The sequence below is a fragment of the Rhodococcoides trifolii genome (assembly GCF_014635345.1).
Classification (GTDB): domain Bacteria; phylum Actinomycetota; class Actinomycetes; order Mycobacteriales; family Mycobacteriaceae; genus Rhodococcoides; species Rhodococcoides trifolii.
Map to the genome: position 1 here is coordinate 1 of NZ_BMCU01000004.1, position 114,705 is coordinate 114,705.

The window sequence follows — 114,705 nt, forward strand, 5'->3', positions numbered from 1 at the left end:
GCGGCGGCCGTGCGCGACGGGGTGATCACCGACGAGCATGTGTCGATCGTGAGCAAGTTCTTCAAGGAGCTGTCCGAGGAGGTGGACCTCGAGACCCGCGCGAATGCGGAGGCGCAGTTGGGGACGTTGTCCCGCTCGTTGCGGCCGCGGGAGTTCGAGGCGGCAGCGGATCGGTTGGCGCGGTCGATCGACGAGGACGGCCCGGAGCCGAAGGACAAGAAGGGCAAAGAACGCACGCCGTTCGTGTCGTTCGGAAAGCAGGGCAAGGACGGGTTGACACCGGCACGGGGTCTGCTCGATTCGGAGATGTTGGCGGCGGCGCAGGCGTTGGATGCGAAGTACGGCAAACCCGGAGCGAAAACCACCGACACCGACGACGACAAGGCCGGCAGGAACAAGAGCAACCAGGACAAGAAGCCGGGCGCAGACCTCGAGCTGGACCTCGACGACATGGACGACGACGTCACCGGTGTCGACGGCACGGACGCCGACACCGCGTCCCCCACCCCCGCCGATCCGCCCCGCTGGGATCTGCGTTCCGCCGGTGAGCGTCGCCACGACGCGTTGAAGGTGATCCTGCGCAGCTACCTCGCGTCGGGGCGAGCGGGGAAGCACCGCGGGGTCGCGTGTGCGCCGATCGTGACGATGACGTTGGCGCAGTTGGAGGCGGCGTCGGGGATGGCGCTCACCGCGACGGGGTCGAGCATCGCGGTGCGTGATGCGCTGCGGATGGCGTCGGGTCAGCACGCGTTCCTGCTGCTGCTCGACGAGCACGAACGGCCGTTGTATCTCGGGCGGACCAGGAGGTTGGGCAGCGAGGCCCAGCGGTTGGTGCTCTACGCGACCGAACGAGGCTGCAGTTTCCCTGGCTGCAGCAAACCTGGGGTGTGGTGCCAGGTGCACCACACCGATGAATGGGTGGTCGACGACGGGATGACCGACATCGACACCCTCACCTTGGTGTGCGAGGAGCATCACCGCATCGTCGGGCCGGGGGACAACGACTGGGCGACAACGATTGCCGGCGACGATCACCCCTATCCGGGCCGGACGCTGTGGCACCCACCGAAAGCATGGGACAGTTCTCGGACCGGGCGGGTGAACCATTTCCACCACCCACAAGAGCTGCTGTATCCACCGAAAGAGCAACACTGACAACAACTCCCGCGGGAGAAGTCTGTCTACCCGCCGTCCACCACCATCATCATCGCCGTCGCCCGCGCCCGGTTCTCGATCGAGTCGACGGCAAATCCGAGCTTGGTCGACAGCTTCGTCAGCCGGTGCGCGACGCTGCTGTGATGCAGGTGCAGACGGTCGGCGGCGGCGCGGTAGGTGCCCGACTGCAGGTATGTGCGAAGTGTCGCAACCAGTTCGGAATCCACGTCGGCCACCCGCACGAGGTCCGGGATGCTGTCGCGGCCGATGCCGGGCATCAGCAGGTTCAGTGCGCCGAGATCGACCGCGTCGACGACGGGTCGGATGTCGGACGTTTGGCTCCGGGCGAAGCGGGCGCTGACGATCATGCGGTGAATGTCGCGCGCCGGTGCCGGGAGCGAAATGCCCACGGATGAACCGTCGACAACACCTGGATCGGTGACGATGTGCAGCACCTCCGAGTCCACCGTCACTGCAACCGATGTGCCTGCCGTAGCCACGGTGAGCGGACGATCAGCCACGACGACACGCACCGCCGCGGCCGGATCGATTCCGAGTGCTGCGCAGGACGCGAGTGCTGTCATCGCGTCGGAGGGGAACAACAGGTCGGTGGTGAAGTCCTCCTTCGTCCGAGTTCGGCTCGGTTGCAGAATGATGGCTGTTGTCAACGCCATTCGGTCGACGAGCATGTCATCGAGGGGCAGCGCCGGTCCCTGACGTTCGATCCACACGGCGCCCACGACCACATCGTCGACAACCACGTCCTTGGAGGACGACGGCGGACGGACGGGTTGAGGGGACCACCGCCCGCGCGGATCACATCGCCTGGCCTCGGGCCGCCCCGGAACATCCATGCCGACGACACAATCGGCGAGGGCAGCACTGGCTCGCATCATTGCCGCGGTGTCGGCGCCGTGCCGGATCAGCGCGTCGAAGTAATCGATCACCCGTACCAGGCCCGCGGAGTTCGCATCGAGCTCCGCGAGCCGGTACATCAGTCCTTGCATCTACCGAAGCTACGAGGTGGCAGCGAGCGTGCGCAAGCCTCTCCGGAGCGCATCGAGGGCCTCTGCGTGTCCGCGCACGGAGACCTCCGCCGTAGCGAGCAGCGCGGAGCCGTGGAATGTACCGGGGAATGAGTGCAATTCGACGCTGACGCCCGCCTGCAGCAACCGCACCGCGTAGTCGATGCCCTCGTCGCGCAGTGGGTCCAGCTCCATGGTGCACAGGTACGTGGGCGGCAGACCACTCAGATCGGTGGCGCGAGACGGCGCGCCGTAGCTGGAGACGTTCTGGTCGTCGGGTCCGGAGTAGGAGTCACCGAGGTAGAACTTCCAGGAGTTGATGGCGTTGGGTCGATTCCACATGGGGGTGTCGACGAAGGCAGTCATCGAGGGAGTGGTCAGTCTGTCGTCCAGCTCGGGGATCTCGAGGAGCTGGAACGCTACGGGCACGCCTTCGTCGCGAGCTTTCAGGACCGTGCCGGCCGCGAGCCCGCCGCCGGCACTCTGTCCGCCGACGGCGATGCGGGCGGGGTCGATGCCCAGTTCGTCCGCGTGCGAGTGCACGTACTGTAGGGCCGCGAAGCAGTCGTTCAGCGGGCCGGGGAACGGCGTCTCCGGCGCTAAGCGGTACTCGACGTTGGCAACCGCGAATCCAAGTTCTCTCGCGACGTCGACGCAATAAGGATCGCTGGATTGTGCTGTGCCGATGGCGAATCCACCACCGTGGATCCACACCAGGACCGGGAGCGGTCCGGACGCGTTCTGCGGCGTGATGAAGCGAATCGTGACCTCCGGGTCCCCGTTCAGTCCGGGAACGGCGATCTCACGGAGGTCGACGCCGTCATAGGAAAGGTCGGTCATCATGGCCGCGAGAAGGCCGTCGAAGGTGGTGCGGGCAGCGGGCACGTCCGCGAAATCGAGGCTGGGCAGCATGGTGACCGCGGCAGCGAGTTCGGGATCGAGAGTAGGAAAAGTTGTCATGCGCTCCATCATGCGCGTGAGTGTGTGCTGCGTCACTCGTCGCGTGGAGGGTATTGGGCGCCGACCGTCCGACGGGCGTCGGAATGCGAACGCCCCGCGGCTCGTGCGTGAGCAGCGGGGCATCCGGGGTGTATTCAAGCGACCAGATCAGGTGGCACGGTCCGCGCCTGATCGAGCAGGTCGGCTTCGGACGCTTCCAACGAACTCGAGTTCACGACTGCGGTCCACCATTCTGCGGTCTCGGGTGATTCGTGCCAGACGACGGCCTCCATCAAACCTCCCTTCCTGGAGCGACTCCTTCGGTCCCTCAGCTCGACGAACCCACGTCCAGCTTCTTCGCCTCGGACGACCGCTCGACCTGAATGCGCCGCGGCTTCGCGCGTTCTGCGAGCGGGATGGTCACGGAGAGAACGCCGTTGTCGTAAGCCGCGCTGATGCGTTCGGGATCGACACCCTCGCCGAGGGACAGCTGACGACGGTAGGTGCCGGCGAAACGTTCGGACGTCACCCACGACACTCCTTCGTCTCCGGGAGCAGTGCGATGCGCCGTCAGGGTCAGGGTGCCGTGATCGACGTCGACGTCGATGGAGCCGGGATCCACGCCTGGAAGGTCGGCCGAGAGCACGTAATGGTCGTCGACCTTGTACAGATCCATGGGCATGAACTGGGGAGCGCGAGCGGATCCGGGGGTCGTTCCGAGCAGTCCGGTGGTCAGGGCATCGAGGTCACGGAACGGGTCGAAGCGAAGCACAGCAACACACCTCCTATGTACCTAGTGTGCCCACCCCTTCGGTGGGCAGCCATCTCACTGTGCGGGTCCGAGATTAGCACTCTCCATGCGAGAGTGCCAAGAACTATTTACGACTTATTTTGTTCGATGATGATGCAGGACAGCTGGACTGGGCATTCACCACCGGGCGGCGCCGAACCACAGACCCAGGTGTTCGCGCACACTCTCCGCGGAATCTCCCACCCACGCGACGTGCCCGTCGGGACGCAGCAGCAGCGCCGGCACATCGATGTCCGCACCGGTGTCGACGACAAGATCGACGCGGTCACCCCACCCGTCGACGGTCAGCCGCCCGGTCCGGTCGAGCAGCAGCCCCCGGCCACGATGCATCAGTGAGTAGAGGCGCCCCCGTGTCATCGTGATGTCGCGCAGTCGGCGCCCGACCATCGGATGGTCACCCGGAAAGTCGTACCGGATGTCGATCGCCGTGAGCTTCTCGACGAGGTAGCGATTGACGCCGTCGAGATCCATCAGCTCGGACAGCAGCGAACGAACGGCGCGGGGCCCCGGCTCGAACGACATGATCGCCCGCTGTGCGCGGGTGCCGCTCAGTACGGCAGCCGCGACGGGGTGGCGCTCGACGTGGTAGCTGTCGAGCAGCCCGTCCGGGGCCCACCCGTGGACAGCGGCGGCCAGCTTCCACCCCAGGTTGACGGCGTCCTGCAGACCCAGGTTGAGTCCTTGGCCTCCGACCGGTGGGTGGACGTGTGCGGCGTCGCCCGCGAGGAACACGCGCCCGACGCGGTACTGCTCCGCCAGCCGGGTCGCGTCTCCGAATCTCGAGATCCACCTCGGGGAGTGGACGCCGAAGTCGGTACCCGCGTGCACCCGAAGCTGTCGCGCGAACTCGTCCAGAGTTGTCGGCGTCGAACGGTCTTCGACGACCGTTGCCGCAGGAACGACGATGCGCCAGCGTCCTTCACCGAGAGGTCCTGCACCGAACCACAGGTTGGTCTTGCGGACTTCGGCGGAGATGGCGACGACAGTGTCAGGATCCGCCGTCAGTTCCACTTCGCCCAGCAACGTGTCGTTCGAACTCGGCTCACCGGGGAAGTCGACTCCGAGCAGCTTGCGTACCGTGCCTCGGCCGCCGTCGCACCCGACCACGTACCGAGCGCGCAGCGATGAGCCGTCGGCCATGGCGACCTCGACCCCGTCGTCCTGCTGGTTTAGCCCGTCGACCGCACACCCGCGGCGAAGGTCCACTCCGAGGTCCAGTGCATGTTCGGTCAGCAGTTTCTCGGTCTCCGGCTGTGGAATGCCGAGGACGTACGAATGCGCGGTGTCCAGGTCGGATGGCCACTCCTTCGAGATGCCGGCGAAGAAGCCACCGACGCGGTATTGCTTACCGTGCTCGAGGAACCTGTCCAAAAGCCCTCTCTGGTCTACTATTTCGATGCTGCGCACGTGCAGCCCCAACGACCGAACTTGCCCTGTCGGCTCCCTCAACTTCTCCAGCACGATCACGTCCACGTCGTGCAACCGCAGTTCTGCGGCCAACATCAGTCCGGTCGGCCCGCCGCCGACGATGATCACGTCCGTCATGTGCTCTCCAATTCGATTCCCACCGTGCGGGTTCCGCAGGTCGATTCGAGAGAGTGTGCGCCAGGAAGTGGGTCTTGCCGCAAGACCCCGGGTGCGCTATAAGTTGGAAGGGGAAAGGGATGGTGGCGACGAGGGCCGCAGCCGTTAGGCTCGACGAATGATCTCGAAGTCGTCACCGAGTGCCGTGGGTATCGTTCTCGCCGCAGGGAGTGGTACGCGAGTCGGTGCGAAAGGCAACAAGGCGTACCTTCCGCTGGCGGGCAAGAAAATGGTGTCGTGGACACTTCGGATGCTGTCTGGCGCAAGTGAATTGGACCGTCTGCTGCTCGTGGTGCGTCACGACGAGGTCGATCTCGCTCGCGAGACTGTGACCGCCGACGTTCCCGATATCGAGGTGGAGATCGTCGTGGGCGGACGCTCGCGTCACGAATCGGAGTTCAACGCTCTTACGTTCCTGGCCGATGACATTCGCAGCGGATCGATCGACGTCGTGTTGATTCACGACGCCGCACGCCCCCTCGCCGGGCCGGACATGATGAGCACCGCCGTGTCGGTCGCCCGCGAATTCGGTGGATCCCTGCCGGCTGTTCCAGCGGACGATCTCGTCGAGATCGACGACGGCGCGGTGCGCACCGACGTGCTGGACCGAACGCTGGTGAGAGTGCAGTCACCGCAAGCATTTCGGGCCCCCGAACTGCTGGACGCCTACATCCGGTCGGAGGCGGACGCATTCGAGGGGACGGACACCTCGTCCTGCGTCGAGCACTACACCGATCTGGACGTTCGCACTTTTCCCGGCAGTAGTCGCAACCTCAAAGTCACCTATGCGCATGATGTGGTGCTGGCCGAAAGATTGTTGTCGAGTTAGAGATTGGCAAGGATGGCTTCCGCGAGCGCTGTGTCGCGTGGAGCGCGGATCTCCAGACCGTGGGGGTCACCGTCGACCATGGTGATCGCAATGCCGGTGGTCAGAGCGTGAACGACCTCGTCGGTACCGGCGTCGACCGCCCGGCGCAGAACCGACGTGGTCATTCCTCGCGGAAACTGGATGGAGCGCAGGGTCGACCGGTCCACTGTCGCAACCACACTGCCGTTGTCGTCTACAGATTTGACGCTGTCGACGACGACCAGCGTCGGAACGACCAGCTCGTTGTCGGCCGCCAACGCAGTCAGCACGCGATCGAGTACGGCGCGCGGTGTCAGTGGTCGCAAAAGCTCGTGTACGACAACGTGATCGGCGTCGGCAATGGACTTCAGGCCGGCGCGGAGACAGTCGACCCGCGTCGCGGGTCCATCGACCTCGACCACCTCGACCCCGTCCGGGGCGCAGGCCCTGGCCTCGGCTGCTTGTGTCCGGGCGACCGGCACCACCACGGTGGCGAATCCGCGAGCCATTGCCTCGAGGCAGTGTGCGAGTGGCGGGCGGCCGGAGACGAGGCCGAAGGGGGACCCGGAAGGGACCGGGATCAGCAGCGATCCTTCGTGGCCTGGCATGGACAGATGCTATCCACACGTCGAACAAAGCCGATGCCCGACGGGCAAAAAGCGGCTTCTAGTTGAAAAAACGATCACAGTCAAGGGATCGAGTCGAGCATCTCGATATCAAACGGGGATGAAGTTTGTTACGTTGGCGGGGCATTCTCGGGGTGAGTTTGGCATGACGGAGGCGGGAAAGCCGTCCGGGGGGAACTGTGACCGACTCGATTCAGATCTCTGGTGTCTCGTCGGTGGACGACGATTACCAGGAACCGTTCGATTTGACGACCGCGCAATACGGGATGTGGCTGGCCCAGCAGCTGCACCCGCACTCCACCCACAGCGTGTCGCACTACATGGACATCCGCGGCGACCTGGACTTCGACCTCCTGGTCGAGTCGATGCGCATCGCAGCCGTCGAAACAGGTTCGCTCCTGACGCGCCTCATCGCCCCCGGCGATTCGGAGGACGGGCCGCACACGGTCCGCCAGGTGCTCGAGTTCGCGACCATGCCGGACGAGTTGGAACACGTCGATCTGTCGAACGAGCCGGATCCGATCGCCAGCGCCCGTGCGTGGATGAACGCGGAGTTCACCGCCGAGATCGACATGTACAAGGGACCGCTCTGCCGAACCGCGATTCTGACGGTCGGCCCGCAGCACTACTACTGGTACGCACGGGCCCACCACGTCGTGATCGACGGATTCGGGTCGGCGGTGGTCGCACTGCGGACCGCCGAGGTCTACACCGCTCTGCAGCGCGGAGAGACACCGCCGACGGCGAAGTCGCGTCATCCGCGGGCATTCCTGGAGGCCGAGGCAAAGTACCGCGCGTCGAATCGCATCGACAAGGATCGCGCGTACTGGGCGGACATCTCGTCGGGGCTGCCCGAGCCGGTGTCGTTCTCGGGGCGGTCGGCCGAGCCGTCGTCGTTCAACCATCGGTGCGACAAGACGCTGGATCTGCGGACCGACCGCGCTCTGAACATTGCCGCGGACACGCACGGGACGACGGTCGCAGCTTTGGTCGTCGCGGCGTTCTCGGCCTACCTCGCGCGGGCGACGGACACCGAGGACGTCGTTCTCTCGCTGCCCATGGCAGCACGGGTCACTGCGTGGGCGAGGTCGTCGGCAACCATGACCGCGAACGCCGTTCCCATCGGAGCTCACGTCGGATCGTCCACGACCATCGCCGAACTGGTTGCCGCCGTGGGCAACCGGATCGGCAATGCGCTGCGGCACCAGCTGCTCCCCGCGTCGGAGATCGCCGGTGACCTCCGCGCGTCGGGCGCAACCACGGGTCCGACGATCAACCTCATGCTTTTCGGTGACGAAATCCGTCTGGGCGAACTCGACGCGAGGCTGGACCTGCTGACGTCCGGACCGACGGCCGACATGGCCGTCACCGTGCACACCAACTCGGTCACCGGTCAGATGCGCGTCGACATCGAAGGCAACCCGGCCACCTACGAACTCGCGGACATCGAGTTGCACAGCGGACGGTTCGCACGCTTTCTGCACCATTTCGTGACCCGCCATCCCGACAGTGCGGTCGCGTCGATCGACCTGTTGACCGAGTCCGACCGCCGACTTCTGCTGCAGGAGTGGAACGGTGGCAAATCCGCCGACTTGGCGACGCTCCCGGAGATCTTCGGACGCGGTGTACTGCGGGCTCCCGATCGCCCCGCGATCGTCGACGGTGAAACCGTGGTGGATTACCGCGAGCTCGACCGGCGTTCCAATGCTCTGGCGCGGGCGTTGATCGAACTGGGTGTCGGGCCGGATGTGCCGGTGGCGGTGGTCCTTCCGCGATCACACGCCTCGGTCACCATGGTCTGGGCCATCACCAAAGCGGGCGGGGTGTACGTTCCGATCGACCCGGCTCATCCGGTGGACCGGATCGAGCAGACCCTTCTCGATTGTGGTGCACGCGTGGGTGTCACGACGGGCGATCGGGCGGAATTGCTCTCGGTCGACATCGAATGGATCGACGTCGCCGACGATGCAGTGGCCGCCGATTTCTCGGCGCGTCCTATCACCGATTCCGACCGTCTGCGACCCCTGACTCTGGACAACCTCGCGTACCTGATCTACACCTCGGGAAGCACGGGAGTCCCGAAGGGTGTCGCCGTGACGCACCGCGGTATCGGACCGATCGCCGACGCTGCCATCGAGGCGCACGGCATCACCGTCGGGTCACGTGTGATGCATTTCGTGTCACCGGGTTTCGACGCGTCGGTCCTCGAGATGTTCCTGGCGTTCGGCGCCGGCGGCACGTTGGTCGTCCTCCCCACCGGTGTCTACGGCGGAGACGAACTGGGGGCATTGCTGACCGAACACTGCATCGACGCGGGCTTCATCACCCCGTCCGCGCTCGCCACCGTCTCGCCAAAGGACGGATCCACGCTGGTCGCCATCGGCGTCGGCGGGGACGCGGTTCCTGCTGCCCTGGTCGATGATTGGGCTCCGGGCCGCCGCATGATCGACGTATACGGGCCCACCGAGACGACGGTCGCGGTCACCCTCGGCACCCTCGAAGCGGGGAGAAAGGTCGCGCTCGGCAGACCCATCGACGGTATCCGCGCCTACGTTCTGGACAGCGCCTTGTCGCCGACACCACCCGGGTGCGTGGGTGAGCTCTACATCGGCGGCACCGGGGTCGCCCGGGGTTACCACGACCGCCCGGGTCTGACCGCGGGCCGGTTCGTTGCCGACCCGTTCGGGAACGGCCGCCTGTACCGGACCGGTGATCTCGTCAGATGGACTGCAGCAGGCGAGCTTTCGTACGTCGGTCGCCGCGACCACCAGGTCAAGGTGCGTGGATTCCGCATCGAACTGGGCGAAATCGAAGAAGCGCTGCGGTCCCACGCGTCGGTGTCCGACGCGGTCGTCGTCGTGCAGGGTGAAGGCCTCGCACGCACACTCGTGGGATACGTGGTTCCCGACGCTGACACGACCTTGGATCCGGACGAGGTCACGGCGTCGCTGGTCGGCATTCTTCCGGCGTACATGGTGCCCCACCGGGTGATGGTGCTGGATTCGTTCGAGCTGAATGCCAACGGCAAGGTCGACCGCCGCCGGCTGCCCGTACCGGGTGAGCGAGCAGTCGTCAGCAGCCGCGAACCGCAGACGCCACAAGAGATCGCCGTGGCCTCCGTCTTCGCCTCGGTGCTGGATGTTCCGTCGATTGCGGCGGACGACGACTTCTTCGCGCTCGGCGGAAACTCGTTGCTGGCCACGGTGGTTGCGGCCAGGCTGGCGTCCGACGGTGACTACCGGGTCGGTGTCCGTGACGTGTTCCTGCACTCGAGTGTGGAGCGTCTGGCTGCGGTCCTGAAGGAGGGTGGCGGCGACGAGTCGGGCCCGGTCCCGATCGAGCGCACCGGCCCGCTGCCCACGTCGCCGTCGCAGCGCAGCATGTGGTGGATCGAGCGGTACCAACCGTCCGCGGCCTACCACATCCCGTTGGCCTTGCGGGTCGTCGGCGAATTCTCCGTCGACGCAGTGCATGCCGCGCTGGAGGACGTCGTTCGCCGTCACGAGAGTCTGCGCACGGTTTTCGTCACCGACCCCACGGACGACTCCCCGATGCAGGTCGTACTCGATGCGCCGACGCCGGCGCACCCCTTGCCGTTCGACACCGTCGAGATCGCGGAGACGGACGACAGCGCGATTCGTTCGGCCCTGGCAGAGACGGCGTCTCGACCGTTCGATCTGGAACGCGACCTTCCTCTGCGCGCACGGGTTGTCTCGATTCCCTCGAAGAACGAACACATCGTTGCCCTCGTGCTGCACCACATCTGCGTCGACGGGTGGTCGCTGGGTGTGTTGGCCGCCGACATCGCCGACGCGTATCGAGCACGTCTCGGGGGCACCGCACCGACGGCCGAACCGTCGGTCATCCAGTACGCCGACGCCGTCGTGTGGCAGCAGGGCACCCTCGGAAAGGCAACGGACACCGGTTCGGCCGCGAGTTCGCTCACCTCGTGGTGGTCCGACACTCTCGCGGACCTGCCGGATACCCGCCCACCCGGAACCAATCGCGCACGGCCCAGCGTTCCCTCGGGCCGAGGGGGCACCGTCACGGCAGTGCTGGGCGCCGAATTAAGCACTGCTCTGGACGGTTTGGCGACCGGCACCGGCGCCACGGAATTCATGGTCGTGCACGCGGCGTTGGCTCTCGTGTTGCGGCGCTTGGGTTCCGGGGACGACATCGTCATCGGCACTGCCGTCGCGGGGCGCGGTCATCGTGACCTCGACCGCGTCGTCGGCATGTTCGTCAACTCGGTCGTTCTTCGGACCGCCGTGGACCCGACGCACTCGGTACGAGAGCACCTGCTCAGTGTGCGGAGCGCCGACATCGAGGCACTCTCGCACGCGTCGATGCCGTTCGACACTCTCGTCGAGCAACTCGACCCGGTTCGTCTGCCCGGGCGGCATCCGCTGTTCCAGGTCATGCTGACCAATCGCTCCACGCCCGACGTGTCGGTGGAGATCGGCGGAGGCACGGTCAGCGCGTACGGCATCGAACTACCCGTCACCAAGTACGACCTCGAACTGATCCTCGATCATCCGTCGGGACGGCCGGAGGAAACGGGCATCGTGCTCACCTACTCGGAGGATCTGTACGACGAGGCAACGGCCCGCACGATTTTGCGCCGACTCACCGCGGTTCTGGAGCAGATGGTTGCGGACCCGGAACGGCAGATCGACCACGTCGACGTGCTCGTACCCGACGAGCGTTCGTTGCTGACACCGATGACGAGCGGCAGGCCGGAGCCACGCGCAGTGGACATCGATCGCGCGCTGTCGGAAGCGGTGCGGCATGCCCCGGACGTGCCGGCGATCGTCGAGGGCGAGCGGTCGGCAACTTACGAGGATCTCGACGATCTGGTGGGCCGCGGCGCCGTGCATCTCCTCGGCCGCGGCGTCGGCCCCGAGGTCCGTGTCGTCGGTGCCCTGCCGAGATCGCTGGAGTCGGTTCTCTGCGTGCTCGCGGTGTCCCGCGCGGGAGGGGTGTACGTCCCGGTCGATCCCGCCTACCCACAGGACCGACGCGACTTCATGGTCCGTGACAGCGGCGCCGTCGTCGGTCTTACTCACCTGCCGGTGGACGAGTCGGACACCTTCTGGTGGTCGTTGGAGGATCTGTTCGCGGGCGACGAGGACACCGCTGGGTTCGTGTTCCCGGAGGTTCCGTCGGCGTGCGCGCAATACGTGATCTACACGTCGGGCACGACCGGGACACCGAAGGGCGTCGAGGTCTCGCGCCAGGCATTTGCCGACGCCGGTGACGAACTGGTCCGCGCGTTCGACGCGACTCCCGACGCACGCGTATTGGGTTTTGCATCACCGAGTTTCGACGCCTCGATGCTGGAGATCGCGTTGGCGATCCGATCGGGCGGCACCCTGGTCGTCACCCCGGCGGGCATCGTCGGCGGTGCCGAGCTGGAGGCGGTCGTCGACGTCGACGAAGTGACGCACTGCTTCCTGACACCGTCGGTGCTGGCGACTCTCGACCTGTCCGGCGCAGCCCTGGCGTCGATGTCCACCATCGGTATCGGCGGGGAGAACTTCGGGGCGGATTTGCTCTCTGCTGCAGCGGGGCAGCCGGGTCGGCGCATCGTCAATGTGTACGGTCCGACTGAGTCGACCATCAGCACCCACCTTCCCGTTCTCGACCCGGCCCGCGACGTGTCGATCGGACTACCGGTTGCGGGTGTTCGGGCCACCGTGCTCGACGCCAGACTCCTGCCGGCGCCTACAGGCGTGGTCGGCGAATTACACCTTGCCGGTGGGCAACTCGCCCGTGGATACGTCGACCGGCCGGGCCTCACGGCCTCGCGCTTCGTGGCGGATCCTTTTGGACCGGCTGGGTCTCGGATGTACCGCACGGGCGACCTCGCATACGTCGACTTCGGCTACCTCGACGGCGTCCCGTCCCCGACGGTCAAGATTGTGGGCCGCAGCGATTTCCAGGTCAAGATCCGCGGCCTCCGGATCGAGCTGGGAGAGATCGACGCGGTACTGGCCTCGGCGCCGAACGTAGATCTGACTGTGACAGTGACGGTGTCGACTCCGTCGGGCGAGACGGTGCTGGTGTCCTACGTGCACGCAGACGGGCCGGTCGATCCGGACGAACTGACAGCGATGACCCGCGAACGGTTGCCCCGCCATATGGTGCCGGCGCGCATCGTCGTTCTCGACACGATCCCGCTGACGCCGGTGGGCAAACTGGATCGGCGTGCCCTGCCGGCACCGCAGTTCGACGCGATGAGCGAGGGCGACGCACCTCGAACCGAGCTTGAATCGGTTCTGGCGCTCATTCTTTCCGATGTCGTCGACGTCGAGAACCCGGGAGTTTCGTCCGACTTCTTCGCGCTCGGTGGCACCTCCCTGTCCGCCACCAGGTACGCGTCGCGCATCGGGGAACGGGTGGGCACGCACGTGCCGGTCCGCGCGATCTTCGACAACGCCACGATCGCGGAACTGGCCGCCTACATCGGTGAACTGCCTGCCCGGACCGACGACGTGGTCACCGAATCGCATTGGCTCACCGACGAACTGCTGCAGCGAACACGGGCCTCCCGCGTGGATCCGGTGGGACTGTCCCCGCAGCAGCAGGGTATGTGGATATCGAGCCGAATTGCTGCGACAGCAACGGCGTACACGATCGTCGCGGGGTTGCGGATCTCCGGCACGTTCGACGCACAACTTCTCGCCGCCGCGCTGCAGGACGTGGTCGACCGGCACGAATCGTTGCGAACCACTTATCCGTCGACAGCGACCGGTCCTGTGCAGCGGGTGTGGACGGACCGCACGGTCCCGGTCGAGGTCGTCGATGCGCGTGGGGGCGAGACCGTCACAACCGCAGATCTTTTCGACATCGTGGCGTCAACACCCTTCGATCTCCAGGTCGATCTACCGGTGCGCGCCCGAGTGGTGCGCACGGCGGACGACGAGCACCTCCTCGCTCTGGCCGTCCACCACATCGCTGCGGACGGCGAGTCCGTCGGCCCGCTGTCGCGTGATCTTCTGTTCGCCTACGCATCTCGTGAGAGTGGGCAGGCGCCGCTCTGGCCGAATGAGCCACTGCAGTACGCGGACTACCACCTCGCGCTGGACGCGGCGATGGCCGACGGTCCGGGCGTCGCGGGTCTCGAATACTGGACGCGCGTACTGGCAGATTCCCCCATCGAACACGCTGTGACACTGGATATGCCGCGGCCCGCTGTGGCCACCGGGCGGGCCGACACCGTGCGGGTGCCCATGTCGGCCGACCTGCGTGCGAGGATCGCAACCCTTGCTCGCGAGCACCGTTCCTCGGACTTCATGGTGGTACACGCGGCGCTGGCGACGCTTCTCGGCGGATCCGAGGACACCGCCGACGTCGTGATCGGTACTCCCCACTCCGGACGCGGCGGCACTGCGGTGGATTCGATGGTGGGCATGGCGGTGAACACGCTTGCGTTGCGCACCACGGTGTCCGGGGCGGCCACGTTCGCCGACACGCTGGAGAGCGTGCGTGAGACCGATCTGGATGCGTTCGACCACGCCTTGGTGCCGTTCGATGCAGTCGTCTCCGCACTGGGGCAACCGCGCCAGGCGGCCCGCCACCCCATCGTGCAAATCGTTCTGACGGTGCAGGATTCGCCTCCGCTGTCGATCGACGCCGGTGACCGCTCGATCGTGGCCATCGACGCGCCGATCACCAAGTCGGCGTTCGACCTGGTGGTGTCGATCCTCCCCGATGACGACGGCAGCGCCGCCGTTCGAATCACCTTCGCCCGAGACCTGTTCCTGCCCAGCACGGCTCGCGACATCGCGGAGCGGCTGGTCCAGGTACTGGACCGGGTGACCACGGCGCCCACCCTGACGCTTGCGGAACTGGCAGAACCGGTGCGGCCGGTGCCGGTCCTGCTGCCGGATCTGTTCGACCGTGCTGTGGCCGCGAATTCCGATGCGGTCGCCGTGTCCGCTGCCGACGGGGTGGCGACGTATCGCGACCTGGACCGGTCGACGGCCCGTCTCGCACGCCGACTACGACTCGCCGGCGCCGGTCCCGGAACCACGGTGGCGCTGGCTGCGCAGCGTTCACTCGCGTCCGTGACCGCGTTCTGGGCGATCGCGCGGACCGGAGCAAGCGTGCTCCCGTTGGACCCCGGATACCCTGTCGAGCGGCTGGCCTACATTCTGGACGACGCCGCACCGGTTCTGGGTCTGACGGACGGCTCCGGGTCCGCCGCGCCACGAAAGTCGTTGACGTGGTTGACGATCGACGACGACATCGATGTTGCCGGTCCCGAACAGGACATCGTGTGTGCCCATGCGGACGACCTCGCATATGTCGTCTACACCTCCGGAACCACCGGACGTCCCAAGCCCGTCGGGGTGCCCCACCGCGGCCTCGAAAGCTTCGCTGTATCGCTGGGTCTGGAGTTCGACACGGACGGCCGCTCGCGCGTACTCCACGTCGCATCACCGGGATTCGACGCCGCGATCCTGGAAATGCTTCTCGTCGTCGTGCGCGGCTCCACGTGCGTGGTCGCACCGTCCTCCGTCTACGCCGGTGACCGACTCGGCGAACTGATCGGTCGTGAACGCGTCACCACGATGTTCATCACCCCGGCCGCACTGACCACGCTGTCGCCGGACGCGCTGGCGGCGGTCACCGCGATCGGTACCGGCGGAGATGCATTGACCGCGCCGGTCCTCGAGAAGTGGGCATTCGGCCGTCGTTTCGTGAATGCCTACGGGCCCAGCGAATCGACCGTTGCCGCCACGATGGGCGTGCAGCAGGTATCGACGCCACCGCACATCGGTCGCGCGCTGCCCGGCACCAGGACGGACGTTCTCGATTCGGCGCTCGGCGCAGCGGACGCCGGCGAGCTCTACCTGGCCGGCGTCGGTCTGGCTCGCGGCTACCTCGGACGGCCGTCGCTCACGGCCGCTCGGTTCGTCGCAGATCCGCGCGGAAAAGCTGGATCACGGATGTACCGCACAGGCGATCTCGTCCAGGCGGTGGACGGCGCTCTGCGGATCGTCGGACGTTCCGACTCGCAAACCAAGATCCGCGGGATCAGGGTCGAACCGGCCGAGGTCGAAGCCGTCCTGGCCGCGCAGCCGAACGTGGAAGCCGCCGCAGTGATCGTGGAGAGTACCGGCGACGGCCCCTCGCTGTCCGCGCACGTCACCACCGACGGGTCCGTCGACGCGGACGGAATTCGGCGGGCGGTGTCCGCGGTCCTACCGCGCCACCTCGTCCCGTCTCGGATCGTCGTCCACGACCGTCTGCCTCTCACGGCGCACGGCAAGGTCGACCGTGTCGCTTTGAACAGCATCGACACGCCTGAGCCGGTGGCCGCCCTAGCGCTCGATGGCACCACGGTCGACGCCGTCCGTACCGCGTTTGCCGCGGTGCTCGACATACCCGTCGAGACGGTGACACCCACCTCCGATTTCTTCGCGATCGGCGGCAACTCGCTTGCGGCAGTGCGGGTCATGGACATGGTGCGCGATCGTGTGTCCGACGACGTACGCGAACAGGTCGACGTCACCTGGTTCTTCGACGCGGCCACTCCTGCCGCCATCGCGGGACGACTCGACGGGGTCGAGGGCGGGGAGACACCGACGGTTCTCGCTCGGCCGCGATCCCCCTTCGACATCGTCGTGCCGTTGCGGGTGGGGTCGCCCGATCGCCCGCCGTTGATCTGTATCCACCCCGCGATCGGCCTGGTGTGGAGCTACACCGGGTTGCTGCCGTTCCTGGACCCCAGCACGCCGGTGGTCGGTCTGCAGGCGCGCGGCATCGCGACGACAGCACCCGCGCCGGAATCGGTGCGCGAAATGGCACGCGACTACGTCAACGCCGTCCGGACCGAGTATCCGAGCGGTCCCTACCGCCTGATGGGCTGGTCGCTCGGCGGACTGATCGCGCAGGCCATGGCGGTCGAATTCGAAAGAGTGGGCGAGAGTGTGGAATTGATCGTGTTGGACGCCTACCCGCTGTTCGACCACGGGCAGGCCGGAGGCCGGTCGGACCTCGAGGCGGCACCGCGGCAGGAGATGTCGGTGGCGGACCTCGTCCGGGAGTTCGTTCTGGATATGGACGTCGACGACGATCTGACCGTCGACCAGGCCATCGCGCTGGTGCGTGAGCAGGGTGGTCCCGCCACCCTGCTCGACGACGACCAGATCCGCCGATTGTACGACCGGTATCGACTGTTCGTCCGGCTCGGGTACGAACACGAGCCCGAGTTCTTCGGCGGTGACCTCACCTTCTTCTCGGCGTCGCACTTCACGGGTGAGCAACGTTCGCCGTGGGAATGGCGCACGTTCGTCGGCGGAAGCATCACCGATCATCCGGTACCCCACACGCACAACGAAATGGGTACGCCGCAGGCCCTCGCCGAGGTTGCGCGTCGAATCGAATCACGGACTCTCGCAGCGATATCGGACCGGGTCAGATGAGCGAAACCGTCGTCGAGATTCGCGATCTCGTCAAGGAGTACGTGGGACGCAAGGGCAACCACCTCGCGTTGAGCGGGGTCGACCTGACCGTGTCCGCCGGCACGGTGACCGCGGTTCTCGGCCCGAACGGCGCCGGCAAGACCACCGCGGTCCGCATCATCGCCACCCTCGCCGCTCCCACCAGCGGGTCGGTCACGGTGGCCGGTATCGACGTCACCGCAGACCCGCGGGCGGTGCGCGGTCTGATCGGTCTGTCCGGTCAGTACGCGGCCGTCGACGGGCGGCTCACCGGGTACGAGAACCTGCGCATGCTGGGCCGGCTGTACGGGCTCGGCGGGTCCGGTGCACGAGCGCGGGCGAAGGAACTGCTGCAGATGTTCCAGCTCGAGGATGCTGCGGGACGGGCGTCGTCGACGTACTCGGGCGGTATGCGTCGCCGTCTGGACCTCGCGGGCGCTCTCGTGGCCCGCCCGCCCCTGGTCATCCTCGACGAACCGACCACCGGACTCGATCCACGCAGCCGAGGCGAATTGTGGGGCGTCGTCGAGGAGCTGACGAAGGACGGCACTGCGGTGCTGCTCACGACGCAGTACCTCGACGAGGCGGAGCGCCTCGCCGACGACGTGGTGGTGTTCGACAAGGGTCGTGTCGTCGCCACCGGAACCCCCGCCGAGTTGAAGTCGCGCCTACGGGTGCCCACTGCGCACGTGCAGGTTCTCGATCCGGGTAATCTGCGAGTTGCGTACGAGCTGTTGGCGCGCATGAACTTTCGTACCCATCCAGATACCGTTCGGCAGGGATGGTTCGCTGCGGATGCGCCGTACGGTTCGCGTTCGCTGATGCTCATTCTTTCGCGCTTGCACGGCACCGGAATCGAGGTCAACGATGCGCACGTCAGTTCTCCGAACCTGGATGACGTGTTCTTCGATCTGACCGGTGAAGTGAAGCCGGAAACGGCTCCGAACAAACCGGCGAGCGCGACGCCCCTCGACGTCGCCGTGGTCAAAGGTGCTGCACGCGAACGCTTTGGAAAGAGGTTGCAATGACCGCCGTCATGTCCTCACCCCGCCCGGTTCGTCGCGAGGGAGTCGGCAGCTTCCTCGTGGACTGCGCAACCATGACGCAGCGAAACCTGCTGATCATCGTGCGGGTTCCGCAGTTGCTCCTCGGCGCGACGGTGCAACCGCTGATGTTCGTCCTGCTGTTCTCTTACGTGTTCGGTGGGGCTCTCGGCGGCAGTGCGTACCGCCAGTTCCTGATGGGCGGAATCTTCACCCAGACAGTGGTGTTCAGTGCGGGCTTCACGGCCATCGGACTCGCAACCGACAGCCGTGAGGGGATCGTCGAGCGCTTTCACTCGCTGCCAATGTCGCGTCTGGCAATAGTGTTGGGACGCACCATCACCGATGCGCTGGTGTCCGTGGTGAGCATCGGCGTCATGGTCGGTGCGGGATATGTTGTCGGGTGGCGCATCAACGGGTCGTTCGGTGCCGCGATCGGCGCTGTCGCTCTGCTGGTGTTCTTCGGCTTCGCCATGTCGTGGATGGGAGCGGTGGTCGGATTGATCTCCGCCACTGCAGAGAGCGCGCAGAGCGTGCTGATGATCATCGTGTTCCCGCTGACGTTCATCTCGTCGGCGTTCATTCCGTCGGCAACGCTCCCCGGCCCGCTTCGTTTCATCGCGCAGTGGAATCCGGTGACCTCGGTGGCCCGCGCCACGCGTGAGGCGTTCGGAAATCCCACGGCCCCCTCGGCGTTGGTCGCAGAACCGGTGACGTGGGCGTCGCAGAATCCTTTTGTGTACTCGATAGTCATCTCGATCCTGTTGCTTGCGGTATTCGTGCCCTTGACGCTGAAGGTGTCGGACGCGCGGAGCTGACGGGAGGGGCATCGGATGTACCGATACTGCGCGTACCTTGCCACGACCGCGCACGGTCCGCCCACACTCAGGAGTGCTCGTGAATAGGACTTCTTTCATCGACCTGTGGCGAGCGTCAGTAGTACCAGTGGGGGCATGGGTGGCCTGCGGAGGCTACGTCCTGCTGCTGGTTGCGGAAATCGTTGCGGAGGTCAAGGAAGGAAGCGTTTCCGCCAAAGAGTTCTTGACGGGTGCGCTCAACATCGCGTTCTGGTGGGCATTCGCGCTCATGTTGGTAGGTTGGCTCGTTGTTGTGATTGTCGCTTTCGCTTTGGCCGCGGTTCGTTACCTCATTGTCAGATACCTCTGAATCGCCCAACCTCGAGATCCCCCGGTCCGAAGTGCTGCACTAGCGGGAACGGATCGTAGAAGTGGTGAAGGAGCGCATGTTCGACGATCATTCGCGCAGTATGGCGTACCCTCCGCCGTGTGACGTCTGAGCGAAGGTCGGCCGCTTTGTTCGACTACGACGCGGAGTTGCGGCTCCACAACGAATTGCTGCGCGCCGCCGCCGCAGTGCGACCGGGTGACCGAGTGCTCGACATAGGTTGTGGCACAGGACAGACAACCCGCGAAGCTGCGAAGCTAGCCACGACGGTTCTCGGTGTCGATGTTTCGGCGCAGATGCTCGAACGTGCAATCCATCTCAGTGAGGCTGACCTGAACAATGTCACTTACCTGTTGGCGGACGCTCAGACCCACACGTTTCCGGAATCGTACTTCGACCTCGCAATAAGCCGGTTCGGGGTGATGTTCTTCGCCGACCCGACAGCTGCCTTCACCAACATCGCGCGCGCTTTACGACCGGGTGCGCGAATCTGCTTCATGGTGTGGCAAGGCTACGAACGCAACGAGTGGGCCTCTTCCATCCACGACGCTATCGGTGCGCCTCGCAGCGGCGGCCCCGACCCGTTCTCTCTCGCCGATCCGATTGCTACGGAACAGATTCTCACGGCCAGCGGTTTTGTCGACGTCACCTTCACCGAGGTCGACCGACCTGTCTACTACGGCTCGGACAGCTCTGCTGCGCTCGAAGCCATCTCAGGTCTGTGGGGCGTCGACGACGAGCACGGGCGGTTGCGCTCAACCCTTGCCGCTCACGAAACCGACGCGGGCGTGCACTTCGGATCACGTGCGTGGATCATCGGCGGATCGTTGCCTGATCCGCTCCGACACTGACACATTGGCCACCAAGGAGGTCTCTCATGCGCACCATCGCGTCAGGAATGTTCATGTCGCTGGACGGCGTCGTCCAGGCCGACGACGACTGGCAGTTCGCCTACTTCGACGACGAGTTGTTCGCCTCGATCACCGCCGCATGGGACGGCGCCGACACGGCGGTGATGGGACGGCGGTCCTACGAGGGCTATCGCTCACTCCGAGAACATCATCTGGATTCACCGATGCTGGGCTTCCTCGACGGTGTCGACCGCTACGTCCTGTCGACCACCATGAGCGACCCGCAGTGGCCGGGGACCACGGTGCTGTCCACCGACCCGTTCGCCCGACTGGAGGAGCTGCGGAACCATTCGGGCGCAGACATTCTGGTGGCCGGTAGCCCATCCGTGGTGCGAGAACTGTTGGTCCGAAAGATGTTGGATCAGCTGAACGTCACCGTGCTTCCCATCGTGGTCGGTCACGGTGATCGGCTGTTCCCCGAATCGTCGGATGGTCTTTTCGACCGGCTCAGGCTGGAACTGCACTCGAGTCGAGTCCTGGGCAGTGGTGCCATCGAATCGAGCTACCGGCCTGTCCGCTGACACACTGGTGTCTACCGGAGCCGCCCGACCTCAAGGTGCTCAACTTCCAACCCGCGTGCACTCACATCCGCCGGAATGGGTTGCTGCCGAACAAGTGCCGCACCTACCCGCGCCAGTGCCGCACACGTCTGGATCCCGTAGCCGCCCTGTCCTGCGCACCAGAAGAAGCCGTCGGCCTCGGGGTCGAAACCGACGACGGGGGTGCGGTCGGCGACGAAGCTGCGGAGGCCGGCCCACGAGGTGCGCACGTGGCGGGCATTCAGCGTGGTCGCATCGTTGATCTCGTCGAGGGCACGCGCGATCTCGAGTTCGTCCGGTCTGGCGTCGCTCGGTGGCGTGGGTGTCTCGTCAGCGGGGGAGCAGAGGAATTGCGCACCTTCGGGTTTGATGTAGAACGCCTCGTCGATGTCCGAGACCGTCGGCCACCGGCTCGTGTCGACATCGTCCGGTGCGCCGACCATGAAGATGGTGCGGCGCATCGGCTGTAGGCCGATGGTTGGCACGCCCGCCGACTCGGCGATCGAATCGGCCCATGCACCTGCCGCATTCACGACAATGGGAGCGGCGACGGTCGACCCGTCGGCCAGCGTGACGGTCCACTCGTTCTCGGTACGCGTCAACCCGACGATCCCGCTCGTCGTGCGGATCTCTGCGCTCCGGCTACGCAGGCCGCGGACGTAGCCCTGATGCAGGGCGTGAACGTCGACCTCCATGGACCCCGGCTCGTAGATCGCCGACTCGGCGTAACCCTCTCGGAGCAGCGGAAACAGTTCTCTCGCTTCGGGTTCGGTGAGAAACTCGGCACTCGGCGTGAGCGCAGATATCTCGTCGTAGAACGCGCGAAGGTCGTCGCTGCGTCCCGGACGGGCAAATTCCAGAAGTGAGCGGGGTGAGAGTAGTTCGGCGTCGAAAGGTGGGTTCTCCAGAAACGATCGGCTCGCCGTCGTCAGCGCTCGAATCGGCAGGTTGCCGTACGTCTCGAGGAACAGCGCCGCCGATCGTCCGGTGGTGTGGAACGCCAGCGTCGACTCGCGCTCGAGTAGGAGGACCGAATGGTCGTCGGCAAGTTCGTAGCCGAGGGAGACCCCGGCGATTCCGCCGCCGATGACGATGATGTCCGGTGAAGTCATGGATGGCCTTTCCAAGTCACAGCGGGCGTTCGGTAGGACGCCACGCCCAACATCACCATCCACACCGACATCCCCGCAATCTGTATCCGCTGGGCCAGGCCGAGCGAATAGTCACCGGGCAGGTTGTCGGCAATCAACATCCAGGCAGTGGTGACGGTGACGACCACGAACACTGCGAGGCCCCAGGTCCGCAGCAGTGGCCACGATCCGTATCGCCGGGCGGCGAGAGTGAACGTGACCATGGTGACGAAGATGGCGAACACGGCGACGCTGCTGGTGAGCGCGTGGATGTGGTGCAGCTGGGGGAAGAGGCCGCTCGGGCCACTGGGGCAGCCGGGGTCGATGCCCGGAATGCACTCGATGGGGGCCAACGCGTCGGCAATCGTGGAGGCGCCGAACACGCCGAACGCACTCCATCCGACGACGGTGAGCCGTCTGCGCGGGAGTATCGACAACCCGATCGCCGCGCCGATCAAAGCGAGTGTGCCGGTGATGCGGTCACCCCACGAGAAGACCTCGCGGAACGGTCGGTTGGCGGCGTCGAGCTCGCTGAGGAACGACCGCATCGGGTCGAGACCGGTGTCGAGCACGAACTCGAGGACCCACGCCGAGTACAGGATTCCGGCCAGCCCCACGATCACGGCCAGGAGCGTACGCATCTTCATCGAGGTGAAGACTAGGCGAGCGCCGCGACCACCTTCTCCGCCGCATCCGCCGGATCCTCGTGCTCCCACACCCGCACGACGGTCCACCCCTCGGCGATCAGGCGCGCGTCGGTGTCCCGATCACGAGTGACGTTGGCGGCCAGCTTGTCGGCCCACCACTGTGCGTTGTTGCGGGGGTGGGTGGCGTGGATGGGGCAGCTGTGCCAGAAGCAGCCGTCGACGTACACCGCGACTTTGCGACGCGGAAACACCAGGTCGGCACGGCGGCGAAGACCTTTCAGTGGTGCGCGGTCGACGAAGTACCGCAGGCCTCGGCTGTGCAGTTCTCGACGCAGGGCCACCTCGGGTTTGGTGTCGCGCCGCCGCTGCTTGCTCAGTCGCGCGCTGGTCGCGGAGTCGGTCTGCGGGGAGGCCGGAGGCCGGCCGGGATCAGGCTGCGGCATACCCCAAGTTAGCGCGCGTACTCCGCCACCGGTGGTTCGGCTGCGACTGCCTGCTGAACGGTGTTGATCACGGCGGACGTTGCCGTTGCGGGGCCGGAGAGCGCCGATCCGATCGGGTCGAGACCGGGCGCGGCCACAGTGAGGCAGGACTTCTTCGGAATACGGGCTGGGTCGGCCGGTCCGTCGTGAGTCAATGCATCCATCACCAGCAGATAGGTCACGTTGTCGCTGAGGATGCCGAAGTGCTCCACCGGTCGGTACGCACAGACGTCCTGCACCGCGATCGAGGCCCCGACGCCGCCGATGGTGCTGGCGGTCGGTTGCGGGTAGATCAGTTCGTCGAACATGGTGTAGATCGAGGTGTAGGACGGGCCTGCGGGAAGCGGCCGCGAGTTCAGCGCGGCGAGGAACGCCGACCCGGTCGCGATCTGCCAGTTCGCCGGCCCGCACTTCTTCGAACTGTCGCATCCGGTTCGTGCGGACTGCGTGCCGTTGTACGGGGTGGCGAGCGACACGAAGTCCGAGACGAGAGCCGGAAGGTCGGGCCAGAACTTCAGCGCCCACATCTCGTCGAGAGGTCCGTGCTGGTGACCCATGAGGACGACCTTGCGGCCACTGGCCTCGTGCATGGTTCGCACGGCGGAGACGACGTACTGCGCGGCGATCTGCAGGTCGTCGAATCCACCGCCTGGAATGGACAGGCTGCATACCGGAAACCCCTGCGCCGGTAGTGATCTGGAATAGTTCCACCCGAACGACTGGGTGTCGGTGGCGAACGCCGGGGTCAGCAGCACGGGGTCCTTCTTCGCGTGCGCCAGATCAGGCGTGCAGGTGAGGGCGTGGCGAAGCTGAATTCGGTCGACGGTGAGTGCGGGCCCAGGACTCTGAACCGGGGCGCCGCCGGTCATGCCCCCGGCCGACGCGACACCGGCCGACGCGAACATCAGCAGCACGACCATCAGAAGAACTCTCATGCTAACAACCCCCGGGGTGCGTCGATCGCTACCGCAGAACGACTACGGCGGACGCATCCTCAGTCTGCGGGCGCGGACCGCACGGCACCTGCGCTTTTCCGCTGTGACTGGTTCCCGCTTTGCAGCACCGATGTAGTTACTCGTCCTCATCTTCGGGGTCCGACCAGGTGGGAGCGAACCGATTGCGCCTCTCCACCTCACCGTGAACCACGTCGACGAATTCCTCGAACGCCAGCGTGGTGCGGTCCGACGGCCGGCCGTTGCGCGGGGGCGCCTCGTCGACGTCGAAGAACCTGACTTCACCGCGGTACGGACCCTCGGGTTCGTAGAGACCGATGAACACCTTCTCGAACAGGTCGTAGCGAGTGTCCTCGGCGCCGAGGTCGATCCACGCTTTGCCTTCACCGCCGACCACCGCGCGCTTTCCGCGACCCGACCGTTTGGACAGCGTGGTGACGTGGTGTGCGAACGAACTCTTGCCGGTGTCGCTGCTCTTGGACGGATCGCCGTCCTCGCAGGTGGACCACGGCTCGAACATCACCGCAACCAGCACGCTGTACGGCTGACGTTGATGCAGAACCATTGCCTCGCCGCGTAATTCGTGATCGTTGCGGACGATGTTCTTGGTCCAGCGCCCGAGCCGACCGCTGCTGGGGCTGTAGTCCTGGAAGCTGTAGGTCTTGATGGAGATGCACAGAATCAACCCGAGTGTGGGGTCGAGTGCCTTGACGTCCAACCTCTTTCGGCCCTTGGCGACGTCGACCTGTGCCTCCTGGCCGGCGCCGTACGCGTCGGGTGTGATCGACGGATACCGGGGCCGCAGGGCGTCAGCGAGACACTGCGCGAGCTGGTTCGACAGCCGCTGCGCGTAGTTCTTCTTCTCGCCGCGGTCGGCGGTGGGGAGGGGTTTGTCCCCGGCGAAATCGAGGGCGAACGTGAGCGGAAACATCAGGCGACCGCCGCAGGCTCGCTGGTCATTCGGTCGAGATGACTGTCGACGGTGTCGAGGAATCCTGCTGGAAAGCGCAGGTTTCCCGACCGAGCACGCTTGAGGAATCCGGCGGTAGCGCGGGCGGACAGCAACTTGGACTCGTCGAGAAATCCGTCGAGATTCTCGTACTCGGCATGGATCGGCCAGGTGCTCGCAGGCACCTTCCACGCGGTGCGGTCCCGGCCCCACGCCGCCGTCGGCCACCGCTGACCGGGCATGATCGCCGTGTCGTCGGACGGGTCGTAGACGGTCGGTGCGGTGAGCGACTCCCCGACCCACGACGCCATCCGGACGCTGACCGCGTTGCCGACGAGTTTCCACCGGTGGCCGGCGCGAACACCGGGGAGCGACGTCGCAGGAGCCGTCCAGTCGGGGTCGAAGCCCTGCAACCGCTCGACGTCGGTGATACCCGGCGTGACCAGCTCACCCGAGGGCAGGCGGACGGCCGGGGGACTGGCGATACCGATCGTCGACCCACCTTTGAGCGTCGGCACTGCGTTGACCGCCCAGCCGAGGCCACGAACGCCTTCGGTCCAGTAGAAGCCGCACGGGTGCTCGTCCGGTTCGGCGTCGAGAGCGGGACCGGCGTCCTGTCCGAACAGCACCTCACGCGGGTCTTCGGTGCGTGAGGCCAGCATGATCACGCGCTGACGGCGCTGCGGAAGGCCGAAGGCCCGAGCGTCGACCACGCGGTAAGCCCACATGTACCCGAGGTCTTCGAGGGCGTGGGTGATGTGGCGCATCGCCGCGCCGCGACCGAGTTGCAGCATGAACGGAACGTTCTCGATCAGGAGCCACTTGGGTCCGCGCCGACGCGCGACGAGACGGAAGACGTGGTCGACGAGTCCGGAGCGGTCGCCGGTGATACCGGCGGTGCGGCCGGCCTGCGAGAGGTCCTGGCACGGAAAGCCCGCTGCCACGAGATCGGTTCGCTGCGGCAGGGCGCGCAAGCTCGTGACATCGGGATGGAGGGGAACGTCCGGGAACCGTGTGCGTAGAACGGCACCGGCGCCCTCGTCGATTTCGCAGAGAAGTTCCGTCGACCAGCCGTGCCCGGAGAGCCCGAGTTCGAGGCCGCCGATTCCGGCGAACAGCCCGACCATGCTCCCTGCGCTCATTGAAGGAAGGCTACTCGAGCCGTCCGACAATCCCGACCGCAGAAGTCCGTGAAGGAATGCGTGGCGCCGTAATTCGGTTGGACCACGGGGTCCTTACGTGGACTATGGACTGGTCAGTCGAGAAGGGTGGACCGTGGTGAGTGCGGGCGTGCTGGATCCGGTGCGGAGCACCGAGCGTTCGGTGACCCCGGACGAATCTCGGTCCTCGCTGCTCCGATTCCTCCCGTTCATTGCGCCGTATCGCGTTCCCATCGTGTTGTCGATCGTGATCTCGATTCTCGGCACCGGCACTGCTCTCGTCATTCCGCTGCTGACCCAGCACATCGTCGACGGACCGATCGTCGCACGCGACTTCGCCGGCGTCTGGCTGCCCGCATTGGGCGTTCTCGTACTCGGTCTTGTCGACGCGGGGTCCATCTGGTTGCGCCGCTACCTGATGGCCGAGCCGTCGAGTCGGTTCGAGATCGAGGCCCGCGGCGCGTTGTTCCGCAAGCTGCAGTCGTTGTCCATCGGTCGGCACGACGGGTGGGATTCGGGGCAGCTGCTCTCGCGTGCCATAACGGACATGTCGACGCTGCGGCGGTTCGTCGCTTTCGCGGCCCCGTTCCTGCTGATCAACACCGTGACCATCGTGGCCGGTGCGCTGATTCTGACGTGGCTGTCGTGGATTCTCGGCGTGATCTTTCTCGTCCTGGCGGTTCCGCTCATTCTCATCTGCGCCCGCTTCGAATCTCTGTACCGCGTGGTGTCCAGGCGTGCCCAGGAGCAGTCCGGTGACGTCGCGACGACCGTGGAGGAATCGATCCACGGAATACGCGTCCTGAAGGCATTCGGCCGCAGTGATCATCAAGCGAAGCGCTTCGTTCGCGAAGCGCGCACCTTGCGCGGAACCGAGCTCGACAAGGTGCGGTACATGGCCATCCTGTGGTCCGTGATCGTCGGTCTACCGCCGATCGCGATCGGCGCGATGCTCGGCGTGGGAGCCTGGTCTATCACGCAGGGGACGATGACGACGGGTGCGTTGGTCGCGTCTCTGGCCATCGTCGCCTCGCTCCTGTGGCCCATCGAGGCCTTCGGATTTCTCATCTCGGAACTGGGCAACTCCCGCACTGCGGCCGACCGCTACTGGGAGATCATGGATCTTCCCGCCGACATCGACGACCCGCTGCATCCGGTCGATCTCCCGAAGCAGGTCCGCGGAGCGGTGCGTTTCGACGGCGTGAGTTTCTCGTTTCCCGACGCCGATCGCATCCTTCTGCACGACGTGTCGTTCACCATCGAGCCGGGGGAAACCGTTGCGCTGGTGGGTGTCACGGGCAGCGGCAAGACCGCACTCACCTCGCTGATTCCGCGGCTGTACGACGTCACCGCCGGCTCGGTCACGGTGGATGGACTCGACGTGTCCGAGATGCGACTGAGCGACCTGCGGTCGCTGGTGGCGGTCGCCTTCGAGGAACCGGCCCTGTTCTCCGCCAGTGTGCGCGAGAACATCACGATGGGTCGTCCCGCTGTCACCGACGAGAACGTCTGGGCTGCACTGACTGTCGCGCATGCCGAGAAGTTCGTCGCGGACCTACCCTGGGGTCTCGATACCCGTATCGGTGAGCAAGGACTGTCCCTGTCGGGCGGTCAGCGTCAGCGACTCGCGTTGGCACGGGCCGTGATCGGGACACCGCGCATTCTCGTTCTCGACGATCCGCTGTCCGCGCTCGACGTCAACACCGAGCAGCTGGTTCACGAGGCGCTGGCGGATGTGCTGAGCACCGCGACGACGCTGCTCGTGGCGCACCGCCCGTCCACTGCCGCCTTGGCAGACCGAGTGCTGCTGCTCGACAACGGAACCATTGCCGCCCAGGGCACCCACGAGAGTTTGCTTGCCACCTCTGCCCGCTACCGCCACGTGATGGGGTCGACCCATGGCTGATTCCGACACGACCGGCCTCCTGCCTGCTCGCGACTGGAGGGGCGACGCCGACGAGTCGACGGAGGACTCCGTCTCGGTGAACATGGCGCTGGCCAAGAACTCTCGCACGCTGCTGGCGTCGTTGCTCCGTCCGTACAAGAAGCGTGCTCTGCTGGCGATGCTGATCATCCTCGTCGACAACGCCGCAAACGTGGCCGGGCCCTTGTTCGTCGCCTACGCACTCGATCGCGGTGTGGGGTCGGCGCAGCTGGGAAACTGGGGACCGTTGGTCATCGCGGCCGGCGGGTACATCGGCGCCGGTGCGCTCGGCGCGGTCACCACCTACTTCTTCCTCACCGTGTCGGGCAAACTGAGTCAAGACGTTCTGTTCGACTTGCGCCGCAGGGTGTTTCGTCACGCACAGGGACTGAGCATCTCCTTCCACGAGCGATACACCTCGGGCCGGGTGATCTCGCGGCTCACCAGCGACATCGAATCCATTCAGGCACTTCTCGAAACAGCCCTGAACGACGCGTTGACCGCAGTCCTGTCCGTGGCGACCATCGCGGTCATTCTCGTCTACCTCGACGTCCCGCTCGCCCTGGTCGTGCTGGCCGGTTTCGTCCCGCTCGTCTACCTCACGAGGTGGGCGGGCAGGCAGCAGCGACGCGGATACCGCAAGACACGCACGGCAATTGCGCGCGTGGTGGTGCACTTCGTCGAGTCCATGGGCAGCATTCGTGCCGTCCAGGCGTTCCGACGCGAGGGTCGCAACAATTCGATCCTGGCCGAGGAGGACGGTGCCTACTCCGACGCAAACGCTTCTGCCTTCCGCGGAATGGCAGGCTTCTCCGGTGCCATCAGGCTCGTCGGAAACATCACCACGGTCATCGTTCTGGTGTTCGGAAGTTGGCGGATCGTGAACGGACACATCGAGATCGGTGTACTGGCCGCATACCTGCTCTATCTGCGCCGGTTCTACGGCCCGCTCGACGAACTCGCCCAGGTGTTCAACGCGTACCAGTCGGCGGCAGCGGCACTCGAGAAGTTGTCGGGCGTGCTGAACGAGGAGCCGGCGGTGCGTGAGCCGCAGCATCCGGTCGTTCCGTCGACCCGCGCAGGTCACGTGATGTTCGACGACGTCACCTTCGGATACGGACAGGTGCCAGTTCTGCCGCGGTTTACCCTGGACGTCCCTCCCGGCCAGGTGGTCGCACTGGTCGGAGCCACCGGCGCGGGCAAATCGACGTTGGCCAAGCTGCTCGCGCGGTTCTACGACCCGAAGTCGGGCGCCGTGTCACTGGACGGGGTCGACCTCACGTCCATTGCCGACACGGACCTGCGCGAACGGGTGGTCATGGTCACCCAGGAGGCGTACCTGTTCGGCGGATCGCTGGCCGACAACATTCGGCTGGGGAGGCCGGACGCATCCGACGAGGAGGTGCGAGCCGCCGCCTCGGCCGTCGGACTGGACGAGTTCACCGCAACCCTGCCCGACGGTCTGGACACCGACGTGCGCAAGCGCGGCGGCCGCTTGTCCGCGGGGCAACGTCAGCTCGTGGCGTTCGCGCGGGTGTTCTTGGCGTCGCCCTCGGTCGTCATTCTCGACGAGGCGACGTCCAGCCTGGATGTGCCCAGCGAGCGGGCCGTGCAACGCGCACTGGAAACGGTGCTGCGTGGGCGTACGGCATTGATCATCGCGCACCGGCTGTCCACGGTCTCCATCGCCGATCGTGTTCTGGTGATGGACCAGGGACGAATCGTCGAGGACGGGACTCCGGACGAACTCGTCGAACAGGGTGGTCGGTTTGCCGACCTGCACGAAGGTTGGCGCGAAAGTCTCGTGTGAGCTGTTCCCCCAGTGCACTTCCTAGGTGCCGCGCACCACACCCGCCGCGGAGTTTGCCCAGCTCGAATGTTTGACATCGATGCGTTTCGGCAATCAAGGTCAGTGCGGGGTAACAGATATCCGACCAATTCGGTCGGCTCCGGCACTTGGGGTGCCTCGGTGGCTTACCGTAACGGTGTGAGTACTCCCTCGACCGACACGCAGACGACGGCAGATGCGAGCCCGGCAACGTGGCCGAACATCCTGACGTTCCGCGCGCACAACGCACCGCGTATGGAATCGGTGCGAGTGCAGCTGAACGGAAACCGCATCAAGGCAGCCGGACGCATCATCGGTGGCGCGTGCGACGAGCATCCCGCGTTCTCCGCGTCCTACGACCTCGTGACGGACGAGGCCGGCAAGACTCGTCGGCTGTCGGTGCGCGCCGCTCTGGCCACGGGCGAGAAGCAGATTTCGATCAGCCGCGACTCCGAGGGGTACTGGCTCGTCGACAACGGCGCGGCCCCCACGCGCTCGATGTACGGCGGCGCTCTGGACGTCGACCTGGTGTGGAGCCCGTTCTTCAACACTCTCGCCGTTCGCCGCCTGAAGCTGCAGGAGAGTGAAGGCGAGCAGCAGGTTCCGGTCGTCTACGTCGGACTGCCCACACTCACCGCGCGCGGTGAAGTCCTCACTTACTCTGGCACTCCCGGATCGGTCAACGTGGTGTCCCCCGTCGGCAACTCGACGGTCACGCTGGACGCCGACGGTTTCGTACTCGACTACAAGGGCCTCGCAGAGCGCATCTAGCTCACAGGCTCTGCAGGTTCACAGGCTCTGAAGTACGCCCCCGCGGCGTCCCGCGTCGCGAAGCGCGGTGACCCAGTCGCCGACGCCGATCGTGACGTCGGTGATCTCCCACCACTGCAGTTGGTCGTCGTAGCGTCGGCGGGCGGTGTGTCCCGCGTCCACGAGCTCGGCGGTCGAGCTGTCGTTCGACAGCGCCTCGCGTGCCTGCACGAGCCGCTCGATCGCATCGTCGAGCGCCGCCGTCAGACCGGCCGCATTCGCTTCGCACATCGCATTGACCAGCGTGGGCGACGTTCCGGCGACGCGGGTCCCGTCGCGAAACGATCCAGCGGCCAACCTGAGTGCGAGGTCTCCGCCGGCGGCGCCCACCGCCGCAAGCGTCTCGGCCAGCAGGTGCGGGAGGTGTGAGACCCGCGCGACCGCGCGATCGTGTTCGTCGGACGCGGCCGGCACCACCACCGATCCGACCGACAGCGCGAGCCTGGCGACCGTCGTCCACACGTCCGGATCGACGCCGTCGTCGACGCTCACAACCCACACCGCATTGCGGAACAGGTCCTCGTCCGTCGCGATCCAGCCCGACGCGGAGGTCCCCGCCATCGGGTGACCGCCGATGTAGCGGGCGCTCAGTCCGTGTGCGGCGACCGCGCCGGCCATCTCCGCCTTCACACTGACGACGTCGGTGAGCGCGCAGTTCGGCGCGTACCTCGCCACCGCGTCCAGAACGGAGTCGACTGCGGTCATCGGAACGGCGATGACGACGAGCGCATCGGCCACGGCCGCCCGGCGCAGGACCGCCTCGAGGTCGTTCTCGGCGTCGTATCCGTCGGACCTCGCAGCCTCCACCGACCCGAAGGAACGGTTGTATCCCCACGCGATCCGTCCGGTCGACACGACCGCTCGGAGCAGGGAGCCCCCGATCAATCCCAAGCCCAGAATGCATACCGGTCTGTCCATCGAACACAGGTTTCCACATGGAGAGGAGGTTGACTTCATGGACGCGCACATCTCGGACTACGGTTGCGCGCATGGCCACACAGCGTGGGGGCAAGAGCGCCTCGTCGGACCGCGACGACGACCTCGAAGGGTTCGCCGTCGCGGTCGTGCGTGAAGAAGGCAAATGGACCTGCAGCGCCCTCGGCAGCGGCGCTCTGGTCAGCTTGAGCAAGGCGGAAACCGAGCTTCGTGAGATGCGCAGTGCCGGTGCCGTGTTCGGGCTGTTGGACGTCGACGACGAGTTCTTCGTGATCGTGCGTCCCGCGCCGTCGGGGACCCGGCTGCTGCTCTCCGACGCATCGATGGCGATCGACTACGACATCGCGGCGGACGTTCTCGACAAGCTCAACATCGACATCCCCGACATCGACGAGGACGACCTCGACGACGTCGAACCGTGGGAAGAGGGCGACCTCGCCGTGCTGGCCGATCTCGGTCTGCCCGAACCGGTTCTGTCGGTGATCCTCGCCGAGACCGATCTCTATCCCGACGAGCAGTTGGGCAACATCGCGAACCGGCTCGGTTTCGCGGACGAGTTCGCCGCGGTGCTCGACAAACTGTCTCGGTAGTGCAGGCTTTTTCGGAAGTTCAGGGCGACGACGTGTGGATGCGGCGAGCTCTCGACGTCGCCGGGAATTCCTCGGGTGACGACGTGCCGGTGGGTGCCGTGATCTTCGACGGGTCCGGTATTGAAATCGCCTCTGCCTCGAACGCGCGTGAACGGCTGCACGACCCGACGGCGCATGCGGAGATTCTGGCGCTGCGGTCGGCGGCGTCGCGCCACGGCGACGGCTGGCGATTGGGTGGCTGCACTCTGGTGGTGACCCTGGAGCCGTGCACGATGTGCGCAGGAGCTCTGGTCGCCGCGCGCGTGGAGCGGGTGGTGTTCGGTGCGTGGGAGCCCAAGACCGGGGCAGTCGGTTCGCTGTGGGACGTGGTGCGTGACCGTCGACTGACCCACCGGCCGCAGGTCAGGGGCGGCGTGCTCGAAGCGGATTGCGCCGAGTCGATTCGCACATGGTTTTCTCAGCGACGCAGCGTTTAGCGTCGGCACCTTTACGGGTATCAGTTCGTTGCATGATCAGACGCAATGTTGCGTCGCCTGCCTTGCCGAAATGGAGGGGCGGAAGATACGAGCTTCACCTGAACGTAAGGAACCAGAAATGGGACTCGACGACAAGATCAGCAACAAGGCCGAAGACCTCAAGGGGAAGGCCAAAGAGGGCGCCGGCACCGCGACCGGTAACGAAGACCTGCGCCAAGAAGGCAAGGGCGATCAGGCCTCCTCCGCCGTGAAAGACGGCGTCGAGAAGGTCAAAGACGGAATCAGCGACATCAAGGACAAGCTGACCGGCAAGTAGTCTCCTCGCGCTTCCGGTCGATTTCGAATACAGCCGGACCGTCGGGTAACGTACCCGTCGGTGGCGTGTCCGAGCGGCCTAAGGAGCGCGCCTCGAAAGCGCGTGACGGGTAACCCCCGTCCGAGAGTTCAAATCTCTCCGCCACCGCCGAGAACCCCTCATCTGCCATCGCGGGTGAGGGGCTTCTTCGTATTCACAGCAAGTCCACAGCGCTTCGGACAAACGCGACGTTGAAGCTGCAACTACTATGTGAATCATGAAGAAGTGGTGGATCGCCCTCGGAATCGTCGTCGTCGTAGCGCTGGGTCTGTACTTCGGACCCAAGATCTACGCCAACGTCTTCGCGGAAGACGACGCTCCTGCCGCGTCGGTGTCGACCTCCGGCGTCGAAGCTGCCACGGGCGACGTCGACGGCACGTTCACCGTCGTTCCCGGTGACGACGCGAACAAGACCGCCGCCGGATACACCGTCGCCGAGGTGTTGAACGGTTCCGACGTCACGGTCGTCGGCACCACCCCGGACGTGTCCGGCTCTGCCACCGTCGCCGACGAGAAGCTGACCGCAGGCGAGATCACGGTGCAGACGGCGACCATCACCACCGACAGCGATCGCCGCGACAATCAGTTCCGCGGCAACATCTTCGACGTTGCTGCCAACCCGACGGCCACCTTCACCGTCACCGCACCCGCCGACCTCGCGAGCATCCCCAAGGACGGCACCACCACAACTGTCGACGTCGCCGGCACCCTGTCGCTCAAGGGCGTGACCAAGGACGTGACGGTGCCGATGCAGGTACTTCAGTCCGGCGAGAACCTCATTGCGTCGGGCAGCATCCCCGCCACCTGGGCGGACTACGGCGTGGAGCCCCCGTCGCTCGGCTTCGTGACGGTGGCGCCCACGGGGTCGGTGGACTTCTTGGTGACGCTGGCGAAGGGGTAGGCCTTCGGTGGTCGCGGTGATCGCAGTGGCCGCGGTGGTCGCGGCCGAATCGTTCGGTCCACCAGGCTTTCGGGGACACTTTCGCCGTGATTACGACGGGATGCGTGGGATTCTGCAGGATTTGTCTCGGTAAGCGAGACAAATCGTGCACTAATGGGATGCGCACACCCCATCGATGCGCGGGATCCCGCCCACCGGCCCGACTGGGGTGCAACACCGCCCGCACCCCCGCGGTGATCACGGCCGAATTGTTCGGTCCACCAGGCTTTCCCGAACCAGTTCGCCGCGATCACCGCGAACCGACACCCCACCAGGCGCCCACCCTGGCGGCCCGAAGACGTAGCCGAGCTTGGCGCGTAAACCGTTGGCGCTGCGCACATCCCGAGCGATGGCCTCGTACTCACGTGTCTGCAACCGCACGATGTTGTAGGTCTCGACCGGCTTCGTCAGCCCGTAGCGAGGGCTTGAGGTCTCCTCGGCGTAGGTGTCGAACAGGCGGTCCCAGATCACCAGAATGCCGGCGTAGTTCTTGTCGAGGTACTGCGGATCGCTGCCGTGGTGCACGCGGTGGTGGGACGGGGTGTTGAAGACGAACTCGAACCACCGGGGCATGCGGTCGATCCGTTCGGTGTGGACCCAGAACTGATAGACGAGGTTGACCGAGAAGCCGACGAACACCATCCATGGCGGAATACCGATGAGCGGCAAGGGAATCCACATGATCAGCTCACCGCTGTTGTTCCACTTCTGACGCAGTGCGGTGGCGAAGTTGAAGTATTCGCTGGAGTGGTGCGCCTGGTGCGTCGCCCAGACGATGCGAGTCCGGTGCGCGATGCGGTGGTACCAGTAGAAGAGCAGGTCGACGCCGAGCAGCAGGATCACCCAGGTGTACCAGGCGTCGGCGGGCAGGTGCCACGGCGCGACATGGTCGTAGATAAGGGTGTAGGCGACGAGGCCCAGCGCCTTCCAGGCGGCCGACGTGGCGATGGAGACCAGGCCCGTGGCAAGGCTCGCGCGGGCATCCTTCGAGAGGTAGGTCCCGTGCTCGAGCTTGGCCGCGGCCACCCATTCGACGACGAGCAGAAGGACGAACGCGGGGACCGCCAGCGCGACGGGGTCACGCAACACGAGCGGGAGCGAGTTCCACGCGTCGGCGATCATCGCCGCAGTTTACGTGACGTGCGTCACCGGTATTCGCGAAGCAGGGGGCACTCGAACGGGTTGCGCTTGGACAGTCCGACCTGGTTGAGGTAGCGGACGACGATGCCGTAGGACTTCAGCAGGGTCGTCTCCGTGTAGGTGACACCGTGCTTCTCGCAGTGTGCGCGAACCAGCGGGCGCACCTTGTGCAGGTTCGGGCGCGGCATGCTCGGGAAGAGGTGGTGCTCGATCTGGTAGTTCAGACCGCCCATCATGTAGTCGGTCACCACACCGCCCTCGACGTTGCGCGACATCAGGACCTGGCGGCGCAGGAAGTCGACCTTGGCATTCTCTGGGACGATCGGCATGCCCTTGTGGTTCGGGGCGAACGATCCGCCGAGCAGCACGCCGAACACGGCAAGGTGGATCAGAATGAACCCGACGGCGAGGCCGGGCGACATGAAGAGGAAGGGGACGACGAAGCCGAGGCCGAGTCGGACGGCGATCAGCGCCAGCTCCGTCTTGCGACGCTTGATCTTCTTGTCGCCGAGCAGGGTCTGGACGCTGGCCACGTGGAGTGCTGCGCCTTCGAGCGTCAGCAGCGGAAAGAACAGCCACCCTTGGCGGCGAGTGAATGCCTCGGCGAATCCGGTTCGCTTGTGTGCGTATGCGGGGACGAATGCGAGAACCCCGTTGCCGATGTCGGGATCGATGCCGATCTGATTGGGCGCCTTGTGGTGGCGGTTGTGCTTTCCCTGCCACCAGTACAGCGAAAGTCCTGCGAATGCGCCGGCAATGATGCGGGCGGTCCACTCGTTCCATTTAGCGGAATCGAACATCTGGCGGTGGGCGCCGTCGTGTCCGAGGAATCCGAACTGGGTGCTGACGACTGCGAGAACGGCGGCCAACGCCAGTTGCCACCAGGAGTCTCCCAGGAATGCCGACGCGACCCATACGCCGAAAAACGCTGCCACAGTGCCGATTATGCGTGACCAGTAGTACCCGTGGCGCCGCTCGAGCAGACCCGATTCCCGCACCTGAACGGATAGTTCGGTGTACGTACTGACGTAGCGAGCGGCTGGTCGCTCGACTACCGGACCTGTCGATGCAGCAGTCATGAATCCTCGTTGCGGTGGCGGCCCCGAGCGCCCCGGACGCGGATCGCGTCGACGGTTGAGCACCCACGAGAAATGCATCTCCGGATTCGAGACGATGCATTTTCGTTGACCTGCCCCAGTGTGGCACAGGCACCCGCACACGTCGACAGAACCGAATCGGCACCGGCCCAGTACGACCGTCCGTGTGCGTTGCTAATGTCAAAACTCAAGGCGACCGTCGACGAGAACGTGTACGGCGACAGACGAACACTCGAACCCAGTGGTGTGCGATGTCGGTTTCGCCGCGAACGGAGCGCCGCACACCATGAGCACCCACCAACTCCTCGCCCAGAAAGTTGCTCGGTACCTCGAGCGTCGACTGTCGAAGCACGATGTGACGAGCCCGGTCGGCGGCGACGTCACTGCCCAGGGTCAGTTGCGTGAGAACGAGTACGCCCAGCTCGAGACGGATTGGGAGAGTGCTCTCGCCATCGCGGCCATCCCGTCGAAGCCGGGTCCGACGCCCGCTGACGCAACACGACTCGACGACCTGGCCAAGCGGTACGGAATCAGCTGACACGCGCGATCCATGCGCTACATATTGTGAGCATGGCGTAGGGTAGGTGTTGTCGCACGAACTTCTGGCCACGAGTCAGCGTTCAACCTTGCACGTTGGATTCCCAGCGCACGCCGACACACCCACACTGACATGTACGTCGATGTCCCTCATTCGAAGGGGTTTTAATGGAACCCAACCCGCTGTTTCTCGCACCGAGCAATCCCGAGTCCGAAGCCGCCGAGACCGCTGCCAACTCGCCGGTCACCGACATGAGCGCTCGCCCCGCCCCGTCCTACACCGGGCTGTTCTCCGAAGCGCCCTAAGGCAATCCCCGCGCCTCGCGCCGGATGGCTCGCTCCATCTGCTCCGTGGCCTTCCGAAGCTCTCTGCGTCGCAGAGCGGCCTCGAACCGTTGTCGCGCAACGTCTCCCACCGGGGTGAGCGGAGGCACCGTGATGGCCTTGCCGTCGGAATCGACCGCCACCATCGTGAAGTAGCAACTGTTGGTGTGCCGGGTCACGCCGTCGCGGATGTTTTCCGTCTGCACGTGAATTCCGACTTCCATCGACGTTTTTCCGGTGTAGTTGACCGTCGCGGAGAACGTGACCAGTTCACCTACGTGGATTGCCTCTCGAAACACCACCCGATCGACTGACAGGGTGACGACGTAGGACTGCGCGTACCTGCTCGCGCACGCGTACGCGACCTGGTCGAGAAGCTTGAGAATCGTTCCGCCGTGTACGTTCCCGGAGAAGTTGGCCATGTCCGGTGTCATCAACACCGTCATGGAGGTCGTGTGCTTCGATTCCGACATTCGCGTCCCTCTCGACTCGGACACAAAGTATCGGTGTCCGGCCTCACCCGCATCCGATGTGCAGGAATTGCTTCGCGGCTGCACAGTGTGAGGCATGACAGAGACCTCCGTGACCACGTCGGTGGTCAGACGCATCAGCGACGGTCGCGAGCAGGAGTTCGTGGCCTGGACCGACGCGGGCATCTCCATCGTGCGGACCTTTCCCGGATTTCTCGGTGGCGGCTGGCTGCGATCGTCCTCGGATCCGTCCGAGTACTACGTGCTGTATCGGTTCGCAAGCGATGACACCCTCGACGATTGGCTCGCGTCGCCGCTCCGCAAAGCGTGGGTCGCCCGTGGAGAGGGCGTGGCCGACGACGCCGCAACCCACCGGCTGACCGGCATCGAGGGGTGGTTCGAACCGCAGTCGAATCTGACCAACGCAGTGCGCGTCGTGGGCGCTCCTCCGCCTCGGTGGAAGCAGGGCATCACCATCTGGATCGCGTTCTTCCCGCTGAGTCTGGTGTTGAATTTTCTTGTGGCGCCGCACATTCCGAACGTGGTGTTACGAACGTTGGTGCTCACTCTGATCAATACGCCGCTGATGGTCTACGTGCTGCTGCCGTTCATCACGGCCCGGCTCGCACCGTGGCTGGCGCGCTAGCCGGCTCACCGCGCCGCGTTCTTGATGAACTCCTCTACCCCCGCTTCGGGAGCGGTCCCCGCGAAGTAGCCGCCGCGCACGTGCCGGCGCGTCGCGTGGTCGTCGGTGGCGCGGGCGGCGGAATGCCACAGGTATGCGTCGTGCAGGATCACGTCCCCGCGCTCGACGTAGACGGCCACCTCCCCGCGCACCTTCTCGAAGCCGAGCGGCATCGGGAACGGGGGCGCACTCGCGGAGCGACCGCCGGTGGCTCGCGCCGTCGACGGCACCTCGACGTTGTTGATGTTTCGGTAGGGCGCCGGCGTCGCCCACAGGTGACTTCCCGGGACTACGCGGAGGAACCCGTTGGCCGGCGACGTCCCGTCGATGTGGAACGTGAACGCCGTCGACGGCCAGATGTCCAGGCTGGGACTGGCCTGCCAGTCCGAATGCCAGCCGATTCGCGTGTAGCCGGATTCCTTGCCGGGGCGCGCATCCTGATAGACCACGCCGAACTGCTCGCTGTCGCGTAGCCACGCCGTGTCACCCAGCAAGCGGCGGACGGCATCGACGAGTGTCGGATGCGTGATGGCCTCGTGCACCGCGGGGGAGACCTCGTTGACGAACTCGACGTAGTTCGCGAACCTGTCGGCCTTCGCGGCTTCGTCGAGGAACACGGTCGATCCGTACCGTGCGTCGAGTTCGCCTGCGACAACGGCATTCTGGGCTGCGACGCACTCGGCTTCCATGCGGTCGACGTCGGCTTCGCTCTGCATTCCGCGGAGCACGGCGTACCCGTGCATCGAGTAGAACCACGCGAGACCGTCGATGTCGTCGGGGGAGAAGACGGGTTCGCTGAGGGTTGTCATGGTCTGGAACTTAGTGCGCGGAGGGTGATGCGGCATGTCGGGCGGGAAGGCCGGAGGCCGGTCGGGGGTTGCGGGAAGGCCGGAGGCCGGTCGGGGGTTGCGGGAAGGCCGGAGGCCGGTCGGGGGGTCACTACCCTGTCGTAGGTGCACATCACCGCGAAGGCCGACACCGCTGTGCGAGCTCTCGTGGAGATGGCTGCGCACGACGGTGCCCCGGTGAAGTCCGACGCGTTGGCCGCTGCCGTGGGGGAGACGCCGAAGACGCTGGAAGTCGTCCTGGCTGATCTTCGCCGCGCGGACCTCGTGTCCGCTCGTCGCGGACCGGACGGCGGGTACTGGTTGACGAGGGACGCGTCGCGCATCTCGATTGCCGACGTGATCCGCGTGATCGACGGTCCGCTGGCGTCCGTACGGGGCCGCCGGCCCGAGGACCTGACGTACGACGCTCACGCCGCGGTACTGCAGGACGTGTGGATCGCGGTGCGGACGAACATCCGTGCGGTTCTGGAGCGTGTGACCATCGCCGACGTTGCTGCCGGTGCCGTTCCGCCGTTCGTTCGGGAGCTGACGGACGTACCTGGTGCGTGGCAGCGTCGACGGTGATGCAACACACAAGTTTGCGTGCGTCTGCAACTTTGCACGCACGTGCATAATTCCGTACCGTGGATCGGGTGACCACCAACCCGAGCCTTCGTGATCGGAAGAAGGCTGCCACGAGGGCGGCGCTCAGCGCTGCGGCCATCAAACTGGGCCGCTGTCTGGGCTTCGAGGTCGTCACCGCCGAAGCGATTGCTGCGGAAGCGGGTGTCTCCACACGCACCTTTCACAACTACTTCTCCAGCAAAGAAGAAGCGGCGCTGCACTACCTCGAGGAGGGCGCGTTCGAATGGGTCGAGTTGCTTCGGCAACGTCCCGCAAGCGAACCGTTCTGGGAATCGTTGCGGCACATCGTTCTCGGGATCATCGACGACCCCGATCGTGACATCCACGAGACGATGGAAGTGGCCAAGATGGTCGAATCCACACCCAACCTCCTGGCCCGAAAGCTCGAACTCGACAGCACGTTGAGCCAGGCTTTCACCGATGCCATCGCCGAGCGCATCGGGATGGACAGCCGGGCCGATCTCTACCCGCGCATGCTGCAGTCGATCATCGGTGCGGCGGTCAGCGCGGCGCTGGCGCTGTGGGAAAGCGGCGAATCCCACGCATCTTCCGCACGCGAGTTGGTCGAGCAATCGCTCGCGCAACTCGAACACGGTTTCGTCGATCCCGTTCCACTGAAACAGAACTAATTCACCGAGGAGTCCACCGTGGCCACCTATCTCTACCGAGTCGGCCGATTCGCCTACCGGCGAAAAGCTGTCGTACTCGTTGTCTGGCTCGCCCTGCTGATCCTGGCCGGTGTCGGGGCCGCCACGCTGTCGGGTCCCACGAGCAACGCGTTCTCCATTCCGGGCACCCCCGCCCAGCAGGCCCTCGACCTGCAGTCGGAGCGGTTCCCGGCGGCGTCGGAAGACCCGCTGACCGCTGCCACCGCGCAGTTCGTGTTCCAGGCCCCGGCGGGCACCACGCTGGATTCCCCGGAGAACACCGCGGCTATCGACAAAGTCATCGCCGACATCCGCGGCATCGCCGCGGTGAAGGATTCGGCCAAGGTCGACCCGGCCGCCGGCCCCGTACCCGAGGGCGCGGCCCCGTTGCTCGACCCGGTGGCCGGCAACCAGGCGATCGTCGACACCTACAACCAGTCCGGCGTCGCCCCGGATGTCGCTCGAGCAAATGCTGCTGCGGTCTCGCCGCTCTCGCCCGACAAGACCATCGGAACGCTGGAGGTGCCGCTCTCGGGCACCGTCACCGACGTCACCGCCGACACTCGGTCGCAGCTCGATCAAGCCGCACAGCCTGCGCGTGACGCCGGGCTGAACGTGCAGATCGGCGGCAGCGCCATGCAGGAGAACACGCCTCCCGGAGGATCGGCCGAGCTGATCGGCCTCGCCGTCGCCGCAGTCGTGCTGGTGGTCATGTTCGGATCGCTCGTCGCGGCCGGTCTGCCCCTCATCACGGCCATCGTCGGCGTTGGCATCACCAGTCTCACCATCACGACCGCGACCGGTTTTGCCGAATTGACCCAGTTCACACCGATTCTCGCGTTGATGATCGGTTTGGCGGTGGCCATCGACTACTCGCTGTTCATCGTCGCTCGTTTCCGCAACGAGTTGACCAATACCGACGACCGCGAGGAAGCGGCCGGCCGCGCGGTCGGAACAGCCGGCAGTGCAGTCGTTTTCGCCGGTACCACCGTGCTGATCGCACTCGTCGCACTCCGCGTCGTCGGCATCCCCTTCCTCTCGCAGATGGGTCTGGCTGCCGGATTCGGCGTCCTCGTGGCCGTTCTGGTCGCGCTCACCCTTCTTCCCGCCGTACTCGGACTGTTCGGCCGAAAGGCGTTCGCGGGCAAGGTTCGTACCGTTCCGGACCCCGAGCACAGTGAGAACCCGACCAACGGCCTGCGCTGGGTCCGCCTCGTGGTCAAGCGGCCTGCACTGTTCCTGATCGCCGGAGTGGTGATCCTCGGTGTGATCGCGGGACCGATGACGGGCCTGCGACTGGCTCTGCCCTCCATCGCGACGTCGGAACCGGGAACCCCCGTGCGCATGGCGTACGACCTGGTCGATCAGGGCTTCGGTCCCGGCCGCAACGGTCCGTTGCTGGTGGTCGTCGACGCGAGCAACGTCCCGGAAGCCGATCGCGCAGCAGCGTTCTCACGCGTGGTGGAGACAGCCTCGTCCAACGCGGACGTTGCGAACGCACAGCAGGCCGGCGTGAACGAGGCCGGAGACACGGCACTCGTGTCGGTCACCCCGAGGAGCTCGCCCAACAGCGAGGAGACACGCGATCTCGTCAACGCCTTGCGTGACGCAGAGCCCGGGCTCGCGTCGGAACTGGGCGTCGAGTACGGCGTCACCGGTCAGACGGCACTGGAACTCGATGTCTCGCAACGACTTCAGGACGCACTGATCCCGTACCTCGCTGTGGTGGTAGGCCTGGCGTTCCTGCTTCTGATGGTCGTGTTCCGGTCGATCCTAGTGCCGCTGACGGCCACGGTCGGATTCCTGCTGAGCGTTCTCGCGACGTTCGGTGCGACGGTCTTCATCTTCCAGGAGGGCGGACTCGGACTCATCTCGAATCCGCAGCCCATCGTCAGCTTCATGCCGATCTTCCTGATCGGCGTGGTGTTCGGACTCGCGATGGACTACCAGGTGTTCCTCGTGTCCCGCATGCGAGAGGCCTACGTACATGGTGCGGACTCGCAGGAAGCCATCGTGACGGGCTTCAAGTACGGCGCCCGCGTCGTCGCCGCGGCGGCCGTCATCATGATCTCGGTGTTCGCCGCGTTCATGCTCGAGCCCGACGCGTTCATCAAGTCGATCGGCTTCGCGCTGGCGGCGGCAGTGTTCTTCGACGCCTTCGTGGTGCGCATGGTGCTGATCCCGGCCGTCATGTCGCTCCTCGGCGACAAGGCCTGGTACCTGCCGAAGTGGCTGGACAAGATCTTGCCCAACGTCGACATCGAGGGCGAGAAGTTGCAGAAGGTTCTCCAATCGGACACCGCTCACAAAGACGTGGTCGACGCACGATGAAAACGGGGTACGTGCGCAGTTCTGAGAAAGGTACCGTCGAACGGTCATGCTGATTTCACTGCTGCGCACGTACCTCGCTCCCTACCGCCGCCCCCTCGCCGCGGTAGTGGTGCTCCAACTCTTCGCGACGGTGGCGTCGCTCTACCTGCCCAGTCTCAACGCCGACATCATCGACAACGGCATCACCCGCGGAGACACGAACTACATTCTCTCCACCGGCGGTCTGATGCTGGCGGTGTCGTTCCTGCAGATCATGTGCTCGATCGGCGGCGTCTACTTCGGTGCCAAAGCGGCCATGGCGGCCGGGCGTGACCTGCGTGGAGCGTTGCTCGATCGCGTCGGTACGTTCTCGGCGCGCGAGGTCGGTCAGTTCGGCGCACCGTCGTTGATCACTCGCAACACGAACGACGTTCAACAGGTGCAGATGCTGATCGTCATGGGCTGCACCATCCTGGTCATGGCCCCGATCATGTGTGTCGGCGGCGTGTTCATGGCGCTGCGCGAAGATCTCGGACTCTCGTGGGTCCTCGCCATCGCAGTACCCGCCCTGGCAATCTCCATGGGGCTCATCATCGTTCGGATGATCCCCGGCTTCAAACAGATGCAGACACGCATCGACACCGTCAACCGTGTTCTGCGCGAACAGATCACGGGAATCCGCGTGGTCCGCGCCTTCGTGCGGGAGCCGTACGAGATCTCCCGATTCGACGACGCCAATTCCGAGTTGACGGCCACCGCCTTGCGCGTCGGCCGTCTGCAGGTCCTGCTATTCCCCGTCGTCATGCTCATCAGCAACCTCACGTCGGTGGCCGTCATCTGGTTCGGCGGACACGCAATCGACCAGGGACGCATGGAGATCGGGTCACTGACGGCATTGCTCAGCTACATCATGCAAATTCTCATGGCCGTGATGATGGCCTCCTTCATCGCGATGATGGCGCCGCGCGCGTCGGTCTGTGCCGAGCGCATCCAGGCCGTGCTCAACACCGAGTCGTCGGTGGTGCCGCCGACGAAGCCGGCATCGTTCCTCACCTCAGCGGCCACCGTCGAACTCGACGGGGCCGGATTCTCCTACCCCGGTGCAGAGTTTCCGGTGCTGTGCGATGTCTCGTTCACCACGACCGCCGGAACCACCACGGCGATCATCGGCAGTACCGGATCGGGCAAGACCACCTTGGTCAACCTGCTCCCGCGCCTCATCGACACCACTGCCGGTGTGGTGCGCGTCGGCGGGGTGGACGTCCGCGCGCTGGGTCTTCAGTCGCTGCGCGCCGAGATCGGACTGGTGCCGCAGCGGCCCTACCTCTTCTCGGGCACCATCGCGTCCAACCTCCGGTACGGCAAAGAGGACGCCACGGAGGCCGAGATGTGGGACGCGCTCGAGATCGCGCAGGCAGCGGACTTCGTGCGGGAGATGCCGGACGGTCTGGACACTGCGGTGTCCCAGGGCGGTACGACCGTGTCGGGCGGGCAGCGTCAGCGTCTGGCCATTGCGCGGGCAGTCATCCGTCGTCCCAGCGTGTACGTGTTCGACGACGCGTTTTCCGCGCTCGACCTGACCACGGATGCGAACCTGCGTGACGCGCTGCGACCCGTGACCCGCGAATCGAGTGTGATCGTCGTCGCTCAGCGAGTGTCGACGATTCGCGACGCCGAGCAGATCGTGGTGCTCGACGACGGCCGGATGGTCGGCGTCGGCACGCACGACGAGTTGGTGAACTCGTGCCCCACCTACGCCGAGATCGTCGACTCCCAAGCCGCGACAGCGAGCGTGTCGTGACGCGGGCAGGCGGGCCCATGGCGGCCGCGCCCGGAGCGCCCGGCACCAAGGCGATGACCTTCGGACCGTCGGTCAAACGTCTGCTCGCGCGGTTGAAGCCGCAGCGAGCCATGATCTCGATCGTCCTGATTCTGGCGTCGGCCAGCGTGGTGTTGACGGTGTTGGCTCCCAAGATCCTCGGTGATGCCACCAACCTGATCTTCGACGGCATCGTGGGACGGCAGCTGCCGCTCGGTATCTCCAAAGACGAAGCAGTGCAGAATCTTCGCGACGCCGGCCAGGGCACCTTCGCCGACCTGGTGTCGGGTATGAATCTCACGCCCGGCCTGGGCGTCGACTTCGACGCCGTCGGTCGGGTGCTGATGATCGTCCTGGCGCTCTACCTTGCCTCCGCGCTGCTCGGATGGCTGCAGGGGTACCTGCTCAACGTAGCGCTGCAGAAGACCATCAAGAAGCTGCGCACCGACGTCGAGAGCAAGATCCATCGACTTCCGTTGAGCTACTTCGATTCTCACAAGCGCGGCGACGTTCTTTCCAGGGTAACCAACGACATCGACAACGTGTCGCAGAGCCTGCAGCAGACGCTCTCTCAGCTCGTGACGTCGGTGCTCACCGTCCTCGGCATCCTCGCGATGATGCTCTACATCTCACCTTTGCTGGCTCTCGTTGCGGTGCTGACGGTTCCGGTGTCCATCGTGGTGACCGCGCAGATCGCGAAACGATCGCAGCCGCACTTCATTGCGCAGTGGAAGCAGACCGGTTCGCTCAACGCTCAGGTCGAAGAGGCGTACACCGGCCACGAACTGGTCAAGGCCTACGGTCGCCAGGAAGAGACCGAGCGCGTCTTTCACGACAGCAACGAAGAGCTGTACCAGGCGAGCTACCGAGCGCAGTTCATCTCCGGGATCGTCATGCCCGCCATCATGTTTCTCGGAAACATCAACTACGTGATCATCGCGGTCGTCGGCGGTCTGCGGGTGGCCTCGGGCACGCTGAGCCTCGGTGAAGTGCAGGCGTTCATCCAGTACTCGCGCCAGTTTACGCAACCACTGACGCAGATCGGCTCGATGGTCAACCTGCTGCAGTCCGGCGTCGCGTCGGCCGAGCGCATCTTCGAGATCCTCGACGCCGACCAGGAGGAGCCGGACCCGATTCCCGCCGCGACCCCCGATAGTCGAAGCGGACGAGTCGAATTCGAGAACGTCTCCTTCCGCTACGAGGCGGAGCGGCCGCTCATCGAGGACCTGTCGTTCGTGGCCGAGCCCGGACAGATGGTGGCGATCGTCGGGCCGACGGGCGCGGGCAAGACCACGCTCGTGAACCTGATCATGAGGTTCTACGACATCGACTCCGGTCGCATCACCGTCGACGGCGTCGACACACGGCGAATGACCCGCGACGACCTGCGGGAGCGAACCGGAATGGTGCTGCAGGACACCTGGCTGTTCGGCGGCACCATTCGCGAGAACATCGCCTACGGTGACCCGACCGCGCCCGAGGACAAGATCATGGAGGCCGCGCAGGTCAGCTACGTCGACCGGTTCGTGCATTCGCTGCCGCTCGGGTACGACACCGTGATCGACGGTGAAGGCGGCAACGTCAGTGCCGGCGAGAAGCAGCTGATCACCATCGCGCGTGCGTTCCTCGCCAACCCGTCGATTCTCATTCTAGACGAGGCCACGTCGTCGGTCGACACCCGCACCGAACTGCTGGTGCAGAAGGCCACCGCTGCTCTGCGCAGTGACCGCACGAGCTTCGTTATCGCGCACCGACTTTCGACCATCCGCGACGCCGATCTCATCCTGGTGATGGAGAACGGATCCATCGTCGAACAGGGCACACACGAGCAGCTGATCGACGCACGCGGCGCGTACTACCGCCTCAGTGCGTCGGGACTCAAAGCGGCGTCTGATTCAATGAGCCGGTGACTTCGCCCTACTTCGACATCGGTACACGGATAGACGGCGAACTCGGTCGAGCCGGTGTGATTCACACCCCGCACGGTGACATCTCCACTCCGGCGTTCATCGCAGTCGGCACCAAGGCAACGGTCAAAGCTGTTCTGCCCGAAACGATGAAGGATCTCGGAGCGCAAGCCGTTCTTGCGAATGCATATCACCTGTACCTGCAACCGGGATCCGACATCGTGGACGAGGCCGGCGGACTCGGCAAGTTCATGAACTGGGACGGCCCGACGTTCACCGACAGCGGCGGCTTTCAGGTCATGTCTCTCGGCGTCGGTTTCAAGAAGGTCATCTCGATGGACAGTTCGCGAGTGCAGTCCGACGACGTGATCGCCGAGGGCAAAGAACGTCTCGCCAGGGTCGACGACGACGGGGTGACGTTCAAATCGCACCTCGACGGTTCCCGGCACCGCTTCACCCCCGAGGTGTCGATGCAGATTCAGCATCAGCTCGGCGCCGACATCATGTTCGCCTTCGACGAGCTCACCACACTGATGAACACCCGCGGCTACCAAGAACTTTCGGTGGACCGGACGCAGGCGTGGGCCGTCCGGTGCGTCGACGAGCACAAGCGGCTCACGGCAGAACGCGTCGGCAAGCCGTATCAATCACTGTTCGGAGTGGTGCAGGGCGCACAGTACGAGGACCTTCGGCGCAAGGCCGCTCGGGGCTTGGCCGAGCTGGACTTCGACGGATTCGGTATCGGCGGAGCCCTCGAGAAGCAGAACCTCGGGACCATCGTGCGATGGGTGAACGAGGAACTGCCCGAACACAAACCGCGGCACATGCTCGGCATCAGCGAGCCCGACGACTTCTTCGTCGCCATCGAGAACGGCGCCGACACCTTCGACTGCGTCAATCCCTCACGCGTCGCGCGCAATGCCGCGATCTACACCCGTGACGGGCGCTTCAACATCAACACCAGCCGATTCCGCCGCGATTTCACCCCGATCGACGACGAGTGCGACTGCTATACCTGCGCCCATTACACCCGCGCGTACATGCACCATTTGTTCAAGGCGAAGGAAATGCTCGCCTCGACCCTCGCGACCATTCACAACGAGCGGTTCACGGTGAAGCTCGTCGACGACATCCGCGCGTCCATCGAGGCGGGCCGGTTCCAGGAGTTCAAGGCCGAGGTGATGGGGCGGTTCTACGGGAGCTGATCGCTACCCCCGGCGACTCAGGGGCACATTCAGTCGATCCAGTGACGTGAGGGTGCCCCTGAGTCCGAAAGGGGAGATAGCTTCACACCGCGTACGTCGGCTCCCGCTTCTTGAGGTAGGCGATGACGCGGTAGGTGATGGGCATGACCAGGACCTCGGCCAGGGTCTTCCACAGGAACCCGACGATCACGTAGTTGATGAAGTCGGTCCAGGTACTGATGCCGATGACGCCGGCGGCGATGGAGCAGAAGATGAGGGTGTCGCCGAATTCTCCGACGATGGTCGAACCGATCAGGCGCGCCCAGAGATGCTTCTCCTTGGTGCGTTCCTTTATCGCGACGAGAACGAGCGAGTTCAGCATCTGTCCGACGAGGTAGCCGGCGAGACCGGCCAACACCAGGCGCGGCACGACACCGACGACGGTCTCGAGGGATTGCTGATTCTCGTAGAACGAGGCGGACGGCAGCTGGATGGCGATCCAGAAGCACACCGACGTCAGGATCAGCGACGCGAACCCCAGGTAGATGGCTCGGCGGGTGGCCTTGAAGCCGTAGACCTCGCTGAGCACGTCGCCGAGGATGTAGGCGAGGGGAAAGAGGAAGAAGGCGCCGTCGGTGTTGATCGGCAGGATCTGGAACGGTCCGAGGAACACGTCGGATCCGGAGAAGAACGAGACGCCCTTGCTGGCTGTCACGTTGGAGATGAGGAGGGTGGCGGTGAAGAGCGCGACAATGGCGGCGTAGTAGCTCCCGTTGACGCGAGCGAACACCGCCTGTCCAGAGTGCGGTTCTTCCTTTGTTTCTCGAGTATCGGTCATGGGGCCAATCCAAGCACCCGACCGGCGACGCGAGCGAATCCGGCGAGCTACGCCACCCGGCCGCCTGTGACCACCCGGTAGGCGAATGTGCCGGCGATGATCGTGACGGGGACCGTGATGAGAAGTCCGAGGCCGATGGGAATCGCTCCGACGATGTTGATGCCGACGCACGCGAGAGCCAAGACGAAGAGTGTGCCGAAGTTCGACGAGATCGCTTTCGCACTCGCCTTGATGGCACCGATAGGACCGAGGTCGTGGTCCAGTACGAACTGCAGGGTCCACCAGGTCAGGAAGATCACGACGATGCCGGGGATGATGAGCAGGACGAAGCCGATGCCGGTGAGCAGTCCGACGAGCACACTCGACAGTACGACGGCCAGCACATTCGAGAACTGGAAGAACGCCGCGAAAGACGGCTTGTTGCCGTCGGTTTCGTGCAGCGCACCTCGTACGAATGCGGCGTTGAGCAGGTAGCTGACGACCGCGGAAGCGAGGGTGCCGAGAATGTTCAGGATTGAGAACGTCGCGGCCAAATCGTCGGTGTTACTGCTGAACCCGCCGGTGAGGTAACTGACGACAGCGGAGATGACCGCAGCGACCAGCATTATCCCCACCCACACGCCCGCATTGGCCTTGAACTTGTTCCAGCCGTAGGACAGTGCGTTGCCCACGGTCAGCGTCGGGGCCCCGCCGTATCCGTACCCGGAATCGACCGGATTCATGGGCGGAGGTGGCGGGTAGTTGCCATAGTTCTGCTGCGGTGGCGGGTAGTTGCCATAGTTCTGCTGCGGCGGAGGGTAAGCGCCGTAGTTCTGCGGTGGAGGCGGGTAGCCGCCGTAGTTCTGCTGAGGAGGCGGGTTCTGCCCGTAGGACTCCGGGTTGCCCCCGTCGTTGCCCAGTGGCGGGTGCTCGTACGGGCTCTTGTCCGATCCGTCGGTCATGGCGCACACAATAACTCCTGTGTACGACAAAAGGCGCGGACGGTTGTCCGCGCCTTTTGTGAACTTCTTGGATCAGTTCTTGACCACCTGAGTGCCGCCGGCGATTTCGTCGTGCTTTCCCTGCTTCGTCGGGCTGTTGTTGATGGTCACCGCGATGACGATGTACGCGACGAGCACGAGGAGGCTGCCGACGAACGGAATGATCCCGAACAGGAGAAACACGTTGCGGATGGCGGATTGCTGCGGTGTCGGCTTGGCAGCACCACCCGGTCCGTGAACGCTCAGACCGAGCACCTTCTTGCCGAGCGTCCCGCCCTGTGTGGTCTCCATCGCGACGAAGTAGCCGAACCCGATGATGGCCGTCAGCAATCCGGTCACGATGAAATTGCCGGTCGACGCGAAAATCAGCGCCAGAATGAGCGACACGATGCCGACGATGATCCCGTCGATGATGCGGGCGCCGAGCCGAATCCACAGGTCGCCGGGCGCGCCGCTACCGCTGGGGTTGGGGAATCCCCCGTACTGCTGCCCGGGGTCGTACTGCGGCTGCGACGAGTAACCGCCCTGCTGCGGCTGACCCGGGTACCCACTCTGCGGCGGGGGCGGGTAGCCACCGGGCTGTCCGTACTGCTGCCCACCCTGCTGCGGCGGCGGGTACTGGCCGGGAGGTGGGTAGGCGCCGGGAGGCGGGTACTGACCGGGCGAAGGATAGGAGCCGGGGGGCGGGGTTCCGCCCTGCCCGCCTTGCGGCGGGTTTCCCTGTGGGTCTTGGTTCGGGTCGTAGCCGCCAGAAGTCATGTCATCCCTGTCGTGAAAGGAAAGGTCGCATTGCCGCACACCCTACGTCGCGGTGACGCTGCTGCCTAGGGTGGTAGCCGAACGGCCCACGGCGCCGACGGGACCAGCGTTGAATCCCACCGACCCAGAAGCTGCCGCGCACTGGTCGCGTCGACGCCGAACGAACCTGCGATGAGTCGGAACACGTCCGACGGCATTTCCCCCAGTTCGATTCTGTCCCTCAACGTTACTGCGCCGTCGCGCTTGGCCAACCTCTTCCCGGTCGGGCCGACTGCGAGCGGAACGTGAACGTACTGTGGAGGTTCGATCCCCAGCAGCCCGGCCAGATATGCCTGACGGGGTGCGGATGTCAGCAGATCGTCGGCGCGGACCACTTGGTCGATCCCCTGATCCCCGTCGTCGACGACCACCGCGAGGTTGTACGCCGGAATGCCGTCACCTCGGCGAAGTACGAAATCGTCGACCACACCGGTGAATTCGCCGTGAAGGAGATCCGACACGGTCCACGAGGATTCATCGGCTCGCAATCGGAGGGCAGCCGGTCGGGCCGTCCGGCGGATCGCCCGCTCCTTGTCGGTGAAATTCCTGCAGGTACCGGGGTAGGCGCCGTCCGGAGCGTGCGGAGCCGACGCCGCGTCGAGGATTTCCCTGCGGGTGCAATAACATTCGTACACGAGATCAGCGTCGACCAGTCGATCCAATGCCGCGTCGTAGAGCTCACGGCGTTCGGACTGCCGCACCGGCGTACCGTCGAAGTCGATTCCCACGGAACGTAAGTCGGCAATCTGACGAGCTTCCGCACCGTCGGCCACGCGATCGAGGTCCTCGATCCGCAGCGCGAACGACCGCTGGGTGGAGCGCGCGAAGAGCCACGCCAACAACGCGGTCCGAAGATTTCCCAGATGCAGATCCCCGGACGGACTGGGAGCAAAGCGGCCGGAACCCGTCACAGCTGTCCTAGCAACGCGTCGCGCTCCTCCATCGTCACTGCCTTGATCGACTCCACCACGGCGGCAACCTCGGGTCGACGCAGCGCTTCGGGCCGCGCCACCAACCAGTAGGACAACCGAACCGCCACGTCGCTCGGCAGCAGTCGGACGAGGTCGTCGTGCCGGTCGGCCATGAAGCAGGGCAGCAGTCCGATGCCGGCGTGGGCTCGCGTTGCCTCGACGTGGACGAAAACGTTTGTGGACGTTACCGATTCGTGCATCGACGGCGCGATGGTTCGGGCCTGATCGAGGTCGTCGACCGCGAGAACGGAGTCGATGAAGTAGACGAGACCGTGGTCGGCCAGGTCTGCGGCAGTGCGGGGTTGTTCGTGCGTGCCCAGGTAGGTTCTCGACGCGTACAGCCCCAGGCAGTAGTCCGCGAGGCGCACCGATTCCGCGCGGTGGACCTGTGGTTGGCCGACGACGACCTCGACGTCCATTCCCGACCGTTGCTGCGACGCCCGCCGCGTGGTCGCGACGATCTCGACGGTGATGCCCGGGTGGCGCTCGCGGACACGGGCCGCGGCGGGAGCAACCACGTACGCACTGAAACCGTCCGTCGCGGAGATGCGCACGACGCCCTCGAGCTCACCGGTTCGGTGGCCGGTGACGAGACCGCGCAGCACGGCGTCGACGGATTCGGCGGCGTCGAGTGCCGTCCTTCCCAACTCGGTGAGCTCCCAGCCTCCGGCTCCTCGGGCCAGGACACGGCCACCGACGGCGCGTTCGAGGGCGGCGATCCGCCGCGAGACCGTCGTGTGGTTGATGCCCAAGTTGTCCGCGGCCGAGGTGAAACGGCCGGACCTCCCCACAGCCAGCAGGACGAGGAGGTCGTCGGCGCTGGGTAGGGGCCGTGACAAATCCCGCTCGACGGCCATATCTGCATTCTTGCAGAGGGTGGGTGCAGTTCGAGTCATTGTGGCCGAGGGCCATGTGCGTCGATACTCCTATCGGACGGCAGTATGTGCACTGCGTCACATATCGAGGAGAGTCAATGACTGTGGACAGCACAACCCGCGCCGAGGACGACAGCGCTCCCAGCGGCTTGAAGAAGGTCGTCGCCGCGTCGATGGCCGGTACGGTGGTCGAGTGGTACGAGTTCTTCCTCTACGGAACGGCCGCCACCCTCGTCTTCAGCAAGATCTTCTTCGCCGAGGGCACCAGTGAACTCGACGCGATTCTTGCCTCGTTCGTCACCTACGCGGTCGGATTCGTCGCACGCCCGCTGGGCGGCATCGTGTTCGGGCACTTCGGTGACAAGTACGGCCGCAAGAAGCTTCTTCAGTTCTCTCTGGTGCTCGTCGGATCCGCGACGTTCCTGATGGGATGTCTGCCGACGTTCAACCAGATCGGCTACTGGGCTCCGGCGCTGCTCGTCGCGCTGCGATTCATCCAGGGATTCGCGGTCGGCGGCGAATGGGGTGGCGCAGTTCTTCTCGTCGCCGAACACAGCCCGAACAAGAGCCGCGGATTCTGGGCGAGCTGGCCTCAGGCCGGTGTACCCGGCGGCAACCTGCTCGCGACCGTCGTGCTGCTCGTCCTGACCACCACCCTGTCCGACGCCGCCTTCCTGAGCTGGGGATGGCGAGTGGCGTTCTGGCTGTCCGCGGTCATCGTGTTCGTCGGCTACTACATCCGTACCAAGGTCACCGACGCGCCGATCTTCCTCGAGGCACAGAAGCAGACCGAGATCATCAAGGCCGCGTCCTACGGCGTCTTCGAGGTCGTCAAGCGTTACCCGCGCGGCGTGTTCACGGCGATGGGCCTGCGATTCGGCGAGAACGTCATGTACTACCTCGTGGTCACCTTCTCGATCACGTACCTCAAGGTCGAGGTCGGCACCGACACCAGCACCATCCTGTGGTGGATGCTCATCGCGCACGCCATCCACTTCGCGGTGATTCCGCAGGTCGGGCGCCTGGCGGATCGTGTCGGACGTCGCCCGGTCTACCTCGTCGGCGCCGTCACGGCCGCAACGTGGGGCTTCTTCGCCTTCCCGATGATGAACAGCGGACACAACGTCGTCATCATGCTGGCGATCATCATCGGACTCGTCTTCCACGCCTTCATGTACGCAACGCAACCGGCCATCATGGCGGAGATGTTCCCGACGCGGATGCGCTACTCGGGTGTGTCCCTGGGGTACCAGGTCACATCGATCGTCGCCGGGTCGCTGGCGCCGATCATCGCGGTCAAGCTGCTCGACGTCTACGGCTCTTCGGTCCCCATCGCGGTGTATCTGGCCATTGCCGCGGCCATCACGGTGGTGGCGGTCGTGTTCGCCCGCGAGACCAAGGGCCTGTCGCTCGAGAGTATCGACATCGCCGACGCGAAAAGCCTTGCCACCGAGGCAGAACTGTCGAAGGTCGGCCTGAAGTGAGTGATCTCTCCGGCCGTTCCGCTCTGGTGACGGGTGGCGCCAGTGGGATCGGGGCGGCCTGCGCCCGCCAGTTGGCAGGTCGCGGCGCCCGTGTCGTGATCGCGGACGTCGACGAGACGTCGGCCAAGGAGTTGGCCACCGAACTCGGCGGCGAGGCCTGGGCTGTCGACCTCCTGGACACTGCGAACCTCGAGACCCTGACACTCGACGTCGACATTCTCGTCAACAACGCTGGGATTCAGACCGTCGCCTCGATCGTCGACTTCGACCCGGCTGCGTTCCGGCGCATTCAGACGTTGATGGTGGAAGCGCCGTTCCTCTTGATTCGAGCGGCGTTGCCGCACATGTATTCCCGCGACTTCGGCCGGATCGTCAACGTCTCCTCGGTGCACGGACTCCGGGCATCGGAGTTCAAGGTGGCCTACGTGACCGCCAAGCATGCACTCGAAGGGATGTCGAAGGTGACGGCCCTCGAAGGCGCGAGCCACGGCGTCACGAGCAACTGCATCAACCCCGGCTACGTGCGAACGCCGTTGGTGGAGAAGCAAATTGCCGATCAGGCGAAGGCGCATTCTATTCCAGAGGACGAGGTCCTCGAAAAAGTGATGTTGACCGAGAGTGCAATCAAACGTCTGGTCGAGCCCAGCGAGGTTGCCTCTCTTGTGGGATGGCTGGCGTCGGACGACGCCGGAATGGTGACCGGCGCGTCCTACGCCATGGACGGTGGGTGGACCGCGAGTTAGATCGCGGACGCCACGCGCTTCTTCGGGGCGGCGCCGCAGTCCGTCATGAATTCGTTGAACACTCGATCGAAGCGGTCGGGAAGATCGAGATGCGGGAAATGCCCTGCGCGCGGGAAGATTTCGACCCGCCCGTGGGGCAGTTCCGCGCGGGCGTTCTCTGTGTGCGAGTTGGGAATGATCGTGTCGCGCTCACCCCAGATCAGCATGGCCTGGATGTCCTGGTAGGCCGCGAAGTGCGGTGTGGCGCTGACGGTTTGGCCGCGGAAGCTGATCACCGAACGCGCGGTGGCCAGGAACGCACGTCGTGTCCTGGAGTCCTGCACCGACGCGAAGGCGCGCCACGCTTCTGTGGAGCTAGCGCTCATCGGGTTCAGCCCGATCCTGCGCAGGCCGTCGATGGCCAGATCCACGCCGTCGCGCACTGCCTGCGACGCGACGACGGGGAGCACGAACTCGCTGCCGGGCAGGGTGGCAGCGCGCAGCAGCGGGCTGACCTCGGGCCCGAGACCACCGCTGGCGACCAGCACCAGGCGCTCGACCCGGTCGGGGAACAGATACATGGTCTGCATGGCGACGCCGCCGCCGAGTGAATGACCCACCATCGTCGCCGAATCGATGTCCAACGCTTTGAGAAGGTCCCGCACCGTCGCGGCGTGGGCGCTGAGCGAGTAGTCACCGGCGGGTTTGTCCGAGTCACCGTGGCCGAACAGATCGGGGACGATCACGCGGTACTGCTTGGAGAGCGACTCGACCTGCGGTGCCCAGTTGTGGTGCGACCCCAGCAGCCCGTGAATCAGGACGACGGCAGGGCCTGCGCCCTCGTCGAGGTAGTGCAGGTTGTCGCCGTGCAGTCGGAGCGTGTGCATCTGGCCGTCCACAGCCATGGTGAATCCCTTCGGTGGTGCAAGAGTTCGTGCCTCTTATGTACCCAGTGTGCGCTTGTCGACCCTTTTGCACCGATCGCTTCGCCGGATCGAGGAAACACGCTCGCCGCACACAAACAAACCGATGGGCAGTTGTGGTTTCTCCCTCTGTATTCGGTGCCGGCGTAACTACTGCTTGGGCGCAGGTCAAGTCAATGTGTCAGAAGGACCTTGACGAACACGACCACGGTTGCCGCCACGGCGAGAGTGATACCGATCGCCACTGCTCGCCACGAGAGGCGTTCGCCACGCAGGCGTTGCGCAACGATGGGAATCGACGCAATTCGGACAGTGATGAGCGCGGAGGCAGCAATCTGAGCGGTTCCGGTGGGGACGATCTGGAGCCATCCCAGACCCAGCAGAACGGTGGGGATGGTCCCCGACGAGACGATGGGGACACTGTCACGCAACTCTTCGAGTCGGTGACGTCGGCTCCGATCCTCCTCCGGCAGCATCGCCGAGGCGACGCCGTCCGAGAAGATGTGGGCGAGAAACGTCGTCACGGTGGTGCCCAGAGCCAGCGCGGTGGCCGACCCGTCGTCGATGCTGGACGTGCTCGCCGCGACGACCACCGCCAGGACCAGCACGTTGCCGTAGACGTAGGCCGACAGGCGGGCGGAGGCGCGGGAAGTCGACAGAATGCCTTGCGGCCGAGTGGTCACGTAGCGGTGCAGGGTACGCAGTCGGCGGGGGAGCGGCATGGGGGTCGATTCTGTCAGGGCGTGGCTCGATAGTGTGCGGTGGTGACGGAACTGGTGCGCGGGGTCACCTGGCCTCGTCGGCAACCGGAGCTGGCCGTGTCGGACGTCGAGACTGGACGGACCCGCAGGATCCCGCTCGACTCGGTGTTTCTCTCGTTTCGAGTCATGGGTGCGCGCGGGCGCACCTACTGCCTCGGCCGTTCCGCATCCGACGGCAACGGAGGGTCGGTCCATATCCCGTGCCCCGACCGGGCCTACGCGGTGTCCGGGTCCCAGTGCGATGCGTGCGCATCGAAGGATCAGTTCCGGTTCGTCCACATCGTCCATCGGCAGAAATTCGTGTCGAAGGACATCGAAGCGGTTGTGATGCAGCCTCATTGGCTGTACGTCGCCACGTTCGCCGGTGGTGTGAGCAAGATCGGCACCGCGACCGACACCCGAAAGTGGGGGAGGCTGACCGAGCAGGGTGCCCTCGTCGGACGATACGTCGCACGCGGCGCCGACGGCCGCGTCATCCGCGACATGGAGGACGCGGTGACGGCGGGTGTCGGACTGCGACAGGCAGTTCGAGCGTCCGCGAAAGCGGCGGCACTTGCGCGCCCGGTCGATCTCGGTGAGTTGGATGCGCAGAATCTGGCCGCGGCGGTGGAGGCACGAGAGCTATTGTCGGGATCGGATTTCGGACGTGACTCCTCGATCGTCGACGAGACATGGGACCCGCCGGCGGGGCGGGACGCCTTGATCGATGCCGGCGAACGGCTTGCCTATCCGGCGGAACTGTCGAGCGGCGCTCACGGGTTCTCGATACGCGCAGTGGTCGGGTCGGCGGCACTTGTGACCGTGCCGGCGGATCCGACCACTGCGTACGTCGCGGATCTGTCGAGGCTGAAAGGGCGGCGGATCGAATTCGGTGACTACCGAACCAAGTTGCCTCCGGTTCAGGCCGTGTTGTTCTGAGCCGGTCAGTCCATGACGGACAAGGCCGTCGGCATCTTCTCGGGCTCGGCGTCGTCGCGTTCGATGCGAGTGGCCAGAGGCTTCTCGGTGACGAAGAACAGAAGCGCGGCGGCCACGGCGACCAGGGGCACGAGGTAGAGGAAGATCGGTGTCAACGCGTCGTTGTACGACCCGACGATCACATCGCGCACCTGAGTGGGAAGGCCCTTCAATGCACTTGGCGTGAGGGAGTTCTCGCCGCCTGCAGCAGCGCCCTCGGGTAGGCGCTCCGAGATCAGTTGGGTCAGTCGCGCCGTGAAGAGGCTGCCGACGACGGCCGAGCCCAGCGACGCTCCGATCTGCCGGAAGAAGTTGTTCGACGCCGTTGCCGTGCCCACCTCGGACGACGAAAACGTGTTCTGCACGATCAGAATCAAGATCTGCATGCTCATACCGAGGCCGACACCCATGAGGGCGATGTAGAGGCCCAGGATCACCAGCGAGGTGGATGGCGTCAAGGTCGAGAGCAGAACCAGCGCGACGGCGACCAGCACCGTACCGACGACCGGCAGCCACTTGTAACGACCTGTTCGAGAGACGAACTGACCGCTGACGATCGACGTCACCAACAGGCCGGCCATCATCGGGATGAGGAGCAAGCCGGCCTCGGTGGCGTTTCGGCCGGTGACCATCTGAAGGTAGGTGGGCAGGTATGCCAGTGCGCCGAACATCGCGATGCCGGTGATGAGGCCGGCAACGGTCGTCAGGACGAAGTTGCGCTCCTTGAACAGGTGCAGCGGAATGACCGGCTCTGGCGAGCGGCGTTCGACGAACACGAATGCCACCGTGGCGGCGATCGATCCGACGATCAGACCGATGATCATCGCGGAGTCCCAGGCGTAGGTGTTGCCGCCCCACGTCGTGAACAGGATCAGGCACGTCGCGGCGATGGCGACCAACGCCATTCCGAGGCCGTCGATGGTCGGCTTCGTGCTGCGGCCCTTCGGAAGTCGCAGGAATACCGCAGCCGTCGCCAACGCGAGCAAGCCCAGCGGGACGTTGATCCAGAACGCCCAGCGCCACCCGATGCCCTCGGTGAACCAGCCACCCAGGAGCGGCCCGGCCACCGATGCGAGAGCGAACACTCCGCCCATCGCGCCCATGTACTTGCCGCGCTGGCGGGCAGGGACCACGTCGGCAATGATTGCCTGCGCCAACAGAATCAGTCCGCCGCCGCCGAGGCCTTGTACGGCGCGGCCGGTGATCAGCGTCGTCATGTCGTGGGCCATACCGCCGATGATCGAGCCGACGATGAAGATGGCGATGGCGCCGATGAACAACCCTTTGCGACCGATCAAATCGCCGAGCTTGCCGTAGACCGGCATCATGATCGTCGACGCCAGGATGTACGCCGTTGTCACCCAGACCATGTGATCGACACCGTTCAGCTCTCCGACGATGGTCGGGAGCGCAGTGCTGAAAATCATCTGATCGAGCGACGCGAGCAGCATCGTGATCAGGAGCCCGGCGAAGACGAACAGAATTGCCCGCTTGTTCTCGGGGGCCGCGACGTCCGGTGTGGCGTCGGCTGTGGATGTGGACATGATCTTCCTTCTAACTCGTTGTGGGGCGGATGATCTCCGCCATCAGTTCCAGTGCGGGAGTGAGCAGTTCGGCTCGGGATTGAGTTCGACCGGTGGCCTGCCAGCGGCGGAAGACGTACTTCATGGCAGTGCCGGCGGTCATGACGATCGCCAGCGCTTCCTCGTCGGCCTGAACGCGGCCGGTGAGGTGACGGCCCTGCGGATTGGCTCGCAGCCGCTTCTCCACGACAGTCGTCACGGCCTCCTCGAGTTCGAGCATGGTGCGGAAATGGCGTTGCATCAGCTCCGGATTGGACTTGACGATCTTCTGTCGGAGCAGGACGAGCTCGAACTCGTCCTCGGCCCCGACCAGTGTCGACTCGAAGACCCGAACGACGCCGAGCAGAGGGTTCGACGGGTGATCGTCGATTATGCGATTGATCGAATCCTCGTCCGGGATGTTGATCATCTCGCCTACCACCGCAGCGTCCTTGCTGGGGAAGTAGTTGAAGAACGACCGCGTCGAGATGTTGCTCGCGGCGCAGATCATCTCCACGGTGACGGCGTCGTACCCGTGCTCGAGAACGAGATCGACGGCACTCGTCTCGATCTGTCTGCGGGTCGCGAGGCGCTTACGTTCGCGTAGGCCGGTTCCTTGTCGCACGCAATAAATCTTTGCACTCAATGCACGATTGCACAAGTGTAAAGTTGCAGTGAGTGCAAGATGGCAAGGTGCGGTCGGTCGAGCAGGCGATGTCGATGGTGATCTATCGCAACCGCTGTCGTCGTGGCATCGAGGACGCCGCAGCGGGGTTTCTTCGCCCGTGACATACCCCTTGGGGGTATATCGCAGACCAGTTTGTCTGACGGCCCGAACCGGGTGCAGTTGCATGATCTGTGGACGGGCAGAGAAACGACGAGCCCGTGACCACATCGAGTGCAGGTCACGGGCTCGCCATTCTGGCGGAGGATAGGGGATTTGAACCCCTGAGGGCGTTAACCCAACCCGCGTTCCAGGCGAGCGCCATAGGCCACTAGGCGAATCCTCCGTTTGGCAGCATACCGGCGGAACCCCTGTGCGACGAATCCGGTCCGGATTGCCGGATGGACGCCGTCTCCGACTACAGTGGTGACCGGATCCCGCGCGGCGCGCATCCTGTGAACTCCCCCAGGGCCGGAAGGCAGCAAGGGTCAACGGGCTCTGCCGGGTGCGCGGGGTCCCCTTAACCCTCGTCGATCCCAGGCTTCCGGAAGGCCCTCGTCGCATGCCAGCCCAGACTCAACTCGGACTGATGAACCGCGACGAACTGGTCGCGGAGCGCACCGAGCAGCAGACCAACTACGACGCGCTGAAAGCGCGCGGCCTCACGCTGGACCTCACCCGCGGTAAACCGTCGCCCGAGCAGTTGGACTTGGCCAACGAGCTGCTGTCCCTCCCCGGTGACGGTAACTTCACCGATGCCTCCGGAACGGATTGCCGCAATTACGGCGGTCTCACGGGTTTGCCCGAGCTGCGCGAGATCTTCGGCGAGCTGCTGAACGTGCCGGCGTCGAACCTGTACGCAGCGGGCAACGCCAGCCTCGAGCTCATGCACGATCTCGTCGTCTACTCCCTGCTGCACGGCAACCCCGACTCGCCGCGTCCGTGGTCTGCCGAACCGGTGGTTCGTTTTCTGTGCCCCAGCCCCGGCTACGACCGGCATTTCGCGATCTGCGAGCGGATGGGCATCGAAATGATTCCTGTCGGGATCGGACCCGACGGACCGGACGTGCGCGAGATCGCCCAGCTGGCCGGAAGCGATCCCACGATCAAGGGCATGTGGGCCGTGCCCAACTACTCGAACCCGACGGGCGCAGTGTTCTCCGAGGACGTCGTCCGCGCTCTGGTCGACATGCCCACTGCTGCACCGGACTTCCGTCTGTTCTGGGACAACGCGTATGCGGTTCACCCACTGATCGAGGATTTCGCCCCGTCCATCGACGTCCTGGGTCTGGCGCGCGACGCCGGAAACCCCAACCGGCCGTTCGTGTTTGCGTCGACGTCGAAGATCACCTTCGCCGGGGCGGGCGTGAGCTTCCTGGGTTCGTCGACGGACAATCTCGACTGGTACACCAAGCATCTGGCCATCCGAAGCATCGGCCCGGACAAGCTCAATCAGCTCCGGCATGTTCGTTTCTTCGGTGACGCTGACGGTGTGCGCGCCCACATGGCGAAGCATCGGGACATTCTGGCGCCGAAATTTGCTCTGGTGCAACAGATTCTCGACGACCGTCTCGGTGCGTCGAAGGTGGCGTCGTGGACGGACCCCAAGGGCGGGTACTTCGTCAGCCTCGACGTCATGGACGGCACCGCAGCGCGGACCATCGCGCTGGCGAAGGACGCCGGCATCGCGCTCACGGCCGCCGGATCGGCGTTCCCGTACAAGAAGGACCCGGACGATCGCAATATTCGTCTCGCGCCGAGCTTTCCGTCGCTCGACGAGGTGGAGGCATCGATGGACGGGGTGGCGACCTGCGTCCTGCTTGCTGCGACGGAGAAGTTGCTCGCCGAGCAGTGACCCTGGTCACCTTCGATCGCAATAGTGTGACCGGCTCCAAAGCTGATGTCGCCGAATGGGTTCGATGCCCAACTGCGTACCGATCCGTCTGATTTCCGGTGCTACCTTTCCTCACGCCGAATCGTTGGTCGGCCGTGATTGGGGGATGCAGGCATGCGGGTTGGCCGCGGAATCGTGTCGGCGACGGTGATGACACTTGCCGTCGGAACTGTGACCGTTCTGGCGGGAACGCCGGCGGTGGCGGAGCCCTGCGGCGGTGTGCCGGGTACCGGAATCACGGGAGTCGGACTGCCGTTCCAGCAGCCCAGCGGTGTGCAAGGCCCCGTGCCCTACTACAGCGGGGCCAACACGAACACCGTGTCCTGGGTGACCGGACCCGCCAGCGCCAACGACACGTTCGACCGCTTCGGCATCTCCGGCACCGACCTGGGCATCTCGTGGGACAACGGGGCCGGTCAGACCCTCGTCGCCTTCGGTGACACCATCGGCAACTGCACGGTGCCCGGTGGCGAGTGGCGTCATCAGGTTCTGCTGCGCAGCAACGACTCCGACCTGTCCGACGGCATGAGCCTGGACGAGGCGGTATCGACGACCAGCCCGAGGTTCGCAACGCAGCTGCTCCCGACGCTCGGCTTGGCTCCCGTGGAGACCACCGTCATCCCTACTGCCGCCATCGCCGTCGACGGGGTGCAGTACATGAGCTTCATGTCGGTACGCGCGTGGAACGGCAGCACCTGGTCCACCAACTACTCGGGTATCGCCACCTCACGGGACAACGGACAGACGTGGTTCTCCGAGCCCAGCACACTGAGGTTCAATTCCGGTGTTCCGATTCCGGGCACCGAGCAGTTCAACGCGCGCTTCCAGCAGGCAGCGTTCGTCCGCGGCACCGACGGCAAGGTGTACCAGTACGGGACGCCCAACGGCCGGCTCGGAGCCGTGTTCCTCTCGCGGGTGGCACCGGAGGCGATCCTCGACCTGAACCGGTACGAGTACTTCACCGGAGCCGGATGGTCGACGGACCTGAACGCGGCTGCGCCGATCGTGCGTGAACCGGTCGGCGAACTCTCGGTCGCCTGGAACGCCTACCTCGGCAAGTACGTCATGTTGCACGGCAACGACATCGAGGGCCGCATTGTTCTGCGCACCGCTCCGTCACCTGAGGGACCGTGGAGCGGTCCGACCACTCTCGTCGTGAACTCCGAGCTCGGTGGTTACCCCGGGAGCGGGTTGTATGCGCCGTACATTCACCCGAAGTCGTCCGGGAGCGATCTGTACTTCACGGTGTCGCAGTACTCGTCGTACAACGTGATCCTGATGCACACCGATTTGGCCGCGATCTGACGTCGGCGTCGTGGAACAATCGTCTCCATGGCCACGACCTTGCACCTGGTAGGCGATCCCGACGCCGACGCACTACTGGCGTCGGACCCGTTGGCTCTGCTGATCGGGATGCTTCTCGATCAGCAGGTCCCGATGGAATCGGCGTTCGCGGGACCCAAGAAGCTCGTCGATCGTCTCGGTGAGCTCGACGTGCGCGCGATCGCGGCGATGGACCCCGACGCCTTCGTCGACGTCTGCAGCACACCGCCTGCGGTGCACCGCTTCCCGAAGTCGATGGGAAAGCGCATCCAGGACATGTGCGTAGCCATCGTCGAACGCTGGGACGGCTCCGCCGAAGCGATCTGGACCGAGGATGATCCGGACGGCAAGGAAGTGCTGAAGCGGCTCAAAGCGCTCCCCGGATACGGCGATCAGAAGGCCAGAATCTTCTTGGCGCTGCTGGGGAAGCAGATGGGCGTCGACCCGGACGGATGGCGCGACGCCGCCGGCGCCTACGGCGACGAGGGCTCCCGCCGATCGATCGCCGACGTCGTCGACGAGACATCTCTGCACGAGGTCCGGGACTTCAAGAAGGCGGCGAAGAAGGCCGCGAAGGACGCCAAGGCCTGATCGGTCCGCGGGGAGGCCGGAGGCCGGTCGGGATTCTGATCTGTCGGAGTCCGCCGGTACCCTTTCGGGCGTGGCCCTGTACCGGAAGTACCGTCCAGCGACGTTCGCGGAAGTGGTCGGTCAGGAGCACGTCACCGAGCCGTTGTCCGTTGCACTCGACTCACATCGCATCAATCACGCCTACCTGTTCTCCGGACCGCGTGGGTGCGGCAAGACGTCGTCGGCGCGCATTCTGGCTCGTTCCCTCAACTGTGTGGAAGGGCCCACGTCCACTCCGTGCGGCGTCTGCAACTCGTGCGTCGCTCTGGCCCCGGGTGGCCCCGGCAATCTCGACGTGATCGAGCTCGACGCGGCCAGTCACGGCGGCGTCGACGACACCCGTGAATTGCGTGATCGCGGGTTCTACGCACCTGCCGAGTCCCGCTACCGCGTCTTCATCGTGGACGAGGCGCACATGGTCACCACGGCCGGTTTCAACGCGCTTCTCAAGATCGTGGAGGAGCCGCCCGAGCACCTCATCTTCGTCTTCGCCACCACGGAGCCGGAGAAGGTTCTCCCCACCATTCGCTCGCGTACGCACCACTATCCGTTCCGTCTGCTGGCGCCGACGGCGATGCGCGGGCTGATGGAGCGGATCTGCGCGGAGGAGAACGTCACCGTGCAAGACGCGGTGTATCCCTTGGTCATTCGAGCCGGTGGCGGTTCGCCGCGTGACACCCTGAGTGTGCTCGACCAGCTTCTCGCCGGTGCAGGTGACGACGGAGTTCGGTACGAGCGGGCACTGGCGTTGCTCGGCGTCACCGACGTCGCGCTCATCGACGAGGCGGTCGACGCGTTGGCCGCCCAGGACGGGGCAGCGCTGTTCGGCACCGTCGAGAAGGTGATGGACGCCGGTCATGATCCGCGACGTTTCGCCGTCGACCTCCTCGAGCGTCTGCGCGACCTGATCCTGATGCGCGCGGTTCCCGACGCCGCCGAACGCGGGCTGATCGACGCCCCGGCCGATCAGCTCGAGCGCATCCGTGGTGAGGCCGAGAACATCGGCCCCGGCACGTTGGCGCGGTACGCGGAGACGGTGCACGCCGGTCTCGGCGAGATGCGCGGCGCCACGGCACCGCGCCTGCTTCTCGAGGTGATGTGCGCGCGCATGCTGCTGCCGTCTGCGTCGGACACGGAATCGGCTCTGCTGCAACGTCTCGAGCGGATCGAGCGGCGTCTCGACGTCACTTTGCCCGAGGGTGAGCGTCCGCATCAGGACGCGTCGACGCCCGAACGGGCCAAGCCCGCCGAGGATCAGCCGGTGTACCGGCGGCCCTCTGCGCCCGCCGCCTCTGCTCCTGCGCCGGTGGCCGCACCCGCAGCTGCTGCGCCGGTGGCGGCAACCGCTGCTGCTGCGCCGACTCAGGGCGCCCCTCACTCGGAACGGTCGCCCGAACCTGAACCCGTGGTGGCACAACCTGAGCCGGCACCCCAACCTGAGCCGGCACCCGAACCTGAGCCTGTACCCGAACCTGAGCCTGTACCCGAACCGGAGCCTGCACCCGAACCGGACCCCGTCGCCTCCGGTGAGCCGGACGTCACTGCGGTTCGAGCGGTGTGGTCCGAGGTCCGGGCCAAGGTGCGCGAGCGCAGCCGCACCGTCGAGGTCATGCTGTCCGGCGCTACGGTGCGCGCCGTCGAATCGGGTTCGCTTGTGCTGGGCCATGATTCGGCGCCGCTGGCCAAGCGGTTGATCGAACCGCGCAACGCCGAGGTCATTCGCGACGCACTGCGCGACGTGTTCGGGGTCGACTGGGCCGTCACCTGCGAAGTCGGTGGAGAGCCGCATCGGCAAGCCGCGGCGCCACGCGTGAAGGCCCCGGAACAACCCAAGGCCGCCGCGCCGCGGTTCTCGCGTCCGAGTCGGGCCACACCTGTCGCAACTCCGCCGCCCGCCCGTGAATCGAACGGCGGGTCGCGTCAGGTCGAAGACATCCCGCCGCCCGCCGAGGAGCCCGACTATCCGGACGACCCCGGGCCCGCCTTCGCCGACTACGCGGGCCCTCCGCCCCCGGAAAGCCCGGAGGAGCAGGAAGAGCTGATGAAGCAGGCGAAGGAGCCCGTGGATCCGTCGACACGGCGGGACCCGGACGAGGTCGCGCTGGAGCTTCTGCAAAACGAATTGGGCGCAACTCCGCTGAAGGACGTCTAGCAGCGAAACGCCACGGTGGGGTCACTCTCTGCGCTCGTTTGGGTCCTGTCGAAGCGTGGTTGCTGCGCCTAACATGAAGGCGTCGAGGTCTGAACCTCGTGGGCATCGGCGCCGTCGTGAGGCAGCGCCTGCCCGCACCGAGACCCATCATCGGAAAGGATCTGCGCGCTGTGAGCACAGAAGCATCTACCAGCACAGAGGCATTCATCTACGAAGCCATCAGAACACCGAGAGGAAAGGGCAAGAACGGCTCTCTCCACTCCATCAAGCCCATCGATCTCGTCACCGGACTGATCGACGAACTCCGTCGACGCTTCCCCGACCTGGACGAGAACCGCATCTCCGACGTGATCCTCGGCGTCGTCTCGCCCGTCGGTGATCAGGGCGCCGACATCGCCCGCGCCGCTGTCAACGCGGCAGGCATGCCCGACACGGTCGGCGGCGTCCAGATCAACCGCTTCTGCGCCTCCGGCCTCGAGGCCGTGAACATGGCGTCGCAGAAGGTGCGCTCCGGCTGGGACGAACTGGTGATCGCCGGCGGCGTCGAGTCGATGTCCCGCGTTCCAATGGGCTCCGACGGCGGCCCGTGGGCGCTGGATCCGTGGACCAACTACAACACCTCCTTCGTGCCGCAGGGCATCGGTGCCGACCTGATCGCCACCATCGAGGGCTTCACGCGTGAAGACGTCGACGCGTATGCCGCCCAGTCGCAGGACCGCGCTGCGGCTGCGTGGTCGGGTGGCTACTTCGCCAAGTCCGTTGTGCCCGTGGTCGATCGGAACGGAATCCTCGTTCTCGACAACGACGAGCACATGCGTCCGGGCTCGACGGTCGAATCGCTCGGCAAGCTCAAGCCGGCCTTCGAGGGTATCGCTGCGATGGGCGGTTTCGACGAGGTCGCGCTGCAGAAGTACCACTGGGTCGAGAAGATCAATCACGTTCACACGGGCGGTAACTCGTCCGGAATCGTCGACGGCGCCGCACTGGTGCTCGTCGGCAGCGAGCAGGCCGGCAAGGACCTCGGTCTGACGCCGCGCGCGCGCGTCGTCGCCACCGCGACCAGTGGCGCGGATCCCACCATCATGTTGACCGGGCCCACCCCGGCGGCACAGAAGGTGCTGAAGCAGGCCGGACTGTCGGTGGACGACATCGACATCTTCGAGCTCAACGAGGCGTTCGCCTCGGTCGTGCTGCGGTTCCAGAAGGACCTGAAGATTCCGAACGAGAAGCTGAACGTCAACGGTGGCGCCATCGCCATGGGACACCCGCTCGGTGCGACCGGCGCCATGATCACGGGCGTCGTCGTGGACGAGCTCGAGCGTCGCGGCGGCCGGTACGGGCTCATCACCCTGTGCATCGGCGGCGGCATGGGCGTGGCCACCATCATCGAGCGAGTCTGAGGAACTGAACTCTATGTCTGACAACATGATTCAATGGGACCAGGATGCCGACGGCATCGTCACCCTCACGATGGACGACCCCAACCAGGGCGCCAACACGATGAACCAGCTGTACAAGGATTCGATGGGTGCCACCGTCGACCGCCTCGAGGCGGAGAAGGATTCCATCACCGGAGTCGTCATCACCTCGGCCAAGAAGACGTTCTTCGCGGGCGGCGACCTGAAGAACATGATCAAGGCCGGCCCGGACGACACCCAGCAGGTCTTCGACGAGGTGCAGGGCATCAAGGCGCAGCTGCGTCGCATCGAAAAGCTGGGCAAGCCAGTCGTTTCCGCGATCAACGGCGCAGCGCTCGGTGGTGGCCTCGAGATCACTCTCGCAACACACCACCGTATTGCTGCGAACATCCCCGCCGTCCAGGTCGGGTTGCCCGAGGTGTCCCTCGGTCTGCTGCCCGGCGGCGGTGGCGTCACGCGCATCACGCGCCTGCTCGGCATCCAGAACGGGTTCATGACCGTCCTGTCGCAGGGCACCCGGTTCAAGGCGCAGAAGGCGCTCGAGATCGGTCTGATTCACGAATTGGTCGACACCGTCGAGGAATTGGTGCCCGCTGCGAAGGCGTGGATCAAGGCCAACCCCGAAGGCGGCGTCGCACCCTGGGATGTCAAGGGCTACAAGATCCCCGGCGGTACTCCGTCGAATCCGTCTCTCGCGTCGATTCTTCCGGCGTTCCCGTCGAACCTGCGCAAGCAGATCAAGGGTGCGCCCATGCCGGCGCCCCTCGCGATCCTGTCCGCCGCAGTCGAAGGCGCGCAGGTCGACTTCGACAACGCATCGACCATCGAGTCGCGTTACTTCACGACGCTGGTCACCGGCCAGGTCTCGAAGAACATGATTCAGGCGTTCTTCTTCGACCTACAGGCGATCAACGCTGGTAAGTCGCGTCCGGACGGTTACGAGAAGACGCAGTTCAGCAAGGTTGCGGTCCTCGGCGCAGGCATGATGGGCGCGGGCATTGCCTACGTCTGTGCCAAGGCCGGAATCGACGTGGTGCTCAAGGACGTCAAGCTCGAAGCGGCGCAGAAGGGCAAGGCGTACTCCGAGGCCATCGAGGCGAAGGCGCTCTCGCGTGGCAAGACCACGCAGGAGAAGTCCGATGCCCTGCTCGCCCGCATCCACCCGACGGCCGATCCCAAGGACGTCGAGGGTGCAGACCTCGTGGTCGAGGCAGTGTTCGAGTCGGAGTCGTTGAAGCAAACGGTGTTCCAGGAGATCGAGGATTTGGTGGCGCCGACCGCGCTGCTCGGGTCCAACACCTCCACGCTGCCCATCACCTCGCTGGCGACCGGTGTGAAGCGGCAGGAAGACTTCATCGGAATCCACTTCTTCTCCCCGGTGGACAAGATGCCGCTCGTGGAGATCATCCGCGGCGACAAGACGTCGGATGCGGCTCTGGCCAAGGCATTCGACCTGGTGCAGGCCATCAAGAAGACCCCGATCGTGGTCAACGACAGCCGCGGCTTCTTCACCTCCCGCGTGATCGGTACGTTCATCAACGAGGCCATCGCCATGCTGGGTGAGGGCGTCGAACCGGCAACGATCGAGCAGGCCGGCTCGCAGGCCGGGTATCCCGCACCGCCGCTGCAGCTTTCGGACGAGCTGACGCTCACGCTGATGCAGAAGATCCGCAAGGAGACCTACGACGCGGTGGTCGCTGCCGGCGGAACCCCGCCCGTGGATCCGGCGGGCGAGGTCATCGACAAGATGGTCGACGAGTTCGAGCGTCCGTCGAAGTCCAAGGGCGCCGGATTCTACGAGTACGTCGACGGCAAGCGCACCGGCCTATGGCCGGGTCTGCGTGATGCGTTCAAGTCGGGGACGTCGGAGACGCCGTTCCACGACCTGATCGAGCGCATGCTGTTCATCGAGGCCATCGAGACTCAGAAGTGCTTCGACGAGGGCGTTCTCACCACGACGGCCGATGCGAACATCGGCTCGATCTTCGGTATCGGCTTCCCGGCGTGGACCGGCGGTGTGCACCAGTACATCGTGGGTTACGAAGCGGCCGACGGATCGATCGGCCAGGCGGCCTTCGTCGCTCGGGCCGAGGAATTGGCGAAGCAGTACGGGGAGCGCTTCACGCCCCCCGCGAGCCTGCGCTAGCCGACCTGTGAGTGCTGGTACGTCCCCCGCGGCGTACCAGCACTCACAGCGGCCTCCTCCATCAGCGAGTCGACCACCTTCGAGCCCGGGCGCACGAACACGATCATCGTGACGATCACACCCACGATCATGACGACACCGGCGATCTGCGAGAGCAGGAACGCACGGTCGAGGTCAGCGGCGGGGTAGTGGTAGACCACGGCAATACGAATCGCCGAGTCCGCGAACATGATCACGCCGATGACGCCCGTCATCAGGCGGCTGTTGCGGCGGAACCTCGGGTTGTCCCAGGCCAATTCGTAGGCACGAGTGCGGACGGGCTCGCCGCCGTCCGTCGCCATCGGCGTGGCCGCGGTGTACATGATCGGGCGGCCGACGCGGCAAGTGAACAGAAAGTACGCGCCGGAGATCAGGGTGTAGAACGCAGGCCTGATCGCCGCGATGCGCGGGTCGTCGCTGGTGAACGCCAGGCCCAGCGTGATCACCAGTTCGAGCACCACCAGTACGCCGATGGTGTCGAGGCGCTTCTGCTTCACCGAATTGACGATGGTCAGCGCGGCAGAGGCGACACCCGGGATCGTCAGCGACCAGATCTCACTGAAGCCGAGCCCCCGCAGAACGAAGTAGAGCACCACCGAGACCAAGACGGTGCCGACGGTCGGGAGCAGGGTGCCGATTCGGGATTGTGCAGTCATGGTGGCCTCCTCTCACTTGGACCGGTTGTAGCGCTGGACAAGCTGCGATGTGACGAACAGGGAAACGATGACGATGGAGAGAATCAGTCCTTGCATCGGGCCGCTCATGTTGTGTCCTTTCGAGTAGTCGCTCGTTACCTCTTCGACTTTGCTCGGACGGCTGCGCCGGAACAACATCGGAAACTCCGGACATCGACAGGAGTTTTCTCCCGGGCGCGGTAGGTTGAGGGCGTGAGAGGGGCACAGGGAGGTCTGTACGTTCTCGTTATCCTGCTCGTACTTCCCCTCCTGGACGCGCTTCGACGAGGGGTAGCGGGAGGGATCGCGTCAGCGGCGTGTGTCCTGATCGTCGGCGTGCTGTTCGTCATCGGACAGGGCATGAGTCTCGATTCGAAACTGTGGCACAGGGTTTCGGTACTGACGGCACTGGCCGCGGCATCACTGACCGGCCTGTCGATATGGGGTTCCCCCTGGGTGGTGGGGCCGGTATTGGCCGCCGTCACCTGCGCGCACGCACTGCCCTTGGTTGCTCGCGCATGCGTCGGCGTCGCTGCCGTCTCCATTGCCTCGGCTGCCGTGGCCGGTGAGCTGACTGCTGCCGTCGTCGTCGGTGGGGCGGGTGCGATCGCTCTTCTGCGAGCACGTCTGCTGGCCGAGATTGCGGTGTCACGCGCAGGTAAGGAGGCTCTCGCCCGGGCTGCGGTCGAGAACGAGCGCCTGCGTATCGCGCGCGATCTGCACGATCTGCTGGGGCATTCGTTGGCGACGATGGTGGTGAAAGCCGAACTTGCGGAACGCCTTACCGTAGTCGACGCGAAACTCGCGGCACAGGCCGCTCGCGACGTTCAAAGTGTCGGCCGCGCTGCGATGGTCGAAGTGGGAGAGGCCGTCACCGGCTACCGGACGTCGTCCCTCGATGCGGAGGTCGCCCGCGCCCTGGACACATTGGCGGCGTCGACGGTGAATGTCGATGTGGCGGAACGTACCTGGTCGGCTGATGTCGACGCGGTCCTCGCATGGGCGGTGCGCGAGGCCGCAACGAACGTGATCCGGCATGCCGACGCCACCACCGTGGGGATCACCGTGACGCCGGGTCCCGAAGAGGTTGTCCTACAGGTGATCAACGACAATCGTGCGGACAGTTCGTCGAATCCAGGGAGTGGGCAGGGCATCCTCGGGCTGAGAGAACGGGTCGACGCCGTCGGCGGGACAGTCACCGCATTCGCTTCCGACGGCGGGTTCGAGCTCACGGTCACAGTCCCGACTGGGGGGAAATCATGATCGAGGTCGTTCTGGTCGAGGACCAAGCCATGCTCCGTTCTGCCATCGCGACACTCCTGGGTCTGGAATCGGACATCACGGTCGTCGCCGAGTTGGAGACCGGCGAACGCGCCGTGGAGGTCATCGAGGAGCAGTCTCCGGACGTCGTCCTGCTCGATGTGGAGATGCCCGGGATGAGCGGACTCGAGATCGCAGCGGCGCTGGCGGAACGAGACTCGCCGTGCCTCGTCATCATGCTCACGACGTTTCAGCGCCCCGGTTACGTGCGTCGCGCGTTGGAGGCGGGTGTCCGTGCGTATCTGACGAAGGACTTGCCGGTCGGCGAGATCGCGTCCGCCATTCGTCGAGTCGTCGCCGGGGAGATGCTGATATCGGGAGAACAACTGCGACAGGCGATGTCGTCGGGTGCCAGCCCGCTGACCACCCGTGAGAGCGACGTTCTGCGTGCGGCGCAGGAGTACGACACGGTGCCCGAGATCGCACAGCATCTGCATCTGTCGGTGAGCACGGTCAGCAACTACATCACCGCCGCGATCACCAAGACGGATTCACGCAATCGGGTGGAGGCCATTCGCGTCGCCCGCGACCGCGGGTGGTTGTAGCTCACCACCGGTTCGGTGTGTAGGTGAGGGAACTGTCACCGTTTGGCGCCATCGGTGTCACCAGTCGAAACGTGAACAGTGGTGTGCTGGTGTCAACCCACCGAGAGGATTCAAGCCGTGCCCGATCTCTTCAGCCCGTACACGCTCAAGGGCGTGACGCTGCGTAACCGAATTGCCATGTCTCCCATGACGATGTACCAGTCCGTCGACGGAAAGATGAACGACTTCCATCTGATGTACCTCGGGGCCCGCGCGGCGGGAGGCTTCGGAATGGTGTTTCCGGAGCAGGTGGCCATCACACCCGACGGCCGTACCACCCCGGCGTGCGCCGGGATCTGGGACGACGACCAGATCGAGGGCCACGACCGCGTGACTTCCATGATCCGGCAGATGGGGGCGGTCCCCGCCATCCAGCTCGGCCACACCGGCCGCAAGGGCAGCGAAGTCCCACCGTGGCAGGGCGGCCATCAGCTCCCGGCGGACCATCCGGACGGTTGGGAATGCGTTGCACCGTCGGCCATTCCGTACGGTGGGGATCATTCGTTCCCGGTTCACGAACTCACCGTCGACGAGATCAAGGCCATTCATCGCAGCTATGCCGAGGCCGCCATCCGTGCCGCGGAAGCAGGGTACGAATGGCTCGAAATGCACTACGCACACGGATATCTCGGAGCCAGTTTCTTCTCCCCGCTCGCGAACCAACGCACCGACCAGTACGGCGGCAGCCTGGAGAACCGTGCCCGGTTCCATCTCGAGGCGCTCGACGCAGTTCGTGAGGTGTGGCCGGAGAAGTTCCCGCTGACCATGCGGCTGGGATCGGACGACCACCATCCCGACGGCGTTCAGTTCGAGGAGTCGCTGACCGCCATCGGGTGGATGAAGGAACACGGCCTCGACATGGCCGACGTGAGCCTGGGATTCAACACCGACGACATGGTCGACCCACCGTTCGGGAACATGGGATTCATGGTCGAGCGAGCTGCACGGGTGAAGCGCGAGTTGGACATTCCGGTTACCTGCAGCTGGAACCTGGGTGTACCGGAGAACGCGGACGCCGTGGTGCGCGAGGGCAAGGTGGACGTGGTGCTGCTCGGGCGCCCTGCTCTCGCCAACCCGCACTGGCCGGTGTGGGCGGCGCGCGAACTAGGACACGGGGACCCGTTCTCGCTCGTGCCCGAGGACTGGAGTTGGTGGCTGAAGAACTTCCGCGGCCACGACGCCAGCATCGGTCTGCCGCCGGCCAAGGAGACAGCGGCGGAGGAAGAGGCGGCGTAGGGGACTCCGTCCCTCGTGCGCCGAAAAGAACCCCTGGAGGTACTTTTTGGCTCACAGGTGGCGTAGCCGCCTACCACTTCGGATGTTCGTCGTCCGCCCATTCCCGCGTGACGGTCCCGGTTCGCATGCCGCGCATCGCTTCCGGGTCCCGGAGCGCGTAGACGATGTGGCCGACGACGAGGATGCCGAACGCGAGGGCGAACCAGTCGTGGACGAAGGTCGCGCCGGTGCGCCAGGACAACGGTGTCCAACTCGTGAAGTACATGACGGTCCCGGTGATCAGGAACACGATGATCGAGCCTGCGCTGAGTGCGCCGTTCAGCTTCTGGCCGGCGTTGAATTTCCCGACTCCGGTTGCGGCCAGCCGTCTACCCTTGTTCCGCAACCACTTCCAATCGTCTTCGACGAAGCGACCCAGTCGACGAACGTCGAGCCGGTACCCGCGTGAGACGAAACCGAGGACGATCGGAACGGGAAGCAGGAACCCGCTCCACACGTGCACCAGCTCGACGAGGTGGCGGTTTCCCACCAGAACCGCGAGCGACGCGTTGTACAGCACGGCGGCGGTGAGGATGCAGACGATCACCAGAATGCCTGCCGCCCAATGGACGTAGCGCTCGGCTCGGCCGAACCGGTGCAGCTCAGCTGGTCGGGTCATCGTCACGTCCGTTCGAGGCGCCGACCCAACCGTCGATCGAATAGCCGCGCGTCTCCCAGTACCCGGGTACGACGTCGCGGGTCAGTTCGATTCCGCCGAGCCACTTCAGGGACTTGTACCCGTACATCGGGGCGACGAACAGCCGAACCGGGCCCCCGTGGTCGTGGGTCACTGGACCGTCGATCATCGTCAGTGCGACGAGTACGTCGTCGCGTCGGGCTTGGTCGAGAGTCAAGCTCTCGGTGTAGGTTCCGTCGAACGAGGTGAAGCGCACAGCAGTCGCGTCGGACGTCGCTCCGGCGGCGTCGAGCAGATCGGACAGACGGACTCCGCTCCACGCCACCTCGGGAACGCGCCAACCCGTCACGCACTGAAAATCGCGGGTGAGCATCGTCTGCGGCATCGCGCGCAGGTCCGACAGGGTCAACGTGAGCGGTGTGTCCACGAGACCGCCGACGGTCAGCTGGTACGACTTCTCGTCCTTGCGCGGCGCACCCGTGGTCACGGAGTAGAAACGGAACGTGTTGCCGACCGGAATGAGTCCGACGAGACCCGTCGGATCGTGATTTCCGATCGGCCCGAGGACTGCGGCGAGACCCTTCTGGATTGCGCCTCCGCCCACGATGCCCGCGGCGCCGGCGACGACGAGTCCGAGCACGACCCGTCGGCCCACGGGTGTGCCCGGTATGTCGGGCCTTGGATGTTCCACTCCTCCACTGTCCACGCGATCGCGCGATCCGTCATCCCACGCGATTACTGTCGAGTCGTGAAGAGTCCACTCGTTACCGTTATCGGCGTCGTGGTTGCGCTCGCCGGCCTGCTTTTCACCCTGCAGGGTTTCGGGGTGATCGGCGGCAGTGCGATGAGCAACACGACCACGTGGTCCGTCCTGGGACCCGTGGTCCTGATCGTCGGTGTCGTGCTGGTCGTGCGCAGCAGGCGGTAGCCGCAGTCACATACCCCGGTGGGCGATCAGCCGTTCCGCCCCGTCGGTGAACTGCCTGCTCGTCAGCCGACACGCCTCGTCGACGTCACCACGTCGAAGCGCAGCGATCAAATTCTCGTGGCTGCGCACCGCTTCCTCTCCCCACTCGCGGTCCGACGCGTACAGCCGGGTCGGGGTGTAGCGGGTGGCCCCGACGAGGAACCAGGAGAGCTTGTTCGCTCCCGACGCCAGGTTGACGACGCGGTGGAATTCGAACTCGGCTCGCTCCACGTCCTCGACGCTCCCGGCCGCCACTGCCGCACGGAGCGAGGCGTTGAACCATTCGAGTTCGGCGAGTTCGGTGTCCCCGATCCGCGGTGTCGCCCGTCGGACCAGCTCCACCGCGATCTGTCCCTGCAGCCAGAAGATGTCGACGATGTCGTCACGGGTCAGCGCCGACACGACGTATCCACGGTGCGGGACCAGTTCGACCATGCCCTCGCCCCGCAGAATCAGCAGCGCCTCGCGTACCGGAGTGACACTGACGCCCAGTTCCGCCGCCGTTTCGTCGAGCCGGACGAACTCGCCCGGGCTGACGGCTCCGGACATGACGAGATGTCGAACGTGATTGGCGACGTCCTCGGACAGCTGCGGTCGACGACGGAACCCGGCGCGGGTCTTCTCGGTCATGACACCGATTGTCGCAGAGCGACTTTGACTACCTTGCCGCTTGCGTTGCGAGGAAGGGACTCGACGACGACGAGCTCTTTGGGATGCTTGTAACGGGCGAGGTGATCGCCCAGCCAATCGGTCAGTTCCGTCAGGGTCAGGTCGGGTGAGGTGTCCGTGAGCGCGACGACCGCGACGGGAACCTCGCCCCAACGATCGTCGGGCCGGCCGACGACGGCCGCTTCGAGAATGTGGGGGTGGGAGAACAGGACGTTCTCGATCTCCGCGCAGTAGATGTTCTCCCCGCCCGAGATGATCATGTCCTTCTTGCGGTCGACGACGAAGACGAAGCCCTCCTCGTCCTGGCGGACCAGGTCGCCCGAGTGGAACCAGCCACCGTCGAACGCGTCGGCCGTCGCGGTGGGGTTCTGCCAGTACCCGTGCATCAATGTCGGCCCCCGATAGACGATTTCGCCGATCTCCCCGCGCGGCACGTCGTTCATCTCGTCGTCGACGATGCGAGCGGCGATGGTGGGGATGACCGTGCCGACGGATCCGATCTTGCGTAACGCGTCCTCACCGTCCAGCACGCACGTGATGGGTGACATCTCGGTCTGTCCGAACACCGCCACGTTCAGTGCGTCGGGGAACGTGTCCGACATGGCTCGTAGCACGGTGTCCGACGCCGGTGCGGCACCCCACGAGATGACCTGCAACGCCAGCTTTCTCGGGCTGCGAGCTTGTTCGGCGCACATGGCCTGCCACTGCACCGGGACGAGGAACAGGGTGGTGACCCGTTCGGCTTCGAGAACGTCGAGCAGCGCGGCGGGGTCGAACGCCCCGACCGGGTGAACGACGGTCGGAATCCCCAGCAGCAGCGAGGGTGCGAGGCTGCCCAGTGCCGCGATGTGGAACATGGGGGAGGCGCAGAAACCGACCTGATCGCCGCCGTGCATCCGTAGTGCGCGGATGCAGGTGAGCGCCTGCGATTGCATGTTCGCGTGGGACAGCACCGCACCTTTGGGGCGTCCGGTGGTGCCGGAGGTGTACATGACGAGTGCGGCGGTGTCGTCGGGAACGTCGACGTCGGGGGCGGGAGCGTTTTCGTCGAGCAGACCGCGGTAGGTATCGGCGTCACCGCCCACGACGATCGTCTCGGTCAGCGAACCGACCTGTGCAGCAACGGCGGTCGCCAGAGGTGCGAGTGTCGCGTCGGTGATCAGGAGCATCGACCCGCTGTTCTCCGCGAGGTAGACGACCTCGGGCGGGGTCATCCGAAAGTTCACCGGTACCGCGATGGCGCCGAGTGCGTTGATCGCCAGGACCGACTCGAGGTAGTCGGGCCGGTTCAGCATGAGGATCAGAACTCGATCGCCGAAACCGACACCGCGGCCGTGCAGAGCACCCGCGAGTCGGTCCGTGCGGTCGGCGAGTTCACGCCAGGTCGTCGTCGCGCCGAGAAACCGCAGAGCCACACCGTCCGCGTTCATCAGGGCGTGGCGCCGCACCTGGTTGTTCCAGTTGTTGCGGCGTGCGCTGTCGGGTTGGTGGCGGCGTGCGTCGGTCATCGGTCGGTGACCCTCTCTCGGGGTGCGGGCACGATCGGCGGCTTCATCACATATATGTGATGTGTTCTACTGTTATCAGAATCACACCTTAGGGGCCGGCCCCGACTCGGACAAGCCACAGGAGTTCCCATGCTCGGTTTCACCTCGGAACAAGCGGCGTTCGGGCAGGCCGTCGCCGCTTTCTGCGCCCGCGAAGCAGGAACGCGCAGTCAGCGTGACGCCCTGACCGGCTCGGGCGACCATTCGCACAGCCAACCCCTCTACGACAAGATGGCCGAGCTCGGGTGGCTGGGTCTGACGGTGCCCGAGGAATTCGGCGGCGCAGCCGGCGGCACCGTCGACCTCTGCATCCTCCTCGAGGAGGCGGCCCGCGGGATGGCGCCGATAGGCGGCCTCGGGCCCACCCTGATCACCGGTGCCGCGATCGAGAAGTTCGGCACACAGAGTCAGAAGGAGACGATCCTCGGCGGAATCGTCGCCGGGCGCAGCTACTCGATCTCCATGTCCGAGCCCGAAGCGGGATCCGACGTCGGCAACCTCAGCTGTAAGGCGGACAAGGTCGACGGCGGATGGATGATCAACGGTCAGAAGACCTGGTGTTCCAACGCGCACTTCGCGGACCGGATCCTTCTCGTCGCGCGAACCTCGCGCGGAGACAGCAAGCACGAGGGTCTGACGATGTTCGATGTGCCGGCCGACGCCGCCGGGCTGAAGATCGTCGGCATCTCCACCATGGGCGGTAAGGAAGTCAACGACCTGTACTTCACCGACTGTGTGCTGCCGGAGGATGCGGTGATCGGCGACGTCGGCAAGGGCTGGTCACAGTTGATGACGGGACTCAACATCGAACGCCTCATCCTCGCGGCGATGATGCTCGGCACCGCTCGGCGGGCGTTCGACGACACCCTCCAGTTCATCACCACCCGTAAGCAATTCGGCCGTCCGGTGGGCACGTTCCAGGCGCTGCGGCATCGCATGGCCGACCTCGCCACCGAGATCGAATGCGGCCGGTTGCTCGTCTACCACGTAGCCGGGCTCGTCGACGAGAACCCGAACAAGCTCCTTCCGCGCGAGGCGTCGATGGCCAAGCTCAAGCTGACCGAGACGGCGAAGAAGGTGGCGCTCGAGGGCATGCAGATGATGGGCGGGTACGGGTACGCAACCGAATTCGACATGGAGGGCCACGTCCGCCGGACGTTGGTGTCGTCGATCTACGGCGGCACCAACGAGATTCAGCGGGACATCATCGGCAAGACGTACGGACTCTGAGAGGTCCTAGCCTTCCCACCACGGGCGAAGCGGAACGTGGGCGTCGGACTTGTCGTCGAGCTTGACCGCCAGAACCTGGTGCAGCTGAACGACGTTGCGCTCGAAGCCCAGGCGTGAACCGGCCATGTACAGGCCCCACACCTTGGCGGTTCCGATGCCGACCTCGGCCACGCACTCGTCCCAGTTGTCGACGAGGTTGCGGCACCAGTCGCGCAGGGTCAGTGCGTAGTGCTCGCGAAGGTTCTCCTCATGCCGAACTTCGAGGCCGACGTCCTGCATCTCGGTGATGATGCGTCCGGAACCGGTCAGTTCGCCGTCGGGGAAAACGTAGCGGTCGATGAATCCACCTGCGCGCCCGTTGCTTCGGTTGTCCGGACGGGTGATGCAGTGGTTCAGAACGCGGCCACCGTCGCGCAGCTTGGACTTGACGAACTCGAAGTACGCGGCGTAGTTCGCGACACCGATGTGTTCGGTCAGCCCGATCGACGACACCGCGTCGAAGCCGGTCTCGGTCACGTCGCGGTAGTCCGAGAAGCGAACTTCGGCGAACTCGGTGAGGCCCTCGTCGACGACGGCCTTCTGCGCCCACTCCGCCTGCTCGCGAGAGAGCGTCGCTCCGATCACGTGCACTCCGCGACGCGCGGCGTACCGGACCATTCCGCCCCAGCCGCAGCCGATGTCGAGCAGGCGGTCGCCCGCCTTCAGTCCCAGCTTCTCGAAGACGAGCCGGTACTTGTTCTCCTGCGCGTCCTCGAGGGAGGCGTCGACGGACGGGTACGCCGCGCATGTGTAGGTCATCGACGGCCCGAGTACGTACTCGTAGAACGTGTTCGACACGTCGTAGTGGTGATGAATCGATTCCGCGTCGCGAGTCTTGGAGTGGCGCAGCCCTTCGGCGATGCGGCGCCAGCGCGGCAACGACTCCTGCGGGGGCGGGGCGATGGGCCGCAGCAACTCCCACCCGAGCGAACGCGTCACCATGGCGAGAGTCTTCGCGGACGGCCGCTTGAAACTGAGGTCGTCGCCCATGACCCGCAGAACCTCGTAGGGGTCACCGGGGTGGACGCCCTCCATCTCGAGGTCTCCCGAGACGTACGCCCTGGCCATGCCGAGATCGCCGGGAGCTGTTGCGAGGTAGGTGGTTCCGCGCGGATTCTTGAGGGTCAGACCGTACGGGGCGTCCGGCGCGCCTGCACTACTGCCGTCGTAGGCGCTGAACCGAAGCGGAATCTGACCCTCGGCGAACTCTTCGAGGATCTCGGCGATGGTGAGCTTGCGATGAGTGCTCGCTTGTTCTTTGAATGTCGTCATTTACGTTGCACCGCTTTCGAATACAAATCCAATAACCGCGAATTCGGGTCGTACTTCTTCTTCAGCGCGGAGTACACCTCGCCGCCGTAGAGCACGTCGAACTCTTCCTTGTCGTAGAACGCGTCGGAGTAGAGGGACTTGTGCCCACCCTGCTCGGACACCTTCTCCTCGATCAGCCGGTTGGCTGCTCCTTCACGTTCCCCGTCGACCTTGGGCACCGATGACCAGAAGCCGATGTTGACGTACGTGCGGTGAGGCTCGAGCGGGTAGAGGGGCCACGCACGTGGTCCGACGTCTGCACTCGGGTCGTGCGCCGAGTAACCACCCGATTCACGAAGCCGCAACGGACACAACCACAGCGGCTCGATGGGTATTTCCTTCAGGAACCACAGGGCGAAATCTGCCGTCTTCTCGATCGGCACCTCGACGTCCTGGACGACGCGTTCGCGTGGCGGATTTCCCTTGCGCTTCTCGAGACGGTCCCCGATGTCGTACTTCTGGTCGAGCCCGATGAGCTTCCAGTAGAAGCTGCTGCGCCGGTACTTCTTCGGCCAGAACCGCCGGATCGTGGGGTTCTGGGCGCCGAACGCGCGCGAGCACCAGAACCAGTCGGTATCCCACCGCCACAGGTAGTCCCGAATGGTCAGACGATCCGTCTTGGGGGTGTCGCCGTCGTGCTGAATCGAGCGGTAGAAGATCTCGGACCCGGTGTAGTCGCTGACCGGGCCTTCCTCGGCAGTCTGGACGCCCAGGGTCAGATACGCCTCGTCGGAGGTGAAGACGACACCGTCGAGGTAGTCGACGGCAATACCGTCGTAGCTACGCTCCGCGACGATGGTGTCCATCGTCGTCTCGAGCGTCTTCAGATCGTGGAAACGAACATGGCGCAATGCGACGTAGGGAAGGACGGGTTCGAGTTCGATACGCAGGCGCGTCGAGTACCCCAACGTGCCGTAGGAGTTGGGGAAACCGTCGAACAGATCTGCGTAATCCCCGTCGGGTCGCGCGGTGACGATCTCACCGGACCCGGTCAGAATGTCGACCTCGAGAAGCGACTCGTGGGGGAGTCCGCTCCGGAACGACGTCGATTCGATGCCCAGGCCGGTGACCGCCCCGCCGAGGGTGATCGTCTTGAGCTGGGGGACAACGAGCGGGGCGAGTCCGTACGGAAGCGTCGCGTCGACCAGGTCCTCGTAGGTGCACACACCACCGACGTCGGCCGTGCGGGCCGCGGCGTCGACGGACACGACCTTGCCTAGACCGGACACGTCGAGCCCGGGGGCAGTGTTCTTCGGTCGGGCACGGAACAAATTCGACGTCTTCTTGGCGAGGCGCACCGTGGCGCCGGTCGGAATGGCGCGGTAACTGGCCAGTAGGCGCGCGACTCCGGCGTCGTATGCGGTTTGTCCCATTTCGAGTGGGGCACCGGTTCCGTCGGAATGATGATCGACAGTGAGAGCCACGCGAGAACGCTATATCGCGAACGTTTCCCGGGCTACCGAAGGTGACCGAAACTGCGAAACGTCACACAAAAGTTGCGACCGGTTCGCCCCGGGGTCGCCTTACCGTCGAAGATGGGGCATTCGACGACCATCAGGAGGATTCCCATGGCACAGGTGAGTGCAACCAGTTCGCTCGACATCTCGGCAGCGCCCAACGCAGTACTCGCGGCGGTGTCGGATTACGAGACGGTCCGGCCGCGGATCCTGTCGAGCCACTACCGCGACTTCTCCGTCGAGAAGGGCGGGCAGGGCGCCGGGACCGTGGCGAGGTGGGTGCTCCAGGCAACCGAGAAGCGGCAGCGCGACGTGCTCGCGACCGTATCGGTGGACGGGTCCACCGTCACCGAGCGCGACGCCAACTCTTCGATGGTGACCACTTGGTCCGTCGCCCCGAACGGGCAGACCTCGACCGTGACCACCACGACGCAGTGGACGGGCGCCGGCGGCATCGGTGGGTTCTTCGAAAAGACGTTCGCACCGATCGGGCTGAAGAAGATCCAGGCCGAAGTTCTGCAGAATCTGGCACGCGAGCTGGAGTAGTTAGGCTGTAGGTATGGAACCCGGTCAGCAACCCGACATGGCACAGCTCATGGCTCAGGCCCAGCAGATGCAGCAGCAGTTGATGACGGCTCAGGCGGAGATCGCAGCCACCGAGGTCACCGGTCAGGCCGGGGGCGGGCTGGTGACCGCGACGGTGAAGGGCAGCGGCGAGGTGGTCGGTCTCACCATCGATCCCAAAGTGGTCGACCCCGACGACGTCGAGACCCTGCAGGACCTGATCATCGGAGCCATCGCCGACGCGTCGCGTGCGGCGTCCGACGTTGCGACGCAGAAGCTCGGCCCGCTGGCCGGCCTCGCCGGTGGCGGTCTGCCCGGACTGCCCGGGTTCTAGGAACGCACGCGTGTACGAAGGTCCGGTTCAGGATCTGATCGACGAACTCGGCAAACTGCCCGGAGTTGGCCCGAAGAGCGCGCAGCGCATCGCCTTTCACCTCCTCGGCGTCGAGGCGCCCGACATCGACCGCCTGCAGCGCGCGTTGCAGAAAGTGCGCGACGGAGTGCAATTCTGCATCGTGTGCGGAACCGTGTCCGACAAGGAAATGTGCCGAATCTGCTCCGACTCCCGGCGTGACCGCACCAAGATCTGCGTCGTCGAAGAGCCGAAAGACGTTCAGGCCGTTGAACGTACACGCGAGTTCAAAGGGCGCTACCACGTACTCGGAGGGGCGCTCGATCCGCTCAGCGGTATCGGACCGGACCAGCTCAGAATCCGAGAACTGTTGACGCGCATCGGAAACCAAGTCGACGGCGTGGACGTCTCCGAAGTCATCATCGCAACCGACCCCAACACCGAAGGCGAAGCGACGGCGACGTACCTGCTTCGGATGCTGCGGGACTTCCCGGGTTTGAGTGTCACTCGTCTCGCCTCGGGACTCCCGATGGGCGGGGACCTCGAGTTCGCCGACGAGCTCACCCTGGGGCGGGCGCTGTCGGGGCGGAACGTTATGCGCTGACGCACATGGGTGTGAAAAGGAGTCCCAGGGGACTCTTTTCCACACCCGACCTGTTGATCCACAGGTTCTCCAGCCGCCCAGGTCGGGGCGGCGGTGTGGTGCGTGCGATCAGTAACGCTGCAGCACATGGACGACGGGGATTGGCAATCCGTTCTGGATGCACAGCACGGCGTGGTGACGACGTCGCAGCTGGCGGCGTTCGGGCGGTCGCCCACCGCGGTGAAGTTCCACGTGGACTCCGGGCAGTGGCTGCGAGTTTTCTACGGCGTGATCGCGGTGACCAACGGCCCTCTGTCGCGCGCGATGCACCTGCAAGCAGCACTGCTCTATGGCGGGAGCGGGGCACTGCTGAGTCATGTCACGGCAGCGGAAGAATGGGGAATGCGGCGGGCAGCAGTAGCCGGCCCGGTTCACATCACAGTCAGGCACGGGTGCTCCGCGGTGAGCCAGGGTGAGGTCGCCCGCCGTTCGGCTTTACGAGCCACGTCCAGGTCCAACCGCATCGTTCACCCCGGTGTCGTCGTCCACCGGTCGAGAGCCATTGCTCATATCGGTGTCGAATTCGATCAGCCGCGCACATCGAAGGCCGACACCGCAATCGACCTGGCAGTGATCGAACCCACTGCGCGGGGCGCCATCATTCGGTTCGTCGAGGCCGTCACCGCAGGGGCGATCCCGATCGCCACGATGCGGGCCAAGCTCGAGGTCAGGCCGCCGCGTAGGTACAGAAGGGCCCTGCACGACGCCCTCCGGATGCTCGCCGACGGTGTTCACTCCGTTCTCGAACACCGGTACGCGCTCGACGTGGAACGCAAGCACGGTCTCCCCTCAGCTCGCCGGCAGGCGCCGCACATAGTCGATGGTCGGACCCTGTTCGAGGACGTGGACTACACGCGGTCAGGCGTACCCCTGATCGTCCGGCTGGACGGCCAGGGTTTTCACGGAGCGCGACAGATCCGGTTTCGCGATCGTCGCCGGGACAACGCGGCAGAACTCGCTGATCGACCTCGACTCACGTACGGATGGGACGACGTCACAGGCGACCCGTGCGCGGTGTACGCCGAAGTGCGCGAAGTGCTGGTGCGAGAGGGGTGGGTGGATACGTCGGCTCCTTGTGGGCGCTGCGCGCCTCGGGTGTGAAAAAGAGTGTCAGGGGACTCTTTTTCACACCCGTGTGCCGAAGGCGCCTACAACCGCTCCCGCCGCAACTGCTCCACATCCTCGAGCACCAACGGCTCCAACGTCACGCCCATCGCCTTCTCCAGCAGATAGTCCGCCAACTCCGGATTGCGGGCGAGTGCCGGCCCGTGCATGTACGTCCCGATCACCGAGCCTTGCACGACGCCTTCCTGCCCGTCCCCCACCCCGTTCCCGACTCCCGACGCGACCCGCGCGAAGCCGGTGGCGGAGGGCCCCAATGTCGTTCCGCCGCGGTGGTTCTCGAATCCGGTGAGCTTCTGCGTCAGACCTGCGAGCGACGGTGTCGAGACGACCTCGCCGATCGACCGCGTCGGTTGGGGTGCGGTGGTGACGTCGAGCATCGAGACACCGTCGACGCGTTCGCCCGAGGACGTCTCGTACCAGTTGCCGAGCACTTGGATGGCGGCGCAGATCGCCAGAACCGGCGCCCCGCGCGACGCTGCGTTCTGCAGACCCGGGTAGCGAGCAAGGTGTTTCGTCGCCAACCGCTGGGCCGAATCCTCCGCTCCACCAAGGACATAGAGGTCCAGCGACTCCGGCACCGGATCGCTCAAGGTGACCGAGACGACCTCGGCGGCGATGCCGCGCATCAGAAGTCGTTGGCGCAGAACGAGAGCGTTGCCGCTGTCGCCGTACGTCCCCATCACGTCGGGTAGAACCAGGCCAATTCTCACCGTCTCAGACATCGCGCGTCTCCCTCGCCAGCGCCCGCCCGAGGTCACGGAACGCGGTGTAGTTGGCCAGCACCTCGACGCGACCCGGCGGACAGGATGCGATGGCCTTCAACGGATCTCGCACCACGGTGTGCGGCGACCCGGCGTAGGTCAGGCGTACGCCGAGATCCGTCGCCCGTTCACCGGAGGCCACCACTTGCACGCCCTCGAAGTGTTCGAATCGCACGTCCCACAGCCACGACAGATCCTCGCCGTCCGGAACCTGCCCGTTGACCGCGATCACGAGACCGTCGACGTCGGGGTCGATCATCGACAGGGCCTCCTGCCATCCGGCGGGGTTCTTGGCGAGAAGCATTCGGACGGAGTGAGATCCGTATTGCACGGTGCTGTAGCGGCCGGCAACCTCGCTGACCGTCGACACGGCGGCGACGGCATCCTCCACCGACGCGCCCAGTGTGACGGCAGCCGCCACGGCCTGGGCGGCGTTGCCGCGGTTGGCGTTTCCCGGCAGTGCAAGGGAAAGAGCAACCTTCACGCCGTCCGGACCGTACAGGTACGAGGAGTCCAGCCACCAATCCGGTTCCGGCCGTGCGAAATCCGAGCCAGTCGAACGCCAGTGCGGTCCGTCCCACAGGATCGGCTCGCCCGTGCGCGGGCAGCTGACCGAATCGCCGACCCATCCACCGCCGGCCGCCACCCACACGACGTGGGCAGCGTCGTACGCCGCCGACGTCATGAGCACGTCGTCGCAGTTGGCGATCACCACCGTCTCCGGGTGACGCTCGAGTCCCGCACGGAGTTTGCGTTCGATCATGTTGATCTCGCCGACGCGGTCCAACTGGTCGCGACTGAGATTGAGCAGCACCACGGCCGCCGGGTTCACCGCGTCGCACACGTGCGGAACGTGCAGTTCGTCGACCTCGAGAGCAGCCAGGGGAGCATCGCGTCGAACGTTCAGGGCGGCGACGATCCCGGCGTCCATGTTCGCGCCGTCGGCCTGGGTTGCCACCTCGCCGAGGGTGGCCAGCGCGGCTGCGGTCATGCGCGTCGTCGTCGATTTACCGTTGGTTCCGGTGATCACGACGGTGCGTCGACCGGCCCCGAGCTGCGCCATGATCGTGGGGTCGATCTTCAGGGCGACGAGGCCGCCGATCATCGAGCCCTTACCTCGGCCTGCCTTTTGAGATGCCCACGCCGCCGCGGACGCCGCACCGAGGGCGAGACGGCCGCGCGGACGCACACGCTTGTCGATCATGGCGCCGAGTCTGGCACAAACTCGGTAGCCACCCGCGAAAGGCAGTGGCTACCCTCTGCAGACATGTCCTGGACGACGATCACCGACGCCGACGAACTCACCGCCCTCATCGGAACGCCGTCTTTTCGTGCGGCGAACAAGGACCGGTCCACGCTGCACTCCCTGGATCGTGACTGGCTGTCGAAGTCGCCTTTTGCCCTCGTCGCCACCGCCGACGAGAACGGTCGATGCGACGTCTCGCCGAAGGGTGACCCGCCCGGGCAGCTCGTCCACGTGATCGACGACACCACGATCGCGCTGGCCGAGCGCCCCGGCAACAAGCGGATGGACGGCTACCGCAACGTCCTCGTCAACCCGTACGTCGGACTGAACTTCTTCGTCCCCGGCCGGGGCGACACGTTGCGCATCAACGGCCGCGCATCCCTCGTCACCGATGCCCCGTTCTTCGACGACCTCGTCGTGAAGGGCCACCGGCCGATCCTGTGTCTCGTCGTCGACATCGAGCAGATATTCCACCACTGCGCGAAGGCGTTCCTGCGGTCACGGTTGTGGGAACCGGAGACCTGGAATCCGTCGGCACTTCCGTCGGTCGCGGTCATGACGAAAACGTTGATCCCGCAGGCCCCAGAATCGATCGCCGAACTCGAGACCTACTACGGAAAAGCCTACGAAGAGGGTCTGTACCGCTGATTCCGACCGGCCTCCGGCCTTCCCGCCAGGTCTAGCGCGCCGGATCTAGCGCGAGAGGATCCGCTCGATGTCGTCCAGCACGGCTTGCCCGCCCTTGGGTCCGACACCGGTGATCCAGTAGGACTGGTCGACCGCGTGCGGATCGGGGAAGGCCGACGCGTTGGCGGTGATCACCGCCGGGATCGACGACGGATCGTCCGGGGTGGTCGAGGTGACCACCACCAGGTCGGCTCGAGCGTCCGCGACGAGTTCGGGTGAGAGGTCGACACTGATCTCGTCGCCCCACTCCGGACGGGGCGGCGTGGTGAAGCCGGCGCATTCGAGTGTGCTGCCGGCGAAGGAGAGCGGGCCGTAGAGCGTCAGGAGATCGTCGCGCGGTCGGATCAACTGTGCGGTCTTTCCCTCGGTCGCATACGTGGAGGCGATGTCCTCGCACCGTGAGCGGTAGGCGTCGAGCAGCGGTTCGGGGTCGCGCCCCAGCGCAGACGCCACCACGCGAACGTTGTCCTGCCACGGGTCGCTCTGCGACGCCATGAAGACGGTCGGTGCCATCGCCGCCAACTGGTCGTACAACTTCCCGTGCCGTGTTTCGGTCCCGAGGATGAGGTCTGGTGCGAGCGCGGCGATTGATTCGATGCGCGGCTCGGCGACCATCCCGACGGTCTCGATGTCGGCGGCGTCCGGGCCGAGATAAGCCGGAACTCCGGTTGTCTCGCTGAGCACAGCGGTTCCGACGGGCACGATTCCGAGCGCGACGGCCGTGTCGAGCTCGACGGGTTCGAGCGTGACGACGCGCAGCGGGTCCGCAGGCACGTCGGTCGTGCCGCGTGCGTGTGTGACGGACCGAGTGTCCGTCTCCGACGCGTCGTCCGAGGTCGTCGTCGAGCAGGAGGTCAGGGCAAGGACACCGCAGGCGGCCAGCAGAAGAATCCGTCTCATATGAGGTGACCCTAAGCGAGCGGCCGCACCAGTGGGGGTGTGCCGATCGTGGCCACCGCCGGCCCAGCGGCTTTTCGGAATCCCCAAGCGCATCCACCGATCACCACGGCCGCCCCGATGAGCGAGACGACGCTCGGGTTCTCGTGCAGCACCAGCCACGACGCCCCGATCCCGACCACCGGAACGAGAAGCGAGAACGGCGCGACGGTTCCTGCCGAGTACCGGCCCATCAGGTACGTCCAGATTCCGGTGCCGACAAGAGTGGCAGGGCCGACGATGAACGCGAGTCCGGCGAGAGCCGGCCAGCCCGAACCGCTGAACGACGTTCCCAGTGCCGCCCACCCCGTTCCCGGACCTTCGACGACGGCCGAGACGGCCAGCATCGGCAGGGGCGGCACGACGGTCATCCAGAGCATGAGTTGCATCGGCCGCTGAGCTTGCGCCAGCCGGCTGCCCAGGTTGCCGAACGCCCAGCCCAGCCCGGCGAGCAAGGTCAGCACGACGGGAAGAAGTGACGCCCCGCTGCGGGTAGGCAGGATGCCGGTCGGATCGACTGCCCGGTCCCACCCGATGAGGACCATGCCGCCGATGGCGACGCCGATCCCGATCCATTGCCGCCGGCCGACGTGCTCGCGCAGCAGCAGCGCTCCGAGAATCACGGTGAACGGCGCCGACGACTGCAGGACGAGCGACGCCAACCCGGTCGGCATGCCGATGTGCATCGCGCTGAACAGGAAGGCGAACTGGAGAAATCCGAAGCCGAAGCCGTAGAGCAGCAACCACTTCAGCGGGACCTTCGGTTGCGGCACGAAGAGGACGACGGGTACGGCGATGACCAGAAAGCGCAGGGCCGCGAAGAAGAACGGCGGAAAGTGGTTCAGCCCGGCGCGGATGGCGAGGAAGTTCAGCCCCCACAGCACTGCGACGGTGAGTCCGAGGAGCTTGTCGCGTGTGGTCATGGCCGCAACTCTGACCGACGTGAAGCATCAGCACAAGGCAATAAAATCGACCCAATACTGTAGTTTTACTACATGGACACCGAGCGGTTGCGCATTCTGCGCGAGCTCGCCGATCGCGGAACCGTCGCCGCGACAGCGGCGACACTGAACATGACCCCGTCCGCCGTGTCCCAGCAGCTCAAGGTCCTCGCACGGGAGGCGGGTGTTGCCCTCCTCGAACCCGACGGTCGACGCGTACGCCTCACCGACGCCGGCCGCGCCCTCGTCCTGCGCGCCGAGGACGTTCTCGGCGCGCTTGCGCACGCCGAAGCCGAAATGGAGTCCTACCGCGGGTCACCCCGCGGGACGGTCCGGGTGGCGATGTTCCCGTCCGGGGCGTCGCTGCTTCTTCCCGGTTTGCTGGACCGGATCGAGGGGGTGGAACTCGTGGCGGGCGACGAGGACTACCCCGCATCCGACGTCAACCGACTTCTCGCCGACTACGACGTGGTGCTCACGCATCGCGACGAGCGTGCCCCATCGACGGCCGCGCCGCGCGTTGCCGTCCGGACGTTGATGCGTGAACCCATCGACCTGGTGCTCCCGGCGACCCACCGTTTCGCGGACGCGGAATCGGTCGACATCCACGACCTCGCGGGCGAGCGGTGGATCAGCGTGCGCGGCGGTTTTCCCGTCGACGACGTGCTGAACTCCATCGCAACGGTCACCGGCATACAGCCGCGAGTAGTGCAGCGCATCAACGACTTCCGCGTCACCGAGGAGCTCGTGGCCCACGGTCACGGTGTCGCGCTGATGCCGCGGTATGCATCCACCCATCCGGCGGTGAAGCGGACGAGAATCGCGGGGGTGCGGGCAGCCAGAATCTACGAGCTGGCCACCCGCCCCGGCGCCGAACGACGACCCGCAATTGCCTCCGTCGTCACCGCGTTCGAGAAGCAGGCTATGTCCGTGCAGCAGCCCGGTTGACCGCCGACACCACCGCACGCAGCGACGCCGTCGTGATCGACGTGGCGATACCGACGCCCCACACAACCACCGACCGGCCTCCGGCCTGCCCGCCGACCTCGGACCGGCCTCCGGGCAGGGTCACCGACGCTTCGACGTAGGCCGCGGCCTGCGCGTCGTCACCGGCGGACATGGCGTGCTCGGAGTAGTCGAGAACGCTGACGTCGTACCCCGTGGTGGACAGGGCGTCCACGAATGCCGCGAGCGGACCGTTTCCGGCGCCGGTGATCTCCTGCTCGCTACCGTTGATCTTGACGGTGGCTGTGATGGAATCGATGCCCCCGTCTTCCTCGGCGGCGGTGACCTTCTGACGCATGCGCTCGAGCGGGACCAACGGGGCCAGGTACTCCTCGGAGAACACGTCCCACATGGCCTTCGGCGACACCTCGCCGCCCTCACCGTCGGTGACGCGCTGCACCGATTGCGAGAACTCGATCTGCAGTCGGCGCGGCAGCGCCAATCCGTGATCGGACTTCATGATGTATGCGACGCCGCCCTTGCCCGACTGCGAGTTGACGCGAATGACCGCCTCGTACGTCCGGCCGACGTCCTTGGGGTCGATCGGCAGGTAGGGAACCTGCCACAGGATGTTGTCGACGTCCGAGTCCTGTTCGTCCGCAGCGACTTTCATCGCGTCGAGACCCTTGTTGACGGCGTCCTGGTGACTGCCGGAGAAGGCGGTGTAGACCAGGTCTCCGCCGTACGGATGCCGTTCGTGCACCGGCAACTGGTTGCAGTACTCGACGGTGCGGCGAATCTCGTCGATGTTGGAGAAGTCGATCTGCGGATCCACGCCACGGGTGAACAGGTTGAGTCCCAACGTCACCAGGCAGACGTTGCCGGTGCGCTCACCGTTGCCGAACAGGCATCCCTCGATGCGATCGGCGCCGGCCTGGTAGCCCAGTTCGGCTGCGGCGACGCCGGTTCCGCGGTCGTTGTGCGGATGCAGGCTCAGCACGATCGACTCGCGGCGAGCCAGGTTGCGGCTCATCCACTCGATCGAATCGGCGTAGACGTTCGGTGTCGTCATCTCCACCGTCGCAGGCAGATTGAGGATCATCGGGTCCGAGGGCGACGGGTCCATGATCTCGGTGACCGCGTCGCAGACTTCCTTCGCGAAGCTCAGTTCGGTTCCGGTGTAGGACTCGGGCGAGTACTCGTAGCGCCAGTGCGTGTCCGGGTACTTCGTCGCTTCCTCGAGGATCTTGTGTGCACCGTCGGTGGCGATCTTCTTGATGGCGTCACGGTCTGCGCGAAACACCACGCGGCGCTGCAGAATCGACGTCGAGTTGTAGAAGTGGACGATCACCGATCGCGCGCCTTCGCAGGCGACGAACGTGCGCTCGATCAGCTCGGGACGGCACTGCGTCAGGACCTGGATGGTGACGTCGTCGGGAATGGCACCGTCCTCGATGATCTCGCGGACGAAGTCGAAGTCGGTCTGGCTCGCGGAGGGGAAACCGACCTCGATCTCCTTGTAGCCCATACGAACCAGCAGATCGAACATACGACGCTTGCGCGCCGGGCTCATCGGGTCGATCAGTGCTTGATTGCCGTCCCGGAGGTCGACTGCACACCACTGCGGAGTGCGGTCGATGACCTTGTTCGGCCACGTGCGATCGGGCAGGGAGATGGTCTCGACCTCTTCGGTGAAGGGTCGGTACCGGTAGGTGCGCATCGAGGAGTTCTTCTGCGTGTTCCACGTCGGCTGGTCGTTCGGCGCGGGGCGTGTCGGTGTGTTGACGATGTGAGATCCGGAGGTGAAAGCGTCAGCGGGTGACATAGCTGTTCTCAATTCGAAGTAGATCCGTAAGACCGGCGCGACGAAACCCCGCGACGGGATGCCGGTCTATGGAATCAGACCCCGCCGCGGCTGTGAAGAAGAAGCGCGCCATACGCGTGCGCTGACCGAAGCATGGCGTCACCATACTCCAGCCTCCTGCGCCTTTTGCCGCCAATCCTCGTTCGGCCGAAAGCGCTTTCCGTCGGGCGTCGCCCAGCACTGCGCCAGCAGCCCGTAACCGAGCTCGTCGACCCGAACGTGCCCGGGCCAGACCCGAGCGGTCCACTCGCGGTCGTCGTGGGCCGAGTGCTCGGCGGCCAACGCGGCGCCCACCAGTTCGAACTGCAGGTCTCTCCGCAGCTCGAGCGAGGCCGACGGGGGTTCGCTCTCCAGCTGGTCCAGCAGCGCCGTCGCCACGTCGACGACGCGCCGATCGCTCCACCGCAACCACCGTCGGTACGCGCGCGGCGACACCAGCCACATCGAGGCGAGGGCGCACGCGACGCCGAGTGCGGTCTCGACCAGTCGATCCACCCCCAACGACACGGCGTTCGCGCCCGGGTGCGACGCACCACCGATCAGCAGCGCCAGGGGAGTGATGAAGGTGACGGCGACGGCGTAGTTACGGGCGATGTAGAGCTCGATGAGGAACTGCAATGCCATCAGGACCAGCAGGAGGACGACTCCGCTCAGGGACAGCGACCACGCCGCCACGAACAGCCCGACTCCCACCACCGTGCCGACGAGACGGTGAATTCCGCGAACGGTGCCGCGGCGGCGGTCGGGTCCGGCCTGCAGCACGAGCACCGCCGAGATCACCGCCCAGTCGGGCCGTCCGAGACCGAACGCGATCGTGAGCAACCCGGCCGCAGTCGCCGCGACGAGGACGCGAAGGGCGGTCGTCGCAGCATGGGATTCGTACGTGGCCGCGCGTCGTAATCGATAGAGAACGGTCGGTCGCGCCAACGGCACTTGCCGATGGGCGGTATCGATGGCGTCGAGCGCAGTCGAGGAACTGACGGAAGCGAACGCGACGTGCGCGGCCCAGAGGCGTGCGACGAGGGGGTTGTCGGGGCGCCGGACGGGGACGCCTGCGTCGTGCAGCGTCGACCACGCGATGTGCAACCGGACCGCCGCGGCGTGCCGCGCGTGCGTGACGTGCTCGCCATCGGCGTGCACACCGGTCACCCGATCGACGGCCGCCGCCGCGGCGTTCACGGCGTCGTCCTGCGGCTTCGCCGGTCGCCACGCAGCGCCGGACATGCCCACGAGCAGCGACGACACCACCCCGATCGCCACGCACGCGACGTTGGTCGTCGTCGCGATCCCTGCCTTCGGCAGCACCGACGAGACCCCGCAGACCAGGACGAAGAAGAACGCACCAGGCGGTCCCAGGCGCAACGCGTCGACGACGAACGTCGACGCGACCCCGACCGTCACCATGGCCGCGACGACCACCACGGCACTGCCCGTCTCCCCGGCCAGACCGCCGAGAAGGGCGGACAGCAGCAGAGCGGCCCCCGCCGTCAGAATCACCAGCGCGCGGACCCGGTAGGCCCGACCCTCGCCGTAGACGATCGCGAAACCGCCGGTCACCGTCAGCAGCGCCTCGTTCGGAAATCCGGCCGCGAACGCGACGAGTGCGGGGATGCCGAAGGCGAGTGCAGCGCGCACTCCGCCCGGCCAGCGGGTGCCGACGGAGGGAAACGCGAAGAGAAGACTGCGCCGACGTGCGACGGGTGGAAGCGGGGTGGTCACCCGCCGATTTTAGGGTCACCGCCGAGGTCGGTACTCTTCACCAGGGTTTCCGCCCACTCGCCCGTCCATCTGGAGGTAACACCACCGTGGCTCTCGTCGTCCAGAAGTACGGAGGGTCCTCGGTCGCGACCGCCGAGCGGATCCGTCGCGTCGCTGAACGGATCGTCGAGACCAAACGCAAGGGCAACGACGTGGTCGTCGTCGTCTCCGCGATGGGCGACACCACGGACGAGCTTCTCGACCTCGCGCAGCAGGTGTGCCCCGCCCCACCTGCCCGCGAGATGGACATGCTGCTCACTTCCGGCGAACGCATCTCCAACGCACTGGTGGCCATGGCCATTCACTCGCTCGGCGCCGAAGCCCGCTCGTTCACCGGATCGCAGGCCGGCGTCGTCACCACCAGCGTGCACGGCAACGCCAAGATCATCGACGTCACTCCCGGCCGGGTGCGCGACGCGCTGGACCAGGGCTCGATCGTTCTCGTCGCCGGGTTCCAGGGTGTCAGCCAGGACAGCAAGGACGTGACCACGCTCGGACGCGGCGGTTCCGACACCACGGCCGTCGCCCTCGCCGCCGCGCTGAAGGCCGACGTGTGCGAGATCTACACCGACGTCGACGGCATCTTCACCGCGGACCCGCGCATCGTCCCCGACGCCCGTCATCTCGAGACGGTCTCGTTCGAGGAGATGCTGGAAATGGCTGCGTGCGGCGCGAAGGTGCTGATGCTGCGGTGCGTGGAATACGCACGGCGCTACAACGTTCCGGTGCACGTCCGCTCGTCGTACACCACCAAAAAAGGGACCATCGTGTCCGGATCAATGGAGGACATCCCCGTGGAAGAAGCCATCCTCACCGGCGTTGCTCACGACCGCAGCGAGGCCAAGGTGACGGTCGTCGGCCTTCCCGACGAGCCCGGCTACGCGGCGAAGATCTTCCGGGTCGTCGCCGACGCCGAGATCAACATCGACATGGTCCTGCAGAACATCTCGAAGATCGAGACCGGCAAGACCGACATCACTTTCACGCTGCCGAAGACGGACGGACCGCGTGCGGTCGAGCAACTCACCAAGATGAAGAGTGAGATCGGCTTCACGCAGGTGCTCTACGACGACCACATCGGCAAGGTGTCCCTCATCGGTGCCGGCATGAAGACGCACCCCGGCGTCACGGCGACGTTCTGCGAGGCGCTGGCCGAAGCGGGCGTCAACATCGATCTGATCAGCACCTCGGAGATTCGAATTTCGGTGCTGTGCAAGGACTCCGAACTCGACGACGCGGTGCGCGCGCTGCACGCGGCGTTCGAGCTCGGCGGCGACGAAGTGGCCGTGGTGCACGGCGGAACCGGAAGGTAGAGCAATCATGGGAAGCGTGAAGGCCGGAGGCCGGCCGGGATCGGGATTGTCCATCGGAGTCGTCGGCGCAACCGGCCAGGTCGGCGCAGTCATGCGAAACCTGTTGCAGGAGCGCAAGTTCCCAGCCGACTCGATTCGATTCTTCGCATCCGCCCGCTCGGCAGGCAAGACGTTGCCGTGGGGCGACGGCGACATCACCGTCGAGGACGCGTCCACCGCGGATCCGTCGGGACTCGACATCGCGCTGTTCTCCGCCGGTGCGACGATGTCTCGTGAGCAGGCTCCTCGCTTCGCCGCCGCCGGGGTGACCGTCATCGACAACTCGTCGGCCTGGCGCAAGGATCCGGACGTCCCGTTGGTGGTCAGCGAGGTGAACCCGGAGGCCGTGCGGAACCTGGCCAAGGGCATCATCGCCAACCCGAACTGCACCACGATGGCCGCGATGCCCGTGCTCAAGGTGTTGCACGACGAAGCCGGACTACAGCGACTGATCGTGTCCAGCTACCAGGCGGTCTCGGGCAGCGGACTCGCCGGCGTCGAGGAGTTGGCGTCGCAGGCGCGAGCGGTGATCGACGACGTGGAACAGCTCGTCCACGACGGAAGCTCCGTCACGTTCCCGGCTCCGAACAAGTACGTCGCTCCCATCGCCTTCAACGTGCTGCCGCTGGCCGGCTCGTTGGTTGACGACGGATCCGGCGAGACGGACGAGGATCAGAAACTCCGGTTCGAATCGCGCAAGATCCTGGGCCTGCCCGAGCTGCTGGTCAGCGGGACCTGTGTGCGTGTCCCCGTCTTCACCGGGCACTCGCTGTCGATCAACGCCGAGTTCGCGAATCCCCTGTCGGTCGAGCGAGCGCAGCAGCTGCTCGCATCGGCACCCGGAGTTCGATTGGTCGACGTGCCGACACCCCTGCAGGCTGCCGGAATCGACGAGTCCCTCGTGGGCCGTATCCGTCGGGACGAGGGTGTTCCCGACGGACGTGGCCTGGCACTGTTCGTCTCCGGCGACAACCTGCGCAAGGGCGCGGCACTGAACACCATTCAGATCGCGGAGCTGTTCCTGTAGGCAGCGGTCCGAATTCTCAGCATTTTCATACCGAGCGGTCGTAACGCTGCCGACAGAGCGGGCGACGTTACTGGTATGAAGCCCCAATCGAACAATCAGCCGACGTCCGTGTCGGATCGCGTGCCGTTGCTCAGGTCGCTGCTGTTCGCTCTGCTCGTTCGCTGATCAGAACGTCGCCTTCGGCACGATGATCCACAGCAGCAGGTAGAGCACGAACTGCGGGCCGGGGAGCAGGCAGGACAGCACGAAGATCAGCCGAACCACGTTCGGGCTGATGCCGAAGTAGTTGCCGATTCCTGCGCAGACGCCGGCGAACACCTTTCCGGAGCGGGGGCGGGTCAGTCGTCGTGCGGGTGCGTTCATCGAAAATCATTCCTTCTGTTGTCGTTGCCTTCACTGTGCCCGAGGTGCCGTGCGCTCGGCATCGCCCTCGAGACTGACAACGACCCTGAGTGGCCTCAGGGTTCCCCCTTCCGAATGCCGGAACCAGAGTGTCGTGCATCACATGGAGAGGCGCACACTCGTCACCATGACCGCTATCGTCCGAAACCAGTGGTACGTCGCCGCCTACGGCCGTGAGGTGAGCCGCGAGCTGTTCTCCCGAACCATCTGCGGCGAACCGATATTGTTCTGGCGCACCGAGGGCGGTGAGGTCACCGCGATGAGCGATCGATGCGTCCATCGCCGCTTCCCGCTGTCGCAGTCTCCGAGTCGTCTCGTCGACGACACCGTCGTCTGCGGATACCACGGCTTCACCTACGGCGCGGACGGCGTGTGCGTCGCGGTCCCCGGTCAGAAGCGGGTGCCCCGCACTGCACGGTTGACGTCCTACTCCGTGGTCGAACAGGACTCGTTCGTGTGGGTGTGGATTGCCGACCCCGAGCGGCCCGGCACTGCGGATCCGTCGACCATCCCGCGGGCGCGCTGGCTCGACTCTCCGGACTGGGACGCCGTCAGCGGTGTCGAACACATCGATTGCAACTACGGCCTGCTCGTCGACAACCTCCTCGATCTCTCCCACGAGACGTACCTGCACGGCGGCTACATCGGAACCCCGGAGGTGGCCGAGACGCCCATCACCACCGAGGTCGACGACGACGCGGGCATCGTCTACGTCTCCCGCCACATGGACGACGCGCAGTGCCCGCCGTTCTATTCGAAGTCCACCGGGGTGCAGGGGCGCATCACCCGGTGGCAGGACATCGAGTACACACCACCGTGCCTGTACCTGCTGCACAGTCGGATCGCTCCGGTGGGTGCGGCGCTTCCGGCCGACGACGGCACCGACACCGAGGCGTTCCATACCGAGATCGTCTACGCCATCACTCCGGAGACCGAGCATTCGACGCACGACTTCTGGTGCGTCGCCCGCGATTTCGCCCGCGGGGACGACGAGGTGTCGACGTTCCTGGCCGAGAACAATCGTACGGTGGTCATGCAGGACGTGGTCGCGTTGGACGTGTTGCAGAAGGCGTTGGACGCGGAGAAGGCCGGCTACCAGGAGTTGTCGATCAACATCGATGCCGGTGGCTTGGCGGCGCGCCGCATCCTGGCCGCCATGGCCGCTCCGGCCCCGGTTCCCGTGAGCTGACGGTGGAACCGACGCGAATGTTGCGTGGCAACAGAGTCATGCGCATCGTCTGGTTACCCGGGACCGATCTCCTTCAGGGTGAGTGCCATTGCGGCGCAACGCACGTCGACGAAGACCCGGCTGCGATGTGGGACTGGCTGCTGGCCCATCCGGTCGGACACGGCGGCACCGAATCGGTCACCGAGGAACGGGTGCTCGCCACCGTCCGGTGACCGGACGTAGGGTGAGCGTGTGCCCCACACCGGCTCGGTCACCGTCCGTGCGCTGCGCCTGCTCGAATCCTTCACTCCCGCAGCGCCGACGCTCACCCTCGGCGAACTCGCTCGTCGGTCCGGCTACCCGCTCACCACGGTGCACCGTTTGACGACGGATCTGCTGTCGTGGGGCGCGTTGGAACGAGATGCGAACGGTCGCTTGCACATCGGCCTGAGATTGTGGGAGGTGGCGTCGCTTGCGCCGCGCGGCGCGTTGCTTCGGGAAGTCGCCATGCCGGTGATGGAGGATCTGTCGCAGATCACGCGGGAGAACGTGCAGCTCGGCATTCTGGACGGGCACGACGTGATCTTCCTCGAGCGCATCGCGGGACAGAACGCAGTTCCCGTCAGGACCCGCGTCGGTGGCCGATTCCCGGCTGTAGCAACGGGAATGGGGCTGGCGTTGCTCGCACACGCGGACCCCGCGGTGCAGGACGCGGTGCTGTCGGCCCCGCTGGAGAGGTTCACGGACAAGACCATCACGGACCCCGGCGTTCTGCGTCGCACCTTTGCGTCGATCCGCCGCACCGAGGTGGCGATCAGCGACCGCCAGGTCACGATGGACGCCGTGTCCGTTGCGGCGCCGATCTTCTCGCGGCCCGGTGTGGCCGTCGCATCCGTGTCGTTGGTGGTGGCTGCCGAGACGGCGAACACGGCGTCGTTGGCCCCGTTGATCAGGGCCGCGGCGCGGACGATCGGGCGAGCGTTGGGCTAGACAGGTAGGACTCGACGACGGCGAGCGTGCCGTCGGTGAAGTTCGCGCCCAGTTCGCGGGCGGTGTCCGCTTCGGGATGCGACGCGATCCACGCGGTCAACTGAATGCGGCGCATGGCAACGAACGTCGACACCATCGACTCATCCTCGCGCCCGAGTGCGGCGACGGTCCGGTACCCGGTCAGCCAGGCGTCGACAAGTTCCGGAACGTCGGATCGATCTTCGACGAACGACAGCGACGCGGCGAGATCGGCCATGTACCAACCGAACCCGCAGTCGTCGAAGTCGATGACCGTCACGCAGTCGTCCGTCACGACGAGGTTCGCGGCGCGCAGATCCGAATGGATCAACCCGAAACGGTCCTTCTCGCAACCGAATCGGCGCAGGCGGTCGTCGATGGTGCGCACGCACCGACCCAGCACGTCGATACCCGCCGCGTCGAGGCCGAGGGAGTCTTGCCAGCGGCCCCAGTGCGCCCGCGGCCCCAACTGCTCCTCGACACCCCAGGTGAGGCGCGAGAATCCGGACGGGGGATGCCACGACTGTGCGTGCCTGTGCAGCCGGGCGCTGACCGCACCGATCTCGGCAAACCACTGCGGGGAATCGTCGGGGGAGGTGCCGTCGACCCAATCGAAGAGTGCCACGTGGCGACCCCCGACGTCGACGACGGACTCACCGGCCGGAGTGCGAACGACGGCGGGGGTGCGCACGACGTCCTCGCGCCGCAGCGCGTCGATCCACGCGTGTTCGCTCTCGATGGCGCGCCGTGAGTGGTACCCGTCGCGGTGGACTCGGAGTGCGCGACGGGAGCCGTCCGCGGTCACCGAGAACGTGGCGTTCTCCGACGTGCTGACCAGTTCCACCGTGGCGCTCTCGGGAATGTCCCAGGACGGCAGTGCGAGCCGGGCGTAGTCGGGCATGGAGGAACGGTACGCGACCAACTAAAAGTCAGGCTGGACTGTTTGTCGTTTCCTCGCTACTGTCGACGGCGTGACCACCGACACACCGACCCGGCGCACGCAGCCCGAGCGCACCGCCCTGATGCGGGCTCGACTCCTGGACGCAGCGGTCGAGAGCCTCGTCGACCTGGGCTACGCGAAATCGTCCACCCAGGAAATAGCCCGCCGGGCGGGTGTGTCCCGCGGAGCCCAGCTGCACCACTTCCCGACCAAGGAGTCGCTGGTGGTCGCCGCGATCGAGCACCTGGTGCGCAAGCGTCTCGAAGAGTTGGTCACCGTCGACCGCGAAGCCGGCCTCGACATCCTGCTCGACGCGTTCTCCGGTCCGCTCTTCTACGCGGCGCTGGAACTGTGGGTGGCCGCCCGCACCGACCCCGCGCTGCATGCAGCCATGGTTCCGCTCGAGCGCACCGTCACCGAGGCGTTGTCCGAAGGCGGCCGCGAGGTGTTCGGCGACGCGATCAGCGGCGAGGCTCTCGAACTCAGTATCGAACTTGCACGAGGACTGGCGGTGTCGGCGATCTTCCGCACCCCCGAAACGGATTCGACACTCCGGCAGCGGTTGCTCCCGGTGTGGGAAGCGATGGTGATGAAATGACCAGGTACACGGGAAGGCCGGAGGCCGGCCGGACGACGCACTGCAACATGCTGATCGTCGGCGCCGGTTTCGCCGGAATGGCCTTGGCGGCGAGGACTCTGAAGGAAGATCCCTCCGCCGACCTACTCGTCATCGACCGGGGGCACGACGTCGGTGGTACCTGGCGCGACAACACCTACCCCGGCGCCGCCTGCGACGTTCCGACGGTCCTCTACTCCTTCTCGTTCGCGCCGCACGCGGAGTGGTCGCACACGTTCGCGCGGGGACCCGAAATCTACAGCTACCTGCGAAAGGTGGCTGACAACTTCGGAATTCGCGAGCATCTCGTCACGGACTGCGAACTGTTGAGCGCAGAGTGGGACGACACTGCTCAGCAGTGGGACGTCACCACGAGCGTCGGACCCATGACCGCGAAGATTCTCGTCGCCGCGACGGGAACCCTGTCGACGCCGAGCCTCCCGGACGTTCCCGGCCGAGACGAGTTCGTCGGCAGCATGTTCCACTCGGCCACCTGGGACCACGACGTGGACCTGCGGGGCAAGAAGATCGCCGTCGTGGGCACGGGTGCGTCGGCAGTGCAGTTCGTTCCCGAGATCGCCGACGACGCAGAGCATCTGTACGTGTTCCAGCGGACGCCCGCATGGGTGATTCCCCGCGTCGACCGCACCAGGGGCAACCTGGAGCGGTGGGCGTACCGCCGGCTCCCGATCACCCAGAAGTTCATGCGCGGCGCCATCTACGGCTACCGCGAGCTCTACGTCGAGATGATGGCGAAGCGGCCGCGACTGTTGGCGATTGCGCACCGAGTTGCTCAGGCGCACATGCGACTGCAGGTGTCCGACCCACGCCTCCGACGCGAGCTCACCCCCGATTTCGTGATCGGATGCAAGCGCATGCTGCTGTCGAACGACTGGTTGAAGACGCTCGACCGCCCGGACGTCGACCTCGTACCGAGTCGCCTCACCGCCATGACGGAGAACGCCGTCGTCGACGCGGACGGCCGCGAATACCCGGTCGACGCGGTCATCTTCGGCACCGGCTTCACGCCGACGGAACCTCCTGTCGCACATCTGATCACGGGACGCGACGGTCGGACGCTGGCGGAGCGCTGGGCGGGTAGCCCCAGTGCGTTCCGCGGGACGACGATCAGCGGTTTCCCGAACCTGTTCATGATGTACGGACCCAACACCAATCTTTCGCACAGCTCGATCGTCTACATGCTCGAATCGCAGTCGGCCTACATCGAGTCGGCCGTGGAGACGATGGCGGCCCGCGGCATCACCTCCGTCGAGGTCACCGACAGTGCTCAGCGTCGGTACAACGACGATCTCGACAGCCGACTAGAAGGAACGGTGTGGAACACCGGCGGATGCTCGAGTTGGTACCTCGACGCCAGCGGACGCAATTCGGCGATGTGGCCGTCCTTCACCTGGCAGTTCCGGAACCAGACGAAGCACTTCGATCTGGAGAACTACAAGACCCGCACGGCGGAGAAGGTGGTCACGGTATGAGCTTCGACTACGACGTACTCGTCGTCGGATCCGGTTTCGGCGGCAGCGTCTCGGCCCTGCGCCTGACCGAGAAGGGGTACCGCGTCGGCGTGCTCGAAGCGGGGCGACGTTTCGAGGACGACGAACTCCCCAAGACCAGCTGGCGGCTGCGGAAGTACCTGTGGGCACCGGCGTTGGGCTGCTACGGAATTCAGCGTATCCATCTGCTCCCGGACGTTCTGGTGATGGGCGGTGCCGGTGTCGGCGGCGGCTCGCTGAACTACGCCAACACGCTCTACCAACCTCCGTCGTCGGTGTTCGAGGACGACCAGTGGGCCGACATCACGGACTGGGAAGAAGAACTGACGCCGTACTACGACCAAGCGCGCCGGATGCTGGGGGTCGAGGACAACCCCACCATCACGCCCGCCGACAAGGTGATGAGCGACATCGCCAACGAGATGGGCGTCGGGGACACCTTCACCACCACACCGGTCGGCGTCTTCTTCGGAGAAGGCCAGCGCGGCAAGGACATCGCGGACCCGTACTTCGGAGGTGCCGGCCCCGGCCGCACCGCGTGCACCGAGTGCGGGTCGTGCATGACGGGCTGCCGCGTCGGCGCCAAGAACACCCTGGTCAAGAACTACCTGTATCTAGCCGAAAAGGCCGGCGCGCAGGTTCTTCCGCTCACCACGGTGCGCACCGTCCGACCACGGCCCGGCGGCGGTTACGACGTGGTCACCCGCCGAACCGGTGCCAAACTGCGACGGAAGGAGACGGTGTTGACCGCGGAGCAGGTGATCTTCGCCGCCGGCACCTACGGCACACAGAAGCTCATGTTGCACGCCAAGGCAATCGGTGATCTTCCGAAACTGTCGGACAAGCTCGGATCGGTGGTTCGCACGAATTCCGAGGCGGTCCTCGCTGCGACGGCGCACAATCGCGACATCGATTACACCGAAGGTGTCGCCATCACCTCGTCGTTCCATCCGGACGACCACACCCACGTCGAGCCGGTGCGATACGGCAAGGGCAGCAACGCCATCGGACTCCTGCAGACGGTGCTGAGCGACGGCGGCGGTCGCGTACCCCGGCCGCTCAAGACTCTGGGTGTCGCAGTTCGCCACCCTGTGGCTGCGTTCCGCAGTCTGTCCGTCCGCAACTGGTCGGAGCGAACCGTCATCGCGCTGGTGATGCAGACCGACGACAACTCTCTCGAACTCGGAACCAAACGCGGTCGACTCACCAGCCGCAAGGGGCCGGGGGATCCGCCTCCGTCGTGGATACCGCAGGGCCACACGGTGGTCCGCAAGGCCGCGGAGAAGATCGGAGGCGACCCCGGTGGATCGTTCGCCGACGTCGTGAACATTCCGATGACCGCGCACTTCCTGGGCGGCTGCGTCATCGGGTCGTCCTCCGAACGCGGTGTGATCGACGGCTACCAACGCGCGTACGGGTACGAGGGTCTGCACGTCGTCGACGGCTCGTCGGTCAGCGCCAACCTGGGCGTCAACCCGTCGCTCACCATCACCGCGCAGGCGGAGCGCGCAATGGCGTTGTGGCCCAACAAGGGTGAGGTGGACTCACGCCCACCGGTGGGTGCGGGGTACCGCCCCACCAAGGCCGTGAAACCGGACCGCCCTGTCGTCCCGGAGCATGCATCCGGTGCCCTTCGGTTGCCGCTCTTCGTCGTGAACAAGTGAGGTGACGGCCATGTGGAGCGTTGCCGAATCGACCGTCGACGAGAACCGGACACTGCCGGTGAGCCCGCCTCCACCCTGGCCGGCCCCGGTGCGCGCCACCGTCTGGTGGCACCGGGCCACCGACGACGCTCGGTCCATCGGTCCGAAGAATTCCCTTCCTATCACCGTGGGCGCCGTCATCGACTACCTCGACTCGCCGGTGGGGCCGTACCGAGAGATCCTCGCGAGTCCCACCACGGTCAAACCGGGGCGCGGACTCGGACCGCTGCCCCGCGTCGCGATCCCGTTCATCGCCGTCGACTCGGACGCCTCGGTGCACGGCGGACGCACGCATTGGAACCTGCCCAAGGTTCTGGCCGAGTTCACGGGTGACGTTCTCGGTGAGGCGGGGGCGCAGGGCGAGGGATGGTCCGTCAGTACTGCGTCCATACCCGTGGGTCCGACGTTCCCGGTGATCGGTTCCACCGGATTCGCGCAGCCGACGACGGGTGGGCTGCTGCTCGCCAGTGGCCGCATGCGCGGTCGAGCACGCTTCGCCAAGGTCACTGTGACCAGCGACGGCCCCACGCTGGGCACGTGGCTACCGCCCGGCACCTACCGCGGGATACAGGTCGTGTCGGGGAAAATTGTGACCGGGCCGGCGAGGAACCTCCCCCAGCCGCGGTGACACCGCAAATTGAGCCCCCGTCCTCACGTTTCGACCCGACGCTGACGGGAACCCTGGAAGTGTCTTCGACACAAGAGGAGGGGCGTCAACATGACCAAGCCCACCACCAGCAATTCAGGCATTCCGGTCGCCAGCGACGATCAGTCGCTCACCGCAGGTACGCAGGGCCCGATCCTGCTCCACGATCACTACCTCATCGAGAAGATGGCGCAGTTCAACCGCGAACGTGTCCCGGAGCGTGTCGTGCACGCCAAGGGCGCGGGTGCGTTCGGCGAACTCGTCATCACCGGTGACATCAGCAAGTACACCAAGGCCAAGGTGCTCCAGCCGGGCGCGAAGACCGAGATGCTGGCGCGTTTCTCCACCGTCGCCGGCGAGCAGGGCAGCCCCGACACGTGGCGCGACCCGCGCGGATTTTCGCTGAAGTTCTATACCGACGAGGGCAACTGGGACATGGTGGGCAACAACACGCCCGTGTTCTTCGTCAAGGATCCGCTCAAGTTCCAGGACTTCATCCGGAGTCAGAAGCGCATGCCCGACTCCGGCCTGCGTGACAACAACATGCAGTGGGACTTCTGGACCCTGTCGCCCGAGTCGGCGCACCAGGTGACCTGGCTGATGGGTGACCGCGGCATTCCGAAGTCGTTCCGCCATATGGACGGGTTCGGTTCGCACACGTACCAGCTCATCGCCGAGGACGGCACCAAGACCTGGGTGAAGTTCCACTTCAAGACCGATCAGGGCATCGAGTTCTTGACGCAGGACAAGGCAGACGAAGTCGCGGGCACGTCCCCCGATCATCACCGCCAAGACCTGTTCGGGTCCATCAAGAACGGCGATTTCCCCAGCTGGACACTGAAGGTTCAGCTGATGCCGTACGACGAGGCCGAGAACTACAAGTACAACCCGTTCGACCTCACCAAGGTCTGGTCGCAGAAGGACTACCCGTTGATCGAGGTCGGCAAGATGACCTTGAACCGCAACCCGGAGAACTTCTTCGCACAAATCGAGCAGAGCTCGTTCGAGCCGTCGAACCTGGTGCCCGGAATCGGCGCCAGCCCGGACAAGATGCTGCTCGGCCGCATCTTCTCCTACGCCGACGCTCATCGCTACCGCATCGGTGCCAACTACGCGCAGCTGCCGGTGAACGCCCCGAAGTCCGAGGTCAACTCGTACTCCAAGGACGGGAACATGCGCTACGCGTACAACTCGGCGTCCACACCGGTGTATGCACCGAACTCGTTCGGTGGCCCGGCTGCGGACACCAACAAGTACGGCGACGACGGCGAGTGGGACTTCGAGCCCCGCTTCGTGCGCACCGGATACGTCGAGCACCCCGAGGACGGTGACTTCGTCCAGGCCGGCAACCTGGTCCGGGAGACCATGGACGACGCGCAGCGTGAGCGGTTGGTCGGCAACATCGTCGGTCACGTGCTCAACGGAGTGGCCGAGCCCGTGCTCTCGCGGGTGTTCGAGTACTGGACCAACGTCGATCCCGAGCTCGGCAAGAAGGTCGAGGAGGGCGTCCGCTCCCAGCAGGATCAGACGGCCCCCACCACCGGAGCCGGCGCGGTCGACGACCCCGCCGACGAGGCCGCGAAGGTCTGATCGGTAGACGACGACGAGCCCCGCGACCACACGGTCGCGGGGCTTTGTCGTGGAATATGCGGGAAGGCCGGAGGCCGGCCGGTCTGGAATGATGAGCCTATGACCAATCCCATCACCAGCACGCTCGACGCAGGACAGCAGAAGATCGCCGGAGACGCCCTGCAGGGCACCGTCGTCGACCTGATCGACCTCTCTCTCATCGGTAAGCAGGCCCACTGGAACGTCATCGGCAAGAACTTCCGGTCCGTGCACCTCGCTTTGGACGAATTGGTTACGGCCGCACGTGAATTCACCGACGCGGCCGCCGAGCGCGCCACCGCGATCGGCGTGAGTCCGGACGGTCGCGCGGGCACCGTCGCCGCGGACTCGGGCGCCAAGGGTGTCGACGCCGGCTGGACCAAGGACGGGGACGTCACCGACGCCATCGTGTCCAACCTGACCGCCGTCGTCGAGCGGCTCCGCGGCCGCGTCGCGGACACCGCGGACGCCGATCCGGTCACCCAGGACCTGCTGATCGGGATCACCGCTCGTCTCGAGCAGCTGCACTGGATGTGGCAGGCGCAGAGCGCCTAGGGTGCGCTCGCGGGCGAAGATCATCGACGCGACTCTCGGTCTGATCGCCGACGAGGGCTTTCGAGGCGTGTCCATCGCCTCGGTGGCCCTCGCGGCGGGGGTGTCACGCCAGACCGTCTACTCGGTGTTCGGGACACGCGAGGATCTCGTCAGTCAGTCGATGATCGCGCTCGCCTCGGAGGTCTTCGCCGAGATCCGCCAGTCGCTCGAATCGATCGGTGATCCTGCGGAGTTCGTGGTCGAGCTCATCGTCGTCGCTCGGACCACGGTGCGCGCCCATCCGGTGCTGGCCACGCTGCTCAGGGGCGACGCGGACAACCCTCTCAACGAGGACGACGTGATCGAGCGAGCGAAACCGATTGCCTACGAGATACTTTCGCCGATGAAGGCGATGCACCCGGACATCGAGCCGATGATGGACGACATCCTCCAGATGGGCGTGCGCCTCGCCCTGTCCGTCATTCTCTTCGACGACGCCACGATCCGGGCGGACGACGACCTCCGCAGGTTCCTGTTCCGGTGGCTCGCCCCCGCTCTCCCGCGCAAACCTTGACACTTTCGACGAATACTGTCTAGTTTGAGCTCACCAGTCGCGTCGGCGGCTCGAGAGTGGGGGCTCAACTCATGCGCGATGTCTCGCGTCGTTCGTTCATCACCGGTGCCGCAGCGGTCGGCGCCACACTGGCCGTCGCACCTCGTGTTGCGGCTCGTCCCGCGCGGGTTCGGCTGACGCGTGAGGACTACCGCGTGGTCGTGATCGGTTCCGGTTTCGGCGGGGGCGTCACCGCGCTGCGGTTGGCGGAAGCCGGTGTGCCCGTTCTCGTTCTGGAGCGCGGTCGGCGATGGCCCTCGGGTCCGAATTCGACCACGTTCCCGGTGGCGACGGCGCCGGACAAGCGAATTCTCTGGTACGGATCGGCGAAGAATCTGTTCGGTCGTCCGATCGACGTCGCGCCGTACGTCGGCTTGGTCGAGGCGGTGCCGGGGGAGAACATGACCGCGCTCTGCGCAGCGGGCGTGGGCGGCGGTTCGCTTGTCTATCAGGGGATGACATTGCAGCCGAGCGAAGCGGCCTTCGCCACGCAATTCCCCTCGTCGCTCGACTGGAACGAGCTGAACCGCACCCACTATCCGCGGGTCGCGCGCATGTTGCAACTGGCCGTCGCCCCGGACGAGCTTATCGACAGTGAAACCTACGCCGCGCCGAGACTGTTCGCGCAGAACGTGATTCGTGCCGGTCTACCGGTGTCGAAGATTCCGATGCCGATCGATTGGAACTACGCACTGGACGAAGTGCGCGGTCGAATGACGCCGTCCTACACCAACGGTGACGGTGCGCTCGGGGTGAACAACGGCGGAAAACACTCGGTCGACGTCACCTACATCGCTGCGGCCGAAGCCACCGGTCTGGTGGACGTGCAGACCCAGCACAACGTGACCGACGTCGAACGCGCCCCGGACGGACGGTGGACCGTGCGCGTCGACCGCACCGACGAGACGGGACGAGTGCTCGAGAACAAGATCCTCACCACAACGACCCTGGTGATGGCGGCCGGGACCATGAACACGACCCGGCTGTTGATGCGCGCCGCCGCCACCGGCGGCATACCCGACATGCCCGACGGTCTCGGAACGGGCTGGGGGAGCAACGCGGACCGAATCTACCTGTGGACCAGCCTGTCTCAGGACTTCGGCCCGGTACAGGGTGGCCCTGTGGTCTACGGGAGCCTCAACTGGGACGATGCGCCGAACGCGCACACGGTCATTCAGGCGTCCATTCCGCCGCTGGGCATCAACCCGCGGAGCACGGTCGTCGTCGGCTACGGAGTCAGCAACGCGCGCGGTCGATTCGAGTACGACGCCCGACGCGACGACGCGATCCTGCGCTGGCCGCGGGAGGGAGACGCGGCCATTCAGAACGGGTTCATCGATCCGACCGTTCGCCGCATCACCGGTCCCGACTCCATCCTGACCGACACGAACGCGATCTTTCCTTCCACCTGGCATCCGCTGGGTGGAGCGGCGATGGGCACGGTGTGCGATCTCGAGGGTCGGGTGCTCGGGCAGCGAGGCCTGTACGTGCTCGACGGTGCGCTGATGCCCGGCAACACCGCAGCGTGCAACCCGTCCATGACGATTGCCGCCGTCGCGGAACGGGCTCTCGATCGCATCGTGGCCTCCGACGTGGGCGCCACCGTCTGACGGGTTCGATCGGCCCCCCGCCGGGTACAGGTGGTACATGACTGTCACCACCGATACCGGTCGGGATGCTGCCTCTCTTCGCGTCGACGGCTACACGGGTATCGAGAACTACGCAGCCATCGGCGACGGCAGGACCGTCGCCTTGATCGCACTCGACGGCCGAATCGACTGGTTTCCCGTCCCCAACTTGGACACACCGCCGGTGTTCGCGGCACTGCTCGACGCGGAACACGGTGGGTACATCGAGCTCTGCCCGGTCGATACCTTCTCCGCCGAGCGGCACTACGTGGTCGGCACCAACGTGCTCGAGACGACGTTCACCACGCCGACCGGCTCGGTGCGGGTGACCGATTCGCTGAACACCGGGGTCGCCGGACGACTGCCGTGGAGCGAGCTGGGGAGGCGCGTCGACGGTGTCACCGGCTCCGTGCCGATGAAGTGGATGGTCGCGCCAGGTACCTGCCTGGGGAGCGCGTCACCGTGGCTCTACGACACCGTTCACGGCAGGATCCTGCGCGTCGACGGTCTCAACCTCGGCGTGCGCACGCTGGGGCTCGGCGACGGCGACGTCGACGTCGATTCTCAGTCGATCGGCGGAACGTTCACGGCCGCGCAGGGTGAGCGGTATCTGATCGGTTTGGTCGGTACCGAGACGGAGCCCCTGTTCCTGCCCACGCCCGAGAACGTCGACTCCGGTATCGATCGGACGATTCGGAACTGGCAGCTGTGGTCGGAAGAATTCCGGTACGACGGGCCGTGGTCCGATCAGGTCCACCGCAGTGCGCTCGCCCTGAAGTTGTTGATACACAGTCCCTCCGGATCGGTAGCGGCTGCCGCCACGACGTCACTGCCCGAACGCTGGGCCGGCGGCAAGAACTGGGACTACCGCTACGCCTGGGTTCGTGACACCGCCTACACGCTGCGGGCGCTCATTCGTTTCGGCCTCCGCGAGGAAGTGCACGCCGCCGTGGCGTGGTTGCTGAAGATCATTCGGCTCAACGACGAACTGACGCAAGTCTTCTACACCCTCGGCGGTGAGATGCCCGGTGGTTCGGAGAAGCCGGACGTGCCGGGCTGGCGCGGAATCGGGCCGGTGGTCGGCGGAAACGACGCCGCGTCGCAGCTGCAGCAGGGCATCTTCGGGGATCTGTTCGACATCGTCTCCCTGTACGTCGACGCCGGCAACATCCTCGACGCGCCCACGGGGAGATTGCTGGCCAACATCGCCGACACCACCTGCGACATCTGGCAGAAGCGCGACGCCGGCTTGTGGGAACTCCCGCAGGAACGGCACTACACGTCGTCGAAGATGGGGTGTTGGCAAGCGCTCGACCGCGCCGTACACCTCGTCGAGCAAGGCCAGATTCCCGGACTCGCCGACCGGTGGATCGCCGAGCGCGATCGCATCGCCACCTGGATCGACGAGAACTGTTGGTCCGAGAGCGCACAGGCGTACGTCTGGTATCCCGGAAGCGACGAACTCGACGCGTCGGTGCTGCTGCACGCCGGTAGCGGGTGCGTCGAACCGAAGCGCATGTCCGCCACGATCGATGCGATCCGCCGCGAACTCGGAGACGGTGATTTCGTTTATCGATATTCGGGTATGGAGACCGTGGAGGGAACCTTCGTCGCCTGCGCGTTCTGGGTGGTGTCGGCGCTCGCCGAAGTAGGTCGCGAAGCAGAGGCGACCGAACTCATGGACCGGCTCGCCGTAGCGGGAAACGACGTCGGGCTGTGGGCCGAGATGGTCGACGTCGACCGAGAGTGCTTCCTGGGCAACTTTCCTCAGGGCCTGTCTCATCTGGCGTTGATCAACGCCGCGCTGACGATCGCAGACGATCACGATCACGCAAAAGAAGTCTAGGAGAGTCGTATGGATCTAGGAATCAAGGGCAAGCGCGCGGTCGTCACCGGCGCCGACTCCGGAATCGGCTGGGAGACAACCCGAATGCTGATCGAAGAAGGCGTGCGGGTGATGGTGACCGACGTCGACCTCGAACGGCTGGAAAAGGCGGTCGAAGAACTGAATGCCCCCGCCGGCACCGTCGCGGCCATCAAAGCTGATATCACCGTTCCCGAGGACGTCGAGCGGTTGCACAGCGCCGCCGTGGAAGCACTCGGAGGCGTCGACATTCTGGTCAACTGCGCCGGGGTGACCGGCGCGCAGGGACTGTTTCACGAGATCGACGACGACGGCTGGAACTCCACCATCGAGATCGACCTGCTGGGCCCGGTCCGCGTGGTGCGTGCCTTCCTCCCCGAACTGCGAGCGAACGGCTGGGGCCGCATCGTGCTCGCCGCATCCGAGGACGCCGTGCAGCCGTACGTCGACGAGCTTCCGTACTGCGCAGCGAAGGCCGGCATTCTGTCGCTGGTCAAGGGATTGTCCAAAACCTATGCGTCCGAAGGTGTTCTGGTCAACGCGGTGTCACCCGCGTTCATCCATACCCCGATGACCGACAAGATGATGGAGAAGCGCGCGGAGGAGAACGGTACCGACTTCGACGAGGCCGTCTCCAGCTTTCTCGACGAGGAACGTCCGCTCATGGAACTGAAGCGCCGCGGGACACCCGCCGAGGTGGCGTCCGTGATCACGTTCCTGTGCTCCGAGCAGGCCAGTTTCGTCAACGGATCCAACTACCGGGTCGACTCCGGTTCCGTCGCAACGATTTAGGAGAAGCGCCATGACCAACTTCGGATACACGCTGATGACCGAGCAGAGCGGTCCCAAAGAGCTGGTGAAGTATGCCGTCGCCGCGGAGGACGCCGGTTTCGACTTCGAGGTATCGAGCGACCACTTCTCCCCGTGGCTCGCTGCGCAGGGACACGCCCCCTACGCATGGACGGTGCTGGGCGCGGTGGCGCACGCGACGTCGCGAGTACAGCTCTACACCTACGTCACGGCCCCGACCATTCGCTACCACCCGGTGATCGTCGCCCAGAAGGCGGCGACGCTGCAGATCCTCGCCGACGGCCGTTTCACCCTGGGCCTGGGCAGCGGCGAGAACCTCAACGAGCACGTCGTCGGCGAAGGATGGCCGTCGATCGACATGCGCCAGGACATGTTCCACGAGGCACTGCAGATCATCCGAGAGATGCAGAGCGGCGAACTCGTCACCTGGGCGGGCGAGCACTACCGCGTCGACTCGGCCCGGCTCTGGGACACCCCGGACGTTCCGCTCGAGATCGCCGTGGCGGTGTCGGGTGACAAGTCCATCGAGCGCTTCGCCCCGCTCGCAGAACATCTCGTCGCGGTCGAGCCCAAGGCAGAGCTCGTCGAGAAGTGGAACTCGGTGCACCCCGGCGGCGATGCCAGCAAGAAGATCGGGCAGATTCCGATTTCGTGGGATCCCGACGAGAAGGCTGCCACCGAGCGCGCACACGAGCAGTTCCGCTGGTTCGCCGGAGGGTGGAAGGTGAACGCGGACCTGCCGACCACTGCCGGGTTCGCCGGAGCCACCCAGTTCGTACGTCCCGAAGACGTCGCCGAGACCATCCCGTGCGGACCGGATCTCGACAACATCGTCGAGAAGGTCAAGCCCTACTGGGAGGCCGGTTTCACCGACATCGCTCTCGTCCAGATCGGGGACGCGACCCAGGACCGCTTCCTCGCCGAGGTAGCCGGACCGCTTCTGGAGAAACTGCGCACAGCGTCGGGTAGCTGACGGTACAAAGGTCGAATGGGCCCGCTCGCGTTCCGAACCCCGACGTTGTTCGAGGTGGGACGTGGGCGGGCCGATCGTTGGGAGAAGCACAACGCGGAGACGTTGATCGCCCTGGAATGCCACAGCGAGGGGCCGTTCCGGGCCCTCGAAGCCAACCTGCAACTCGACCGCGTGCACCTGGCGCTGGTCCGTGCCGATCACCATCGCGTCGACCGATCCGCCGCGCTCGTCGAGTCTCACCCGAGCGACTCGATCGCGATCTACGCGGTTCTGGCCGGCCGCTCGGTCATCGATGGGGCGGTCGGGCGCAGCACCGTCACCGCAGGTCAGGTCATTGCGCTCGACCCCGACGCACCCTTCGCTCGCGACTTCGACGGCGGAGTCCACGAGCTGGTGGTCAAGGTGCCACGATCCGTGCTCGGCGACGTCGACCTGACCGCCCCGCTGATCTCCGACGACATCTACTCGCGCGCGCTGATCGCGTCCGTCTCGCGCGCCGTCCGCCGCACCGAAGCGCCGTCGCCCGACGAGGACACCATCCTCGACCTCGTGCTGGCCGTCGCTACCGGTGGGCGCGCAGAAGCAACCGTGATGCGCCGCGCCGCCGCACGCGCCTTCGTCGACCGGCATTTCGCCGACGCTGACCTGTCGGCCGCCGACGTGGCTGCGGGCGTCGGCATCAGCGAACGGCAACTCTCACGCGTGTTCGCCGCGGCGGGTACGTCGGTTCCCCGCTACGTCCTCGGACGGCGACTCGACGCCGCCTACGCGCTCCTGCTCCGCTCTCCCGAACTCACGACCGGGGTGGTGGCCGCCCGGTGCGGGTTCACCTCGACGGCTCATTTCTCGCGATCGTTCGTCGGGCGGTTCGGTGTTCATGCGGGCCGCGTGAACACGCGGTGATGCTCATTTCCGCCATCGATGTTCGACTTCCTTTCCCTCGAGGTCTGTGACGGCCGACACTCGGCTGCATACCTCGGAAAGGATTCCCCATGCCAGTGTTCGACGATGGTCAGGCCGACACCGCAGTGCCGGAGAACGCAACCGTCACCACCGACGTTCTCGTGGTGGGTTCGGGACCCGCCGGCGCGTCCGCAGCACTGATGCTCTCCACACTGGGCATCGACAACATCATGATCACCAAGTACCGGTGGACGGCCAACACGCCGCGTGCCCACATCACCAATCAGCGGTCGATGGAAATCTTCCGCGACCTCGGAATTGCCGATCAGGTTCTCGCCGACGCCACCCCGCACCACATGGTGGGCGACACGGTGTTCTGCACCTCGATCAACGGCGAGGAAATCGGCCGAATCCGAACGTGGGGAACGCATCCCGCGCGGGAGGCGGATTACCAGTTGGCATCCCCGATGCTGACCGTCGATGTCCCGCAGAACTTCCTCGAACCGATCCTGGTCCGTAACGCGTCGATGCGAGGGACGCACAGCCGATTCTCGACGGAGTACGTCTCCCACGTGCAGGACGCGGACGGGGTCAATGTTGCAGTGCGGGACCGGCTCACGGGCCACGAATACACGATCCGCGCGAAGTATCTGATCGGTGCCGACGGCGCCCGGTCCAAGGTCGCCGCCGACATCGACCTGCCGTACGAGGGCAGGATGGACATCGCCGGTTCGATGAACATCACGTTCAAGGCCGACATCGAGGCGCACGTCGGTCACCGACCGTCGGTGCTGTACTGGGTGATTCAGCCCGGATCGAACGTCGGCGGTATCGGCGCCGGGCTGGTTCGGATGGTGCGGCCGTGGAACGAATGGCTGATCGTGTGGGGATACGACATCGCCGGCGACCCGCCCGTCGTCGACGAGGCTGCGGCCACACAGATCGTGCGCAACCTGTTGGGCATGCCCGATCTCGACGTCGAGATCACGGGAACGTCGTTGTGGGGCAACAACGAGATGTTCGCAACCGAACTGTCGAAAGGCCGGGTCTTCTGCGCCGGCGACGCGATACATCGCCACCCGCCGAGCAACGGCCTGGGTTCCAACACGTCGGTCCAGGATTCGTACAACCTCGCGTGGAAGCTTGCGGCAGTGCTGAAGGGGCAGGCGGACCCATCGCTGCTCGATACCTACACCGACGAACGGGCACCCGTCGCACGGCGCATCGTCACCCGCGCCAACAAGTCCAGCCGAGAGTTCGCCGACATCTTCGTCGCACTCGGTGTCACCGAAGCCAAGACGGAGCAGGAGATGGTCGAGCGCATCGAAGAGCGTAAGGCCGACACCCCTGAGGGGCTTGCGAAGCGTGCGGCGCTGAAGAAGGCAATGGAACTGAAGAACTACGAATTCAACGCTCACGGTGTCGAATTGGGCCAGTTCTACACCTCTGCAGCCATCGTCAACGACGACGGTTCCCAGCCGCCGACGCCCACTCGTGACACCGATCTCTACCACGAGATGTCGACGGTCCCGGGCTCGCATCTCCCGCACGCGTGGGTCGGCGACAGCCGGAGCACCGTCGCGGTCATGGACCTCGCCCCCTACACTCGGTGGACTCTCATCACCGGAATCGCGGGGCAGACATGGGCTTCCGCGGGCGCCGAGATTGCCGGTGAACTCGGAATCGACCTCGAGACCGTCGTCATCGGACCCGGCCGAGGGGTCACGGATCTGTACTTCGACTGGGCTTCGCTCCGAGAGGTCGAGGAGAGCGGCGTGCTGCTCGTGCGACCCGACAAGCACATCGCGTGGCGATCGACGTCGCTGCCCGAGAGTCCGGCGGCCGCTCTACGTGCAGCCTTGTCGAGCATCCTGGGGTCTCGTTGATGCGTTTCGACCACGTCACGCTTGCGCAGCGAGTGTCGTTCGCGCCCAACGGTGCACAGGGCAAGCTTGCCGAAGAGATCGGCGCCCTCGGTGCGACGCGTGTGATGGTGATCGCGTCGCCGCGCGACACGGAGACCGCGCATCGCATCGCCGCCGACATCGAGGTGGCGGCATGGCATCACGAGGTGGTCATGCACGTTCCCGTCGACGTCGCGGACAGGGCCCGAACGGTGGCCGCCGAGCACGGCGTCGACGCACTCGTGTGCATCGGCGGGGGATCCGCGACCGGTCTCGCCAAAGCCGTTGCGCTGACCACGGGTATCCCCATCGTCGCCGTCCCGACGACGTACGCGGGATCCGAAGCAACGGACGTCTGGGGCCTGACCGACAACGGCACGAAGACGACCGGCGTCGACGCACGGGTGCTGCCCGTCGCCGTCGTGTACGACTCGTCGTTGACGATGTCCCTGCCGGTGGACCTGAGCATCTCGTCGGGGCTCAATGCGCTCGCGCACTGCGTCGATGCTCTCTGGGGTCCCCGCGTCGATCCGATCGACACCGCTCTTGCGTCGGAAGCCATGCGCGCGTTACGGATCGGACTGTCCGACGTGTCCGCGGGACGCGACCAACTGTTGTACGGCGCGTACCTCGCCGCGGTGTCGTTCGCGTCGACCGGTTCCGGCTTGCACCACAAGATCTGCCACGTCCTCGGGGGCATGTTCGATCTCCCGCACGCGCAGACCCATGCCGTGGTGCTGCCGCACGTCCTGGCGTTCAACGCACCGAACGCACCGGACGCCGCCGCTCGGGTCGCGGCCGCGTTCGATACCCACGATTCGGTCACCGGTCTCGTCGATCTGTACCGGCGACTCGACGCTCCGCGCTCCCTGCAGGAGCTGGGCATGCCCCGAGACGGAATTCCGCAGGCAACGAAAGCCGTTCTGGCAGTAGCCCCT

At 65.5% G+C, this 114,705-nt stretch carries 104 protein-coding genes, 2 tRNA genes and 1 other RNA gene (1 of these 107 only partly in view); 65 read left to right on the top strand and 42 right to left on the bottom strand.

What is annotated here, in order from left to right; all coding sequences use genetic code 11:
• Positions 1-1,155: HNH endonuclease signature motif containing protein (locus tag IEW02_RS17580; RefSeq protein WP_188546200.1), on the top strand; the 1,155-nt coding region annotated here is incomplete at its 5' end.
• A gap of 26 nt (positions 1,156-1,181) precedes the next feature.
• Here the strand turns inward: IEW02_RS17580 and IEW02_RS17585 are convergent.
• The 5 genes from IEW02_RS17585 to rox all read right to left on the bottom strand — a co-directional run bounded on the left by IEW02_RS17585 (position 1,182) and on the right by rox (position 5,475).
• A complete protein-coding gene (locus IEW02_RS17585; protein WP_229746132.1) occupies positions 1,182-2,162 on the bottom strand; it encodes a helix-turn-helix domain-containing protein in 981 nt (326 codons plus the stop codon).
• Between the two features lie 9 nt (positions 2,163-2,171).
• Positions 2,172-3,140 (bottom strand): alpha/beta hydrolase, encoded by a 969-nt coding sequence (locus IEW02_RS17590; protein ID WP_188546201.1) that lies wholly within the window; start codon positions 3,138-3,140, stop codon positions 2,172-2,174.
• A gap of 134 nt (positions 3,141-3,274) precedes the next feature.
• Positions 3,275-3,412: a hypothetical protein gene (locus IEW02_RS17595; RefSeq protein ID WP_188546202.1), complete on the bottom strand. Its 138-nt coding sequence runs from the start codon at positions 3,410-3,412 to the stop codon at positions 3,275-3,277.
• 35 nt (positions 3,413-3,447) lie between these two features.
• Positions 3,448-3,891 carry an Hsp20/alpha crystallin family protein gene (locus IEW02_RS17600; protein ID WP_188546203.1) on the bottom strand — a complete coding sequence of 148 codons (444 nt, stop codon included), beginning with the start codon at positions 3,889-3,891 and terminating at the stop codon, positions 3,448-3,450.
• A gap of 156 nt (positions 3,892-4,047) precedes the next feature.
• A complete protein-coding gene (rox, locus tag IEW02_RS17605) occupies positions 4,048-5,475 on the bottom strand; it encodes a rifampin monooxygenase (protein ID WP_188546204.1) in 1,428 nt (475 codons plus the stop codon).
• A gap of 157 nt (positions 5,476-5,632) precedes the next feature.
• Between rox and IEW02_RS17610 the strand changes: the two genes are divergently transcribed.
• A complete protein-coding gene (locus IEW02_RS17610; protein WP_188546205.1) occupies positions 5,633-6,343 on the top strand; it encodes an IspD/TarI family cytidylyltransferase in 711 nt (236 codons plus the stop codon).
• Here the strand turns inward: IEW02_RS17610 and IEW02_RS17615 are convergent.
• Positions 6,340-6,969 carry an IspD/TarI family cytidylyltransferase gene (locus IEW02_RS17615; protein WP_188546206.1) on the bottom strand — a complete coding sequence of 210 codons (630 nt, stop codon included), beginning with the start codon at positions 6,967-6,969 and terminating at the stop codon, positions 6,340-6,342. The two genes, IEW02_RS17610 and IEW02_RS17615, sit on opposite strands and share 4 nt — an antisense overlap.
• A 197-nt stretch (positions 6,970-7,166) precedes the next feature.
• Here IEW02_RS17615 and IEW02_RS17620 point away from each other — a divergent pair, with 197 nt between their 5' ends.
• The 6 genes from IEW02_RS17620 to IEW02_RS17645 all read left to right on the top strand — a co-directional run bounded on the left by IEW02_RS17620 (position 7,167) and on the right by IEW02_RS17645 (position 21,098).
• Positions 7,167-17,420, top strand: coding sequence for a non-ribosomal peptide synthetase (locus tag IEW02_RS17620; protein ID WP_188546207.1), 10,254 nt, complete (start codon positions 7,167-7,169; stop codon positions 17,418-17,420).
• Positions 17,417-18,466, top strand: a complete 1,050-nt coding sequence (locus IEW02_RS17625; protein WP_188546208.1) for an ABC transporter ATP-binding protein — start codon at positions 17,417-17,419, stop codon at positions 18,464-18,466. Before IEW02_RS17620 ends, IEW02_RS17625 begins: the two co-directional genes overlap by 4 nt.
• Positions 18,463-19,299 carry an ABC transporter permease gene (locus tag IEW02_RS17630; RefSeq protein WP_188546209.1) on the top strand — a complete coding sequence of 279 codons (837 nt, stop codon included), beginning with the start codon at positions 18,463-18,465 and terminating at the stop codon, positions 19,297-19,299. Before IEW02_RS17625 ends, IEW02_RS17630 begins: the two co-directional genes overlap by 4 nt.
• A 79-nt stretch (positions 19,300-19,378) precedes the next feature.
• Positions 19,379-19,648: a hypothetical protein gene (locus IEW02_RS17635; protein ID WP_188546210.1), complete on the top strand. Its 270-nt coding sequence runs from the start codon at positions 19,379-19,381 to the stop codon at positions 19,646-19,648.
• A 119-nt stretch (positions 19,649-19,767) separates the two neighbouring features.
• On the top strand, positions 19,768-20,517 hold the full coding sequence (locus IEW02_RS17640) for a class I SAM-dependent methyltransferase (RefSeq protein WP_188546211.1): 750 nt from the start codon (positions 19,768-19,770) through the stop codon (positions 20,515-20,517).
• A gap of 26 nt (positions 20,518-20,543) precedes the next feature.
• Positions 20,544-21,098 carry a dihydrofolate reductase family protein gene (locus tag IEW02_RS17645; protein WP_188546212.1) on the top strand — a complete coding sequence of 185 codons (555 nt, stop codon included), beginning with the start codon at positions 20,544-20,546 and terminating at the stop codon, positions 21,096-21,098.
• Between the two features lie 11 nt (positions 21,099-21,109).
• Here IEW02_RS17645 and IEW02_RS17650 read toward each other — a convergent pair whose 3' ends face one another.
• The 6 genes from IEW02_RS17650 to IEW02_RS17675 form a co-directional block, all read right to left on the bottom strand.
• A complete protein-coding gene (locus tag IEW02_RS17650) occupies positions 21,110-22,243 on the bottom strand; it encodes an NAD(P)/FAD-dependent oxidoreductase (RefSeq protein WP_188546213.1) in 1,134 nt (377 codons plus the stop codon).
• Positions 22,225-22,893 carry a DUF998 domain-containing protein gene (locus IEW02_RS17655; protein ID WP_188546214.1) on the bottom strand — a complete coding sequence of 223 codons (669 nt, stop codon included), beginning with the start codon at positions 22,891-22,893 and terminating at the stop codon, positions 22,225-22,227. The genes IEW02_RS17650 and IEW02_RS17655 overlap by 19 nt, the downstream gene beginning before the upstream one ends.
• Before the next feature lie 11 nt (positions 22,894-22,904).
• Positions 22,905-23,336 (bottom strand): very short patch repair endonuclease, encoded by a 432-nt coding sequence (locus tag IEW02_RS17660; protein ID WP_188546215.1) that lies wholly within the window; start codon positions 23,334-23,336, stop codon positions 22,905-22,907.
• An 8-nt stretch (positions 23,337-23,344) separates the two neighbouring features.
• Complete coding sequence (locus tag IEW02_RS17665; RefSeq protein WP_188546216.1) at positions 23,345-24,310, bottom strand: esterase/lipase family protein; 966 nt, start codon at positions 24,308-24,310, stop codon at positions 23,345-23,347.
• Positions 24,311-24,446: 136 nt separating this feature from the next.
• On the bottom strand, positions 24,447-25,259 hold the full coding sequence (locus IEW02_RS17670; RefSeq protein ID WP_188546217.1) for a hypothetical protein: 813 nt from the start codon (positions 25,257-25,259) through the stop codon (positions 24,447-24,449).
• Positions 25,259-26,419 (bottom strand): DNA cytosine methyltransferase, encoded by a 1,161-nt coding sequence (locus IEW02_RS17675; RefSeq protein WP_229746133.1) that lies wholly within the window; start codon positions 26,417-26,419, stop codon positions 25,259-25,261. Before IEW02_RS17675 ends, IEW02_RS17670 begins: the two co-directional genes overlap by 1 nt.
• A gap of 97 nt (positions 26,420-26,516) precedes the next feature.
• Between IEW02_RS17675 and IEW02_RS17680 the strand changes: the two genes are divergently transcribed.
• From IEW02_RS17680 to IEW02_RS17690, 3 genes are all read left to right on the top strand, one after another.
• On the top strand, positions 26,517-28,343 hold the full coding sequence (locus IEW02_RS17680) for an ABC transporter ATP-binding protein (protein ID WP_308933193.1): 1,827 nt from the start codon (positions 26,517-26,519) through the stop codon (positions 28,341-28,343).
• Entirely contained in the window at positions 28,336-30,171 is a 1,836-nt protein-coding gene (locus IEW02_RS17685; protein ID WP_188546218.1) for an ABC transporter ATP-binding protein, read from the top strand. Before IEW02_RS17680 ends, IEW02_RS17685 begins: the two co-directional genes overlap by 8 nt.
• Before the next feature lie 177 nt (positions 30,172-30,348).
• Positions 30,349-30,960 (top strand): putative glycolipid-binding domain-containing protein, encoded by a 612-nt coding sequence (locus tag IEW02_RS17690; protein WP_268236749.1) that lies wholly within the window; start codon positions 30,349-30,351, stop codon positions 30,958-30,960.
• 18 nt (positions 30,961-30,978) lie between these two features.
• Here IEW02_RS17690 and IEW02_RS17695 read toward each other — a convergent pair whose 3' ends face one another.
• A complete protein-coding gene (locus IEW02_RS17695; RefSeq protein WP_188546220.1) occupies positions 30,979-31,917 on the bottom strand; it encodes a prephenate dehydrogenase in 939 nt (312 codons plus the stop codon).
• A 71-nt stretch (positions 31,918-31,988) separates the two neighbouring features.
• On the opposite strand from IEW02_RS17695, the gene IEW02_RS17700 reads away from it, so the two are divergent.
• The 5 genes from IEW02_RS17700 to IEW02_RS17720 all read left to right on the top strand — a co-directional run bounded on the left by IEW02_RS17700 (position 31,989) and on the right by IEW02_RS17720 (position 34,257).
• Positions 31,989-32,525 (top strand): tRNA adenosine deaminase-associated protein, encoded by a 537-nt coding sequence (locus IEW02_RS17700; RefSeq protein WP_188546221.1) that lies wholly within the window; start codon positions 31,989-31,991, stop codon positions 32,523-32,525.
• 38 nt (positions 32,526-32,563) lie between these two features.
• Positions 32,564-33,001, top strand: coding sequence for a nucleoside deaminase (locus tag IEW02_RS17705; RefSeq protein WP_188546606.1), 438 nt, complete (start codon positions 32,564-32,566; stop codon positions 32,999-33,001).
• Between the two features lie 118 nt (positions 33,002-33,119).
• Positions 33,120-33,317, top strand: coding sequence for a CsbD family protein (locus IEW02_RS17710; RefSeq protein WP_188546222.1), 198 nt, complete (start codon positions 33,120-33,122; stop codon positions 33,315-33,317).
• Positions 33,318-33,376: 59 nt separating this feature from the next.
• Positions 33,377-33,464 (top strand) — tRNA-Ser (locus tag IEW02_RS17715).
• 109 nt (positions 33,465-33,573) lie between these two features.
• Complete coding sequence (locus IEW02_RS17720) at positions 33,574-34,257, top strand: YceI family protein (RefSeq protein ID WP_188546223.1); 684 nt, start codon at positions 33,574-33,576, stop codon at positions 34,255-34,257.
• A gap of 237 nt (positions 34,258-34,494) precedes the next feature.
• Here the strand turns inward: IEW02_RS17720 and IEW02_RS17725 are convergent, their stop codons facing one another.
• Together IEW02_RS17725 and IEW02_RS17730 are read right to left on the bottom strand one after the other, a co-directional pair.
• Positions 34,495-35,418 carry a sterol desaturase family protein gene (locus IEW02_RS17725; protein WP_188546224.1) on the bottom strand — a complete coding sequence of 308 codons (924 nt, stop codon included), beginning with the start codon at positions 35,416-35,418 and terminating at the stop codon, positions 34,495-34,497.
• Between the two features lie 23 nt (positions 35,419-35,441).
• The gene (locus tag IEW02_RS17730) at positions 35,442-36,515 is read right to left on the bottom strand and encodes a fatty acid desaturase family protein (protein WP_188546225.1); all 1,074 of its coding nucleotides are present in this window, start codon (positions 36,513-36,515) and stop codon (positions 35,442-35,444) included.
• Positions 36,516-36,819: 304 nt separating this feature from the next.
• Between IEW02_RS17730 and IEW02_RS17735 the strand changes: the two genes are divergently transcribed.
• Positions 36,820-37,071: a hypothetical protein gene (locus tag IEW02_RS17735; RefSeq protein ID WP_188546226.1), complete on the top strand. Its 252-nt coding sequence runs from the start codon at positions 36,820-36,822 to the stop codon at positions 37,069-37,071.
• A gap of 167 nt (positions 37,072-37,238) precedes the next feature.
• Positions 37,239-37,376, top strand: a complete 138-nt coding sequence (locus IEW02_RS17740) for a hypothetical protein (protein WP_188546227.1) — start codon at positions 37,239-37,241, stop codon at positions 37,374-37,376.
• Here IEW02_RS17740 and IEW02_RS17745 read toward each other — a convergent pair.
• The gene (locus tag IEW02_RS17745) at positions 37,373-37,867 is read right to left on the bottom strand and encodes an acyl-CoA thioesterase (protein WP_188546228.1); all 495 of its coding nucleotides are present in this window, start codon (positions 37,865-37,867) and stop codon (positions 37,373-37,375) included. The genes IEW02_RS17740 and IEW02_RS17745 overlap by 4 nt on opposite strands.
• Positions 37,868-37,961: 94 nt before the next feature.
• Here IEW02_RS17745 and IEW02_RS17750 point away from each other — a divergent pair, with 94 nt between their 5' ends.
• Positions 37,962-38,510: an antibiotic biosynthesis monooxygenase gene (locus IEW02_RS17750; RefSeq protein WP_188546229.1), complete on the top strand. Its 549-nt coding sequence runs from the start codon at positions 37,962-37,964 to the stop codon at positions 38,508-38,510.
• Positions 38,511-38,515: 5 nt separating this feature from the next.
• Here IEW02_RS17750 and IEW02_RS17755 read toward each other — a convergent pair whose 3' ends face one another.
• The gene (locus IEW02_RS17755) at positions 38,516-39,358 is read right to left on the bottom strand and encodes a phytanoyl-CoA dioxygenase family protein (RefSeq protein ID WP_188546230.1); all 843 of its coding nucleotides are present in this window, start codon (positions 39,356-39,358) and stop codon (positions 38,516-38,518) included.
• A 144-nt stretch (positions 39,359-39,502) separates the two neighbouring features.
• Here IEW02_RS17755 and IEW02_RS17760 point away from each other — a divergent pair, with 144 nt between their 5' ends.
• From IEW02_RS17760 to tgt, 6 genes are all read left to right on the top strand, one after another.
• Complete coding sequence (locus IEW02_RS17760) at positions 39,503-39,961, top strand: RrF2 family transcriptional regulator (RefSeq protein WP_188546231.1); 459 nt, start codon at positions 39,503-39,505, stop codon at positions 39,959-39,961.
• A gap of 68 nt (positions 39,962-40,029) precedes the next feature.
• Complete coding sequence (locus IEW02_RS17765) at positions 40,030-40,650, top strand: TetR/AcrR family transcriptional regulator (RefSeq protein ID WP_229746134.1); 621 nt, start codon at positions 40,030-40,032, stop codon at positions 40,648-40,650.
• Between the two features lie 18 nt (positions 40,651-40,668).
• Complete coding sequence (locus IEW02_RS17770) at positions 40,669-42,999, top strand: MMPL family transporter (protein ID WP_188546233.1); 2,331 nt, start codon at positions 40,669-40,671, stop codon at positions 42,997-42,999.
• A gap of 46 nt (positions 43,000-43,045) precedes the next feature.
• Positions 43,046-44,779 (top strand): ABC transporter ATP-binding protein, encoded by a 1,734-nt coding sequence (locus tag IEW02_RS17775; protein WP_188546234.1) that lies wholly within the window; start codon positions 43,046-43,048, stop codon positions 44,777-44,779.
• 17 nt (positions 44,780-44,796) lie between these two features.
• Positions 44,797-46,707, top strand: a complete 1,911-nt coding sequence (locus IEW02_RS17780; protein ID WP_188546607.1) for an ABC transporter ATP-binding protein — start codon at positions 44,797-44,799, stop codon at positions 46,705-46,707.
• On the top strand, positions 46,704-47,909 hold the full coding sequence (gene tgt, locus IEW02_RS17785) for a tRNA guanosine(34) transglycosylase Tgt (protein WP_188546235.1): 1,206 nt from the start codon (positions 46,704-46,706) through the stop codon (positions 47,907-47,909). The genes IEW02_RS17780 and tgt overlap by 4 nt, the downstream gene beginning before the upstream one ends.
• A gap of 82 nt (positions 47,910-47,991) precedes the next feature.
• On the opposite strand, the gene IEW02_RS17790 is transcribed toward tgt, so the two are convergent.
• From IEW02_RS17790 to IEW02_RS17810, 5 genes are all read right to left on the bottom strand, one after another.
• Complete coding sequence (locus IEW02_RS17790) at positions 47,992-48,726, bottom strand: queuosine precursor transporter (protein ID WP_188546236.1); 735 nt, start codon at positions 48,724-48,726, stop codon at positions 47,992-47,994.
• Between the two features lie 47 nt (positions 48,727-48,773).
• Positions 48,774-49,667 (bottom strand): hypothetical protein, encoded by an 894-nt coding sequence (locus IEW02_RS17795; protein WP_188546237.1) that lies wholly within the window; start codon positions 49,665-49,667, stop codon positions 48,774-48,776.
• Positions 49,668-49,739: 72 nt separating this feature from the next.
• On the bottom strand, positions 49,740-50,465 hold the full coding sequence (locus tag IEW02_RS17800; RefSeq protein WP_188546238.1) for an RDD family protein: 726 nt from the start codon (positions 50,463-50,465) through the stop codon (positions 49,740-49,742).
• Between the two features lie 65 nt (positions 50,466-50,530).
• On the bottom strand, positions 50,531-51,415 hold the full coding sequence (gene gluQRS / locus IEW02_RS17805) for a tRNA glutamyl-Q(34) synthetase GluQRS (RefSeq protein ID WP_188546239.1): 885 nt from the start codon (positions 51,413-51,415) through the stop codon (positions 50,531-50,533).
• Complete coding sequence (locus IEW02_RS17810; protein ID WP_229746135.1) at positions 51,412-52,332, bottom strand: LysR family transcriptional regulator; 921 nt, start codon at positions 52,330-52,332, stop codon at positions 51,412-51,414. Before IEW02_RS17810 ends, gluQRS begins: the two co-directional genes overlap by 4 nt.
• Positions 52,333-52,448: 116 nt before the next feature.
• Between IEW02_RS17810 and IEW02_RS17815 the strand changes: the two genes are divergently transcribed.
• Both IEW02_RS17815 and IEW02_RS17820 read left to right on the top strand, forming a co-directional pair.
• Positions 52,449-53,834, top strand: coding sequence for an MFS transporter (locus tag IEW02_RS17815; RefSeq protein ID WP_188546241.1), 1,386 nt, complete (start codon positions 52,449-52,451; stop codon positions 53,832-53,834).
• A complete protein-coding gene (locus tag IEW02_RS17820) occupies positions 53,831-54,577 on the top strand; it encodes a 3-hydroxybutyrate dehydrogenase (protein WP_188546242.1) in 747 nt (248 codons plus the stop codon). Before IEW02_RS17815 ends, IEW02_RS17820 begins: the two co-directional genes overlap by 4 nt.
• Here the strand turns inward: IEW02_RS17820 and IEW02_RS17825 are convergent.
• Both IEW02_RS17825 and IEW02_RS17830 read right to left on the bottom strand, forming a co-directional pair.
• A complete protein-coding gene (locus IEW02_RS17825) occupies positions 54,574-55,461 on the bottom strand; it encodes an alpha/beta fold hydrolase (RefSeq protein ID WP_188546243.1) in 888 nt (295 codons plus the stop codon). The two genes, IEW02_RS17820 and IEW02_RS17825, sit on opposite strands and share 4 nt — an antisense overlap.
• 191 nt (positions 55,462-55,652) lie before the next feature.
• Positions 55,653-56,201: a hypothetical protein gene (locus IEW02_RS17830; RefSeq protein ID WP_188546244.1), complete on the bottom strand. Its 549-nt coding sequence runs from the start codon at positions 56,199-56,201 to the stop codon at positions 55,653-55,655.
• Positions 56,202-56,243: 42 nt separating this feature from the next.
• Between IEW02_RS17830 and IEW02_RS17835 the strand changes: the two genes are divergently transcribed.
• Positions 56,244-57,158 carry a DUF2797 domain-containing protein gene (locus tag IEW02_RS17835; RefSeq protein WP_229746136.1) on the top strand — a complete coding sequence of 305 codons (915 nt, stop codon included), beginning with the start codon at positions 56,244-56,246 and terminating at the stop codon, positions 57,156-57,158.
• Positions 57,159-57,163: 5 nt separating this feature from the next.
• Here IEW02_RS17835 and IEW02_RS17840 read toward each other — a convergent pair whose 3' ends face one another.
• The 3 genes from IEW02_RS17840 to IEW02_RS17850 form a co-directional block, all read right to left on the bottom strand.
• Positions 57,164-58,741, bottom strand: coding sequence for an MDR family MFS transporter (locus IEW02_RS17840; protein WP_229746137.1), 1,578 nt, complete (start codon positions 58,739-58,741; stop codon positions 57,164-57,166).
• Between the two features lie 10 nt (positions 58,742-58,751).
• The gene (locus IEW02_RS17845) at positions 58,752-59,384 is read right to left on the bottom strand and encodes a TetR/AcrR family transcriptional regulator (RefSeq protein ID WP_229746138.1); all 633 of its coding nucleotides are present in this window, start codon (positions 59,382-59,384) and stop codon (positions 58,752-58,754) included.
• Between the two features lie 297 nt (positions 59,385-59,681).
• A tRNA-Ser gene (locus tag IEW02_RS17850) sits at positions 59,682-59,769 on the bottom strand.
• Positions 59,770-59,852: 83 nt separating this feature from the next.
• On the opposite strand from IEW02_RS17850, the gene ffs reads away from it, so the two are divergent.
• From ffs to IEW02_RS17885, 7 genes are all read left to right on the top strand, one after another.
• Positions 59,853-59,947, top strand: an RNA gene (ffs, locus tag IEW02_RS17855) — signal recognition particle sRNA small type.
• A gap of 38 nt (positions 59,948-59,985) precedes the next feature.
• Positions 59,986-61,278, top strand: coding sequence for an aspartate aminotransferase type Ic (locus IEW02_RS17860; RefSeq protein ID WP_188546246.1), 1,293 nt, complete (start codon positions 59,986-59,988; stop codon positions 61,276-61,278).
• Positions 61,279-61,431: 153 nt separating this feature from the next.
• Positions 61,432-62,622 carry a glycoside hydrolase family 183 protein gene (locus tag IEW02_RS17865; RefSeq protein ID WP_188546247.1) on the top strand — a complete coding sequence of 397 codons (1,191 nt, stop codon included), beginning with the start codon at positions 61,432-61,434 and terminating at the stop codon, positions 62,620-62,622.
• Between the two features lie 27 nt (positions 62,623-62,649).
• A complete protein-coding gene (locus IEW02_RS17870; protein WP_188546248.1) occupies positions 62,650-63,231 on the top strand; it encodes an HhH-GPD-type base excision DNA repair protein in 582 nt (193 codons plus the stop codon).
• A 70-nt stretch (positions 63,232-63,301) separates the two neighbouring features.
• Positions 63,302-65,422 carry a DNA polymerase III subunits gamma/tau gene (locus IEW02_RS17875; protein WP_188546249.1) on the top strand — a complete coding sequence of 707 codons (2,121 nt, stop codon included), beginning with the start codon at positions 63,302-63,304 and terminating at the stop codon, positions 65,420-65,422.
• A gap of 170 nt (positions 65,423-65,592) precedes the next feature.
• Complete coding sequence (locus IEW02_RS17880; protein WP_188546250.1) at positions 65,593-66,822, top strand: acetyl-CoA C-acetyltransferase; 1,230 nt, start codon at positions 65,593-65,595, stop codon at positions 66,820-66,822.
• A gap of 13 nt (positions 66,823-66,835) precedes the next feature.
• A complete protein-coding gene (locus IEW02_RS17885; protein ID WP_188546251.1) occupies positions 66,836-68,986 on the top strand; it encodes a 3-hydroxyacyl-CoA dehydrogenase NAD-binding domain-containing protein in 2,151 nt (716 codons plus the stop codon).
• Here IEW02_RS17885 and IEW02_RS17890 read toward each other — a convergent pair.
• Positions 68,983-69,681, bottom strand: coding sequence for a VC0807 family protein (locus tag IEW02_RS17890; RefSeq protein ID WP_188546252.1), 699 nt, complete (start codon positions 69,679-69,681; stop codon positions 68,983-68,985). The two genes, IEW02_RS17885 and IEW02_RS17890, sit on opposite strands and share 4 nt — an antisense overlap.
• A 231-nt stretch (positions 69,682-69,912) precedes the next feature.
• Between IEW02_RS17890 and IEW02_RS17895 the strand changes: the two genes are divergently transcribed.
• The 3 genes from IEW02_RS17895 (at position 69,913) to IEW02_RS17905 (ending at position 72,839) form a co-directional block, all read left to right on the top strand.
• Positions 69,913-70,962 (top strand): sensor histidine kinase, encoded by a 1,050-nt coding sequence (locus tag IEW02_RS17895; RefSeq protein ID WP_188546253.1) that lies wholly within the window; start codon positions 69,913-69,915, stop codon positions 70,960-70,962.
• Complete coding sequence (locus IEW02_RS17900; protein ID WP_188546254.1) at positions 70,959-71,564, top strand: response regulator transcription factor; 606 nt, start codon at positions 70,959-70,961, stop codon at positions 71,562-71,564. The genes IEW02_RS17895 and IEW02_RS17900 overlap by 4 nt, the downstream gene beginning before the upstream one ends.
• Positions 71,565-71,681: 117 nt before the next feature.
• Positions 71,682-72,839: an NADH:flavin oxidoreductase/NADH oxidase gene (locus tag IEW02_RS17905; protein ID WP_188546255.1), complete on the top strand. Its 1,158-nt coding sequence runs from the start codon at positions 71,682-71,684 to the stop codon at positions 72,837-72,839.
• A 70-nt stretch (positions 72,840-72,909) separates the two neighbouring features.
• Here the strand turns inward: IEW02_RS17905 and IEW02_RS17910 are convergent, their stop codons facing one another.
• Both IEW02_RS17910 and IEW02_RS17915 read right to left on the bottom strand, forming a co-directional pair.
• Positions 72,910-73,497, bottom strand: coding sequence for a cytochrome b/b6 domain-containing protein (locus IEW02_RS17910; RefSeq protein WP_188546256.1), 588 nt, complete (start codon positions 73,495-73,497; stop codon positions 72,910-72,912).
• Complete coding sequence (locus IEW02_RS17915; protein ID WP_188546257.1) at positions 73,481-74,206, bottom strand: molybdopterin-dependent oxidoreductase; 726 nt, start codon at positions 74,204-74,206, stop codon at positions 73,481-73,483. The genes IEW02_RS17910 and IEW02_RS17915 overlap by 17 nt, the downstream gene beginning before the upstream one ends.
• 57 nt (positions 74,207-74,263) lie before the next feature.
• On the opposite strand from IEW02_RS17915, the gene IEW02_RS17920 reads away from it, so the two are divergent.
• Positions 74,264-74,443, top strand: a complete 180-nt coding sequence (locus IEW02_RS17920) for a hypothetical protein (RefSeq protein ID WP_188546258.1) — start codon at positions 74,264-74,266, stop codon at positions 74,441-74,443.
• A 6-nt stretch (positions 74,444-74,449) separates the two neighbouring features.
• On the opposite strand, the gene IEW02_RS17925 is transcribed toward IEW02_RS17920, so the two are convergent.
• The gene (locus IEW02_RS17925; RefSeq protein WP_188546259.1) at positions 74,450-75,112 is read right to left on the bottom strand and encodes a GntR family transcriptional regulator; all 663 of its coding nucleotides are present in this window, start codon (positions 75,110-75,112) and stop codon (positions 74,450-74,452) included.
• Entirely contained in the window at positions 75,109-76,659 is a 1,551-nt protein-coding gene (fadD5, locus tag IEW02_RS17930; protein ID WP_188546260.1) for a fatty-acid--CoA ligase FadD5, read from the bottom strand. The genes IEW02_RS17925 and fadD5 overlap by 4 nt, the downstream gene beginning before the upstream one ends.
• Positions 76,660-76,788: 129 nt before the next feature.
• Between fadD5 and IEW02_RS17935 the strand changes: the two genes are divergently transcribed.
• A complete protein-coding gene (locus IEW02_RS17935; RefSeq protein WP_188546261.1) occupies positions 76,789-77,928 on the top strand; it encodes an acyl-CoA dehydrogenase family protein in 1,140 nt (379 codons plus the stop codon).
• Between the two features lie 6 nt (positions 77,929-77,934).
• Here IEW02_RS17935 and IEW02_RS17940 read toward each other — a convergent pair whose 3' ends face one another.
• Both IEW02_RS17940 and IEW02_RS17945 read right to left on the bottom strand, forming a co-directional pair.
• The gene (locus tag IEW02_RS17940) at positions 77,935-79,239 is read right to left on the bottom strand and encodes a class I SAM-dependent methyltransferase (protein WP_188546262.1); all 1,305 of its coding nucleotides are present in this window, start codon (positions 79,237-79,239) and stop codon (positions 77,935-77,937) included.
• Positions 79,236-80,651: an FAD-binding oxidoreductase gene (locus tag IEW02_RS17945; protein WP_188546610.1), complete on the bottom strand. Its 1,416-nt coding sequence runs from the start codon at positions 80,649-80,651 to the stop codon at positions 79,236-79,238. Before IEW02_RS17945 ends, IEW02_RS17940 begins: the two co-directional genes overlap by 4 nt.
• 195 nt (positions 80,652-80,846) lie before the next feature.
• Here IEW02_RS17945 and IEW02_RS17950 point away from each other — a divergent pair, with 195 nt between their 5' ends.
• From IEW02_RS17950 to IEW02_RS17965, 4 genes are all read left to right on the top strand, one after another.
• Positions 80,847-81,281: an SRPBCC family protein gene (locus IEW02_RS17950; protein ID WP_188546263.1), complete on the top strand. Its 435-nt coding sequence runs from the start codon at positions 80,847-80,849 to the stop codon at positions 81,279-81,281.
• Positions 81,282-81,294: 13 nt separating this feature from the next.
• On the top strand, positions 81,295-81,633 hold the full coding sequence (locus tag IEW02_RS17955) for a YbaB/EbfC family nucleoid-associated protein (RefSeq protein WP_188546264.1): 339 nt from the start codon (positions 81,295-81,297) through the stop codon (positions 81,631-81,633).
• Between the two features lie 10 nt (positions 81,634-81,643).
• The gene (gene recR, locus IEW02_RS17960) at positions 81,644-82,255 is read left to right on the top strand and encodes a recombination mediator RecR (RefSeq protein ID WP_188546265.1); all 612 of its coding nucleotides are present in this window, start codon (positions 81,644-81,646) and stop codon (positions 82,253-82,255) included.
• A gap of 126 nt (positions 82,256-82,381) precedes the next feature.
• The gene (locus IEW02_RS17965; RefSeq protein WP_188546266.1) at positions 82,382-83,395 is read left to right on the top strand and encodes a type IV toxin-antitoxin system AbiEi family antitoxin domain-containing protein; all 1,014 of its coding nucleotides are present in this window, start codon (positions 82,382-82,384) and stop codon (positions 83,393-83,395) included.
• 47 nt (positions 83,396-83,442) lie between these two features.
• On the opposite strand, the gene IEW02_RS17970 is transcribed toward IEW02_RS17965, so the two are convergent.
• Both IEW02_RS17970 and IEW02_RS17975 read right to left on the bottom strand, forming a co-directional pair.
• The gene (locus tag IEW02_RS17970; RefSeq protein ID WP_188546267.1) at positions 83,443-84,141 is read right to left on the bottom strand and encodes a type 1 glutamine amidotransferase; all 699 of its coding nucleotides are present in this window, start codon (positions 84,139-84,141) and stop codon (positions 83,443-83,445) included.
• Positions 84,134-85,384, bottom strand: coding sequence for a Mur ligase family protein (locus IEW02_RS17975; protein WP_188546268.1), 1,251 nt, complete (start codon positions 85,382-85,384; stop codon positions 84,134-84,136). The genes IEW02_RS17970 and IEW02_RS17975 overlap by 8 nt, the downstream gene beginning before the upstream one ends.
• Positions 85,385-85,447: 63 nt before the next feature.
• On the opposite strand from IEW02_RS17975, the gene IEW02_RS17980 reads away from it, so the two are divergent.
• Positions 85,448-86,074, top strand: coding sequence for an MSMEG_1061 family FMN-dependent PPOX-type flavoprotein (locus IEW02_RS17980; protein WP_188546269.1), 627 nt, complete (start codon positions 85,448-85,450; stop codon positions 86,072-86,074).
• A gap of 45 nt (positions 86,075-86,119) precedes the next feature.
• Here IEW02_RS17980 and IEW02_RS17985 read toward each other — a convergent pair whose 3' ends face one another.
• Positions 86,120-87,013 (bottom strand): ABC transporter substrate-binding protein, encoded by an 894-nt coding sequence (locus IEW02_RS17985; RefSeq protein ID WP_188546270.1) that lies wholly within the window; start codon positions 87,011-87,013, stop codon positions 86,120-86,122.
• Positions 87,014-87,024: 11 nt separating this feature from the next.
• Positions 87,025-87,972 (bottom strand): EamA family transporter, encoded by a 948-nt coding sequence (locus IEW02_RS17990; RefSeq protein ID WP_188546271.1) that lies wholly within the window; start codon positions 87,970-87,972, stop codon positions 87,025-87,027.
• Between the two features lie 72 nt (positions 87,973-88,044).
• On the opposite strand from IEW02_RS17990, the gene IEW02_RS17995 reads away from it, so the two are divergent.
• Positions 88,045-88,938 carry a LysR family transcriptional regulator gene (locus IEW02_RS17995; RefSeq protein WP_188546272.1) on the top strand — a complete coding sequence of 298 codons (894 nt, stop codon included), beginning with the start codon at positions 88,045-88,047 and terminating at the stop codon, positions 88,936-88,938.
• Here the strand turns inward: IEW02_RS17995 and leuA are convergent.
• Positions 88,913-90,760 (bottom strand): 2-isopropylmalate synthase, encoded by a 1,848-nt coding sequence (leuA, locus tag IEW02_RS18000; RefSeq protein WP_188546273.1) that lies wholly within the window; start codon positions 90,758-90,760, stop codon positions 88,913-88,915. The two genes, IEW02_RS17995 and leuA, sit on opposite strands and share 26 nt — an antisense overlap.
• A 138-nt stretch (positions 90,761-90,898) precedes the next feature.
• Complete coding sequence (locus IEW02_RS18005; RefSeq protein WP_188546274.1) at positions 90,899-92,518, bottom strand: FUSC family protein; 1,620 nt, start codon at positions 92,516-92,518, stop codon at positions 90,899-90,901.
• An 86-nt stretch (positions 92,519-92,604) separates the two neighbouring features.
• On the opposite strand from IEW02_RS18005, the gene IEW02_RS18010 reads away from it, so the two are divergent.
• Both IEW02_RS18010 and IEW02_RS18015 read left to right on the top strand, forming a co-directional pair.
• Positions 92,605-93,870 (top strand): aspartate kinase, encoded by a 1,266-nt coding sequence (locus IEW02_RS18010; protein ID WP_188546275.1) that lies wholly within the window; start codon positions 92,605-92,607, stop codon positions 93,868-93,870.
• A gap of 7 nt (positions 93,871-93,877) precedes the next feature.
• Positions 93,878-94,936 (top strand): aspartate-semialdehyde dehydrogenase, encoded by a 1,059-nt coding sequence (locus IEW02_RS18015; protein ID WP_188546276.1) that lies wholly within the window; start codon positions 93,878-93,880, stop codon positions 94,934-94,936.
• A gap of 165 nt (positions 94,937-95,101) precedes the next feature.
• Here the strand turns inward: IEW02_RS18015 and IEW02_RS18020 are convergent, their stop codons facing one another.
• A complete protein-coding gene (locus IEW02_RS18020) occupies positions 95,102-95,299 on the bottom strand; it encodes a PspC domain-containing protein (RefSeq protein WP_188546277.1) in 198 nt (65 codons plus the stop codon).
• A gap of 166 nt (positions 95,300-95,465) precedes the next feature.
• Between IEW02_RS18020 and IEW02_RS18025 the strand changes: the two genes are divergently transcribed.
• From IEW02_RS18025 to IEW02_RS18035, 3 genes are read left to right on the top strand one after another with little or no spacing between them, the layout of a single operon-like run.
• A complete protein-coding gene (locus tag IEW02_RS18025; protein ID WP_188546278.1) occupies positions 95,466-96,527 on the top strand; it encodes an aromatic ring-hydroxylating oxygenase subunit alpha in 1,062 nt (353 codons plus the stop codon).
• A gap of 38 nt (positions 96,528-96,565) precedes the next feature.
• Positions 96,566-96,739 (top strand): hypothetical protein, encoded by a 174-nt coding sequence (locus IEW02_RS18030; protein WP_229746139.1) that lies wholly within the window; start codon positions 96,566-96,568, stop codon positions 96,737-96,739.
• A 19-nt stretch (positions 96,740-96,758) separates the two neighbouring features.
• Positions 96,759-97,496, top strand: coding sequence for an IclR family transcriptional regulator (locus tag IEW02_RS18035; protein WP_188546279.1), 738 nt, complete (start codon positions 96,759-96,761; stop codon positions 97,494-97,496).
• On the opposite strand, the gene IEW02_RS18040 is transcribed toward IEW02_RS18035, so the two are convergent.
• A complete protein-coding gene (locus IEW02_RS18040; RefSeq protein WP_188546280.1) occupies positions 97,456-98,415 on the bottom strand; it encodes a phosphotransferase enzyme family protein in 960 nt (319 codons plus the stop codon). The two genes, IEW02_RS18035 and IEW02_RS18040, sit on opposite strands and share 41 nt — an antisense overlap.
• 121 nt (positions 98,416-98,536) lie before the next feature.
• Here IEW02_RS18040 and IEW02_RS18045 point away from each other — a divergent pair, with 121 nt between their 5' ends.
• The 14 genes from IEW02_RS18045 to IEW02_RS18110 all read left to right on the top strand — a co-directional run.
• Positions 98,537-99,052: a TetR/AcrR family transcriptional regulator gene (locus IEW02_RS18045; RefSeq protein ID WP_188546612.1), complete on the top strand. Its 516-nt coding sequence runs from the start codon at positions 98,537-98,539 to the stop codon at positions 99,050-99,052.
• Positions 99,049-100,563, top strand: coding sequence for a flavin-containing monooxygenase (locus IEW02_RS18050; protein WP_188546281.1), 1,515 nt, complete (start codon positions 99,049-99,051; stop codon positions 100,561-100,563). The genes IEW02_RS18045 and IEW02_RS18050 overlap by 4 nt, the downstream gene beginning before the upstream one ends.
• Positions 100,560-102,245: a GMC family oxidoreductase N-terminal domain-containing protein gene (locus IEW02_RS18055; RefSeq protein WP_188546282.1), complete on the top strand. Its 1,686-nt coding sequence runs from the start codon at positions 100,560-100,562 to the stop codon at positions 102,243-102,245. Before IEW02_RS18050 ends, IEW02_RS18055 begins: the two co-directional genes overlap by 4 nt.
• A 10-nt stretch (positions 102,246-102,255) precedes the next feature.
• Complete coding sequence (locus IEW02_RS18060) at positions 102,256-102,912, top strand: hypothetical protein (RefSeq protein WP_188546283.1); 657 nt, start codon at positions 102,256-102,258, stop codon at positions 102,910-102,912.
• 90 nt (positions 102,913-103,002) lie between these two features.
• Positions 103,003-104,520 (top strand): catalase, encoded by a 1,518-nt coding sequence (locus tag IEW02_RS18065; RefSeq protein ID WP_188546284.1) that lies wholly within the window; start codon positions 103,003-103,005, stop codon positions 104,518-104,520.
• Between the two features lie 99 nt (positions 104,521-104,619).
• On the top strand, positions 104,620-105,093 hold the full coding sequence (locus IEW02_RS18070; RefSeq protein ID WP_188546285.1) for a Dps family protein: 474 nt from the start codon (positions 104,620-104,622) through the stop codon (positions 105,091-105,093).
• 1 nt (position 105,094) lies between these two features.
• Positions 105,095-105,646, top strand: coding sequence for a TetR/AcrR family transcriptional regulator (locus IEW02_RS18075; RefSeq protein WP_188546286.1), 552 nt, complete (start codon positions 105,095-105,097; stop codon positions 105,644-105,646).
• Positions 105,647-105,717: 71 nt separating this feature from the next.
• Positions 105,718-107,295, top strand: a complete 1,578-nt coding sequence (locus IEW02_RS18080; RefSeq protein ID WP_188546287.1) for a GMC oxidoreductase — start codon at positions 105,718-105,720, stop codon at positions 107,293-107,295.
• Between the two features lie 37 nt (positions 107,296-107,332).
• Positions 107,333-109,159, top strand: a complete 1,827-nt coding sequence (locus IEW02_RS18085) for a glycoside hydrolase family 15 protein (protein ID WP_188546288.1) — start codon at positions 107,333-107,335, stop codon at positions 109,157-109,159.
• A 9-nt stretch (positions 109,160-109,168) separates the two neighbouring features.
• Positions 109,169-109,969, top strand: coding sequence for an SDR family NAD(P)-dependent oxidoreductase (locus tag IEW02_RS18090; RefSeq protein WP_188546289.1), 801 nt, complete (start codon positions 109,169-109,171; stop codon positions 109,967-109,969).
• Positions 109,970-109,979: 10 nt separating this feature from the next.
• A complete protein-coding gene (locus IEW02_RS18095; RefSeq protein WP_188546290.1) occupies positions 109,980-110,960 on the top strand; it encodes an LLM class F420-dependent oxidoreductase in 981 nt (326 codons plus the stop codon).
• A 15-nt stretch (positions 110,961-110,975) separates the two neighbouring features.
• On the top strand, positions 110,976-111,863 hold the full coding sequence (locus IEW02_RS18100; protein ID WP_188546291.1) for a helix-turn-helix transcriptional regulator: 888 nt from the start codon (positions 110,976-110,978) through the stop codon (positions 111,861-111,863).
• Between the two features lie 89 nt (positions 111,864-111,952).
• Positions 111,953-113,749: an FAD-dependent oxidoreductase gene (locus IEW02_RS18105; protein WP_188546292.1), complete on the top strand. Its 1,797-nt coding sequence runs from the start codon at positions 111,953-111,955 to the stop codon at positions 113,747-113,749.
• A protein-coding gene (locus IEW02_RS18110) for a maleylacetate reductase (RefSeq protein ID WP_188546293.1) crosses the window boundary here: on the top strand, positions 113,749-114,705 show its 5' portion. It continues 81 nt past the right edge of the window; the window shows 957 of its 1,038 coding nt (coding positions 1-957); it begins with the start codon at positions 113,749-113,751; the stop codon falls past the right edge of the window. Before IEW02_RS18105 ends, IEW02_RS18110 begins: the two co-directional genes overlap by 1 nt.

What these genes read in the sequence shown, in the direction of transcription:
- IEW02_RS17995 (WP_188546272.1), top strand. Translation starts at nt 88,045, where the DNA reads ATGGACACCGAGCGGTTGCGCATTCTGCGCGAGCTCGCCGATCGCGGA.
- IEW02_RS18030 (WP_229746139.1), top strand. Translation starts at nt 96,566, where the DNA reads ATGCGCATCGTCTGGTTACCCGGGACCGATCTCCTTCAGGGTGAGTGC.
- IEW02_RS17705 (WP_188546606.1), top strand. Translation starts at nt 32,564, where the DNA reads ATGCGGCGAGCTCTCGACGTCGCCGGGAATTCCTCGGGTGACGACGTG.
- IEW02_RS17685 (WP_188546218.1), top strand. Translation starts at nt 28,336, where the DNA reads ATGGCTGATTCCGACACGACCGGCCTCCTGCCTGCTCGCGACTGGAGG.
- IEW02_RS17750 (WP_188546229.1), top strand. Translation starts at nt 37,962, where the DNA reads ATGACAGAGACCTCCGTGACCACGTCGGTGGTCAGACGCATCAGCGAC.
- IEW02_RS17735 (WP_188546226.1), top strand. Translation starts at nt 36,820, where the DNA reads ATGAGCACCCACCAACTCCTCGCCCAGAAAGTTGCTCGGTACCTCGAG.
- IEW02_RS18020 (WP_188546277.1), bottom strand. Translation starts at nt 95,299, where the DNA reads ATGAACGCACCCGCACGACGACTGACCCGCCCCCGCTCCGGAAAGGTG.
- IEW02_RS18060 (WP_188546283.1), top strand. Translation starts at nt 102,256, where the DNA reads ATGTGGAGCGTTGCCGAATCGACCGTCGACGAGAACCGGACACTGCCG.
- IEW02_RS17865 (WP_188546247.1), top strand. Translation starts at nt 61,432, where the DNA reads ATGCGGGTTGGCCGCGGAATCGTGTCGGCGACGGTGATGACACTTGCC.
- IEW02_RS17645 (WP_188546212.1), top strand. Translation starts at nt 20,544, where the DNA reads ATGCGCACCATCGCGTCAGGAATGTTCATGTCGCTGGACGGCGTCGTC.
- IEW02_RS17595 (WP_188546202.1), bottom strand. Translation starts at nt 3,412, where the DNA reads ATGGAGGCCGTCGTCTGGCACGAATCACCCGAGACCGCAGAATGGTGG.
- IEW02_RS17630 (WP_188546209.1), top strand. Translation starts at nt 18,463, where the DNA reads ATGACCGCCGTCATGTCCTCACCCCGCCCGGTTCGTCGCGAGGGAGTC.
- IEW02_RS17950 (WP_188546263.1), top strand. Translation starts at nt 80,847, where the DNA reads ATGGCACAGGTGAGTGCAACCAGTTCGCTCGACATCTCGGCAGCGCCC.
- rox (WP_188546204.1), bottom strand. Translation starts at nt 5,475, where the DNA reads ATGACGGACGTGATCATCGTCGGCGGCGGGCCGACCGGACTGATGTTG.
- IEW02_RS18080 (WP_188546287.1), top strand. Translation starts at nt 105,718, where the DNA reads ATGCGCGATGTCTCGCGTCGTTCGTTCATCACCGGTGCCGCAGCGGTC.
- IEW02_RS18065 (WP_188546284.1), top strand. Translation starts at nt 103,003, where the DNA reads ATGACCAAGCCCACCACCAGCAATTCAGGCATTCCGGTCGCCAGCGAC.
- IEW02_RS18070 (WP_188546285.1), top strand. Translation starts at nt 104,620, where the DNA reads ATGACCAATCCCATCACCAGCACGCTCGACGCAGGACAGCAGAAGATC.
- IEW02_RS17935 (WP_188546261.1), top strand. Translation starts at nt 76,789, where the DNA reads ATGCTCGGTTTCACCTCGGAACAAGCGGCGTTCGGGCAGGCCGTCGCC.
- IEW02_RS17660 (WP_188546215.1), bottom strand. Translation starts at nt 23,336, where the DNA reads ATGCCGCAGCCTGATCCCGGCCGGCCTCCGGCCTCCCCGCAGACCGAC.
- IEW02_RS17955 (WP_188546264.1), top strand. Translation starts at nt 81,295, where the DNA reads ATGGAACCCGGTCAGCAACCCGACATGGCACAGCTCATGGCTCAGGCC.
- IEW02_RS17725 (WP_188546224.1), bottom strand. Translation starts at nt 35,418, where the DNA reads ATGATCGCCGACGCGTGGAACTCGCTCCCGCTCGTGTTGCGTGACCCC.
- IEW02_RS17980 (WP_188546269.1), top strand. Translation starts at nt 85,448, where the DNA reads ATGTCCTGGACGACGATCACCGACGCCGACGAACTCACCGCCCTCATC.
- IEW02_RS17625 (WP_188546208.1), top strand. Translation starts at nt 17,417, where the DNA reads ATGAGCGAAACCGTCGTCGAGATTCGCGATCTCGTCAAGGAGTACGTG.
- IEW02_RS17840 (WP_229746137.1), bottom strand. Translation starts at nt 58,741, where the DNA reads ATGTCCACATCCACAGCCGACGCCACACCGGACGTCGCGGCCCCCGAG.
- IEW02_RS17585 (WP_229746132.1), bottom strand. Translation starts at nt 2,162, where the DNA reads ATGCAAGGACTGATGTACCGGCTCGCGGAGCTCGATGCGAACTCCGCG.
- IEW02_RS17775 (WP_188546234.1), top strand. Translation starts at nt 43,046, where the DNA reads ATGCTGATTTCACTGCTGCGCACGTACCTCGCTCCCTACCGCCGCCCC.
- IEW02_RS17790 (WP_188546236.1), bottom strand. Translation starts at nt 48,726, where the DNA reads ATGACCGATACTCGAGAAACAAAGGAAGAACCGCACTCTGGACAGGCG.
- IEW02_RS17815 (WP_188546241.1), top strand. Translation starts at nt 52,449, where the DNA reads ATGACTGTGGACAGCACAACCCGCGCCGAGGACGACAGCGCTCCCAGC.
- IEW02_RS17985 (WP_188546270.1), bottom strand. Translation starts at nt 87,013, where the DNA reads ATGAGACGGATTCTTCTGCTGGCCGCCTGCGGTGTCCTTGCCCTGACC.
- IEW02_RS18105 (WP_188546292.1), top strand. Translation starts at nt 111,953, where the DNA reads ATGCCAGTGTTCGACGATGGTCAGGCCGACACCGCAGTGCCGGAGAAC.
- IEW02_RS17670 (WP_188546217.1), bottom strand. Translation starts at nt 25,259, where the DNA reads ATGTTTCCGCTCACGTTCGCCCTCGATTTCGCCGGGGACAAACCCCTC.
- IEW02_RS17885 (WP_188546251.1), top strand. Translation starts at nt 66,836, where the DNA reads ATGTCTGACAACATGATTCAATGGGACCAGGATGCCGACGGCATCGTC.
- IEW02_RS17940 (WP_188546262.1), bottom strand. Translation starts at nt 79,239, where the DNA reads ATGACGACATTCAAAGAACAAGCGAGCACTCATCGCAAGCTCACCATC.
- IEW02_RS17695 (WP_188546220.1), bottom strand. Translation starts at nt 31,917, where the DNA reads ATGGACAGACCGGTATGCATTCTGGGCTTGGGATTGATCGGGGGCTCC.
- IEW02_RS17615 (WP_188546206.1), bottom strand. Translation starts at nt 6,969, where the DNA reads ATGCCAGGCCACGAAGGATCGCTGCTGATCCCGGTCCCTTCCGGGTCC.
- IEW02_RS17990 (WP_188546271.1), bottom strand. Translation starts at nt 87,972, where the DNA reads ATGACCACACGCGACAAGCTCCTCGGACTCACCGTCGCAGTGCTGTGG.
- IEW02_RS17730 (WP_188546225.1), bottom strand. Translation starts at nt 36,515, where the DNA reads ATGACTGCTGCATCGACAGGTCCGGTAGTCGAGCGACCAGCCGCTCGC.
- IEW02_RS17755 (WP_188546230.1), bottom strand. Translation starts at nt 39,358, where the DNA reads ATGACAACCCTCAGCGAACCCGTCTTCTCCCCCGACGACATCGACGGT.
- leuA (WP_188546273.1), bottom strand. Translation starts at nt 90,760, where the DNA reads ATGTCACCCGCTGACGCTTTCACCTCCGGATCTCACATCGTCAACACA.
- IEW02_RS17860 (WP_188546246.1), top strand. Translation starts at nt 59,986, where the DNA reads ATGCCAGCCCAGACTCAACTCGGACTGATGAACCGCGACGAACTGGTC.
- IEW02_RS18025 (WP_188546278.1), top strand. Translation starts at nt 95,466, where the DNA reads ATGACCGCTATCGTCCGAAACCAGTGGTACGTCGCCGCCTACGGCCGT.
- IEW02_RS18095 (WP_188546290.1), top strand. Translation starts at nt 109,980, where the DNA reads ATGACCAACTTCGGATACACGCTGATGACCGAGCAGAGCGGTCCCAAA.
- IEW02_RS17800 (WP_188546238.1), bottom strand. Translation starts at nt 50,465, where the DNA reads ATGACTTCTGGCGGCTACGACCCGAACCAAGACCCACAGGGAAACCCG.
- IEW02_RS17740 (WP_188546227.1), top strand. Translation starts at nt 37,239, where the DNA reads ATGGAACCCAACCCGCTGTTTCTCGCACCGAGCAATCCCGAGTCCGAA.
- IEW02_RS17890 (WP_188546252.1), bottom strand. Translation starts at nt 69,681, where the DNA reads ATGACTGCACAATCCCGAATCGGCACCCTGCTCCCGACCGTCGGCACC.
- IEW02_RS17780 (WP_188546607.1), top strand. Translation starts at nt 44,797, where the DNA reads ATGGCGGCCGCGCCCGGAGCGCCCGGCACCAAGGCGATGACCTTCGGA.
- IEW02_RS18100 (WP_188546291.1), top strand. Translation starts at nt 110,976, where the DNA reads ATGGGCCCGCTCGCGTTCCGAACCCCGACGTTGTTCGAGGTGGGACGT.
- IEW02_RS17720 (WP_188546223.1), top strand. Translation starts at nt 33,574, where the DNA reads ATGAAGAAGTGGTGGATCGCCCTCGGAATCGTCGTCGTCGTAGCGCTG.
- IEW02_RS18050 (WP_188546281.1), top strand. Translation starts at nt 99,049, where the DNA reads ATGACCAGGTACACGGGAAGGCCGGAGGCCGGCCGGACGACGCACTGC.
- IEW02_RS17610 (WP_188546205.1), top strand. Translation starts at nt 5,633, where the DNA reads ATGATCTCGAAGTCGTCACCGAGTGCCGTGGGTATCGTTCTCGCCGCA.
- IEW02_RS17675 (WP_229746133.1), bottom strand. Translation starts at nt 26,419, where the DNA reads ATGAGCGCAGGGAGCATGGTCGGGCTGTTCGCCGGAATCGGCGGCCTC.
- IEW02_RS17655 (WP_188546214.1), bottom strand. Translation starts at nt 22,893, where the DNA reads ATGAAGATGCGTACGCTCCTGGCCGTGATCGTGGGGCTGGCCGGAATC.
- IEW02_RS17825 (WP_188546243.1), bottom strand. Translation starts at nt 55,461, where the DNA reads ATGGCTGTGGACGGCCAGATGCACACGCTCCGACTGCACGGCGACAAC.
- IEW02_RS17910 (WP_188546256.1), bottom strand. Translation starts at nt 73,497, where the DNA reads ATGACCCGACCAGCTGAGCTGCACCGGTTCGGCCGAGCCGAGCGCTAC.
- IEW02_RS17700 (WP_188546221.1), top strand. Translation starts at nt 31,989, where the DNA reads ATGGCCACACAGCGTGGGGGCAAGAGCGCCTCGTCGGACCGCGACGAC.
- IEW02_RS17925 (WP_188546259.1), bottom strand. Translation starts at nt 75,112, where the DNA reads ATGACCGAGAAGACCCGCGCCGGGTTCCGTCGTCGACCGCAGCTGTCC.
- IEW02_RS17970 (WP_188546267.1), bottom strand. Translation starts at nt 84,141, where the DNA reads ATGTCTGAGACGGTGAGAATTGGCCTGGTTCTACCCGACGTGATGGGG.
- IEW02_RS17975 (WP_188546268.1), bottom strand. Translation starts at nt 85,384, where the DNA reads ATGATCGACAAGCGTGTGCGTCCGCGCGGCCGTCTCGCCCTCGGTGCG.
- IEW02_RS17900 (WP_188546254.1), top strand. Translation starts at nt 70,959, where the DNA reads ATGATCGAGGTCGTTCTGGTCGAGGACCAAGCCATGCTCCGTTCTGCC.
- IEW02_RS17745 (WP_188546228.1), bottom strand. Translation starts at nt 37,867, where the DNA reads ATGTCGGAATCGAAGCACACGACCTCCATGACGGTGTTGATGACACCG.
- IEW02_RS17590 (WP_188546201.1), bottom strand. Translation starts at nt 3,140, where the DNA reads ATGACAACTTTTCCTACTCTCGATCCCGAACTCGCTGCCGCGGTCACC.
- IEW02_RS18085 (WP_188546288.1), top strand. Translation starts at nt 107,333, where the DNA reads ATGACTGTCACCACCGATACCGGTCGGGATGCTGCCTCTCTTCGCGTC.
- IEW02_RS17870 (WP_188546248.1), top strand. Translation starts at nt 62,650, where the DNA reads ATGGCCACGACCTTGCACCTGGTAGGCGATCCCGACGCCGACGCACTA.
- IEW02_RS17665 (WP_188546216.1), bottom strand. Translation starts at nt 24,310, where the DNA reads ATGAGAGTTCTTCTGATGGTCGTGCTGCTGATGTTCGCGTCGGCCGGT.
- fadD5 (WP_188546260.1), bottom strand. Translation starts at nt 76,659, where the DNA reads ATGACCGACGCACGCCGCCACCAACCCGACAGCGCACGCCGCAACAAC.
- IEW02_RS17795 (WP_188546237.1), bottom strand. Translation starts at nt 49,667, where the DNA reads ATGACCGACGGATCGGACAAGAGCCCGTACGAGCACCCGCCACTGGGC.
- IEW02_RS17810 (WP_229746135.1), bottom strand. Translation starts at nt 52,332, where the DNA reads ATGGCCGTCGAGCGGGATTTGTCACGGCCCCTACCCAGCGCCGACGAC.
- IEW02_RS18015 (WP_188546276.1), top strand. Translation starts at nt 93,878, where the DNA reads ATGGGAAGCGTGAAGGCCGGAGGCCGGCCGGGATCGGGATTGTCCATC.
- IEW02_RS18090 (WP_188546289.1), top strand. Translation starts at nt 109,169, where the DNA reads ATGGATCTAGGAATCAAGGGCAAGCGCGCGGTCGTCACCGGCGCCGAC.
- IEW02_RS17710 (WP_188546222.1), top strand. Translation starts at nt 33,120, where the DNA reads ATGGGACTCGACGACAAGATCAGCAACAAGGCCGAAGACCTCAAGGGG.
- IEW02_RS17830 (WP_188546244.1), bottom strand. Translation starts at nt 56,201, where the DNA reads ATGCCGCTCCCCCGCCGACTGCGTACCCTGCACCGCTACGTGACCACT.
- IEW02_RS17945 (WP_188546610.1), bottom strand. Translation starts at nt 80,651, where the DNA reads ATGGGACAAACCGCATACGACGCCGGAGTCGCGCGCCTACTGGCCAGT.
- IEW02_RS17965 (WP_188546266.1), top strand. Translation starts at nt 82,382, where the DNA reads ATGGACGACGGGGATTGGCAATCCGTTCTGGATGCACAGCACGGCGTG.
- IEW02_RS18040 (WP_188546280.1), bottom strand. Translation starts at nt 98,415, where the DNA reads ATGCCCGACTACGCCCGGCTCGCACTGCCGTCCTGGGACATTCCCGAG.
- IEW02_RS18055 (WP_188546282.1), top strand. Translation starts at nt 100,560, where the DNA reads ATGAGCTTCGACTACGACGTACTCGTCGTCGGATCCGGTTTCGGCGGC.
- IEW02_RS18045 (WP_188546612.1), top strand. Translation starts at nt 98,537, where the DNA reads ATGCGGGCTCGACTCCTGGACGCAGCGGTCGAGAGCCTCGTCGACCTG.